At 71.1% G+C, this 110279-nt stretch carries 112 protein-coding genes, 1 tRNA gene, 1 rRNA gene, 1 pseudogene and 1 riboswitch (1 of these 116 running past the window's edge); of the genes and pseudogenes, 78 read left to right on the top strand and 37 right to left on the bottom strand.

Translation table 11 applies throughout. From position 1 onward, the window contains the following. The 9 genes from AB0300_RS00575 to AB0300_RS00535 all read left to right on the top strand — a co-directional run. On the top strand, positions 1-774 hold the 3' portion of the coding sequence (locus AB0300_RS00575; RefSeq protein WP_025105660.1) for a BMP family ABC transporter substrate-binding protein. The gene continues 345 nt to the left of window position 1, outside the view; the window shows 774 of its 1119 coding nt (coding positions 346-1119); its start codon lies beyond the left edge, outside the window; the stop codon is at positions 772-774. A gap of 105 nt (positions 775-879) precedes the next feature. Beyond that, entirely contained in the window at positions 880-2394 is a 1515-nt protein-coding gene (locus tag AB0300_RS00570; RefSeq protein WP_062764749.1) for an ABC transporter ATP-binding protein, read from the top strand. After that, positions 2391-3698: an ABC transporter permease gene (locus AB0300_RS00565; RefSeq protein ID WP_025105662.1), complete on the top strand. Its 1308-nt coding sequence runs from the start codon at positions 2391-2393 to the stop codon at positions 3696-3698. The genes AB0300_RS00570 and AB0300_RS00565 overlap by 4 nt, the downstream gene beginning before the upstream one ends. After that, positions 3695-4981, top strand: coding sequence for an ABC transporter permease (locus AB0300_RS00560; RefSeq protein WP_062764746.1), 1287 nt, complete (start codon positions 3695-3697; stop codon positions 4979-4981). Before AB0300_RS00565 ends, AB0300_RS00560 begins: the two co-directional genes overlap by 4 nt. Positions 4982-5009: 28 nt before the next feature. Further along, positions 5010-5408, top strand: coding sequence for a cytidine deaminase (locus AB0300_RS00555; protein WP_025105664.1), 399 nt, complete (start codon positions 5010-5012; stop codon positions 5406-5408). Next, positions 5405-6718 (top strand): thymidine phosphorylase, encoded by a 1314-nt coding sequence (locus AB0300_RS00550; RefSeq protein ID WP_366215271.1) that lies wholly within the window; start codon positions 5405-5407, stop codon positions 6716-6718. Before AB0300_RS00555 ends, AB0300_RS00550 begins: the two co-directional genes overlap by 4 nt. Before the next feature lie 48 nt (positions 6719-6766). Beyond that, positions 6767-7882, top strand: a complete 1116-nt coding sequence (locus AB0300_RS00545) for an adenosine deaminase (protein ID WP_366215270.1) — start codon at positions 6767-6769, stop codon at positions 7880-7882. A 1-nt stretch (position 7883) separates the two neighbouring features. Further along, positions 7884-8990, top strand: a complete 1107-nt coding sequence (locus AB0300_RS00540; RefSeq protein WP_249521360.1) for a polysaccharide deacetylase family protein — start codon at positions 7884-7886, stop codon at positions 8988-8990. A 27-nt stretch (positions 8991-9017) separates the two neighbouring features. Beyond that, entirely contained in the window at positions 9018-9887 is an 870-nt protein-coding gene (locus tag AB0300_RS00535; RefSeq protein ID WP_366215269.1) for a PfkB family carbohydrate kinase, read from the top strand. Here the strand turns inward: AB0300_RS00535 and AB0300_RS00530 are convergent. From AB0300_RS00530 to AB0300_RS00500, 7 genes are all read right to left on the bottom strand, one after another. Next, a complete protein-coding gene (locus tag AB0300_RS00530) occupies positions 9884-10582 on the bottom strand; it encodes an alpha/beta hydrolase (RefSeq protein ID WP_366215268.1) in 699 nt (232 codons plus the stop codon). The genes AB0300_RS00535 and AB0300_RS00530 overlap by 4 nt on opposite strands. Before the next feature lie 85 nt (positions 10583-10667). Continuing rightward, positions 10668-11822, bottom strand: coding sequence for a mannitol-1-phosphate 5-dehydrogenase (locus AB0300_RS00525; protein ID WP_249521362.1), 1155 nt, complete (start codon positions 11820-11822; stop codon positions 10668-10670). Next, the gene (locus AB0300_RS00520; protein WP_025105671.1) at positions 11819-12253 is read right to left on the bottom strand and encodes a PTS sugar transporter subunit IIA; all 435 of its coding nucleotides are present in this window, start codon (positions 12251-12253) and stop codon (positions 11819-11821) included. Before AB0300_RS00520 ends, AB0300_RS00525 begins: the two co-directional genes overlap by 4 nt. Beyond that, positions 12250-13884: a PTS mannitol transporter subunit IICB gene (locus AB0300_RS00515; RefSeq protein ID WP_025105672.1), complete on the bottom strand. Its 1635-nt coding sequence runs from the start codon at positions 13882-13884 to the stop codon at positions 12250-12252. Before AB0300_RS00515 ends, AB0300_RS00520 begins: the two co-directional genes overlap by 4 nt. After that, positions 13881-15566, bottom strand: coding sequence for a phosphoenolpyruvate--protein phosphotransferase (gene ptsP / locus AB0300_RS00510; protein WP_082758338.1), 1686 nt, complete (start codon positions 15564-15566; stop codon positions 13881-13883). Before ptsP ends, AB0300_RS00515 begins: the two co-directional genes overlap by 4 nt. Next, complete coding sequence (locus tag AB0300_RS00505) at positions 15563-15844, bottom strand: HPr family phosphocarrier protein (protein WP_062636567.1); 282 nt, start codon at positions 15842-15844, stop codon at positions 15563-15565. The genes ptsP and AB0300_RS00505 overlap by 4 nt, the downstream gene beginning before the upstream one ends. Further along, on the bottom strand, positions 15841-16158 hold the full coding sequence (locus tag AB0300_RS00500; RefSeq protein ID WP_025105675.1) for a PTS sugar transporter subunit IIB: 318 nt from the start codon (positions 16156-16158) through the stop codon (positions 15841-15843). The genes AB0300_RS00505 and AB0300_RS00500 overlap by 4 nt, the downstream gene beginning before the upstream one ends. A 163-nt stretch (positions 16159-16321) precedes the next feature. Here AB0300_RS00500 and AB0300_RS00495 point away from each other — a divergent pair, with 163 nt between their 5' ends. Beyond that, the gene (locus tag AB0300_RS00495) at positions 16322-18244 is read left to right on the top strand and encodes a PRD domain-containing protein (protein ID WP_062764717.1); all 1923 of its coding nucleotides are present in this window, start codon (positions 16322-16324) and stop codon (positions 18242-18244) included. Between the two features lie 3 nt (positions 18245-18247). Here the strand turns inward: AB0300_RS00495 and AB0300_RS00490 are convergent, their stop codons facing one another. From AB0300_RS00490 to AB0300_RS00480, 3 genes are read right to left on the bottom strand one after another with little or no spacing between them, the layout of a single operon-like run. Next, entirely contained in the window at positions 18248-18511 is a 264-nt protein-coding gene (locus AB0300_RS00490) for an HPr family phosphocarrier protein (RefSeq protein ID WP_062636571.1), read from the bottom strand. A 2-nt stretch (positions 18512-18513) separates the two neighbouring features. Further along, a complete protein-coding gene (locus tag AB0300_RS00485; RefSeq protein ID WP_366215267.1) occupies positions 18514-20184 on the bottom strand; it encodes a phospho-sugar mutase in 1671 nt (556 codons plus the stop codon). Next, complete coding sequence (locus AB0300_RS00480) at positions 20181-21014, bottom strand: purine-nucleoside phosphorylase (RefSeq protein WP_025105679.1); 834 nt, start codon at positions 21012-21014, stop codon at positions 20181-20183. Before AB0300_RS00480 ends, AB0300_RS00485 begins: the two co-directional genes overlap by 4 nt. Before the next feature lie 48 nt (positions 21015-21062). On the opposite strand from AB0300_RS00480, the gene AB0300_RS00475 reads away from it, so the two are divergent. Continuing rightward, on the top strand, positions 21063-22511 hold the full coding sequence (locus AB0300_RS00475; RefSeq protein WP_025105680.1) for an NAD(P)H-quinone dehydrogenase: 1449 nt from the start codon (positions 21063-21065) through the stop codon (positions 22509-22511). An 82-nt stretch (positions 22512-22593) separates the two neighbouring features. On the opposite strand, the gene AB0300_RS00470 is transcribed toward AB0300_RS00475, so the two are convergent. After that, positions 22594-24360, bottom strand: coding sequence for a biotin carboxylase N-terminal domain-containing protein (locus tag AB0300_RS00470; RefSeq protein WP_062764710.1), 1767 nt, complete (start codon positions 24358-24360; stop codon positions 22594-22596). A 78-nt stretch (positions 24361-24438) separates the two neighbouring features. Beyond that, complete coding sequence (locus AB0300_RS00465) at positions 24439-25074, bottom strand: Maf family protein (RefSeq protein WP_062766938.1); 636 nt, start codon at positions 25072-25074, stop codon at positions 24439-24441. A 23-nt stretch (positions 25075-25097) separates the two neighbouring features. Between AB0300_RS00465 and AB0300_RS00460 the strand changes: the two genes are divergently transcribed. From AB0300_RS00460 to AB0300_RS00445, 4 genes are read left to right on the top strand one after another with little or no spacing between them, the layout of a single operon-like run. Continuing rightward, a complete protein-coding gene (locus AB0300_RS00460) occupies positions 25098-26342 on the top strand; it encodes a TRAM domain-containing protein (RefSeq protein WP_366215266.1) in 1245 nt (414 codons plus the stop codon). Between the two features lie 43 nt (positions 26343-26385). After that, the gene (locus AB0300_RS00455) at positions 26386-27045 is read left to right on the top strand and encodes a response regulator transcription factor (protein WP_060923517.1); all 660 of its coding nucleotides are present in this window, start codon (positions 26386-26388) and stop codon (positions 27043-27045) included. Further along, on the top strand, positions 27035-28270 hold the full coding sequence (locus tag AB0300_RS00450; RefSeq protein WP_025105329.1) for an ATP-binding protein: 1236 nt from the start codon (positions 27035-27037) through the stop codon (positions 28268-28270). Before AB0300_RS00455 ends, AB0300_RS00450 begins: the two co-directional genes overlap by 11 nt. Further along, complete coding sequence (locus tag AB0300_RS00445; protein ID WP_025105328.1) at positions 28267-29289, top strand: hypothetical protein; 1023 nt, start codon at positions 28267-28269, stop codon at positions 29287-29289. Before AB0300_RS00450 ends, AB0300_RS00445 begins: the two co-directional genes overlap by 4 nt. 196 nt (positions 29290-29485) lie before the next feature. Here AB0300_RS00445 and AB0300_RS00440 read toward each other — a convergent pair whose 3' ends face one another. The 5 genes from AB0300_RS00440 to AB0300_RS00420 form a co-directional block, all read right to left on the bottom strand. Next, positions 29486-29728 (bottom strand): acyl-CoA carboxylase subunit epsilon, encoded by a 243-nt coding sequence (locus tag AB0300_RS00440; protein ID WP_253247416.1) that lies wholly within the window; start codon positions 29726-29728, stop codon positions 29486-29488. After that, on the bottom strand, positions 29725-31323 hold the full coding sequence (locus AB0300_RS00435) for an acyl-CoA carboxylase subunit beta (protein ID WP_025105326.1): 1599 nt from the start codon (positions 31321-31323) through the stop codon (positions 29725-29727). The genes AB0300_RS00440 and AB0300_RS00435 overlap by 4 nt, the downstream gene beginning before the upstream one ends. 78 nt (positions 31324-31401) lie before the next feature. Further along, positions 31402-32391, bottom strand: a complete 990-nt coding sequence (locus AB0300_RS00430; RefSeq protein ID WP_366215265.1) for a hypothetical protein — start codon at positions 32389-32391, stop codon at positions 31402-31404. 79 nt (positions 32392-32470) lie between these two features. Continuing rightward, the gene (locus AB0300_RS00425) at positions 32471-33163 is read right to left on the bottom strand and encodes an NTP transferase domain-containing protein (RefSeq protein WP_025105324.1); all 693 of its coding nucleotides are present in this window, start codon (positions 33161-33163) and stop codon (positions 32471-32473) included. Between the two features lie 188 nt (positions 33164-33351). Next, the gene (locus tag AB0300_RS00420; protein ID WP_366215264.1) at positions 33352-34104 is read right to left on the bottom strand and encodes a hypothetical protein; all 753 of its coding nucleotides are present in this window, start codon (positions 34102-34104) and stop codon (positions 33352-33354) included. On the opposite strand from AB0300_RS00420, the gene AB0300_RS00415 reads away from it, so the two are divergent. From AB0300_RS00415 to AB0300_RS00405, 3 genes are read left to right on the top strand one after another with little or no spacing between them, the layout of a single operon-like run. After that, entirely contained in the window at positions 34079-35434 is a 1356-nt protein-coding gene (locus AB0300_RS00415) for an ABC transporter ATP-binding protein (protein ID WP_366215263.1), read from the top strand. The genes AB0300_RS00420 and AB0300_RS00415 overlap by 26 nt on opposite strands. Further along, entirely contained in the window at positions 35410-36975 is a 1566-nt protein-coding gene (locus AB0300_RS00410) for a hypothetical protein (RefSeq protein WP_366215262.1), read from the top strand. The genes AB0300_RS00415 and AB0300_RS00410 overlap by 25 nt, the downstream gene beginning before the upstream one ends. Positions 36976-37015: 40 nt before the next feature. Further along, a complete protein-coding gene (locus AB0300_RS00405) occupies positions 37016-37282 on the top strand; it encodes a DUF3039 domain-containing protein (protein ID WP_025105320.1) in 267 nt (88 codons plus the stop codon). A 6-nt stretch (positions 37283-37288) separates the two neighbouring features. On the opposite strand, the gene AB0300_RS00400 is transcribed toward AB0300_RS00405, so the two are convergent. Next, the gene (locus tag AB0300_RS00400) at positions 37289-38614 is read right to left on the bottom strand and encodes a nicotinate phosphoribosyltransferase (RefSeq protein WP_366215261.1); all 1326 of its coding nucleotides are present in this window, start codon (positions 38612-38614) and stop codon (positions 37289-37291) included. A gap of 63 nt (positions 38615-38677) precedes the next feature. Between AB0300_RS00400 and murI the strand changes: the two genes are divergently transcribed. From murI to AB0300_RS00380, 4 genes are all read left to right on the top strand, one after another. Then, positions 38678-39514, top strand: coding sequence for a glutamate racemase (gene murI / locus AB0300_RS00395; protein WP_060923537.1), 837 nt, complete (start codon positions 38678-38680; stop codon positions 39512-39514). Between the two features lie 33 nt (positions 39515-39547). Next, positions 39548-40285: a ribonuclease PH gene (gene rph, locus AB0300_RS00390; RefSeq protein ID WP_025105317.1), complete on the top strand. Its 738-nt coding sequence runs from the start codon at positions 39548-39550 to the stop codon at positions 40283-40285. A gap of 2 nt (positions 40286-40287) precedes the next feature. Further along, a complete protein-coding gene (gene rdgB / locus AB0300_RS00385) occupies positions 40288-40881 on the top strand; it encodes an RdgB/HAM1 family non-canonical purine NTP pyrophosphatase (RefSeq protein ID WP_085605999.1) in 594 nt (197 codons plus the stop codon). 100 nt (positions 40882-40981) lie between these two features. Next, positions 40982-41902, top strand: coding sequence for a cation diffusion facilitator family transporter (locus tag AB0300_RS00380; RefSeq protein WP_025105315.1), 921 nt, complete (start codon positions 40982-40984; stop codon positions 41900-41902). A gap of 12 nt (positions 41903-41914) precedes the next feature. Here the strand turns inward: AB0300_RS00380 and ligD are convergent, their stop codons facing one another. Next, positions 41915-43894, bottom strand: coding sequence for a non-homologous end-joining DNA ligase (gene ligD / locus AB0300_RS00375; protein WP_366215260.1), 1980 nt, complete (start codon positions 43892-43894; stop codon positions 41915-41917). Positions 43895-43951: 57 nt separating this feature from the next. Here ligD and AB0300_RS00370 point away from each other — a divergent pair, with 57 nt between their 5' ends. Beyond that, on the top strand, positions 43952-44764 hold the full coding sequence (locus AB0300_RS00370; RefSeq protein ID WP_025105313.1) for a Ku protein: 813 nt from the start codon (positions 43952-43954) through the stop codon (positions 44762-44764). Between the two features lie 12 nt (positions 44765-44776). On the opposite strand, the gene AB0300_RS00365 is transcribed toward AB0300_RS00370, so the two are convergent. The 6 genes from AB0300_RS00365 to AB0300_RS00340 form a co-directional block, all read right to left on the bottom strand. Beyond that, positions 44777-45541, bottom strand: coding sequence for a VTT domain-containing protein (locus AB0300_RS00365; protein ID WP_249520872.1), 765 nt, complete (start codon positions 45539-45541; stop codon positions 44777-44779). 78 nt (positions 45542-45619) lie between these two features. Then, positions 45620-45701 (bottom strand) — tRNA-Leu (locus AB0300_RS00360). Positions 45702-45768: 67 nt separating this feature from the next. Then, on the bottom strand, positions 45769-46350 hold the full coding sequence (locus AB0300_RS00355; protein WP_025105311.1) for a hypothetical protein: 582 nt from the start codon (positions 46348-46350) through the stop codon (positions 45769-45771). After that, positions 46347-47189 (bottom strand): endonuclease/exonuclease/phosphatase family protein, encoded by an 843-nt coding sequence (locus tag AB0300_RS00350; protein WP_366215259.1) that lies wholly within the window; start codon positions 47187-47189, stop codon positions 46347-46349. The genes AB0300_RS00355 and AB0300_RS00350 overlap by 4 nt, the downstream gene beginning before the upstream one ends. After that, complete coding sequence (locus tag AB0300_RS00345; RefSeq protein ID WP_366215258.1) at positions 47186-47980, bottom strand: glycosyltransferase family 2 protein; 795 nt, start codon at positions 47978-47980, stop codon at positions 47186-47188. The genes AB0300_RS00350 and AB0300_RS00345 overlap by 4 nt, the downstream gene beginning before the upstream one ends. 94 nt (positions 47981-48074) lie before the next feature. Continuing rightward, positions 48075-48467, bottom strand: coding sequence for a hypothetical protein (locus AB0300_RS00340; protein ID WP_366215257.1), 393 nt, complete (start codon positions 48465-48467; stop codon positions 48075-48077). Between the two features lie 101 nt (positions 48468-48568). Between AB0300_RS00340 and AB0300_RS00335 the strand changes: the two genes are divergently transcribed. The 6 genes from AB0300_RS00335 (at position 48569) to AB0300_RS00310 (ending at position 52875) form a co-directional block, all read left to right on the top strand. Continuing rightward, complete coding sequence (locus AB0300_RS00335) at positions 48569-49045, top strand: hypothetical protein (RefSeq protein WP_366215256.1); 477 nt, start codon at positions 48569-48571, stop codon at positions 49043-49045. Between the two features lie 93 nt (positions 49046-49138). Beyond that, complete coding sequence (locus AB0300_RS00330) at positions 49139-49498, top strand: metalloregulator ArsR/SmtB family transcription factor (RefSeq protein WP_036297877.1); 360 nt, start codon at positions 49139-49141, stop codon at positions 49496-49498. A gap of 92 nt (positions 49499-49590) precedes the next feature. After that, positions 49591-51411: a cation-translocating P-type ATPase gene (locus AB0300_RS00325; protein WP_231868264.1), complete on the top strand. Its 1821-nt coding sequence runs from the start codon at positions 49591-49593 to the stop codon at positions 51409-51411. Further along, entirely contained in the window at positions 51411-52019 is a 609-nt protein-coding gene (locus AB0300_RS00320; protein ID WP_062636618.1) for a cadmium resistance transporter, read from the top strand. Before AB0300_RS00325 ends, AB0300_RS00320 begins: the two co-directional genes overlap by 1 nt. After that, complete coding sequence (locus tag AB0300_RS00315; protein WP_036297873.1) at positions 52016-52546, top strand: signal peptidase II; 531 nt, start codon at positions 52016-52018, stop codon at positions 52544-52546. The genes AB0300_RS00320 and AB0300_RS00315 overlap by 4 nt, the downstream gene beginning before the upstream one ends. 11 nt (positions 52547-52557) lie before the next feature. After that, on the top strand, positions 52558-52875 hold the full coding sequence (locus AB0300_RS00310) for a hypothetical protein (RefSeq protein WP_058631820.1): 318 nt from the start codon (positions 52558-52560) through the stop codon (positions 52873-52875). On the opposite strand, the gene AB0300_RS00305 is transcribed toward AB0300_RS00310, so the two are convergent. From AB0300_RS00305 to AB0300_RS00295, 3 genes are all read right to left on the bottom strand, one after another. Next, positions 52876-54729 (bottom strand): hypothetical protein, encoded by a 1854-nt coding sequence (locus tag AB0300_RS00305; protein ID WP_366215255.1) that lies wholly within the window; start codon positions 54727-54729, stop codon positions 52876-52878. 101 nt (positions 54730-54830) lie between these two features. Beyond that, complete coding sequence (locus AB0300_RS00300) at positions 54831-55166, bottom strand: helix-turn-helix transcriptional regulator (protein ID WP_058631822.1); 336 nt, start codon at positions 55164-55166, stop codon at positions 54831-54833. Further along, positions 55156-56274, bottom strand: coding sequence for a tyrosine-type recombinase/integrase (locus AB0300_RS00295; protein WP_231868266.1), 1119 nt, complete (start codon positions 56272-56274; stop codon positions 55156-55158). Before AB0300_RS00295 ends, AB0300_RS00300 begins: the two co-directional genes overlap by 11 nt. Positions 56275-56450: 176 nt before the next feature. Here AB0300_RS00295 and AB0300_RS00290 point away from each other — a divergent pair. The 4 genes and pseudogenes from AB0300_RS00290 to AB0300_RS00275 all read left to right on the top strand — a co-directional run. Further along, positions 56451-57161 (top strand): annotated as a pseudogene (locus AB0300_RS00290) (ATPase, T2SS/T4P/T4SS family); the annotation flags it as partial. Continuing rightward, positions 57158-58015, top strand: a complete 858-nt coding sequence (locus AB0300_RS00285) for a type II secretion system F family protein (RefSeq protein ID WP_085603500.1) — start codon at positions 57158-57160, stop codon at positions 58013-58015. The pseudogene AB0300_RS00290 and the gene AB0300_RS00285, both read left to right, overlap by 4 nt. Next, entirely contained in the window at positions 58012-58950 is a 939-nt protein-coding gene (locus tag AB0300_RS00280; RefSeq protein ID WP_366215254.1) for a type II secretion system F family protein, read from the top strand. Before AB0300_RS00285 ends, AB0300_RS00280 begins: the two co-directional genes overlap by 4 nt. 40 nt (positions 58951-58990) lie before the next feature. Next, a complete protein-coding gene (locus tag AB0300_RS00275) occupies positions 58991-59287 on the top strand; it encodes a hypothetical protein (protein ID WP_085603505.1) in 297 nt (98 codons plus the stop codon). Positions 59288-59311: 24 nt separating this feature from the next. On the opposite strand, the gene AB0300_RS00270 is transcribed toward AB0300_RS00275, so the two are convergent. Continuing rightward, complete coding sequence (locus tag AB0300_RS00270; RefSeq protein ID WP_366215253.1) at positions 59312-59584, bottom strand: hypothetical protein; 273 nt, start codon at positions 59582-59584, stop codon at positions 59312-59314. 10 nt (positions 59585-59594) lie between these two features. Next, positions 59595-59774 carry a hypothetical protein gene (locus AB0300_RS00265; protein ID WP_085603511.1) on the bottom strand — a complete coding sequence of 60 codons (180 nt, stop codon included), beginning with the start codon at positions 59772-59774 and terminating at the stop codon, positions 59595-59597. A 106-nt stretch (positions 59775-59880) separates the two neighbouring features. Here AB0300_RS00265 and AB0300_RS00260 point away from each other — a divergent pair, with 106 nt between their 5' ends. The 4 genes from AB0300_RS00260 to AB0300_RS00245 are packed head-to-tail and all read left to right on the top strand — an operon-like array spanning position 59881 to position 61324. Continuing rightward, positions 59881-60060, top strand: a complete 180-nt coding sequence (locus AB0300_RS00260; protein WP_366215252.1) for a hypothetical protein — start codon at positions 59881-59883, stop codon at positions 60058-60060. A 1-nt stretch (position 60061) separates the two neighbouring features. Then, a complete protein-coding gene (locus AB0300_RS00255) occupies positions 60062-60463 on the top strand; it encodes a TadE/TadG family type IV pilus assembly protein (RefSeq protein WP_366215251.1) in 402 nt (133 codons plus the stop codon). Further along, positions 60453-60887: a TadE family protein gene (locus AB0300_RS00250; RefSeq protein ID WP_062764658.1), complete on the top strand. Its 435-nt coding sequence runs from the start codon at positions 60453-60455 to the stop codon at positions 60885-60887. The genes AB0300_RS00255 and AB0300_RS00250 overlap by 11 nt, the downstream gene beginning before the upstream one ends. Further along, on the top strand, positions 60884-61324 hold the full coding sequence (locus AB0300_RS00245) for a pilus assembly protein TadG-related protein (RefSeq protein WP_062766932.1): 441 nt from the start codon (positions 60884-60886) through the stop codon (positions 61322-61324). Before AB0300_RS00250 ends, AB0300_RS00245 begins: the two co-directional genes overlap by 4 nt. Before the next feature lie 12 nt (positions 61325-61336). Here AB0300_RS00245 and AB0300_RS00240 read toward each other — a convergent pair whose 3' ends face one another. Further along, on the bottom strand, positions 61337-62578 hold the full coding sequence (locus tag AB0300_RS00240; protein ID WP_126893649.1) for an MFS transporter: 1242 nt from the start codon (positions 62576-62578) through the stop codon (positions 61337-61339). Between the two features lie 122 nt (positions 62579-62700). Here AB0300_RS00240 and prfB point away from each other — a divergent pair, with 122 nt between their 5' ends. Next, complete coding sequence (gene prfB / locus AB0300_RS00235) at positions 62701-63810, top strand: peptide chain release factor 2 (protein ID WP_025105296.1); 1110 nt, start codon at positions 62701-62703, stop codon at positions 63808-63810. Positions 63811-63867: 57 nt separating this feature from the next. Here prfB and AB0300_RS00230 read toward each other — a convergent pair whose 3' ends face one another. Then, positions 63868-65241, bottom strand: coding sequence for a DUF2510 domain-containing protein (locus AB0300_RS00230; protein ID WP_366215250.1), 1374 nt, complete (start codon positions 65239-65241; stop codon positions 63868-63870). A gap of 173 nt (positions 65242-65414) precedes the next feature. Between AB0300_RS00230 and ftsE the strand changes: the two genes are divergently transcribed. The 3 genes from ftsE (at position 65415) to smpB (ending at position 67977) form a co-directional block, all read left to right on the top strand. Next, the gene (gene ftsE, locus AB0300_RS00225; protein ID WP_025105295.1) at positions 65415-66521 is read left to right on the top strand and encodes a cell division ATP-binding protein FtsE; all 1107 of its coding nucleotides are present in this window, start codon (positions 65415-65417) and stop codon (positions 66519-66521) included. Then, a complete protein-coding gene (gene ftsX, locus AB0300_RS00220; protein ID WP_025105294.1) occupies positions 66518-67432 on the top strand; it encodes a permease-like cell division protein FtsX in 915 nt (304 codons plus the stop codon). Before ftsE ends, ftsX begins: the two co-directional genes overlap by 4 nt. A 68-nt stretch (positions 67433-67500) precedes the next feature. Beyond that, positions 67501-67977, top strand: coding sequence for an SsrA-binding protein SmpB (smpB, locus tag AB0300_RS00215; protein ID WP_050722832.1), 477 nt, complete (start codon positions 67501-67503; stop codon positions 67975-67977). Positions 67978-67987: 10 nt separating this feature from the next. Here smpB and AB0300_RS00210 read toward each other — a convergent pair whose 3' ends face one another. After that, positions 67988-69850 carry a prolyl oligopeptidase family serine peptidase gene (locus tag AB0300_RS00210; RefSeq protein ID WP_366215248.1) on the bottom strand — a complete coding sequence of 621 codons (1863 nt, stop codon included), beginning with the start codon at positions 69848-69850 and terminating at the stop codon, positions 67988-67990. Positions 69851-70034: 184 nt separating this feature from the next. Between AB0300_RS00210 and AB0300_RS00205 the strand changes: the two genes are divergently transcribed. Both AB0300_RS00205 and metE read left to right on the top strand, forming a co-directional pair. Further along, on the top strand, positions 70035-70982 hold the full coding sequence (locus AB0300_RS00205; protein ID WP_062764648.1) for a methylenetetrahydrofolate reductase: 948 nt from the start codon (positions 70035-70037) through the stop codon (positions 70980-70982). Between the two features lie 21 nt (positions 70983-71003). After that, a complete protein-coding gene (gene metE, locus AB0300_RS00200; RefSeq protein WP_366215247.1) occupies positions 71004-73313 on the top strand; it encodes a 5-methyltetrahydropteroyltriglutamate--homocysteine S-methyltransferase in 2310 nt (769 codons plus the stop codon). Between the two features lie 82 nt (positions 73314-73395). Here the strand turns inward: metE and lexA are convergent, their stop codons facing one another. Further along, positions 73396-74082, bottom strand: coding sequence for a transcriptional repressor LexA (gene lexA, locus AB0300_RS00195; RefSeq protein ID WP_025105289.1), 687 nt, complete (start codon positions 74080-74082; stop codon positions 73396-73398). On the opposite strand from lexA, the gene AB0300_RS00190 reads away from it, so the two are divergent. The 7 genes from AB0300_RS00190 (at position 74081) to AB0300_RS00160 (ending at position 78774) form a co-directional block, all read left to right on the top strand. Beyond that, the gene (locus AB0300_RS00190; RefSeq protein WP_275886592.1) at positions 74081-74209 is read left to right on the top strand and encodes a hypothetical protein; all 129 of its coding nucleotides are present in this window, start codon (positions 74081-74083) and stop codon (positions 74207-74209) included. The genes lexA and AB0300_RS00190 overlap by 2 nt on opposite strands. A gap of 156 nt (positions 74210-74365) precedes the next feature. Next, positions 74366-74734 (top strand): LysM peptidoglycan-binding domain-containing protein, encoded by a 369-nt coding sequence (locus AB0300_RS00185; protein ID WP_025105288.1) that lies wholly within the window; start codon positions 74366-74368, stop codon positions 74732-74734. 68 nt (positions 74735-74802) lie between these two features. Further along, the gene (locus AB0300_RS00180) at positions 74803-75888 is read left to right on the top strand and encodes a histidinol-phosphate transaminase (protein ID WP_062636652.1); all 1086 of its coding nucleotides are present in this window, start codon (positions 74803-74805) and stop codon (positions 75886-75888) included. Further along, positions 75885-76502 carry an imidazoleglycerol-phosphate dehydratase HisB gene (gene hisB / locus AB0300_RS00175; protein WP_062764642.1) on the top strand — a complete coding sequence of 206 codons (618 nt, stop codon included), beginning with the start codon at positions 75885-75887 and terminating at the stop codon, positions 76500-76502. Before AB0300_RS00180 ends, hisB begins: the two co-directional genes overlap by 4 nt. Continuing rightward, the gene (hisH, locus tag AB0300_RS00170; RefSeq protein ID WP_062764639.1) at positions 76499-77134 is read left to right on the top strand and encodes an imidazole glycerol phosphate synthase subunit HisH; all 636 of its coding nucleotides are present in this window, start codon (positions 76499-76501) and stop codon (positions 77132-77134) included. Before hisB ends, hisH begins: the two co-directional genes overlap by 4 nt. Before the next feature lie 112 nt (positions 77135-77246). Continuing rightward, entirely contained in the window at positions 77247-77993 is a 747-nt protein-coding gene (gene priA / locus AB0300_RS00165; RefSeq protein ID WP_025105284.1) for a bifunctional 1-(5-phosphoribosyl)-5-((5-phosphoribosylamino)methylideneamino)imidazole-4-carboxamide isomerase/phosphoribosylanthranilate isomerase PriA, read from the top strand. Beyond that, entirely contained in the window at positions 77977-78774 is a 798-nt protein-coding gene (locus tag AB0300_RS00160; RefSeq protein WP_366215245.1) for an SseB family protein, read from the top strand. Before priA ends, AB0300_RS00160 begins: the two co-directional genes overlap by 17 nt. Positions 78775-78792: 18 nt before the next feature. On the opposite strand, the gene AB0300_RS00155 is transcribed toward AB0300_RS00160, so the two are convergent. Further along, on the bottom strand, positions 78793-79191 hold the full coding sequence (locus AB0300_RS00155; protein WP_025105282.1) for a DUF1844 domain-containing protein: 399 nt from the start codon (positions 79189-79191) through the stop codon (positions 78793-78795). Between the two features lie 257 nt (positions 79192-79448). Between AB0300_RS00155 and infC the strand changes: the two genes are divergently transcribed. The 23 genes from infC (at position 79449) to argH (ending at position 103953) form a co-directional block, all read left to right on the top strand. Further along, a complete protein-coding gene (gene infC, locus AB0300_RS00150) occupies positions 79449-80063 on the top strand; it encodes a translation initiation factor IF-3 (protein ID WP_102209100.1) in 615 nt (204 codons plus the stop codon). A 72-nt stretch (positions 80064-80135) separates the two neighbouring features. Continuing rightward, entirely contained in the window at positions 80136-80330 is a 195-nt protein-coding gene (rpmI, locus tag AB0300_RS00145) for a 50S ribosomal protein L35 (RefSeq protein WP_025105280.1), read from the top strand. A 32-nt stretch (positions 80331-80362) separates the two neighbouring features. Next, positions 80363-80749, top strand: coding sequence for a 50S ribosomal protein L20 (gene rplT, locus AB0300_RS00140; RefSeq protein WP_025105279.1), 387 nt, complete (start codon positions 80363-80365; stop codon positions 80747-80749). An 88-nt stretch (positions 80750-80837) separates the two neighbouring features. After that, positions 80838-81650 carry an RNA methyltransferase gene (locus AB0300_RS00135; protein WP_366215244.1) on the top strand — a complete coding sequence of 271 codons (813 nt, stop codon included), beginning with the start codon at positions 80838-80840 and terminating at the stop codon, positions 81648-81650. 24 nt (positions 81651-81674) lie between these two features. Then, positions 81675-82346 carry a response regulator transcription factor gene (locus AB0300_RS00130; RefSeq protein WP_366215243.1) on the top strand — a complete coding sequence of 224 codons (672 nt, stop codon included), beginning with the start codon at positions 81675-81677 and terminating at the stop codon, positions 82344-82346. Between the two features lie 3 nt (positions 82347-82349). Then, positions 82350-83723, top strand: a complete 1374-nt coding sequence (locus AB0300_RS00125) for an ATP-binding protein (RefSeq protein WP_025105276.1) — start codon at positions 82350-82352, stop codon at positions 83721-83723. After that, on the top strand, positions 83720-84682 hold the full coding sequence (locus AB0300_RS00120; protein ID WP_366215242.1) for a TAXI family TRAP transporter solute-binding subunit: 963 nt from the start codon (positions 83720-83722) through the stop codon (positions 84680-84682). Before AB0300_RS00125 ends, AB0300_RS00120 begins: the two co-directional genes overlap by 4 nt. Positions 84683-84944: 262 nt before the next feature. Continuing rightward, a complete protein-coding gene (locus AB0300_RS00115) occupies positions 84945-85691 on the top strand; it encodes an amino acid ABC transporter ATP-binding protein (protein WP_025105274.1) in 747 nt (248 codons plus the stop codon). Positions 85692-85737: 46 nt separating this feature from the next. Next, complete coding sequence (locus tag AB0300_RS00110; protein WP_249520855.1) at positions 85738-86652, top strand: glutamate ABC transporter substrate-binding protein; 915 nt, start codon at positions 85738-85740, stop codon at positions 86650-86652. A gap of 85 nt (positions 86653-86737) precedes the next feature. After that, positions 86738-87385: an amino acid ABC transporter permease gene (locus AB0300_RS00105; protein ID WP_062636670.1), complete on the top strand. Its 648-nt coding sequence runs from the start codon at positions 86738-86740 to the stop codon at positions 87383-87385. Continuing rightward, positions 87382-88308: an amino acid ABC transporter permease gene (locus AB0300_RS00100; protein ID WP_025105271.1), complete on the top strand. Its 927-nt coding sequence runs from the start codon at positions 87382-87384 to the stop codon at positions 88306-88308. The genes AB0300_RS00105 and AB0300_RS00100 overlap by 4 nt, the downstream gene beginning before the upstream one ends. A gap of 49 nt (positions 88309-88357) precedes the next feature. After that, positions 88358-89398 (top strand): phenylalanine--tRNA ligase subunit alpha, encoded by a 1041-nt coding sequence (gene pheS / locus AB0300_RS00095; protein WP_025105270.1) that lies wholly within the window; start codon positions 88358-88360, stop codon positions 89396-89398. Continuing rightward, the gene (pheT, locus tag AB0300_RS00090) at positions 89398-91917 is read left to right on the top strand and encodes a phenylalanine--tRNA ligase subunit beta (protein WP_126893644.1); all 2520 of its coding nucleotides are present in this window, start codon (positions 89398-89400) and stop codon (positions 91915-91917) included. The genes pheS and pheT overlap by 1 nt, the downstream gene beginning before the upstream one ends. Before the next feature lie 59 nt (positions 91918-91976). Continuing rightward, complete coding sequence (locus AB0300_RS00085) at positions 91977-92696, top strand: DUF402 domain-containing protein (RefSeq protein WP_025105268.1); 720 nt, start codon at positions 91977-91979, stop codon at positions 92694-92696. Positions 92697-92937: 241 nt separating this feature from the next. Then, positions 92938-93909 carry an NAD-dependent epimerase/dehydratase family protein gene (locus AB0300_RS00080; protein WP_366215241.1) on the top strand — a complete coding sequence of 324 codons (972 nt, stop codon included), beginning with the start codon at positions 92938-92940 and terminating at the stop codon, positions 93907-93909. A 7-nt stretch (positions 93910-93916) separates the two neighbouring features. Further along, positions 93917-94010, top strand: a riboswitch (TPP riboswitch). Then, positions 94001-94849, top strand: a complete 849-nt coding sequence (gene thiM / locus AB0300_RS00075) for a hydroxyethylthiazole kinase (protein ID WP_366215240.1) — start codon at positions 94001-94003, stop codon at positions 94847-94849. It overlaps the preceding riboswitch by 10 nt. Beyond that, entirely contained in the window at positions 94846-96993 is a 2148-nt protein-coding gene (locus tag AB0300_RS00070) for a bifunctional hydroxymethylpyrimidine kinase/phosphomethylpyrimidine kinase (RefSeq protein ID WP_366215239.1), read from the top strand. The genes thiM and AB0300_RS00070 overlap by 4 nt, the downstream gene beginning before the upstream one ends. 239 nt (positions 96994-97232) lie before the next feature. After that, positions 97233-98330 (top strand): N-acetyl-gamma-glutamyl-phosphate reductase, encoded by a 1098-nt coding sequence (gene argC, locus AB0300_RS00065; RefSeq protein WP_366215238.1) that lies wholly within the window; start codon positions 97233-97235, stop codon positions 98328-98330. Further along, positions 98327-99484 (top strand): bifunctional glutamate N-acetyltransferase/amino-acid acetyltransferase ArgJ, encoded by a 1158-nt coding sequence (gene argJ / locus AB0300_RS00060; protein ID WP_101844878.1) that lies wholly within the window; start codon positions 98327-98329, stop codon positions 99482-99484. The genes argC and argJ overlap by 4 nt, the downstream gene beginning before the upstream one ends. Further along, entirely contained in the window at positions 99481-100398 is a 918-nt protein-coding gene (gene argB / locus AB0300_RS00055; RefSeq protein WP_101844881.1) for an acetylglutamate kinase, read from the top strand. Before argJ ends, argB begins: the two co-directional genes overlap by 4 nt. Then, positions 100395-101600 carry an acetylornithine transaminase gene (locus AB0300_RS00050; RefSeq protein ID WP_366215237.1) on the top strand — a complete coding sequence of 402 codons (1206 nt, stop codon included), beginning with the start codon at positions 100395-100397 and terminating at the stop codon, positions 101598-101600. The genes argB and AB0300_RS00050 overlap by 4 nt, the downstream gene beginning before the upstream one ends. Next, on the top strand, positions 101597-102526 hold the full coding sequence (argF, locus tag AB0300_RS00045) for an ornithine carbamoyltransferase (RefSeq protein WP_025105260.1): 930 nt from the start codon (positions 101597-101599) through the stop codon (positions 102524-102526). Before AB0300_RS00050 ends, argF begins: the two co-directional genes overlap by 4 nt. Further along, the gene (gene argH, locus AB0300_RS00040) at positions 102526-103953 is read left to right on the top strand and encodes an argininosuccinate lyase (RefSeq protein ID WP_366215236.1); all 1428 of its coding nucleotides are present in this window, start codon (positions 102526-102528) and stop codon (positions 103951-103953) included. Before argF ends, argH begins: the two co-directional genes overlap by 1 nt. A gap of 22 nt (positions 103954-103975) precedes the next feature. Here the strand turns inward: argH and AB0300_RS00035 are convergent, their stop codons facing one another. Then, a complete protein-coding gene (locus AB0300_RS00035; protein WP_366215235.1) occupies positions 103976-104560 on the bottom strand; it encodes a DUF1349 domain-containing protein in 585 nt (194 codons plus the stop codon). 59 nt (positions 104561-104619) lie between these two features. On the opposite strand from AB0300_RS00035, the gene AB0300_RS00030 reads away from it, so the two are divergent. From AB0300_RS00030 to AB0300_RS00015, 4 genes are read left to right on the top strand one after another with little or no spacing between them, the layout of a single operon-like run. Beyond that, complete coding sequence (locus AB0300_RS00030) at positions 104620-105264, top strand: SatD family protein (protein ID WP_366215234.1); 645 nt, start codon at positions 104620-104622, stop codon at positions 105262-105264. Next, positions 105261-106043, top strand: a complete 783-nt coding sequence (locus tag AB0300_RS00025) for a hypothetical protein (RefSeq protein ID WP_366215233.1) — start codon at positions 105261-105263, stop codon at positions 106041-106043. Before AB0300_RS00030 ends, AB0300_RS00025 begins: the two co-directional genes overlap by 4 nt. A gap of 52 nt (positions 106044-106095) precedes the next feature. After that, positions 106096-107397, top strand: coding sequence for a tyrosine--tRNA ligase (gene tyrS / locus AB0300_RS00020; RefSeq protein ID WP_025105255.1), 1302 nt, complete (start codon positions 106096-106098; stop codon positions 107395-107397). Positions 107398-107409: 12 nt separating this feature from the next. After that, complete coding sequence (locus tag AB0300_RS00015; RefSeq protein ID WP_085603578.1) at positions 107410-108222, top strand: DUF4184 family protein; 813 nt, start codon at positions 107410-107412, stop codon at positions 108220-108222. A gap of 33 nt (positions 108223-108255) precedes the next feature. On the opposite strand, the gene AB0300_RS00010 is transcribed toward AB0300_RS00015, so the two are convergent. Further along, positions 108256-109590 carry a CoA transferase gene (locus AB0300_RS00010; RefSeq protein WP_085603581.1) on the bottom strand — a complete coding sequence of 445 codons (1335 nt, stop codon included), beginning with the start codon at positions 109588-109590 and terminating at the stop codon, positions 108256-108258. A gap of 596 nt (positions 109591-110186) precedes the next feature. Here AB0300_RS00010 and AB0300_RS00005 point away from each other — a divergent pair. Then, positions 110187-110279: ribosomal RNA gene (locus tag AB0300_RS00005) — 16S ribosomal RNA — on the top strand; the annotation flags it as partial.

Genomic DNA, 110279 nt, shown 5'->3' with positions numbered 1-110279 from the left:
ACGGTCGAGTCCGCGCTCGCGAACCCCGACATCGACTACGCGATCATCGACGACTGGGCCGACAACGACTTCGACGGCACCACCGACGCGCCGAACATCAAGCCCCTCGTCTTCGACACCGCCCAGGCCGCCTACCTCGGTGGCTACGCGGCGGCCGCCTGGTCCGCGGAGGCCGGCGTGAACAAGGTCGGCACCTTCGGCGGCATGCAGATCCCGTCGGTCGCGGTCTTCATGGACGGCTACCAGCTCGGCGTCGAGAAGTACAACGAGGACAAGTCGGCCGACGTCCAGGTCTTCGGATGGGACGCCGAGACCCAGAAGGGCTCCTTCACGGGTGGCTTCGACGCCAACGACACGGCCAAGCAGACCGCCCAGGGCGTGCTCGACCAGGGTGTCGACGTCATCCTCCCCGTCGGCGGCCCGGTCTACCAGAGCGCCGCAGCGGCGATCAACGACAGCGGCAAGGACACGCTGATGCTCGGTGTCGACAGCGACCTCGCCGTCGCTGACCCCAGCGTCGCCGACATCACGCTCGTCTCGATCATGAAGGCCATCGACGTGGCCGTCCGCGACGCGACGCTCGCGGCCGCCGCCGGCGAGTTCGACCCGGAGCCCTACATCGGCACGCTCGAGAACGAGGGCGTCAAGCTCTCCGGCTTCGGCGACTTCGAGGCAGACCTGCCCGAGGGCCTGACGGACGAGCTGTCCGCTCTGCAGGAGCAGATCATCTCCGGTGACATCACGGTGGAGTCCGAGAACTCTCCCACCCGCTGAGTCGGAGCCGTACCCAGCACGGGGCGAGTGGCGCAGGCTGCCACTCGCCCCGCACTGTGGGCGGCGACGATTCTCCTCGGTGACTCTTCTGGATAAGGTGCAGATATGAAGCTCGAACTTCGCGGCATCACCAAGCGATTCGGCAGCCTCGTGGCGAACGACCACATCGATCTCGTGGTCGAACCCGGTCAGATCCACGCTCTCCTCGGCGAGAACGGCGCAGGCAAGTCGACGCTGATGAACGTGCTCTACGGCCTGTATCAGGCCGACGAGGGCGAGATCCTCCTCGACGACGTCGTGCAGCACTTCCGCGGCCCGGGCGACGCGATGGCCGCCGGCATCGGCATGGTGCACCAGCACTTCATGCTCGTGCCGGTGTTCACGGTGGCCGAGAACGTCATGCTCGGGCACGAGCAGACCAAGGGCCTCGGCACGCTGGACATCGCGAAGGCCCGCGAGCACGTGCGCGCGGTCGCCGCGCGGTTCGGGTTCGACATCGATCCGGACGCCGTCGTCGGCGACCTGCCGGTGGGTGTGCAGCAGCGCGTCGAGATCATCAAGGCGCTGTCCCGCGACGCCAAGGTCCTCGTCTTCGACGAGCCGACCGCGGTGCTGACGCCGCAGGAGACCGACGAGCTCATGGCCATCATGCGCCAGCTCCGAGACGAGGGCACCGCGATCGTCTTCATCACGCACAAGCTGCGCGAGGTGCGCGAGGTCGCCGACCGCATCACGATCGTCCGGCTCGGTCGGGTGGTGGGGGAGGCCTCGCCGACCGCCACCAACGCCGAACTGGCCTCGCTGATGGTCGGCCGCGCGGTCGAGCTGACCGTGCACAAGGAGGCTCCGCGGCTGGGCGAGGGCGGCCTGGAGGTCCGCAACCTCCGCGTACTCACCGCCACCGGAGCGATCGTCGTCGACGACGTCGACTTCACCGTGCGACCCGGCGAGGTCCTCGCCGTCGCCGGTGTGCAGGGCAACGGCCAGACCGAGCTCGTCGAGGCCATCGTGGGCCTCGCCGCACGCGTCGAGGGGAACGTCATCCTCGACGGCACCGAGCTCGTGGGCAAGAGCGTCCGCGGCATCCTCGACGCCGGCGTCGGGTTCGTCCCGGAGGACCGCACCGAGGACGGCCTCGTCGCCGGATTCTCGGTCGCCGAGAACCTCATCCTCGACCGCTCAGACGATCCCGCGTTCAGCCGGGCCGGGACGCTGCGCCGCGGCGCCCTGGAGGACTTCGCCAAGGAGCGCATCGCGGAGTACGACATCCGCACGCAGGGCCCGGACACTCCCGCGGGCACTCTCTCCGGAGGCAACCAGCAGAAGGTCGTGATCGCCCGCGAGATGAGCCGCGAACTGCGGCTCTTCGTCGCGGCGCAGCCGACCCGCGGGGTGGACGTGGGCTCGATCGAGTTCATCCACAAGCGCATCATCGAGACGCGGGACGCGGGCATCCCCGTGATCGTCGTCTCTACCGAGCTCGACGAGGTCGCCGCCCTCGCCGACCGGATCGCGGTCATGTACCGCGGCACCATCGTCGGCATCGTCCCCGGTGACACGCCCCGGGAGACACTCGGACTCATGATGGCCGGAGCGGCCGATGCGGAGGTGACCGCGTGAGCGGCGCGACACCCGGTGCAGGAGACGTCACGAAGGGGCTGCCTCCCGAGCAGCTCCCGCCCAGCACGGGCCTCGCGGACGAGGTACCCCCGCCTCCGCGCGGCAACGTCGTCCTCAAGGAGATCCTCCGCGGCAGCGCCGTCACGACGATCCTGGCGATCGTCCTCGCGCTCATCGTCGGCGGCATCCTCATCGCCTTCACCAACGAAGACGTGCAGAAGGCCTCCGGGTACTTCTTCGCCAAGCCGAGCGACACGTTCGTCGCGGCCTGGAACGCGGTCTACAACGGCTACGAGGCGCTGTTCCGCGGAGCGATCTTCAACGCCCGCGGCGCCGACTTCGCCGCGCAGATCCGTCCGCTGACGAACACGCTGGGCTTCGCGGCTCCGCTGATCGCCGCCGGTCTGGGCGTCGCGCTCGCCTTCCGCGTCGGTCTGTTCAACATCGGCGCCCGCGGTCAGATGCTCGTCGGCGTCGCGATCGCGGCCCTGCTGACCTTCAACCTCGACCTGCCGATCTGGTTCCACCTCCCCGTCACGCTGCTGGCCGGTATCGCCGGCGGGGCGCTCTGGGGCGGCATCGCCGGTCTCATCAAGGCACGCACGGGCGCGCACGAGGTGATCCTCACGATCATGCTCAACTACATCGCGTACTACCTGCTGCTGTGGATGATCCGCACGCCCGGGCTCCTGCAGAAGCCGGGGACCAACCAGGCGCTCGGCTCGGCCACGCCGGAGAGCGCGCAGTTCCCGACCCTGCTCGGCCCGCAGTTCCCGCTGCTGGATCTCGGCTTCGTCATCGTGGTCATCGCGACGGTGTTCGTGTGGTGGCTCATCGAGCGCTCCTCGCTGGGCATGCGCATGCGCGCGGTGGGGGAGAACCCGCACGCCGCTCGCGCCGCGGGCATCAGCGTCAAGCGCGTCTACGTCTACGCGATGCTCTTCGCGGGCGCCCTCGCCGGCCTCGCCGGGATGAACCAGCTCCAGGGCGCCGTCACCACCGGCGTCACCGAGACCATCGACGCCGGCATCGGCTTCGACGCCATCACGGTCGCCCTCCTCGGGCGCAGCCGCGCCTGGGGGACCTTCGCGGCCGGAATCCTGTTCGGTGCCCTCAAAGCGGGCTCGTTCTCGATGCAGGCGCAGGACATCCCCGTCGACATCGTGCTCGTCGTGCAGTCGCTCGTCGTGCTGTTCATCGCCGCGCCGCCGCTGCTGCGCACGGTGTTCTTCCTCCCCAAGTCCGACGCAGAGAAGGCGGCCAAGGCGAGAGCCAAGGCCGCGAAGAAGGCGGTGACGGCATGATGTCGCTCGTGCAGACCGAAGCCGCCGACGGCACGGTGCAGCTCGCCACCGTCCGGGAGCGCCACCTCAAGGCGCCGATCAGCCTCGCGGTCGTCACCGCGCTGCTGGCGGTGCTCTTCCTCGCCGTGCCGCGCAGCGGCACCAGCACCTTCCGCCTCGGGGACCGCACGTCGGCCTTCGAGCTCCCCGACGTGGGGCTGCCCACCGCGCCGACCTTCTGGGTGGTCTTCGCCGTGCTCGTCGTCCTCACGGTCGGGGCCTTCCTCCGGGCATGGACGTACCGTGCGCCGTCGATCTGGCTCATCGTCGCCTATGGCGTGCTCGCCGTCTTCGCGTTCCTCGTCTGGGCCGCGGCCGGGGGCCTGGTCCCCGTCACGAGCCTCCTCTTCGGTGCGGTGTCGCTGTCGGTGCCGCTCGTGTTCGGCGCGCTCGGCGGTGTCATCGGCGAGCGGGCCGGTGTCGTCAACGTGGCCATCGAGGGGCAGCTGCTCCTCGGCGCGTTCTCGGCGGCGCTCCTGTCCAGCATCACCGGCAACGCCTTCGTGGGCCTCATCGGCGCCATGATCGGCGGCGTTCTCGTCGCGAGCGTGCTGGCGGCGTTCGCGATCAAGTACCTCGTCGAGCAGGTCATCGTCGGTGTCGTCCTCAACGTCCTCGTCACCGGCCTCACGGGCTTCCTCTACGGCGCGCTCCTCGCCCCGAACGAGGCCGAACTGAACACCCCGGTGCGCTTCTCCCGCATCGAGATCCCGGTGCTGAGCGACATCCCGATCATCGGTCCGGTGCTCTTCAACCAGACCTTCATCGTGTACCTCATGTTCATCACCGTGGCCGTCGTCGCGTGGGGCCTGTACCGCACCAAGTGGGGCCTGCGCCTCCGCGCCGTGGGCGAGCACCCGCAGGCGGCCGACACGGTCGGCATCCGGGTCAACCCGACGCGGTTCTGGAACGTGCTGCTCGCGGGCGCGATCGCCGGCATCGGCGGCGCGTACTTCACCCTCGTCTCGGTCCCGCAGTTCGGCAAGGAGATGACGGCCGGGCTCGGCTTCATCGCCCTCGCCGCGGTGATCTTCGGACGCTGGGACCCGATCCGCGCGACGCTCGCCGCCCTGCTCTTCGGATTCGCGACGAACCTGCAGAACCTGCTCTCGATCCTGAAGACGCCGATCCCCGGCGAGTTCATGCTCATGCTGCCGTACGTGGTCACGCTGCTCGCGGTCGCCGGGTTCGCCGGACAGATCCGGGGTCCTGCCGCCAGCGGCAAGCCGTACATCAAGTCGTAGAACCCGCAGGGAAGAAGGAACCATCACCATGACGGACATCGACTGGGACGAGCTGCGCCAGGTCGCCGCTGAGGCCATGACCAAGGCGTACGCGCCGTACTCGCGCTACCGCGTGGGGGCGGCGGCGCTCGTCAGCGACGGGCGGATCGTGGCCGGCTGCAACGTCGAGAACGCCTCGTACGGCGTCACGCTGTGCGCCGAGTGCGCGCTCGTGGGCGACCTGTTCATGTCCGGCGGCGGCCAGCTCGTCGCCTTCGTGTGCGTGAACAACGACGGCGAGACCATCATGCCCTGCGGCCGATGCCGGCAGCTGCTGTTCGAGCACGCCGTACCCGGCATGCTGCTGGAGACGGTCTCCGGCATCCGCACGATCGACGAGGTGCTGCCCGATGCGTTCGGGCCGCGCGACCTGGAGGAAGCACGATGACCGCTGGACAGGCTCAGGGAGCCATCGAGCCGTTCGACGCGGTCGATGTGATCCGGGCCAAGCGCGACGGGGGCGTCGTGCCCGAGCCCGCTCTGCGGTGGATGGTCGACGCCTACACGCGCGGCTATGTGTCCGACGCGCAGATGGCCTCCTTCGCGATGGCGATCTTCCAGCGCGGCATGGAGCGCGACGAGATCCGCGTGCTCACCGATGCGATGATCGCGTCCGGCGAGCGGATGAGCTTCGCGACCCTCGGCAAGAAGACCGTGGACAAGCACTCCACGGGCGGCGTCGGCGACAAGATCACCCTGCCGCTCGCGCCGCTTGTCGCCTCGTTCGGCGTGGCGGTCCCGCAGCTCAGCGGCCGCGGTCTCGGCCACACCGGCGGGACGCTCGACAAGCTGGAGGCGATCCCCGGCTGGCGCGCGGCGCTCAGCAACGAGGAGATGTTCGCGCAGATGCAGGGTGACGTCGGGGCCGTGATCTGCGCCGCGGGCTCTGGTCTCGCTCCCGCCGACAAGAAGCTCTACGCGCTCCGCGACGTGACCGGCACCGTGGAGGCCATCCCGCTGATCGCCTCCAGCATCATGTCGAAGAAGATCGCCGAGGGGACCGACGCCCTCGTCCTGGACGTGAAGTTCGGCTCCGGCGCCTTCATGCAGGACATCGACCGCGCCCGCGAGCTCGCCCGCACGATGGTCGCGCTCGGCACCGACTCCGGCGTCGCCACCACGGCGCTGCTGACCGACATGAACGTCCCGCTGGGCCGCGCGATCGGCAACGCCAACGAGGTCCGCGAGTCGGTCGAGATCCTCGCCGGCGGGGGACCCGCCGACGTGCGGGAGCTGACCATCGCGCTCGCCAGGGAGATGCTCGCCCTGGCCGGCCGGCCCGATGCGGACGTGGAGGCGGCGCTGGACGAGGGCCGCGCCATGGACACCTGGAAGGCGATGATCCGCGCCCAGGACGGCGACCCCGACGCGGCCCTCCCGGTCGCGCGGGAGACGCACGTCGTCACGGCGCCCGCGGACGGCGTCGTGACCCGGATGGACGCGCTCCCCTTCGGCATCGCCGCGTGGCGTCTCGGCGCCGGCCGCGCGCGGGCCGACGACCCGGTGATCTTCGAGGCGGGCATCGACCTGCACGCGAAGCCGGGCGACCGGGTCGCCGCCGGGCAGCCGCTGTTCACCCTGTCGGCGGCGGACGAGGCGCGCTTCCCCCGGGCCATCGAGGCACTCGAAGGGGCCTGGGAGCTCGGCGACGAGGCGCCGACCGTGGGTCCGATCGTCCGCGAGCGCATCACGGCGTGAGGCCCGGGCGCTAGCCTGGACGGACACCCCGCGACCGAGAGGATCCCCATGTCGATCGATGCGAACGGCGACGTCGCCATCCAGGGCGTCTCCCTGCGGAGTCTGCCGAAGGTGTCGCTGCACGACCACCTGGACGGCGCCGTGCGTCCGGCCACGATCATCGAGCTCGCCGACGCGATCGGTCTCGACCTCCCGGCCTCCGACCCGGCGGCGCTCGGCTCCTGGTTCGCGACGAAGAGCGACGCAGGGTCGCTGGAGGAGTACCTGAAGACCTTCGAGCTCACCACCGCGGTCATGCAGACCCGGGAGGGACTGACCCGGGTGGCGCGCGAGTTCGTGCAGGACCTCGCGGCCGACGGCGTCATCTACGGCGAGGTGCGCTGGGCACCGGAACAGCACCAGGCCGGCGGTCTCTCGCTGGAGGACGCCGTCGAGGCCGTGCAGCAGGGGATCGAGGAGGGCGAGGACGCGGCGGACCGGGACGGTCGCAGCATCCGCGTCGGACAGCTCCTGACCGCCATGCGGCACACCGACCGCGCCAGGGAGATCGCCGAGCTCGCTGTGGACTTCCGCGGACGGGGGGCCGTCGGCTTCGACATCGCCGGACCCGAGGACGGCTTCCCGCCGTCCGACCACCGCGCGGCATTCGACTACCTCGCCGAGAACTTCTTCCCGGTGACCGTGCACGCGGGCGAGGCGGCGGGCCTCGCCTCGATCCGCTCGGCCCTGCTGGACGGTCGTGCGCTCCGGCTCGGACACGGCGTCCGCATCGCGGAGGACCTCGAGGTCGTCACGCAGGAGGGCGACGAGGTGCAGGTGCGCTTCGGCGACCTCGCGCGCTGGGTGCGCGACCGGGAGATCCCGCTGGAGCTCTCCCCGTCGTCGAACCTGCAGACGGGGGCCGTCGCCGCGTGGGGCAAGACGCTCGCCGATCACCCGTTCGACCTGCTCTACCAGCTCGGCTTCGCGGTGACCGTGAACGTGGACAACCGCACCATGAGCGCCACCTCGCTCACCAGGGAGCTGGCCCTCCTCGTGCAGACCTTCGAGTACGACCTCGACGACCTCGAGGCCTTCCAGTTCAACGCCGCCGCCGCGGCCTTCCTCCCCGTCGAGGAACGGGAGGAACTCGTCGAGATGATCGCCGAGGGCTTCGACGCCTGACATGCGCTCCGGGGGGAGGTCGTCGCGTTCACGAGCCGGAGTCGTCGGCGCGCTCGTCGCCGTCGTCATCGTCGGAGGGGCCGTCGCGGCGTTCGCGGGGCTCCATCGCACGCCGGAAGAGCGGATTCCGAAGGCCCAGGGCAGCGTCACGGCGCCTCCGCTCACGCCGTCGCAGCAGATCCTGGCGGACGCGGACGATCCCCGCGCGTGCGCGGTCACCTTCCGCGGCGAGGGGGCGCCGACCGCGCCGATGCTGCAGCTCCAGGACGAGCCGTATCGGGGGCTGCCGATCCCGCGGCTCGACGGCCGGGTGTTCGCGGGCTGGTACGCCAGCGCCGACGCTGCCGCCGCCTTCACGGTGGAAGCTCGGGTGAACGGCGCGGATCCGGTCGCGTGCGAGCAGCAGCAGACGGAGCTCTTCGCCGCCTGGAAGACGCCCGAGGAGAACGCGGCCGAGGGCGTGCGCGTGCCCATCCTGATGTACCACCAGTTCACGGCCGACCCGGCGGGGGAGAAGGGGTGGCTGCGCGGCAACTACGCGTACATCGGCGACTTCGAGGCGCACATGGCGCACATCGCGACCACCGGCTTCTATCTGCCGACCTGGGACGAGCTCAGCGCGTTCATCGACGGGCGGCTCTCCCTCCCGGCGCGGAGCGTCATCATCACCGACGACGACGCCGATCAGACGTGGTTCGACCTCGCGGTGCCGGTGGTGGACGCGCACCGGCTCCTCAGCACCTCGTTCATGGTCACGGCCTATCGTCAGGACCCCGCGCCCTCGCCGTGGGTCCAGCGGCGCTCGCACACCCATGACATGCATCAGGCCGGCGAGGACGGCAGGGGACGCATGGTCAACGGGACGCCCGCGCAGATCGCCGCCGATCTCACCACGTCGGGGGACGTGCTCGGCGTCCGCGAGGTGGTGGCCTACCCGTTCGGCCACTACGACGACACGGCGAAGGAGGGCGTCCGCCAGGCGGGCTACGAGCTGGCGCGGACCATCGATCCCGGATACGTGGTGATCGGGACGGACAAGCTGGCCCTCCCCGTCGTGCGCATCGACTACGGAATGGGCCTGGATGCCCTGGTGTCGCGCATCGGGTGACCCCGCACGAGGCGCGAGGATGAGGGCATGCCCGCTTCCGTCTTCCTCGCCGGTCCCGCCTCCTGGAACCGCATGGTCCTCCTCGACCGACTCCCCGAGCCCGTGCCGCACATGCAGTTCGCGCAGGCGAGCTGGGAGACGGTCGGCGGCACGAGTGCGGGCAAGGCGCTGAGCCTGACGGCGCTCGGCCGATCCGTCGTGCTGCATGCCGTCGCCGGGGAGGACGAGGAGGGGCTGCGGGTGCGTGCGGCACTGGAGGCGGCCGGGGTGGTCGCGCAGTGGACGGACGGAACCACGGAGCGGCACCTCAACCTCATGACGGCGCAGGGCGACCGGGTGTCGCTGTACCTCTCCACGCCGACGGAGACGTCAGGCACGGACGACGCCGCGCACGCCGCCGAGATGGCCGCAACCGACGCCGTCGTGCTCGATCTGGCCGCCGAGCCGCGGCGGCTGCTCCCGCTCGCGGCGGCCAGCGGCACGCCGCTCTGGGTCGACGTGCACGACTATGACGGCGTCGACGGGTACCACCGGCCCTTCCTGGCGGCGGCCGCGGCGGTCTTCTGCAACGCGGACCGGCTGGCCGCGCCGGTGGAGTTCCTCCGCGCCGTCGTCGCGGAGGGAGCGGCGTTCGCCGTGTGCACGCTCGGCGCGGAGGGAGCGGTCGCGGTCGGAGCGGACGGCGCCGAGCTGCGGGTGCCCGCGCTGCCGACCACCGTCGTCGACACCAATGGCGCGGGCGACGCGTTCCTGGCCGGAGTCCTCGACGCGCGGCTGGCGGGGGCGGACCTGGCGTCGGCGCTCTCGGCGGGTGCGCGCTCGGCGACCGGAGTGCTGACCACCCGGCACCTGCATCCGCTGCTCGACCCGATCCTCGGTGATCCGCGGGCGGCCTAGGGAGCGACCTGCTCCAGGAAGCCGCCGACGACCTCGGTGACCTCGGCGTGCATCTCCTCGTCGTCGATGGTCGGGGTACCGTCACCGGACTGGGGGCCGTAGTCGCCGAAGGAGGCGTGGGAGGCGCCGTCGATCTCGACGAACTCGGCGTCCGCGGGGAGCTCGGAGCGGGCGTCCGCGATCTTCTCGGGTGTGGAGAGGCCGTCCTCACTGCCGGAGACGCTGAGCACCGGGAGGTCGGTTCCGGCGAGGTCGGTCGCGCAGTAGGAGGCGAAGAGGACGAGGGCATCGGCGTCCGTCGCGAGCTGGCAGGCGCGCACCCCGCCGAGGGAGTGACCGCCCACGGCCCAGGTGTCCACGTCGGGCGCGGCACTCGTGAACGAGCCGAGGCCGCGGGGATCGAAGAAGGCGAGGTTGAGCCAGGGCCGCGTGATCACGACCGTGGTGCCCTCCTCCGCGATCCCTTGGAGGATCGAGGCGTAGGCCCACGGGTCGACCTTCGCCCCCGGGATGAAGACGAGTCCGCGGTCGGACGAGCCGTCCGCAGGCTCCAGGACGATCCCCTCCTCGGCATCGGTCACCGTGATCGCGGGGTTCTCCCGGACGGCGGCGAGCGGTTCGGGCTCCGCGGCCATGACGCCGACCTGGCTCCACACGAGGATCCCGCCGACGGCGAGCACGAGGACGATCGCCACACTCCACAGGACTCGTCTCAGGACGCGGCGTCGGGGCTTCTGCTGCACAACAGCAACGCTACTCCCGTCCGGACGCCGCGTCCGCTCAGCCGGCGAGTGCCGCCTGGCGGAGTGCCACGGCGTCGCGGACGGCGGCGAAGAGCGGGTGCTCCGGATCGAGCCCCGTGGTGCGGACGGTGAAGCCTGCGGGGTCTTCGGAGCGGAGCAGCGTCTGCAGCTCGACCGCCTGCTCGTCGCCAGGGTCGTCGAACTCCAGCGCGGCGGCGACGGCCGCCACGAGCGCGTCCGTCGACAGCCCGTGCTCGGCGGCCATCGCCGCGGGACCGATGAAGCGCTCGTGCCGGGAGATCTTCCGCAGCGGTTGCCGGCCGACGCGCTGCACGGTGTCCACGAGCGCGGGATTGCGGAACCGCTCGAGGATGGTCGCGCGGTACTGCGCGAGCTCCGTGGGGTCGAGACCGTGTTCGACGACCAGCACCGCCGAGGTCTCCTCCAGGGCGGCGGAGACCTGCGCGGCGATCGCCTCGTCCGCGAGGGCGTCCGAGATCCGCTCGATGCCCGCCCGTGCACCGAAGTACGCGGTGGCGGCATGACCGGTGTTCACCGTGAAGAGCTTGCGCTCGATGTACGGAGCGAGGTCGTCGACGAAGTGGGCGCCGGGGATGCGCGGCGGGGTGTCGCCGAACGGCCGGGCCTCGATCGCCCACTCGAAGTACGGCTCCACCGTGACGTCGATGCCGCCGCCCTCCGGCTGCGCGGGCACGATCCGGTCGACGGCGGTGTTCGCGAACACGGCGCGGCCGAGCAGCGTATCGGCGTCCGGCCCCGCCGCGGCGACGATCTCCTGCCGCAGTTGATCGGTGGCGCCGATGGCGTTCTCGCAGGCCATCACCTGCAGCGGCGCGGCTTCGGGGGAGCGCAGCGCGAGTCCGGCGACGATCGACGGGGCGACGAACCGCAGCACGGTGGGGCCCACGGCGGTCGTGACGACGTCGGCCGTCGCCACCTCCTCCGCGACCACGGCGGGGTCCGTGCGGCTGTTCACCGCACGGAACCCGGAGACGACGTGGTCGGTCCCTCCGGGGCCGGCTTCGTGCACGGTGTACGAATCCGCCCGGTCGATCGCCTCCACGAGCGCGTCCGCGACGTCGCTGAACACGACCTCGTAACCGCCCTCGTGCAGGAGCAGGCCGACGAAACCGCGCCCGATGTTGCCCGCCCCGAAGTGGACCGCCTTCATCCCTCGTTCACCTCCGAGAGGAGAGCGAACAGCTCGTCCGGCGTCGCCGCCGCTTCCAGCCGGGCGACGTCGTCCTCCTCGGAGAAGAGGATCGCGATGCGCGACAGGATGTCGAGGTGCTCGTCGCCGACGCCGGCGATGCCGATCACGAACCGCGCCTGCTCGCCGTCCCAGTCGACGCCGCCGTCGTAGCGGACGACGGAGAGGGCGGAGGCGAGGATGGCGTCCTTCGCCTCGTTCGTGCCGTGCGGGATGGCCAGGCCGTTGCCCATGTACGTCGACACCGTCTCCTCGCGCTGGCGCATCGCGTCGACGTACGCCGGGGTCACCGCACCGGCGGCGACGAGGATGTCCGTCGCCTCCTGGAGGGCGTCGTCGCGCGACGCGCCTCCCGGGTGGATGCGGACCTGCTCGGCAGTGAGAACGCTCATTCTTCGTCCTTTCGCTGTTCCTTGACCATCTCGACGACCTCGTCGTACTTCGGCGAGTTCATGAAGTTGTCCACCGACACGTGCAGGGAGTCCGGCGACTTCGCCGTGGCCCGGTCGGTGAGCTGCTGCTGCGTGATGACCACGTCGGCGGCGCCGTCGAGGTTGGCGATCGCGGCGTTCGTGACGGTGACGCCCTCGATGCCGGCCTTCTTCAGCTTGTTGCGGAGCACGCTGGCACCCATGGCGGACGAGCCCATGCCGGCGTCGCACGCGAACACGATGGTCTCGATCGGGGCCGCCGCGACGGCGGTGGTGGCGGGAGCCGGCGTGGTCTCCGGAGCCGTCGTCGCGGTCGAGGTGCGCAGGGCGTCCATCGCCGCGGACGACTTGCCCTTGTTCGCCTCGGTCTGTGCGATGGCCGCCCCGAACGCGTCGCCCTCGGCGGCGAGGTCGCGCTTGCGCGAGGCCCGCAGGATGACGCCGGTGATGAGGAACGTCACGGTCGCCGCGATGATGACCGAGAGGTAGACGACGAGGAGGTTGGCGACGCCTGGCCCGATGGCCGCGGCGGTCACGGCGATGATGCTGCCCGGGGCCGCCGGGAAGGCGAGCCCGCCGCCGAGGACCATGTTGGTGGTCACACCGGCCGCTCCACCCGCGATGAGCGCGAGGATCGTGGTCGGCTTGCTGAGCGCGTACGGGAAGTAGATCTCGTGGATGCCGCCGAAGAACTGGATGATGGCGGCACCGGGAGCGGAGGCCTTCGCCGCGCCGACCCCGAAGAAGGTGAAGGCGAGCAGCAGACCGAGGCCGGGGCCGGGGTTCGCCTCGATGAGGAAGAGGATCGACTTGCCCGTCTCCGCGGCCTGCTCGATCCCCAGCGGGGTGAACACGCCGTGGTTGATGGCGTTGTTGAGGAACAGCACCTTGGCCGGCTCGACGATGATCGACACGAGCGGCAGCAGGTTGAGCGAGACGAGCCAGTCGACGGCCGCCCCCAGCGCGGCGCTGATGCCGAGCATGACCGGGCCGAAGGCGAAGAACCCGACGATGGCGAGGATCATGCCGAGGATGCCGGCGGAGAAGTTGTTGACGAGCATCTCGAAGCCGGGGCGGATCTTGCCGTCCCACAGCTTGTCGACCTGCTTCATGATCCACGCGGCGATCGGGCCCATGATCATGGCGCCGAGGAACATCGGGATGTTCGTCCCGACGATCACGCCGACGGTCGCGATCGTGGCGACCACGCCGCCGCGCTCGCCGTAGACCATGCGTCCGGCCGTGTTCGCGATCAGGAGGGGCAGCAGGTAGGTGACCATGGGGCCGACCAGGCCCACGTAGGCCAGGATGTTGCCGTCCGCGCCCTCGGCGACCGCGGTCATCGCGCCCTGCCAGCCGAGGACGGCGGAGTCGCCGCCGCCGCCGATGATCTCGGCGACGCCGGCCCAGTGCCAGCCGAACGGGCTCTCGGCCCCGAAGAAACCCTTCGGGATGAAGAGCATCGTGATGAAGCCCCAGGCGATGAAGGCCGCGATGTTCGGCATGATCATGCCGGAGAGGAACGTGCCGAAACGCTGCACGCCCACGCGGAGGCCACCGGGGGCGGTGGCGGCGGGTGACGTCGTCGTCATGATGTGGTCTCTTTCTGATGAGGGGGGAGTGCCGCGGCGAGGGTCGCCGCAGCGGTGCGGGCGGAGGGGGCGTCGTCCGCGCCGAGCGCGGCTTCCGCGAGACGGAGGGCATCGTCGCGAGTCCGGGCGGCGAGCGCCTGGCGGACGTCGGCGAGGGCGGACGGTGCCATGGACAGGCTCGTCGCACCGAGGCCCACGAGGACGACGGCGAGCAGCGGATCGGCCGCGGCCTCGCCGCAGATGCCGACGGGCTTGCCGAGACGGGCACCGGCCGCACCGACCTCGCGCACCAGGCGCAGCACCGCGGGGTGCCAGGGATCCTGGAACGACGCGACGGAACCGAGCAGCCGGTCCGCGGCCATCGTGTACTGCGTGAGGTCGTTGGTGCCGATGGATGCGAAGTCGGCGTGCGCGAGCACCCGGTCGGCGAGCAAGGCGCTGGAGGGCACCTCGACCATGACGCCGGCTGTCTTCAGCCCGTACTCGCGGGCGAGACCGGTGAAGTACACGGTCTCCTCGACGGTGGCCACCATGGGTGCCATGACCCACAGGTCGGCGTCGGTCGCGGCGTCGGCCTCGGCCAGCGCGGTCAGCTGCTCGCGGAGGATGTCCTCGCTCGCGCGGAGCGCCCGCAGGCCGCGCAATCCCAGGGCCGGGTTCTCCTCGTGTGCGTCGTTGAGGAAGGCCAGCGGCTTGTCGGCCCCCGCGTCGAGCATCCGCACGACGACCTTCTTGCCGGGGAAGGCCTCCAGGAGCTCGCGGTAGGCGTCCCGCTGCTGGGCGACCGTCGGCGCCTGCGACGCGGAGAGGAACAGGAACTCCGTCCGGAACAGGCCGACGCCCTCGGCCCCCCGCGCGACCGCGTCGGCGGCGTCGGCGGGCTTCCCCAGGTTCGCGAGCAGCGCGACCGGCGTGCCGTCGGCGAGGGCGCCGGGGGTGAGCGGGGCGTCGTCGGCGGCGCGGCGGGCGGCGGCGCGCTCGGCGGCGCGGGCGCGCTCGTCATCGGTCGGCTCACGGGTGATGACTCCCGCGGCCGCGTCGACGATCACGGTCTCCCCGGTCGTCAGGGCGTGCCCGTCGCCGACGCCGACCACGGCCACGATGCCCTTCTCCCTGGCGAGGATCGCCGTGTGGGAGGTCGGGCCGCCGTCGGTGGTGACGAGGGCGAGCACCTGGTCGAGGTTCAGCAGTGCGGTGTCGGCGGGCGCGAGGTCACGCGCCACGAGGACGAACGGGTGCCCAGGGTCGGGCACGCCGGGGGCCTCCACGCCGCGCAGCCGGGCGAGCACCCGCTGCGCGATGTCGTCGAGATCGGCGGCGCGCTCACCGAGGTAGCCGCCGACGGCTTCGAGCGTGGCCCGGAAACCCGCGAAGGCGTCGTGCACGGCCCACTCCGCGGTGGCGCCGGCGTCGATCCTGCTGTCGACCTCGTCCTGCAGGGTGGGGTCCTCGGCGATCATCGCCTGCGCCTCGAGCACCTCCTGCGCCGCACCACCGGCGGCCTCGCCGCGCTGGGTCAGCTCCTGCGCCACGACGGCGACGGCCTCGCGGACCCGCGCACGCTCGGTGTCCGCCCCCGCGGTGCTCGGCGTGTTCTCGGGCGCGGGCAGCGCCTCAGTCATGCGGACGACCGGTCCCTGCGCGACGCCGAGACCGATGCCCACCCCTCGCAGCGCGCTCATCCGGCGGCGTCCTGGTCGTGGTCGGTGGTCAGCAGCTCGGTGAGCGTGTCCAGGACCCCCTCTGCGCCGTCGCCGTCGGCCGTGAGCGTCACGTAGTCGCCGTGCTCGATGGCCAGGGCGATCACCCCGAGGATGCTCGCGGCGTTGACCGGCTTGCCGGAGTCCTTGGCGATCGTGACCGCGAGGCCGGAGTCCTTCGCGGCCTGCGCGAAGATCTTGGCGGGCCGGGCGTGCAGTCCATGCGAGGAGCCGATGCGTACGGTGCGGGTGGCGGTCATGGTGTTCCTTTCGGGGCCCCGCCGGCAGCGGCGAGGGTCGACTGGGCGAGGAGAAGCGTGCGGCCGCCGTCGCGATCGGCGAACACGTCATCCGGCAAGACCGCGACGGGCGCGCGGGTCAGGTCGCGGATGGCGCCGAGGCGCTCGCGGAGGTGTGGGCCCACGAGGACGAGGTCGTGCCCTCCGAGGGAGACGGTGCTCTCGACGCCGGCGTCCGCGTCCCAGTCCAGTCCCGCCGCGGCGGCGGCGGTGCGCAGGCGCTGGGCGACGAACGTGCTCGACGCCCCGGCGCCGCAGACCACGAGAATCCTCATCGATGTCACCTTCCTGAGAACAGTCTGGGAAACCAGGCCGCGGTGGCACCAACACGTTCTCTTCCGCCCCTGCGGAACCCTGCTCGCCGCGCCCCTGTCGCCGGAGGCTGTCATCATGGAGAGCAGTCGGACAGTGCCGTCAGCACGGGAACTCGGAGGGATCATGTCGCGCCAGCGTCAGGACCAGCTCCTCGCCGCCCTGCTGCGCGAGGAGGGCTGGGCGACCGCGGGCACGCTGGCCGACCTCCTCGGCGTGACGCCCCGCAGCATCCGTTCCTACGTCGCGGCCCTGAACGCCCGCACGCCCGGCGCCGCGGTCGTCGAGTCCGGCCCGGCGGGCTATCGGGCGGGCCCCGGTGCCCGCGGTGCGCTCCGGGTGCGGCAGGGCGGCGACTCCGCGCCCCGCGAACGGCTGCACGCCCTGGTCCGGCTGCTGCTGGACGCGGAGGAGGGGATCGACGTCTTCGACACCGCGGACGCCCTGCATGTGAGCGAAGCGACGCTGGAGGCGGACCTCGTGCGGGTGCGCGGCCTCCTCGACGGCACCGACCTGACGCTCGAACGCGCACGGGAGCGGGTGCGGCTCCGCGGAGACGAGGCCGCCCAGCGCCGGCTGCTCAGCCGTCTCGCCCACGACGAGATGGACGACGCCTCCTTCCACCCCGAGATCTTCCGGCGGGCCCTCTCCGGCACGGCGGTGGATGCGCGGGCGGTGGGACCCTTCAAGTCCGCCCTGGTGGGAGAGCTCGGCGAGCTCGGCTACTACGTCAACGAACTCGCGATCGCCGACGTGCTGCTGCACATCGCGATCGCCGCCGAGCGGGTGGCCGCCGGGCGCGCCCTCGACGCGCCGCCGGTGGGAGCCCGACCGGAGATCCCGCGGGTGGGCGCGGTGATCGCCCGCCTCGCGGCCGAGCACTTCACTGTGGTCCTGGGCGAGGGCGACAGCGGTCACCTCGCCTCCCTGGTCCTCACCCGGATCGTCGCCCCCGGTGGCGAGGCGGCGCAGGAGCTCGCCCGCAGCGGCGTCGCCCCGGACGTGGAGGCGGCGGTCCGCGCGGAGATCGCGCGGGCCGCGGAGGACTACCGCGTCGACCTCGTCGACGAGACCTTCGTGCTCCGTCTCGCGCTGCACGTGCAGAACCTCCTGCGCCGCGCCGAGGAGAGCGCCCTCACCCGCAATCCGCTGACCCGCTCGCTGAAGACGACCTACCCGATGATCTTCGAGGTCGCGGTGTCGATCGCGAGCGGTCTGCACGACCGGCTCGGCACGCCCATCCACGACGACGAGATCGCCTACATCGCCATGCACGTCGGGGGCCGGCTGGAACGGAGCCGCAAGGCGGAGTCCATCCTCACCGCGACCATCGTCTGCCCCGGCTACTACGAGCTCCACGAACTCCTGCGCTCGAGCGTGGACCGTTCGCTGGGCTCCGCGATCGAGGTCACCAGCGTCGTCACGAACGTCGACCCGGACTGGGCGTCGTTCGACACCGACCTGGTGCTGAGCACGATCGAGCCCGGGGCCTCGGGCGACCGGTTCGTGCGCATCCAGCCGTTCCTCACCGACGCGGACGTCGACCGCATCCAGCAGGCCGCCGGGCGCCTGCGCCGGGGGCGGCGGCTGGCCCGGCTCCGAGAGGAGCTCGCGCGCTACTTCCACCCCGACGCCTTCGTGCATCCTCTTCCGGACGAAGGGGAGGAGGCCATCATCCGGCGGCTCGGCGCGCCGCTCGTGCGGGCCGGCCTGATCGGCGACGACTACGTGGAGAACACGATCGTCCGGGAGCGCATGTCCTCCACGGCATTCACCGACGCGCTGGCCGTGCCGCACGCGCTGCAGATGACCGCGGCCCGCACGGCGATCGCGCTCGGCGTGGCGGAGGGGTCGGCGGCCTGGGGCGAGGGACGCGTGCAGGTCGTCGCGCTGGCCGCCTTCAGTGAGAGCGACCGCGCCGCCTTCCAGACCGTGTTCGAGCAGCTCGTGGAGGTGTTCAGCGAGCGCGAGAGCGTGCAGCGGATCGTCCGGCGCAGCGCGACCTTCGAAGGCTTCCTCGACGAGCTCGTCGCCGTGATCGACGGCTGAGGCTCAGGCGTCGGGGGCCAGCACCAGGGCGAGCTGGTCGAGGACGCTCTCCGATGCCGGGCCGGCCGGCGTCTCCAGCGTCACGGCGTCTCCGGGGGCGAGGGCCAGGTCCATCACCGCGAGGACGCTGCGCAGATCCACCGCCGCACCGTCCGCGGTGCGCAGCGTGACCGGGAGCTCGTGCGCCTGCGCGAGGCGCACGAGCTCCGCGACCGGTCGTGCGTGCACGCCGTTGTGGGCGCTGACGACGACGTGGCGGACGGGCATGGTCAGGAGCGCTCGTCCAGGAGGATCCGGACGCCCGCCTCCAGCTCGGCGACGGCCGCTGCGGCCGCCTCGGCGGAATCACCCGTGGCGTCGATGTACACCTTGAGCTTCGGCTCCGTGCCGCTCGGCCGGACGATCACCCGCGAGCCGTCCGAGAGCCGGTACCGCAGCACGTCTCCGGAGGGCTGCCCCGGAGCGCTCTGCAGCAGGTCCTCGGCCGACGCGATCGAACGCCCTGCGATCTGCGTGGGCGGAAGCGAGCGCAGCGACAGCATCACCGTGCCGATGAGCGACAGATCCGCCACCCGGACCGACACCTGCGCGCTCGCGAAGTGCCCGTACGTGTCGCCCACCTCGCGGACGAGGTCGGCGAGGGTGAGCCCGCGCTCCTGGGCCTCGGCGGCCAGGCCGAGCACGGCGACCGCGGCGGAGATGCCGTCCTTGTCGCGCACGGTCTCGGGGTTGACGAGGTAGCCCAGGGCCTCCTCGAAGCCGAAGACGATGCCAGGGGCCCGGGAGATCCACTTGAACCCGGTGAGCGTCTCGTGGAAGTCCAGCCCGTGCTGCGCGGCGATGGCGCCGAGCCCGGGGGAGGAGACGAGCGAGCAGGCGAGCGAGGCGCCCGGGGTGCCGTCCGCGGCGCGCGCGGCGCGGGCACCGAGCAGCAGGCCGACCTCGTTGCCCGTGAGACGGCGCCAGCCGTCCGCGGAGGTCTCGTCCGGGATGGCCACGGCGAGGCGGTCGGCGTCCGGATCGTTCGCGAGGATGAAGTCCGCCTTCGCCCTCCTGGCCCTGGCGAACGCGAGATCCATGGCCCCCGGCTCCTCCGGGTTCGGGAAGGAGACCGTGCGGAACGTCGCGTCCGGATGCAGCTGCTCGTCGACCACGATCGGTCGCGGGTAGCCGGCGGCATCGAGGATGCGGGCGACCGTCTCCCAGCCGACGCCGTGCATCGCGGTGTAGACCCAGCGCAGGCGGCGGGCCCCCGCGGGCGCCGGGGCGACGGCGGCGGTGGCGGCGACGTAGGCCTGGACGAGATCCTCGCCCGCGGTCTCGTAGGCGGTGGACCGCGGCAGAGCCCGCACGTCGCCGCTGTTCGCGGCCCGCTGGATGTGGGCGGCGATCTCGGCGTCGGCGGGAGCGACGATCTGCGAGCCGGCATCCGCGCCGCCGAGGTACACCTTGTAGCCGTTGTCGTCCGGCGGGTTGTGGCTCGCGGTCACCATCACGCCGGCATCGGCGCCGAGGTGCCGCACGGCGAAGGCCAGTACGGGCGTCGGCAGCAGGCGGGGGAGCAGGATCGCGCGCAGGCCGGCCCCGGCGAACAGCTCCGCGGAGTCCTGGGCGAACACCCGGGAGTTCCGGCGTCCGTCGTAGCCGATCACGACCGTCGGCGTCGCCCCGGCGGCCCGCTCGCGCAGGTACGCCGCGAAGCCCGCCGCGGCCTGGGAGACGAGCACCCGGTTCATCCGGTTGCTCCCGGCCCCGAGGGCGCCGCGCAGTCCCGCCGTCCCGAACGCGAGACGGCTGCCGAAGCGGTCGTCGAGCTCCGCCAGAGCGGCCTCGTCCCCGGAGGCGGCCCGGGTGACGATGCCGGCGAGCTCGTCGCGGGTCTGCGGATCCGGGTCCTGGCGGAGCCAGGCGCGGGCCTGGGCGAGCCGCTCCTCGCTCACAGGGCCTCGACCACCCGGGCCAGCAGGGCGGAGATCACCGGCTCCGCCTCGCGTCCGGCTTCGATGACCTCGGCGTGGCTGAGCGGCGTCTGCTGGATGCCGGCGGCGAGGTTCGTGATGAGCGAGAACCCGAGGATCTCCATGCCGGCCTCGCGCGCGGCGATCGCCTCGAGCGCGGTGGACATGCCGACGATGTGCCCGCCGATGTGCTTCGCCATCTGCACCTCGGCCGGTGTCTCGTAGTGCGGGCCGCGGAACTGCGTGTAGACGCCCTCGTCGAGCGTGGGGTCGACCGTGCGGGCGATGTCGCGCAGGCGCTTCGCGTACAGGTCGGTGAGGTCGATGAACGTCGCGCCCTCGAGCGGGGAGTCGGCGGTGAGGTTGATGTGGTCGCTGATGAGCACGGGCTGACCGGGCTTCCACGTCTCGCGGATGCCGCCGGCGCCGTTGGTGAGGACCATGATCTTCGCCCCGGTCGCCGCGGCGGTGCGGACGCTGTGCACGACCCGGCGCACGCCGTGGTTCTCGTAGTAGTGCGTGCGGGCGCCGATGACGAGGACGTTCTTCCCGCCCGGCGTCCGGATGCTGCGCAGGGTGCCGACGTGGCCCTCCAGAGCGGGCTTCGAGAATCCGGTGACCTCGGTCGCGGGGATGGTCGCGACGGTCTCGCCGATGAGGTCGGCCGCCTTGCCCCAGCCGCTGCCGAGCGTGAGGGCGATGTCGTGCTTCTCGACGCCGGTCAGCCGCGCGATGTCGGCGGCGGCTTCGGCTGCGACCTCGAACGGGTTCGCAGCGGGGTCGTCGAGGGGGTTGCTGTGGGTTTCAGGCATGGATCCACTCTAGGAAGTGGCAGGCTCCGGTGCCAGGATTGCGGAAGAATGGAGAGCATGTCTTCCACCACTTTCGAGCGCACTCAGCGCGTCGCCGTCCTCGGCGGCGGACCCGGCGGTTACGAGGCGGCCCTGGCGGCCGCCCAGCTCGGAGCGGAGGTCACCCTCGTCGAGCGCGTCGGTGTCGGCGGTTCGGCCGTGCTCACCGACGTCGTGCCGTCGAAGAGCCTCATCGCGACGGCGGACGCCGCGGTCGCCATCTCCGAGGCCAGCGACCTGGGCGTGAACTTCTACGCCAAGGGCGAGAACGGCAAGCCGCTCAAGCCGGAGATCGCCATCAACCTCGCCGCCGTGAACAAGCGCCTCGTGGCGCTGGCCGGTCAGCAGTCCGAGGACATGCGCACCACCCTCCTCGACGCGGGCGTGCGGATCCTCTCCGGTCACGGCCGGCTGGAGGGTCCGAACGCGATCGTCGTCTCCACGGGCGAGCGGGGCACGGACTTCGACCGCGTCGAGGCCGACACCATCGTCGTCGCGGTCGGCGCCTCGCCGCGCGAGCTCGACTCCGCCAAGCCCGACGGCAAGCGCATCCTCACATGGACCCAGCTCTACGACATGAAGGCGCTGCCCGAGCACCTCATCGTCGTCGGCTCCGGCGTGACCGGCGCGGAGTTCGCGTCCGCCTACATGAACCTCGGGGCGAAGGTCACGCTCGTCTCCAGCCGCGAGCAGGTCCTCCCCGGCGAGGACCAGGATGCGGCGCGCGTGCTGGAGAAGGTGTTCAAGCGCGGCGGCATGCAGGTGCTGTCCAAGTCGCGGGCCGAGAAGGTCGAGGTCACAGGTGACGGCGTCACCGTGACCCTGTCGGACGGTCGCACCGTCGAGGGCAGCCACTGCCTCATGGCTGTCGGCTCCATCCCGAACACCGCGGGCATCGGCCTGGAGGAGGCCGGCGTCGAGCTCGACGACTCCGGTCACGTCCGGGTGAACCGCGTCGCGCGCACCTCGGTGCCGAACGTGTACGCGGTCGGGGACTGCACGAACTTCTTCCCTCTGGCCTCGGTGGCCTCGATGCAGGGGCGGACGGCGGTGTTCCACGCGCTGGGGGACATCGTCATCCCCCTCGAGCTCATCAAGATCACCTCCAACATCTTCACGGCGCCGGAGATCGCGACCGTCGGCTACGGCGTCAAGGACGTGGAGGACGGCCTCGCCGACGGCATGGTCTACAAGCTCCCGCTCGCCGCCAACCCGCGCGCGAAGATGATGGGCATCAAGGACGGCTTCGTCAAGCTCATCGCCCGCAAGGGCTCCGGCACGGTGATCGGCGGCGTGATCGTGGCGCCGAAGGCCTCGGAGCTGATCTACCCCATCGCGATCGCGGTCGAGCGTCGCCTCACCGTGGACCAGGTCTCGCGGGTCTTCGCCGCGTACCCCTCGCTCTCGAGCAGCATCACCGACGCGAGCCGCGCGATGCACCTCGTGAACATCTCCTGACCGAGACCCCGCGCAATCGCCGAGACCCCGGGCTGCAGACATCTGCAGCCCGGGGTCTCGGCGTGAAAGCGGGGTCTCGGGGTCAGGAGATCGTGAGGAGCTGGTGGCCGGCGGAGACCGTGGTGCCCGCGGCGGCGTCGATGTTGCCCACCACGCCGTCCTTGTGCGCCTGCAGCGGCTGCTCCATCTTCATCGCCTCCAGGACGACGACGAGGTCGCCCTTGACGACCTGCTGCCCCTCCTCGACCGCGACCTTGACGACCGTGGCCTGCATCGGTGACTTCACCGCGTCACCGGACGCACCGGCGTTGGCGACAGTGGCGTGGCTGCGGCGCGACGGCGGCACGGCCGCCGGGCGGCCGGTGGTGCCGGGCGCGACCGCGACGCGATCGGGCAGGCTGACCTCCAGGCGCTTGCCGCCGACCTCGACGACGACGGTGTGCCGGGCGTTTGCCGGAGCCGGCGTCTCCAGCTCGCCGTCCCACGCGGGGATGTCGTTGTCGAACTCGGTCTCGATCCAGCGCGTGTACACCCCGAACGTCCCGTCCTCGGCCGTGAAGGCGGGGTCGCGGACGACCTTGCGGTGGAAGGGGATGACGGTGGGCAGACCGGCGACCTCGAACTCGTCGAGGGCCCGACGCGCGCGCTCCAGGGCCTCGGCGCGGTCCTTGCCGGTGACGATGATCTTGGCGAGCAGCGAGTCGAACGCGCCGGAGACCGCGTCCCCGGCCGTCACACCGGAGTCGAGGCGGATGCCGGGGCCGCCGAAGGTCTTGAAGACGTGGATGGGACCCGGCTGGGGGAGGAATCCGCGACCCGGGTCCTCGCCGTTGATGCGGAACTCGATGGAGTGGCCCTGCGGCTGGGGGTCGTCGTAATCGATCGTGCCGCCGGCGGCGATGCGGAACTGCTCGCGGACGAGATCGATGCCGGTGACCTCCTCGGACACCGGGTGCTCGACCTGGAGGCGGGTGTTCACCTCGAGGAAGGAGACCGTGCCGTCGGCGCCGATGAGGAACTCGCACGTGCCCGCGCCGACGTAGCCGACCTCCTTGAGGATGGCCTTGGACGCCGAGTAGAGCTTCTCGTTCTGCTCGGGCGTGAGGAACGGGGCCGGTGCCTCCTCCACGAGCTTCTGGTGCCGGCGCTGCAGCGAGCAGTCGCGGGTCGAGATGATGACGACGTTGCCCTCGGCGTCGGCGAGGCACTGGGTCTCGACGTGGCGGGGCTTGTCGAGGTACTTCTCCACGAAGCACTCGCCGCGGCCGAAGGCGGCGACGGCCTCGCGGGTGGCGGATTCGAACAGCTCCTCGACTTCGTCGAGCTCGCGGGCGACCTTGAGGCCGCGTCCGCCGCCGCCGTAGGCCGCCTTGATCGCGATTGGCAGACCGTACTCCTGGGCGAAGGCGACGACCTCGTCGGCACCGGAAACCGGGCCGGGGGTGCCGGGCGCGAGGGGCGCGCCGACCTTCTCGGCCACGTGGCGGGCGGTGACCTTGTCGCCGAGCGCCTCGATCGCCTCCGGGGAGGGGCCGATCCAGATCATCCCGGCGTCGATCACCGCGCGCGCGAATTCGGCGTTCTCTGCGAGGAAGCCATAGCCGGGGTGCACGGCGTCGGCACCGGCGCGGCGGGCGACGGAGAGGATCTTCTCGATCTGGAGGTACGTCTCGGCGCTGGTCGCGCCACCGAGCGCATACGCCTCGTCGGCCAGGCGCACATGCAGCGCGTCCCTGTCCTGGTCGGCGTAGACGGCGACCGAGGCGATCCCGGAGTCACGAGCGGCACGGACGATGCGGACGGCGATCTCGCCGCGGTTGGCGACGAGCACCTTCGCGATTTCAGGCATGGTTGCCAGCCTAGCGAGTAGCATCCCGATACTTTTGACGACTCTCGACAAGAAAGAGGGAAAAACGTGGAGGGGAGTCTACGACCACAGATCCGTCCACCGGACCCCGAGGTCGGCGGTGAGGCGGCGCACGGTGGACAGCGACATGCCCACCACGGTGGAGGGATCGCCCTCGACCCGGGTGATGAAGGCGCCGCCGAGGCTGTCCACGGTGAAGGCCCCGGCGACGTGCAGCGGTTCCCCCGATGCCACGTACGCGGCGATCTCCTCATCGCTGATGTCCTCGGCGAACGTCACAGCGGCCTCCGCGACCGCGGTCGCCTCGACGAGAGCCGCGCCGGGGGAGACACGGAACACGGAGTGCCCGGAGTGCAGCACCCCCGTGGCGCCGCGCATCTCCTGCCACCGGCGCGTGGCCTCCTCCGGCGTGTAGGGCTTGCCGTACACCCGCTCCCCGAGCGCGAACATCGAGTCCCCGCCGATGACGATGCCGTCGAACGCGCCCTCGGCGGCCAGCCGCTCGGCGACGGCCGCGGCCTTGGCGCGGGCGAGCAGCAGCACCAGGTCGGCGGGTGCGACGGGACCCATGCGCTCCTCGGCCGCGGCGGCGAGGGCGTCCTCGTCCACCTCCGGCGACAGCGTGAGGGGTTCGATGCCGGCCTGACGCAGCAGCATGAGCCGGGCGGGGGAGGTGGAGGCGAGGCAGACGCGCATGGAGACCACCGTATCCTCGAAGGATGACTTCCTCCGCAGCCGACGTGCTCGATCTCGACATCACCGGCATCGCCCACGGAGGCACCTTCATCGCCCGTCACGAAGGCCGTGTGATCTTCGTCTCGGACGCGATTCCGGGCGAGCGCGTCCGTGCCCGCCTGCTGGATCCGTCCCCCGCCGCCGGGGAGCCGGACACCCGGAGCTTCTGGCGCGCCGAGACGCTCGAGGTCCTCGACCCCTCCCCGCATCGCCGGCCGCACATCTGGCCGGAGGCGGACGTCGCGCACGACCCCGCCCAGCGACCCGGCGGCGCCGACCTCGGGCACATCGAGCTCGACCACCAGCGCGCGCTCAAGCGACAGGTGCTGGCGGAGGTGTTCGACCGCTTCGCCGGTCCCGGACTCGACGCCCCGGAGATCGAGGCCGTGGAGTCCGGCGACGGGACGGGGTGGCGCACGCGGGTGACCCTGCACGTCGACGATGCCGGGCGGATCGGTCCCTTCGCCGCCCGCAGCCACCGCGTCGTGCCGGTGTCGACCTACCCGCTCGCCCGCCCCGCGATCGCCGAGGCCGCCCTGGCCCTGCAGGGCGAGAAGCCGGGGCGCATCGAGCTCGTGGAGCCCGCGGACGGTCGCGTGCGCATCCTCCGGCACCCCGAGGCCGAGCGCCGGGCGCCCAGGGACCGCCGCCCCCGGCCGAAGCCCGAGGTGGTGCAGGAGCGCGTCGGCGACCGCACGTTCGACGTCGACGCCGGCGGGTTCTGGCAGGTGCACCCCCGCGCCGCCTCCGTCCTCGACGGCGCCGTGTACGGGCTGCTCGACGGACACGTGGAGCCGGACGCGACGCACTACGACCTGTACGGCGGAGTGGGCCTGTTCGCGCGGACTCTCGCGGATCTCGGCGGCACCGACGTCGTGACCGTCGAATCCAGCCGCCGCGCGACGCAGCACGCCGCCGCGAACCTCGCCCCGCTCGACGTGACCGCCGTCACGGCCCGGGTCGACCGCTTCCTGCAGCAGCCGCGGCGCGGGGGCGCGACGGGGGCGGTGGTGCTCGACCCGCCCCGGTCCGGCGCCGGGCGCGCGGTCGTGGAGGGCGTGCATGCGCTGGCTCCGTCCGCGATCGCCTACGTCGCCTGCGACCCTGTCGCCCTCGCGCGCGACCTCGGTACCTTCCGGGGCCTGGGGTGGCAGGTCGACGCGCTCCGCGGGTTCGACCTCTTCCCGCATTCGCATCACTTCGAGGTCGTCGCCCTGCTCACCCGGTGAGCGCATTCCCGGCCCCCGGTCCGCGACTCACTAGGCTGTGGGCATGAGCACCGTCGCCCTCATCGACGACCACGAGTCCGTCCGCCTCGGCCTCGAGGCCGCGTGCGCCAGGGACGGGCAGACCGTCGTGTTCACCGGGAGCACGGTCGGCTCCTACCTCGTGTGGCGGTCCTCCACGGGTGCCCCGCCGGCCGACGTCGTCGTGCTCGACCTGACGCTGGGGGACGGGACGACGGTGACGGAGAACGTCGTGTCCCTCGTCGCCGACGGCGCCAGCGTCGTGATCCACAGCGTCGCCGACCGGCCCGCAGCGGTACGGGAGGCGCTGGCGGCGGGGGCGGCCGGTGTCGTCAGCAAGTCGTCGGCCCTCGACGACGTGCTGGACGCGATCCGCACCGTGGCGCAGGGCGAGGCGCTGAACAACGTCGAGTGGGCGAGTGCGGTCGACGGCGACCGCGCGTTCGCCGATGCCCAGCTGTCCAGCCGCGAGCGGGAGGTGCTGCGTCTGTACGCGACGGGCCTGCCGCTGAAGGCCGTGGCCGAGCGTCTCGGCGTCGCGTACTCCACGGCGAAGGAGAACATCACCCGGATCCGGGTGAAGTACGTCGAGGTCGGTCGGCCGGCGCCCACCAAGGTCGATCTGCTGCGGCGCGCGATGGAGGACGGCATCGTGACGGCCGACGGGGCGCCGAGTGCCCGCTGAGCCGCTGAGCGTCCGCGACGCCTGGAGCAAGATCCCTTCTCCCGGCAGCGCGGAGAACGGCTTCGAGCGGTTCACCGGCAAGCGGATGGAGCGCATCCTCGCGATCGTCGTCGCCCTGGGGTCGGCCGTGCTCGGAGCGCAGGCGCTGATCGCGGCCGTGCAGACGATGTCCCGCGCGGACGCGCCGCACATCTCGATGCTCGTCGCCGTCTTCCTACCGCTGACCGCGATGCTCGTCGCCTGTCTGGTCGGACGCGGCGTGCGCCTGGCCGCGGGGGTGTTCGCCGTCGTGTACGTGCTCGCGCTCGCAGCGTGGCCCGTCGTCGTCGACCCCACGGACAAGGTGGCGGGCGACCAGCCGTGGATCTTCTTCCTCGTGAACGTGGGCGTGGTGGCGGCGATGCTGGCCTTCCCCGTGCGGTTGCAGTTCGCATGGGCCGTCGGCGTGCCCTTCGTCTACGGGTACGTGCGTCTGGTGCAGGGGGAGTTCTCCCGGGAGTTCTGGGTGACGACGGCGTTCGACGTCTCCTTCACGCTGATCCTCGGCGTCGTGATCGTGTCGCTCGGCTGGATGTTCCGTTCGGTCGCCGCGGGCGTGGACGAAGCGCGGGGGACGGCCGTGGCCTCGTATGCCACGGCGGCCGCGGCCGCGGCTGCGGAGGAGGAGAGGGTCGCGATGTCGGCCCTCATGCACGACAGCGTCCTCGCGGCTCTCATCGCCGCCGAGCGCGCGGAGGGCGAGCGGGCACGGGAGCTCGCCGTGGCGATGGCCAGGGAGGCCCTCACGCGGCTCGCGAACACCGAGGCGGCGGTCGCGGAGGAGGGCAGCGACGAGCCGGTGGGGGCCGCGCAGATCGTCGTGGAACTGCGACGAGCACTCTCCGAGCTGGGCGCGGACGCCATCGTGGAGGAGCGCGGCGGCAGCGGCCTCGTCCCGGGGCGGGCCGCGCGGGCCCTCGTGCTCGCCGCCCGCCAGGCGATCGGGAACGCCGTCGCGCACGCCCACGGTCGTGGTCTGCACATCCTCGTCGTCGGTCACGGTGACGAGGGCATCGCCGTGACGATCTCGGACACCGGCGGCGGCTTCGACGTCGACGCCATCGGTCCCGACCGGCTCGGCATCCGCGCCTCGATCCTCGCCCGCATGGCCGGTGTGGCCGGGACCGCGCACATCTCCTCGGATGCGGAAGGCACCGTCGTGACCCTGGGGTGGGAGCGCTCATGAACCGGACCGTCCGCAGCGTCGCCACCTCGCTCGCCGTCGGCTTCGCGCTGTACTTCGTCGCCCGCGGGATCTGGTGGATCGAGCAGCCGACGGCTCCGCTGCTCATGGTCCTCGCCATCGCCGTGTACCTCGTGGTGGTGAACATCGCGATCCTCGGGAGTCCGGTCACGGTGCGCATGCCGTTGTGGTCGGCGCTCCTCGCCCTCGGAGCGAGCGCGGTCATCCCGGTGCTGGTCACCCTCTCGCTGGATCCCGACGATCGGACGGCGCCCTTCGCCACCTGGTACATCGGAGCCCTGGGGCTGCTCGGCATCGTCTGCGTGGTCCGTCGCCGCGCGTGGGCGGGCTGGGCGACGCTGGTCGTGCTCGTCGTCGCCGCCTCCGCCGCCCTCGGGTTCGGAGTGGCGTTGAATCTCGGCGTCGTGGGGTCGATCATGTGGGTCGCGGTCGCCCAGCTCCTGGTGATGTTCTGGGACCGCGCCGTGAGCGACACGGAGCGCCTGTCGGAGATCCAGCAGGCGGTGTCGGCCTGGCACGCGACGCAACGGGTGCGCCAGCGCGAGCGCCGCCTCCGTACCCAGTTCGCCCTCGCGGTCGCCGGCCCCGTCCTCAGCCGGGTGGTGGCGTCACGCGGCCAGCTCGACGAGGACGAGCGGCTGGAGGCGCGGCTCGCCGAGGGGCGCCTCCGCGACGAGCTGCGCGGGGCGGACCTGCTGAACGACGACGTCCGCAACGCGATCGATGCCGCCCGCCGTCGCGGCGCCTCGGTGACCGTGTTCGACGAGGGCGGACTCGACGGCGTCGACGAGGGCCGCCGCATGGAGATCCGCGACGAGCTCGCGTCGGTGCTCCGCAGCGCCGGGACGGGGCGCATCATCATCCGCTCCGCACGAGACCCGCTCGTCGCCGTCACCGTCGTCGGTCGCGCGGGTCTGCGGGCATCGGACGACGATTCCGTGGACCTATGGCACGAGATCACGAGGGAGCGGCGCGGGACGACGTCCGACGCGCGGAGATGAGAGTGGGCGAGGGGCGGCGAATCCGCCTGCCCCTCGCCGTGCGGACAGTTACCCGAAAACCGTCCGCTGGTGGCCGATCAGCGTCTGTCTACCCTGGGACAGAGAGACCAGCCGAACGCGAAGCGTCTCCTCTAGTCTGCGGTCCCGAGCAACGGTTGTCTGTAGGTATTTTGGGGGACAAGATCCGGGCCGGAACTCAGCCGGCGAAACGTCCCCAGGGGATGTCCCGGCGCAGGGGCCGGCGCAGCGGACGCTGGGTGCGGGTCCACGCGGAGACCCGCGGCTCCTCGACCGTCGCCTCCGCCTGCTCGTTCGCATAGGCGTCCCCCAGAACCGCGATGAGGGCAGCGAGCTCCTCCTCGTTCGCGGTGCCGCGGGTGACCTCCAGCATCACGGGCGCAGGCGCCGCCCCGTCGACGGCGGGTTCCTGGCCGCTCACAGCGGGATGTTCCCGTGCTTCTTCGGGGGCAGCTCGGCACGCTTGCCCCGCAACGCCCGGAGAGCCTTCGCGATGGCCACCCGCGTGTTCGCCGGCTCGATGATCCCGTCGAGCTCGCCGCGCTCGGCCGCGAGGAAGGGCGAGGCCACGTTGTACGTGTACTCGTTCGCGAGGCGCGTGCGGACCGCCGCCACGTCTTCGCCCGCTTCCTCCGCCTTGCGGATCTCCCCGCGGTAGAGGATGTTGACGGCGCCCTGTCCGCCCATCACGGCGATCTCGGCGGTCGGCCAGGCGAGGTTCACGTCGGCGCCGAGCTGCTTCGACCCCATGACGATGTACGCGCCGCCGTAGGCCTTGCGGAGGATGACGGTCACGAGCGGCACGGTGGCCTCCGCGTACGCGTAGAGGAGCTTGGCGCCGCGGCGGATGACGCCGGTCCACTCCTGGTCGGTGCCCGGGAGGTAGCCGGGGACGTCGACGAGGGTCACGATGGGGACCGAGAACGCGTCGCAGAAGCGCACGAACCGGCTCGCCTTCTCGCCGGCCTCGATGTTGAGCGTTCCCGCCATCTGGGACGGCTGGTTGGCGATGATGCCGACCGAGCGGCCCTCGATGCGTCCGAAGCCGATGACGATGTTCGGGGCGAACAGCGGCTGCACCTCGAGGAAGTCGCCGTCGTCGACGACGTGCTCGATCACGGTGTGGATGTCGTACGGCTGGTTCGGGGAGTCCGGGATGAGCGTGTTGAGCGTGCGGTCCGCGTCGGTGGTCTCGAACTCGAACGCGCTCTCGTACGAGGGCAGCTCCGCCATGTTGTTGTCCGGCAGGAAGCCGAGGAGCGTGCGGGCGTAGTCGATCGCGTCGTCCTCGTCCTCGGCCAGGTAGTGCGCGACCCCGGAGCGGGTGTTGTGCGTGTAGGCGCCGCCGAGCTCCTCCATGCCGACGTCCTCGCCGGTGACGGTCTTGATCACGTCGGGTCCGGTGACGAACATCTGGCTGGTCTTGTCGACCATGATGACGAAGTCGGTGAGGGCGGGGGAGTAGACCGCGCCGCCGGCCGCCGGGCCCATGATGATCGAGATCTGCGGGATCACGCCCGAGGCGCGGGTGTTGAGGCGGAAGATCTCGCCGTACTTGCCGAGGGCGACGACGCCCTCCTGGATCCGCGCGCCGCCGGAGTCGAGGATGCCGATGCAGGGCATGCCGCCCGCCAGGGCGAACTCCATGATCTTGACGATCTTCTCCCCGGCGACCTCGCCCAGCGAGCCGCCGAACGTCGAGAAGTCCTGCGAGTACACGGCGACCGTGCGGCCGTGGATGGTGCCGACGCCGGTCACCACGGAGTCGCCGTACGGACGCGAGCGATCCATGCCGAACGCGGTGGTGCGGTGCCGCACGTACTCGTCGAACTCGACGAAGCTGCCGGGATCGACGAGGAGTTCGATGCGCTCGCGGGCGGTCATCTTGCCCTTGGCGTGCTGCTTCTCCTTCGCCTTGGCCTCGGCGTCGACGACGGCCTCGGTGTAGCGAGCGCGCAGGTCCGCGATCTTTCCGGCGGTGGTAAAGGGGTCGGGCTTGTCCGTCACGGATTCCACCCTAGCGTCGGCTCCGCGCCGTCCGTTGGATGATCGGCACAACGGGGCGGCGGATCCTTTGGCGAGGTGCGCGCTCGCTCACCCCGCGGTCGTGTCGGAACCCGGTCGCGGCGGCAACCCGTGATCGCCATCGGTGGGACCGGCGTCGAGCTCTTCCGAGGGGTGCTCGCGTCGGCGACCAGCGATCTCGCCGACGCGGTGCCCGACCCATCCCGCGCCGCGCGCCACGGTGCCCGCGGCTCCCGCGACCGCGTTGCCGGCGTAGCGCGCTCCGCGCAGCATCCGCAGCTCGACCTTCTCGGCGCCGGGTACGGGCTCCAGCTCCGCGGGGAGGGTGAGCGGTGCGGCTCCGAAGGCCCGGTGCGAGGTGGTGAGGACCCGGCGTCCGAGGATGTGGTTGCCCGCGCCGCCGATCGCCGCGCCGATGCCGAACGGCATCGCCTTGCCGAGGAACGATGCCCCGCCCTTGGCCGCGAACTGCTTCACGAACATCCCCTTGAGCTGGTCCACGAGCGGTCCCACGGCGGCGCGGGGGAGCGACTTCGTCACCAGCTCGCCCCAGTACGCGGATCGGCTGCTGCCGCGGCCGGTGACCTGCCGGGCGAGCTGTCCGACGAGGTCGACGCCCTCCTTACCGAGCATGAGGGTCATGACGAGAGCGCGTGCGCGGTCGGGGTTGCCGACGGCGATGCCGTGCACCTCGGCGACCGACTGCGCGAAGAGGGCGGTGGATTCCACGAACCCAACGGTCTCGACGCCGGAGAGGGCGAGCGTGATGCCCGTGCCGATACCGGGGACCACGGCGGTCGCCCCCACCGCGGCCCCGCCCGTCGTGACGGCTGCGAGATAGCGGCGCTCCAGGATCCGGATGATCTCGTCGGGGGTCGCGTGCGGGTTGCGCAGCCGGATGCTGCGGATGTGGGCGAGGACCAGCGGGCGCTGTATAGAGAGCACCCGATCGAGCCCACGGACCATCATCGGGTGCTCGGGGGAGCCGACCGGGGGCACGCCCTTGTCCCACGGGGCGTCGTCCGGCAGGGAGTGGATCTTGTGCACCTTGGGGGCCATGTGCCGATCCTATGAAGCGCGACCGCGAAAACACCGAGAGCCCCGGTCCGTGGCGGAACGGGGCTCTCGGAGGGGAGCGTCACACGAAGAGGTTCGCTCGCTCCAGGTCTTCCGCGAAGTCGACCTCGACCGCGTACAGGTCGGAGACATCCATCGGCTCGAGCAGCAGGCCGTCTTCGGCGATCGCCAGCTCGAGACCGCGCTCGAAGTAGTCCTGATCCTCGACCCGCTGCAGCTGGCGCATGAACGCCTTCTTGAAGCCGGAGGAGATGTAGTTGATGCCGACCGCCTCGCCGAGGCCGCCCTTGACGGACTTCGACAGCTCCTTGATGAAGCCCTCCGCGGTGACGGTGTACTTCACCTCTTCGTCGCTGACCTTGGCGGTGTTGACGGTGACGAACGACTGGTCGCGCTCGATGTACGCGGCCGCGCGGCCGAGGATCATCGGGTCGAAGACGACATCGCCGTTCATCCACAGCACACCGCTCCTGCCGGTGGCGCCCAGGGCGCGCAGGAGGCTCTTCGAGGTGTTCGTCTCGTCGTAGCGGTCGTTGTGGACGTAGTTCACGGAGGGGAAGGCCTCGATGATCGTCTCCGCGCGGTAGCCCACCACCGTGGTGATGCGGGCGTCGGAGCCGAAGGCGGCGCGGATGTTGTCGTGCTGCTGGCCCATGATCGTGCGGCCGTCGCTGAGCTCGGTGAGCGGCTTGGGCAGCGCGCGGCCGAGGCGGGAGCCCATGCCCGCGGCGAGGATGACGGTCTGAAGAGTCACGAATACTCCTAAAGGAAGTTGTGTTCACGGCCGGTTCACCGACCAGACACTTCGTCGTGCCGGGAAACATGGTAGCGATTCCCCCTGGAAAGCCCGGGGCCAGGTGGGCCCCGTTGCCATTTCGTGACCGAGTACACACGCAACGCACAGGGACGACAACCCCCTTGCAAAACCGGCGGAGAAGGGGTTCAGGCGGCGGAATCGCGCGTGGGGCCTTGGCTCTCAGCCACCCGTTGATACCGTAGGACGGTGACTTCCTCCCCTGATGACCCCACCCCCCAGGCAGAGGGAGCCGAGACTCCGGCCGAGGCCCCCGCGCCCGTTCGGAAGCCGGCCGCCAAGAGGCCCGCCTCGTCCTCTGCCGCAGCGAAGAAGGCGGCCGCGACCTCGACCGCCGGCACGTCCGCCGCGGACGCGTCGACGGCGAAGAAGAAGACCGCGGCGAAGACCTCGATGGCGAAGACCCCTGCGGCGAAGACCTCGATGGCGAAGACCCCTGCGGCGAAGACCGCGAGCGCGAAGTCGACGAGCGCGAAGACCGCGGCCTCGACGTCCACCGCTGCGAAGTCCCCGGCGGCGAAGACCCCTGCGGCGAAGACCGCGAGCGCGAAGTCGCCTGCGGCGAAGGCCACCGGTGCGACGTCGACCTCAGGCAAGACCGCGGGTGCGAAGGCCGCTTCGGCGAAGACCACCACGACGAAGTCCTCCACGACGAAGTCGTCCACGACGAAGTCGTCCGCGGCGGCGAAGGCACCCGCGGCGAAGTCTCCCGCGGCGAAGAAGCCGGCCGCCGCGCCGACCAAGGCCGCGGCCGAGAAGGCGGCCCCCTCGTCCGAGGTCGTGGTGGAGCCCACGCCCGCAGCGAGCGTGGATCCCGCCGCTGCGCGCACGGCCTCCGCAGCCCGAACGGCCGCGATGAAGAACACCGCGGCGCGCACCACCGGCTCGAAGCGTCCGTCCGCGACGACCACGAAGCCGAGCACGGCTGCCGCCAGGACGACGGCCGCCAAGACCGCTGCGGCCAAGGCCGCGGCGGCGAAGACGGCCGCCGCGAAGGCATCGGCGGCCAAGACGACGGCCAAGACCACCGCCGCCAAGACCGCGGCGGCGAAGGCGGCCGCGGCCAAGGCGGCTGCCGCGAAAGCCGCGGAAGCAGAGGCGGCGGAAGCACAGGCCGCGGACGCCGAGGTCGCTGCGGAGACGCAGCCGGAGGACTCCGGCGCCGTGTCGTCGCCGACCGCGTCCGCAGAGGCCATCGACACCGCCTCAGCCGAGACGGCGTCGGACGACGGAACCGCCGAAGCTGCGACGCTCGTCGAGGACCCCGCGGTCACCGAGGACCGTGCCACGGAGCCCGCCGTCGAGGTATCCGACACCGCTCTGCCGGTGACGACGGAGCCCGCGCCCGAAGACGGCCGCGTCGCGGAGGTCGAGATCGTCGAGGTGGTCGACGCGGTGATCGCCGAGGAGCCGCCGGCGGAAGCCGATGACGACGCGGCGGCGGAGCCCGGCACCGAGGCCATCCGCATCCGCGGCCTCGTGAAGCAGTTCGGCGAGAACCGCGCGGTCGACGGCATCGACCTCACGGTGCCCGCGGCCTCCTTCTACGGCATCGTGGGGCCGAACGGCGCCGGCAAGACCACGACCCTGTCGATCGTCGCCGGCCTCCTGCGCGCCGACGAGGGCAGCGTCCTCATCTGCGGCATCGACCAGGCGACCGACCCGCTCGCTGCGAAGCGCGTGATGGGCGTGCTGCCCGACCGGCTGCGCACCTTCGACCGCCTCACCGGGCGTCAGCTGCTCTATTACTACGGACTGCTCCGCGGGCTCGCCGCCGACGTCATCGAGAAGCGCACCGGCGACCTCGCCAGGGCCTTCGACCTCGGCGACGCCCTGAACCGGGTGGTGTCCGATTACTCGGCCGGCATGACGAAGAAGATCATGCTCGCGGGCGCGATGATCCACTCGCCCCGCGTGCTCGTCCTCGACGAGCCGTTCGAGTCCGTCGACCCCGTGTCGTCCGCCGTGATCCTCGACATCCTGCGGGCGTACGTGTCGCACGGTGGCACGGTGATCCTGTCGAGCCACGGCATGGACCTCGTGGAGCGCGTGTGCTCCCGGGTGGCGATCATCGTGAACGGCGAGGTGCTCGCCGAGGGCACGATCGACGAGGTGCGCGCGGGCCAGACGCTCGAGTCCCGATTCGTGGAGCTCGCGGGCTCCAGCGGCGAGGTGGAGGGGCTCGAGTGGCTGCACACGTTCTCCGACTGAGGTTCGCGCTCCTCCTGGGCGCTCTGCGCGGGGAACACCGGGTGCGCACCCTGCTCTCCTTCGGCGCGGTGATCGCGGTCACCGTGGTGGTGTGCGTGGCGGTGTTCAGCCTCGGCGGCGCCCCCGTCCCGGTATCCAAGGCGGTGACGGTGCTCGGCGGGGCGGCCGTCCTGCTCGGCTTCCTCGTGGGGCCGCTGCTCGTGGGGGCCGTCGACCAGCTCGATCCGCGGCGCTTCGCGGTGTTCGGCGTCGACGAGCGGAAGATGCCCTGGGTGCTCGCGATCGCGTCGCTCGTCAGCGTCCCGAGCCTCGCACTCCTCGCGGTCTACATCAGCGTGACCGTCGTCGCGATCAGGGCCGGCGCGCCGTGGCTCCCGGCCGTCCTCCTGGCGCTGATGGGGCTGCTGTCGACCATCCTCCTCTCGCGGGTGGGGATGGCGCTCAACGCGCTCCTGCTTCCGGAGCGCCGCTCCCGGGAGCTGACCGCGTTGTTCGCCCTCGCCCTGATCGTCATCGCGTTCCCCGTCGCCGTGTTCCTCGGCTCCCTCCGCTGGGACGGCGAGGTGCCGGCATCGCTGGCGACCCTGACCTCCGTGATCGGCTTCACCCCGCTCGCCGCCTCCCCGGCGGCGATGTTCGCGGCGGCGGAAGGGGAGACGGCCGCGGCCTGGGTCAGCGGCCTCGTGGCCGTCGTCACCCTGGCCCTGCTGTGGCTCGCCTGGACCTGGTTCGTGCGTCGCCTGCTCACCACGACCGAGCGTCCGGTGGCGGCACGGGAACGGAGCGGACTCGGCTGGTTCGGTCTCCTGCCCTCGAACGCCTTCGGCGCCATCGCGGCGCGGAGCCTCGTGTACTGGCTGCGCGACCGCCGGTACATCATGAACATCATCGTGGTGCCGGTGGCCGGCGTGCTCACCGTGTTCCCCCTCATCGTCGCGGGTGTGCCGGTCGAGATCGCCGCCCTCGTGCCCGTGCCCGTCATGGCCCTGTTCTTCGGCTGGCTGCCCCACAACGACGTCGCCTATGATTCCACGGCCCTGTGGACCCACGTCGCGAGCGGCGTCCGCGGTCTTCCCGACCGTCTCGGGCGCCTCGTGCCGGTGCTGCTCGTCGCCGTCCCCGTGCTGGCGATCGCGGTGCCGCTCTCGCTGCTCCTCGCCGGTCGGTGGAGCCTCCTCCTGCCGCTCGTCGGTCTCGGAGCGAGTCTGCTGTTCAGCGCCCTCGGGATCTCGAGCGTGGTGTCCGTGGTCGCGCCCTACGCGGTCTCCCGCCCGGGGGACAGCCCGTTCCAGCAGCCGCAGCGGCCGACGTCCCGCGGCGTGTACGGGCCCGCTGCGGCGTTCCTCGGCGCGATCGTGCTGAGTGTGCCGACGATGTGGCTGTTCGCGGCGAGCATCGTCGCCGATTCCGGCTACGCGCCCGCGGCGTTCTGGGTCGGCATCCTCACCGGGATCGCGGTGTTCCTCGGGGGAGCCGTGCTCGGCGGCCGCATCTTCGAGCGCAGCGGCGAACGTCTGATGGAGTTCGTCGAGACCGCGTGAGACCGCCCCGCCGAGGGGGAGACGCGGCTAGAATCGCGGGATGAGTACTCCGCTGGACAGCCCCGATCAGGGCGGCGTGGCAACGCTTGATCGCGAACTGGAAGAACTCCTCCGCGAGGAGAACATCGAACCGGGCGACCACGAGCGCTTCTCGCACTACGTCAAGAAGGACAAGATCCTCGAGTCGGCGATCACGGGCAAGCCCGTCCGCGCCCTCTGCGGCAAGAAGTGGACGCCGGGCCGCGACCCCGAGAAGTTCCCGATCTGCCCGACGTGCAAGGAGATCTACGAGTCGATGGTCCGCTGACCCCGGTCAGTCGGCCTCGACGTAGACCGTCGGGATCGCGGGGTCGGACTTGCTGAGCGCGAGGGCGCGCACCGGCAGCTCTTCGCGGATGCGCAGGTGGTGTGCGCGAGCAGCGGCGGTCCCTGCAGCACCCTCGAAGGCGCTGTCGATCTCCCCGCCGTCGACGAGGGTCACCTGGAGCGGGCGTCCGTCCGGGTGCTCGGCAGGCGTGTCGAGTGCTTCGAACCCGTCGGAGACGACGACCGTCTCCGCCGCGGCGACTCCGTCGCTGAGCGTGCGGAACGCCGCCTTGCGGCCGCCGAACGAGGCCTTGTCGGCGGACGCCTTGGCGACCCCGATCCACGAGCCGTCGGCATCCTGCCGGGCCACGAGCTTGTAGACCATGCTCGCGGTGGGATATCCGGAACCCGTCACGACGGACGTGCCCACGCCGTACGCGTCCACGGGCGACGCGGCGAGAGCGGCGATCGCGTACTCGTCGAGATCGCTCGTGACCGTGATGCGGGTCTCGGTGGCGCCGAGCTCGTCGAGCTGTGCGCGCACCTCTGCGGCGACGATCGGAAGGTCACCGGAGTCGATGCGGACGCCGCCCAGCCCGGTCCCGGCCACCCGGATCGCGGTCTCGACGCCGGTGCGGATGTCATAGGTGTCCACGAGGAGGGTGGTGTCCACGCCCATGCTCTCGACCTGCGCGCGGAAGGCGTCCTCCTCGCTGTCATGCAGCAGGGTCCACGAGTGGGCGGCGGTGCCCATGGTCGGGATGCCCCAGGAGCGACCGGCCTCGAGGTTGCTCGTGGCGCCGAAGCCGGCGATGTAGGCCGCCCGCGCCGCGGCCACGGCGGAGCGCTCCGCCGCGCGGCGCGAGCCCATCTCGGCGAGCGGTCGCTCCCCGGCGGCGATGCTCATGCGCGCGGCGGCGGTGGCGACGGCGGAGTCGTGGTTGAGTACGCTCAGCGCCAGCGTCTCCAGGACCACCGCGTCCGCGAACGAACCCTCGACCGTGAGGATGGGCGACCCGGGGAAGTAGAGCTCGCCCTCGCGGTAGCCGCGGACGGTCCCGGTGAAACGGTAGCGCTCCAGGGAGGCGAGGGTCTCGGCGTCGACGACGCGCTCGTCGCGGAGGAAGCGCAACTCGTCGTCCCCGAAGCGGAAGTCACGGAGCAACCCGAGCAGCCGCCCGGTGCCGGCCACGACGCCGAAACGGCGTCCGCCGGAGAGACGCCGGGAGAAGAGCTCGAAGACGCTCGGTCGGGACGCGGTGCCGTCCCGGAGCGAGGCGGCGAGCATCGTGAGCTCGTAACGGTCGGTGAGCAGCGCCGTCGACGTGGTCATGCGCTCAGCTTAGTGAGCGCCGCGATGCACGCGGCGCCGCGCACGCGGGTAGGCTTGGGGGTCATGAACGACGCGCCGATCGGGATCTTCGACTCCGGTGTCGGCGGGCTCACGGTGGCCAGGGCCATCCGGGCCCAGCTGCCCCGCGAATCGTTCGTCTACATCGGCGACACCGCGCACTCGCCGTACGGCCCCAAGCCCATCGCCGACGTGCGCCGCTACGCGCTCGAGGTGCTGGACACGCTGGTCGACCAGGGCGTGAAGATGCTCGTGATCGCCTGCAACACCGCGTCCGCGGCCATGCTGCGCGATGCGCGCGAGCGCTACGACGTGCCCGTCGTCGAGGTGATCGGTCCGGCCGTGCGACGCGCGGTCTCGACGACGAGGAACGGCCGGGTCGGCGTGATCGGCACCGTCGGCACCATCGGCTCGCGGGCCTACCAGGACATGCTCGAGGTGAACGAGCGCCTGCAGGTGTTCACGGCGGCCTGCCCCCGGTTCGTCGAGTTCGTCGAGGCCGGCGTGACCGGGACCCCCGAGGTGCTCGCCGTGGCCGAGGAGTACCTCGCGCCGCTGCGGGAGGCCGACGTGGACACGCTCGTCCTCGGCTGCACGCACTATCCGTTCCTCCGTGGTGCCATCAGCTACGTCATGGGGGAGGGCGTGACCCTGGTCTCCAGCGACGACGAGACCGCGGGCGACGTGTACCGCCAGCTCGTGCGCGGCGATCTGCTGGCGCCGCCCGACGCCACCGCGACCTACGTGTACGAGGCCACGGGCGACTCCGCCGACGACTTCACGGCGCTCGCGAACCGGCTCATGGGCCGTGAGGTGCGCGACGTGCAGCTCGTCCAGACCGGCGTCATCACGCTTCCCGATTCCGCCCTCGACGCGCGCTGAGCCCGTCGCTCCATCCCCGACCGAGAGAAGCACATGACCGACATCGTCCGCGCCGACGGCCGTTCCACCTCGCAGCTCCGCGAGATCACCATCGAGCGCGGCTGGAGCGCGCAGGCCGAGGGCTCGGCTCTCATCAGCTTCGGCGGGACGAAGGTGCTGTGCACCGCCTCGTTCACGAACGGCGTGCCCCGGTGGCTCACCGGCAAGGGCAAGGGCTGGGTCACGGCGGAGTACGCGATGCTCCCGCGCGCGACGAACAGCCGCAACGACCGGGAGAGCGTGAAGGGGCGCATCGGCGGCCGCACGCACGAGATCTCCCGCCTCATCGGACGCGCTCTCCGCGCCGTCGTCGACACCAAGGCGCTGGGCGAGAACACCATCGTCATCGACTGCGACGTGCTCCAGGCCGACGGCGGCACTCGCACGGCGGCGATCACCGGCGCCTACGTCGCCCTGGCCGATGCCATCGAATGGGGCCGGGACAAGAAGTTCATCGGCAAGAACTCGACGCCGCTGCTCGACTCGGTCTCCGCGGTGTCGGTCGGCATCGTCGACGGGGAGCCGATGCTCGACCTCGCCTACGTCGAGGACGTGCGGGCCGAGACCGACATGAACGTCGTCGTGACCGGCCGCGGCCTGTTCGTCGAGGTGCAGGGCACGGCCGAGGGAGCGCCGTTCGACAAGCGCGAGCTCGACGCGCTCCTCGACCTCGGGGTCGCCGGCTGCGCGGAGCTGAAGGACCGGCAGCTCGCCGCTCTGGCGGGAGCCTGAGCATGCGCGTCGTCCTCGCGACCCACAACCCGCACAAGGTCGCGGAGTTCCAGCAGATCGTCCAGCAGACGCGGCCCGACCTGGAGGTCGTCGGCTATGACGGTCCCGAGCCGGTCGAGGACGGGGTGACGTTCGCCGAGAACGCGCTCCTCAAGGCGCGAGCGGCCGCCGCGCACACCGGCCTCGCGGCGCTCGCCGACGACTCCGGCATCTGCGTGGACGTGCTCGGCGGGTCGCCCGGGGTGTTCTCGGCGTACTGGGCAGGACAGAAGAAGGACGCCACGGCGAATCTGGAGCTGCTGCTCGACCAGCTGCGTGACATCGCCGACCCGCATCGCTCGGCGCACTTCACCTCGACCATCGCCCTCGTCCTCCCGGACGGTCGCGAGCACGTCGTCGAGGGGATCTGGCCCGGACGCCTCGCCCACGAAGCCTCCGGGGGCGGCGGTTTCGGCTACGACCCGATCTTCATCCCGGACGGCCAGCCCGACGGCGCGGAGCGCACCGTGGGGGAGTTCACGGCGGAGGAGAAGCAGTCGCAGTCGCATCGCGCCCGCGCCTTCACGGCGCTCGTGCCGCTGCTCGCCGCGCTCTGAGGATCCCGCAGAAGAACCCCTGCTGACGGTGAGAATCGTTACTGTTCCCGACTAGGCGGAAACGGCCTCTCCGCACCCGATGCCGGGCTAGCCTGGGGGCATGCACGATCACGCGCCCGCGCCCGGCGGTCTCCGTTCGGCGAGCAGCCGTCGCCTGCTCGCGATCTCGCTGACCCTCACGGCGACCGTGATGATCGTGCAGGTCGTCGGAGCCCTCCTCACGGGCTCGCTCGCGCTGCTCGCGGACGCCGCGCACATGTTCACGGACGCCTCGGCGCTCGTGATCGCCCTCATCGCCGCGACCGTGGCGGCGCGTCCTGCGGACGACCGCCGGACGTTCGGCTACCAGCGGGCCGAGGTGTTCGGCGCCCTCATCAACGCGGTCATCCTCATCGCCCTCGCCACCGTCGTCGCCGTGCAGGGGGTGCAGCGGCTGCTGAACCCCTCCGAGGTCGAGGTCGCCGGTGGGCTGATGCTCGTCGTCGCGGTCGTCGGCCTCGTCGCCAACGCGGTGTCGATGTGGCTGCTCAGCCGGGCCCAGCGCACGAACCTGAACGTGCGGGGCGCCTACCTCGAGGTGATGGGCGACCTGCTCGGCTCGCTCATGGTCATCATCGCGGCGGGCGTGATCCTCGTGACGGGCTGGATGCCGGCCGACGCGCTCGCCTCGCTGTTCATCGCGGCGATGATCATCCCGCGGGCGTTCGTGCTGCTCAAGGAGGTGTTCTCCGTGCTCGCCGAGTCGGCCCCGAAGGGCATGGCCGTCGGCGAGATCCGCACCCACCTGCTCGGCTACGACGGCGTCGTCGGGGTCCACGACGTGCACGTGTGGCAGCTCACCCGCGGGGCGCCCGTCTTCACCGCGCACGTCAGCGTGCGACCGGACCTGCTGGCGGACGGCCGCTCGGCGGCGCTGCTGTCGGAGATGCAGGCGTGCCTCGCGGATCACTTCGACGTCGCGCACTCCACGTTCCAGATCGAGCCGGCCGAGCAGAGCGACTGCGAACCGCACCACGCCTGAGCGGCGTGCCGCTCACGCCTCGACGGCGATCTCGTCGACGGTCTTGTCCGGGCGCAGACCTCGCCAACGCGCGTGCCGGAGGATGCCGTCCGGCGTCCAGTTCGCGAACTCCACCTCGCCCACGAGCTCGGGTCGCACCCACAGGGCGTCGGAGGAATCGGGTCGGGGCACGCCGTCGAGCGGTGCCCGCGGCACGCGCAGCGGCTCCAGGCGCGCGAGGAGATCGCGAAGGATCCGGTCGGTGAATCCGGTGCCCACGCGGCCGATGTAGCGGAGGTCGCCGCCCTCCGGGACCGCGAGGAGGAGAGAGCCGAGAGTGCCCTCCCGCTCGCCCTTTCCCGGGCGGATGCCGACGATCACCGCCTCCTGCATGCGGGTGTTCTTGAGCTTGAGCCAGGAGGGCGAGCGCTGGCCGGCGCGGTACCGCGACGCGGGATCCTTCACGACGACGCCCTCCAGACCGAACTCCTCGCTCGCCGCCAGTGCCGCGTCCACGTCGTCGAAGACGGGTGGGACCTGGATGGGCGCGTCGACTCCCGCCACGATGTCGCTCAGGAGCGTGCGGCGCTCGCGGAGCGGCATCCCGGTGAGGTCGTGGCCGTCGAGGCGGAGTAGGTCGAACAGCATGTAGACGACGGGTGTGCGCACCACCTCGCGCTCGATCTCCCGGGGCCGGGTGAGGTGCATGCGGTTCTGCAGCAGGGAGAAGCTCGGCCGGGCGGCGCTGTCGAAGGCGACGATCTCCCCGTCGACGATCGCCTCGTCGACCGGGAGGAACGGGGCGCCGTCGGCCGTCAGCTCGGGGTAGCGGGCGGTGATGTCGGTGCCGCGACGGGCGTGCAGCGACATGTGCCCGTCGCGCCAGGTGCCGATCGCACGGATGCCGTCCCACTTCACCTCCACCCAGGACGGGGTGCTGAGGTTTCGAGCGATCGCGGGGGTGCCGTTCTCGGCGAGCATCGGGGCGAGGGAGGGGAGGGTGGCCCCGGCGGGTGACGGTGCGGGCGCGGCGAGGGGCCGTCCGCGGCGGGTGGGGGCGGGGGCCGCCGCCCGGATCGCGGGAGCCGGGGTCGGGGCGGGCGCGTTCGAGGGCAGAGCCGGAGCGTCGGGGCGGAGCGACGAGAGGGGGTCGAACCCGGCAGCCGCGCGTGCGAGCACGTCGTCCAGTTCGAGGTGGGCGAGCCCCGGGTCGTCGAGCTCCTCCCACGTGCGCGGCGCCGCGACGCCGGGGCGGGCGCGCCCGCGCAGGGAGTACGGGGAGATCGTCGTCTTCTTGCCGTTGTTCTGGCTCCAGTCGAGGAACACCTTGCCCCCGCGCACGGCCTTGGACATGACGCTCGTCGCCAGGTCCGGGTGGTCGTTCTCGATGATGCGGGCCAGTTCTTTGACCACGGCGGAGACCTCGGCGCTGGTCTGTTCGCCGGGCAGGGACGCGTAGAGGTGGATGCCCTTGCTGCCGCTCGTCACGGGCAGGGGGTCGAGGCCCATGCCGGTGAGGAGCGTCCTGGCGATCCGGGCGACCTCGGCGCACTGCGCGAGGTCGGCGCCGGGTCCGGGGTCGAGGTCGAGCACAAGACGGTCCGGGCGACCGGGCAGGCCCTCCGGGGTGAACCGCCATTGCGGCACGTGCAGCTCGATCGCGGCGACCTGCGCGAGCCACACGAGCGTGGGAACGCCCTCCACCAGCGGATACGCCTTGGGGCCGTCGGAGTGCTGGATGTCCTGCCGCGGGATCCAGTCCGGAGCCCCGGGCTCGAGCTGCTTCGTGAAGAAGGAGTCTTCCGGGGCGGCGGCGGTGCCGACCCCCTCGACCCAGCGCTTGCGGGTGACCGGGCGGCCGTCGAGGAGGGGCAGGAGCAGGGGCGCGATGGCGGTGTAGTAGGCGATGACCTCGCCCTTGGTCGTGCCCGTCTCCGGATAGACGACCTTGTCGAGGTTGGTCACGCGCAGTCGTCGGCCGTCGACCTGTACGACCTGCGCCTCTCCCACCATGGAGCCAGCGTAGTCAAGGGGTGGTCGTGACGGGTGGGGCTGGTGTCTACTGGTGTGATGAGGACGATCTGGAAGGGCGCCCTGACGTTCGGGCTGGTGAACGTGCCGGTCAAGGTGTACTCCGCGACCGAGGACCACGACGTGCCGCTGCATCAGGTGCACGACAAGGACGGCGGCCGCATCCGCTACCAGCGGACGTGCGAGGTGTGCGGCGAGACGGTCGCCTACTCCGACATCGACCGCGCCTACGTCGACGACGGGCAGACGGTCGTGCTCACCAAGGACGACCTCGCCGCGCTGCCGGCGGAGAAGAGCCGCGAGATCGACGTGGTGGAGTTCGTGCCCTCCGAACAGGTCGATCCGCTCACCCTCGACAAGCCGTACTACCTGGAGCCCGACTCGAAGTCGCCCAAGGCGTACGTGCTGCTGCGCAAGACCCTGGAGCAGACCGACCGAACAGCGATCGTGCGGTTCACGCTGCGCCAGAAGACGCGCCTCGCCGCCCTGCGCGTGCGGGGCAAGGTGCTCGTGCTCCAGACGCTCCTGTGGTCGGACGAGGTCCGCGAGGCGGAGTTCCCGTCCCTCGACGAGGACGTGCGGATCTCGAAGAAGGAGCTGGAGCTGTCGTCTTCGCTCGTGGACAGCTACTCGGCCGACTTCGACCCCGAGGAGTTCGTCGACGAGTACCAGAAGGAGCTCCGCACCCTCATCGACGCGAAGATCGAGGCCGGGGAGACGTTCGATGTGGCCGAGACGTTCGGCGGCGACGGCGAGAAGGCGGCGGACGGCGGCGAGGTCATCGACCTGATGGAGGCGCTGCGCGCGAGCGTGGCCCGCTCCAAGGAGAAGCGCTCGAAGAACGCGGGCTGACCCGCGACGGGATCAGTGCTTGCCGTCGCCGTCGAGGTCGGGGGCCCGGTCGAACACGTCGGCGTCGAGGACGAGCTCCTCCGCCTCCTCGTGGTCGGTCACGACGTCTTCGCCCGCGGCCGCGGCCTTCTTCGCCTTGTGGCGCTCGGTGAGGTAGTGCCACAGGGTGACGATCGCCGTACCGCCGACGGCGATGAGCAGGATGATGTCGATGTACTCGACGACGAGGTGCCGGATCCACGGGATGTAGGCGATGAGGTAGCCGACCATCGTGAGGCCGAAGCCCCAGATCATCGCTCCGATGAAGTTGTAGAGCGAGTAGCGCCGCCAGGGCATGTGGCCCACGCCGGCGGCGACCGGAGCGAACGTGCGAACGATCGGCACGAAGCGCGCGAGGATCACGGTGAGTCCGCCGAAGCGCTCGAAGAACGCGTTGGTGCGCTCGACGTTCTTCCTGCTGAACAGGCCGGATTCCTTGCGTTCGAACACCGCGGGGCCGCCCTTGTGCCCGATGACGTAGCCGACCTCGCCGCCGATGAACGCCGAGAGGGCGATGAGCAGCGAGACGACCCAGATGTTCACGCCGAAGACGTTGCTCGTGTGGGTCAGCAGGCCCGCGATGATGAGCAGCGTGTCACCGGGCAGGAGGAAGCCGACCAGCAGACCGGTCTCGGCGAAGATGATGAAGCAGACCACGAGGAGCGCCCACGGACCCGCCGCCCCGATGATCGTCTGCGGATCGAGCCACGGGATGAGCGCGGTGGGGGCGTGCAGCATGCTTTCGAGCACTGGCGGGATTCCCGTCGGTCGTGAGGTGTCGGCGGTGTAGCGATGCGGGCGCCGAAGCACCCGTCGTGCGGAAGGTGGGACTTGAACCCACACGCCCTGGGGCACAGGAACCTAAATCCTGCGTGTCTGCCAATTCCACCACTCCCGCGCGGTGGCTTCAGTCTACTGACCCGCGCGCTGTTCGACCCTGGGGATCGTCCCGCAGTTCCGCGCCGTCACGCAGGGCGATGACGCTCCAGCCGGACGACGGCGACGAGGACTCCCGCCGCGAGCGCACCGAGTCCGCCCATCGCCATGTCGCCGATGGTGTCCTCGTAGGTGACGAAGATCTCGTCGGTGATGAAGGTGCGTCCCGCCCACTCGATCATCTCCCACACGGCGCTGGCCGCGAGCCCGATGACGGTGCAGAGGACGATCGGGATGCGCGGTCGGAACGCCGGCGACTCCTGCGCGGTGACGATGCCGAGGCGGGAGAGCACGAGGTAGCCGGTGGCGGCGAGGGCGCCTGTGCAGACGAAGTGCACGACGAGGTCCCACCCGGTGAGCGTGCGGTACAGGTCGAACACGTTGCTCGCCGCCGCGATGAGCACGATCAGGCCGATCGTGAGGTCGATGCCGCCGCGCATCCCGAGGACGCGGGGGAGCATGAGGGCGGGAAGAGCGAGCGCGAGGATGCCGGCGTCGGTCGGGGTCGACCAGATCGCCGCGACGAGGACGCTGAGGATGCCGATCACCCGGACGGCGTCGGCGCCGTACTCCGCGACGGACTGCGGCGGGCGGAGGAAGTCCTCCTTCATGCGGGCTCCTCGGGTGCGGCAGCGGGGGCGAGATCGATCAGGGCGTGCACGGGGAGGTGATCCGACGGCCAGCCCCCTCCATACTGGCGGGCGTCGATGCCCACCCGGCGCACGGAAAGCGCGGGGGAGACGAGGATGCCGTCGATGCGGCGTCCGCGGCGGGGCGACCGGTAGCCGGCGAACGTGCTCCAGGCGGGGGTGCGGCGGGACACGGCGGCCGTCCACGAATCGCGGAGGACGCCGTCGGCTTCCAGGGCGCGCCACGGTGCCGAGCCCGCGGCGGCGTTGACGTCCGCGAGGAGGATGACGGGTGTCGCAGAGGCGACGGCGAGGTCGTGCACCGCCTGCGCCTGACGGAGCCGCGCCCACGGCGAGAACGCGTCGAGGTGGGTGTTGAGCACGGTGACGGGGGCGTCCGTGCGGCGGTCGCGGAAGGATGCCTCCACCGCCACCCGCGGCGCGACGCTCAGCCAGGAGCGGGAACCAGGGCGATCGGGGGTGCGGGAGAGCGCGACCTGTCGCCAGGTGCGCAGCTCCAGCCGGTCGGCGTCGTAGAAGAGGGGACAGCCCTCGCCGCGGGGTCCGGGGAGGCGGCCGTGGCCGACGCGGCGGAACGACGGGCCGAGCGCGGCGGAGACGGCGGCGGCCTGCGCGGGAAGGGCCTCCTGCACACCGAGGACGTCCGGCCGCTCGGTGCGCAGGAGCGCGGTCAGCCGGGGGCGTCGGATCTCCCAGCGGTCGGCGCGCGGCCAGGCGAGGGCACCGAGGTCGCGGCGGATGTTGAGGGACATGACGTGCAGCTCGGTGGCGGATGGTGTTCCGAGGAGCGGGGCGGTCATCGGCGGGCTCCGGGCGCGGGAACGCCGAGGCGGTGCAGTACCCGGCGTAGCACGAGCCGCACCCAGCGCACAGGAGGGAAGTCCTCCGGCCAGTGCACGAGGACGGTGCGGGCGCCGATCCGGGCCCGGCGGGCGAAAGAGCGGCCGCTGCCGAACGGGCGCATGGAGATGCCCATGTCGGTGTGCAGGAGCCAGCGGATGCGGTGGCGTTCGCCGACATGGAAGGCGAGGTCGAGGTCGTCGTGGAGCGCGGCGTCGCCGTGCACGCGATCGCGGACGGCGAGCCACGTCGAGCGGCGGAGGGCGAGGTTCGACCCGAACAGTGGTGCGTGGCCGAGGGCAGAGCCGCATACGACGACGTAGGACAGCAGGTAGGCCGCCGCGAGGGGCCGGCGCAGGAACCGGGGGCCGTCGACGAAATGCGCACCGCCTGTCCAGGCGCCGACCCGCGGATCGCGTGTGCACGCGGTCGCCACCGTCTCGATCCACCGCGGCCCCGGCACGCCGTCGGCGTCGAGCCGCAGGATCACGTCGCCCGTCGCCGCGTCGTACCCGGTCGCGCTCGCCGCGGGGATGCCCGGGGTGTCGCACCGCACGACCCGTGCACCGTGCTGGGCGGCCACGGCGGCCGAATCGTCGGCCGAGGCGTTGTCCACGACGATGATCTCGTCGGGCGGGAGCGTCTGCCGGGCGAGGGCGCGGAGACACCGCCGCAGTTCCGCCGCGTCGTCCTTGACCGGAATGACCACGCTCAGGGTCGGTTCGGGGGCGGCTGGTGTGGCGCGGTGCACGTCGTCTCCTCGCAGGTCTGCTCCTCAGCCTAAGGAGCGCGACGACGGGGGACGTACCGGTTGACACCGGGGCGGGCGGCTCGATACGGCGGCGTCAGGAGGCGCTCTCGATGCAGACCGCTTGTCCCTCGACGAACGTATCGATCGCGGTCCGGCGGAGTTCCTGTTCGCGGTCGGGGTCCGCGTCGTCGCCGTTCTGGACGCCGACGCGGTAGTCGTAGAGCGCGCGCAGGTCGTCGCTCACCGCCGTCGCTGCCTCCTGCACCTCGCCGTCGACGTCCAGCTCGGCGTACTCGTCCGCGAGCTCCTTCAGGCGCTCGGTCTGCTCCGGGCTGGGCACGCCGCCGACCGTGTCCTGGGCGAAGAAGGCCTCGAGCTCCGTGTCGACGGCGGCCACGCTCTGGCACTGCAGGAGATCGGCACCCCCGGTGCAGCCTGACAGGACGAGAACGCCGAGGAGCCCGCACGAGACAGTGAACCGCTTCATGCCTGCACGGTACCGGGTGCCGGACGGCCTCCGTTCGAAGGCGGCGCATGGGGTGTGGATAACTCAAGGGGCCGGGAGGTGATCGTTGCGAGGATGCAGGGATGGAGCAGCCCGCGTCGATCATCGCCGACCTCGTGAGGCGTCGGCTGCGGACCGAGGGGGTGGATCCGGCGACGGACCCGGAGCGGGCGCGGGAGGTCGCCCGGGCGGAGGTGCGGCGTCACGATGATCGGGCGCTCGCGCGGGGCGGCATGCTGGTCGAGGACGAGGCGGCGTGCGTGCGGGACGTGCTGGCGGCGGTGAGTGGCTTCGGTGCTCTGCAGCCGCTGCTCGACGACCCGGGCATCGAGGAGGTGTGGGTCAACGGCGACGGGGTCGTGCACACGGCGCGGGGTGGGGTCGCGGAGCGGACGGCGCTGCGGTGGGACGGGGCGACGGTTCGGGATCTGGTGGAGAGGATGCTGCAGGCGACGGGGCGGCGGGTGGACATCGGGCAGCCGTTCGTCGATGCCTCGCTGCCGGACGGTTCGCGGCTGCACGTGGCGATCGCCGATACTGGTAGCGCCGATTGTTGCTGAGTTGCGTATTCAGCGGCTTCCGACTCTTCTCCCAATGAATGGTGGGGCACTGATCACCAATGATTGATCAGCGCTTGCTGTATAGTTCAGTACATGCTGACTATTGCTTCGCGCCTCGACGTCATGAACCGGCTCGGCCGGGCCATGGCGGACCCGACGCGCTCCCGGATCTTGATGACTCTGCTGAACGCCCCGAGCTATCCGGCCGTGCTCTCGCGCGAGCTGGAGCTGACCCGCTCGAACGTCTCGAACCACCTGACGTGCCTGCGTGACTGCGGGATCGTGGTCGCCGAGCCTGAGGGTCGCCAGACGCGCTACGAGATCGCTGACCCGCATCTTGCGGCTGCGCTCGTCGCGCTCGTGGATGTGACGCTGGCGGTCGATGAGCACGCGCCGTGTGTGGACTCGTCGTGCACGGTGCCGGGCTGCTGCGGTACAGGGGCGGACGCGTGAGCGCGGCGTGTAGCTGCGAGCACGAGCCTGCCACTGCGGCGGAGGATGAGACCGAAGAGGTGGAGCGGCCCTGGTGGAGGGACCGTGGGATCATGGTGCCGGTCTTCTCCGGTGTCGCGTTCCTGGCTGGTCTGATCCTTGAATGGTCCGGGCTCGAGATCCCGGCGCTCGTACTGTTCTGGATCGGCCTGCTGCTGGGCGCGTCGACGTTCACTCCTGGCGCGATTCGGAAGCTGTTCAAGGGCAAGCTCGGGATCGGGCTGCTGATGACGATCAGCGCGATCGGCGCGGTCATCCTCGGCTATGTGGAGGAGGCCGCTGCTCTGGCGTTCTTGTACTCGATTGCTGAGGCGCTTGAGGACAAGGCGATGGACCGTGCCCGTGGCGGCCTGCGGGCGCTGCTGAAGCTCGTGCCGGAGACGGCGACCGTGCTGCAGAGCGGCGTCTCTGCGCAGGTGCCGGCGAGGGAGTTGACGGTCGGCCAGGTCATGGTGGTCCGCCCGGGCGAACGGATCGCAACCGACGGGATCGTCCGCTCTGGCCGCTCAAGCCTGGACACCTCGGCGATCACCGGGGAGTCGATCCCCGTCGAGGTCGAGCCCGGGGACGCGGTGTCGGCCGGCGCGATTAACAGCTCCGGCGTGCTGGAGGTCGAGGCGACCGCGGCCGGTACCGATAACTCGCTTACGACGATCGTGGAGTTGGTCGAGAAAGCGCAGACGGAGAAGGGCGAGCGTGCGCGTCTCGCGGACCGGATCGCCCGCCCGCTCGTACCCGGTGTGCTGATTCTCGCAGCGCTCGTCGCGATCATTGGGTCACTGCTGGGCGACCCGGAGGTATGGATCACTCGTGCGCTCGTCGTGCTGGTAGCGGCCTCTCCGTGCGCGCTGGCGATCTCGGTGCCGTTGACGGTCGTTGCCGCGATCGGCGCGGCGAGCAAGTTCGGCGTGATCATCAAGTCCGGCGCGGTCTTCGAGCGCTTCGGCACGGTCCGGCACGTCGCGGTCGACAAGACCGGCACCCTGACCCGTAACGAGCCCGCGGTCACCGCGGTCCTCACTGCGAACGGCATTGCCGAGGAGCAGGCGCTGGCTTGGGCGGCGGCTCTGGAGCAGCACAGCACGCATCCCCTTGCGGCGGCGATCACCGCTGCAGCCCCGGGTGTTCCCGTGGCCGCGGATGTGACCGAGCAGGCCGGGCACGGCATCGACGGCACCGTCGATGGCGCTCGTATCACGGTCGGCAGCCCCCGCTGGCTCGACGCCGGCGAGCTCGGCGACCGGGTTGCAGGGCTTGAGGAGCAGGGCATGACTGTCGTGATCGTGCACCGCGACGAGGCACCGGTCGCGGCGATCGGCGTCCGCGACGAGCTGCGTCCGGAAGTCCCCGAGGTGGTCCGCACGCTTGCGGATCAGGGCGTCGGCATGACGATGCTCACCGGGGACAACGCCCGCACCGCTCGTGCGCTGGCTGCGCAGGCCGGGATCGCTGATGTGCGCGCGGAGCTGCGCCCTGAGGACAAGGCGACCGCGATCGGCGAGTTGTCGAAGGCGGGATCGGTCGCGATGATCGGTGACGGCATCAACGACGCCCCGGCCCTGGCGTCCGCGGACATCGGCATCGCGATGGGAGCGACCGGCTCCGATGCGGCGATCGAGTCTGCGGACGTGGCCTTCACGGGTCATGATCTGCGGCTCATCCCGCGGGCGTTCGATCACGCGCGGCGGGGCCGGCGGATCATCAACCAGAACATCATCCTGTCCCTGCTGATCATCACCGCACTGCTCCCGCTCGCGCTCTTCGGGGTCCTGGGGCTCGCGGCTGTCGTCCTGGTCCACGAGGTCGCGGAGGTCATCGTGATCCTCAACGGCCTGCGCGCCGCACGCACCCGCACACCACGAATGGAAAGCTGATGCTCGCAACCATCGGGTCGGCGATCGGCCTGTTCGCGGCGACCAACATCGACGACATCGTCGTGCTCACCGTGCTGTTCCTCGCCTCCAGCCGGGGAAAGCCGCGACCGTGGCAGATCGTCGCAGGCCAGTACCTCGGGTTCATCACACTCGTCGTGATCAGCGTGATCGCCGCGCTCGGTCTCACGATCGTCCCGGACGAATGGGTCGGCTTCCTGGGTCTGATCCCGCTCGGCATCGGCATCTGGACGCTCATTCGCGGCCTGCGCCGTAACGGCGACGACGATGATGACGACTCCAAGATCACCGCGGTCGGACTATGGGGGGTCGCCGGGATCACGATCGCCAACGGGGCCGACAACATCTCCCTCTACACGCCGATCTTCCGCACCAGCTCGTCCGGCGACGTCGCGGTCATGATCGTCGTGTTCCTGATCCTCGTCGCCGTCTGGTGCGCTGCCGGGCGACTGATCGGCACCCACAAGGCCGTCACCGAAACGCTCGAACGTGTCGAGCACTGGCTCGTCCCCGTCGTGTTCATCGGCCTGGGCCTGTTCATCCTCATTGAATCCGGCGTTATCGTCCGTCTCTTCGAGGCCCTCGCATGACCCCGGACACGAATACCGACGTTGAGTCGGCATCGGCGTCGGGAGAGCGTCCGCAGAGAGGACGCTGGCGGCTCACTGCCTGGGCGCTTCTGATCGCCGTGGTCGTCGTCGTGATCGATCAGGGAACGAAAGTGTGGGCCGAGGCCACCCTGTCGGAGCACGAGCGCATCCCGCTGATCGGCGACCTGTTGGGCCTGCAGCTCGCGTACAACCCCGGCGCGGCGTTCTCCTTCGGGGAGAGCTTCACCTGGGTGTTCGCTCTCATCGCCGTCGCGGCCACGGCCACCGCGATCGTGTTCGCGTTCCGGGTCCGACGCCCCGGGTGGGCGATCGTGATCGGTGCGCTCGGCGGGGCCGCTGCTTCGCACGCCGGCGACCGGCTTTTCCGCCAACCAGGATTCGCCCGGGGGCACGTCGTCGACTTCCTCGCCTACGGCAACTGGTTCATCGGGAACCTCGCCGACATCGTGATCGTCACCGCTACGATTGCCGGAGCGCTCCTGATGCTCCGCGGCACCGAGAACTGAGAGGGCCAACCATGGAGATCACCCTGCAGTACTTCGACGGCTGCCCGAACTGGGAAGTACTCGACCGCCGGCTTGCTGAGCTGCTCGACGGTCGATCAGATATCCGCGTCACACGACAGTTGGTCGAGACCGCCGAGGACGCCGAGCGCCTCGGATTCCACGGGTCACCGACCGTCCTCGTCGACGGCGTCGATCCCTTCGCCGACGAGCACACGCCGGTCGGGCTCGCCTGCCGGGTGTTCCGTACCCCTGCCGGGCTGGGAGGCTCTCCGACCGTCGAGCAACTGCGCGAAGCGATTTCCGGCCCGGCTCTGACGGGTGATGCTTGATCAGGGGTGGGTGGAGCGGAGAGCCGGGTAATCGGACCACTCGCCACCGGCGAGACGCGACCATGAGGCAGCGGATGCCGTCGTGATGCCGAGGAGATCCGAGACGATCCGGGGATGCAGTTGCCGGGTGAGCTCGATGAGCGCTGTCGTGCGGGCGCTCCCGGCAAGCAGGCCTTCGGCGCGAAGGCGACGGCTGAGCGGCCCCGGGGTGAGGTGACGGCCCGGGTTCCGGCCGGGGAACAACCACCCTTCAGGATGGCCCTTTGTGGCATCGACGAGCTCGACGATGGCGTCGCCGAGGATCGCGGGGACCTCGATCGGCTCGGCCCCGACGGTGAGCGTCACGGGCCGCGAGCTCGTGTCGACCTGTGCCCGGGTGATCGTGACGATGCGGGTCAGCTGGATCCCGTAGAGCAGCACGAGGAGACCCGCGGCCCGGGTCTTCGGGTCCATGTCGGCATCGGACAGGAACCTGCGGGCCATCTGCCATCGGTGATCAGAGGCGTAGTCTCGCCCCTCGAGGCGATGGGCTCGAAACTCGACCCGAAGGGTGCTCAGCCGGTGTTTTCGCAGCCAGCGAGTGAACGGTGCCAGCGCGTCGCGTTGGCTAGGCGAATCGGTCAGATACGCGTCGAGTAGGCGCTGCGGGAACGTCGCCAGTGTCTCCTGCTGCGCCCGGATCTCCCCGAGGAACGCGGCGCAGTACTTCAGTGCAGCCCTCTGCCTCTGGAAGCCGGAAGCAGGGCTGGACGCGCTGCGCAGTGTCCGAGTGGATCGGAGGAGCTCCCAGGTGCAGTAGCGGCGCAGGATCAGCCGGTCCTCGGGATGGTCGATGCCACCGAGCCAGTCGTTGAGCCAGTGGTCGAAGCGCGTGCCCTCGACGTCGAGCTCCGGCAGCACGCCGGAACGGACCAGCAGTGAGAGGAGGAACGCGACCGACTGTCCCGACCGGGCTCGGGTGATGATCGCCTCGGCGGTGAGCGGCAGGGTCCCGTCCGCGAGCTCGCGGAGCACCATCGCGCACTTGCTCTTGTGCAGCCAGCGTTCGAGCGACGCCGCTTTGCCATGGTGCGTGAGCAGATAGTCAGCAAGCGGGTGGAGATCCTCACGGATCTCTCCCGCATCGTCGGCGAGCAGCTGTTGGATCGCGACGGGCCGGCGGCACTCGACGCAGAGATGATGTTTGCGGATTTCCTCGATCGAGCCGCATCCAGGGCAGGCCATCGTGATCGGAGTGCCCGCGCAGTCGGCGCAGACCTTCTGGCCATTCATGAACCCGGTGAGGAACACTCTGCGCGCGCACTCGGGACAAGGTTGGGGTCTGCGCATCGCGTAGTAGCAGCGCGCGCATACTCGTCGTCCGTCGAGGTGCGAGGCGACGCGGCCAGGTTCTCCGCAAAGACCACAGGTCTTGATCGGTGCGGTGTAGCAGGCCAGGCAGACGAGTTCCGGGCGACGGACGATGATGGTCGCGTGCTGACCGCACCGCGAGCAGTCGCCGAACGATCGAGGGTCGGCTCGCCAACAGTCACGGCAGAAACGCTGTCCGTCGATGGTGCGCTGCACGGGCCGGACCCGGCCACAGGACGCGCAGGAGACGGACCGGGCCTTCCGCTCGCATCGGGAGCAGTGCCGACCACCGCCCGGCGTCTTGTGGGGCATTCTCACCGCGCGTCCGCAGGACTCACGCGTCGGCAACACCACCCGGCTCGCCCCTTCTTTGACCAGCGCATGGGCCAGATTCTGAACGGTCGCTGGCACGTTCGCATGCTGCCCCTCCAGGACTCCGGGCTGCTTGATCAGCGCGAGCTCAAGAAGCCGCTGCGTGAGGGGTACTGGCGCGACCGTATGCACGATCTCAGTGAGTCGCTCGGGAGAGATCTCGGGAACGAGAGGGCGGACGAGAGCGACGACTTCAGCGACTCGCGGCAGCTGCGGAGGCTTGGCCACCGCGGCTACTTCGTACGCGGCCGACGGATCGCCGCGCGAACAGGACGGAGATCACCGATCGCCCCCCGTGTCGCCTCCTCACCCACCGCCACCGGGGTCGAGGCCTCCCGGCGAGTGATCGTCACGAGATCGTCGAGCGAGCACTCCAGCGCATCGCACAACGCCGCCAACACGTCGAGACGCACCCGCTGGGGCGGCTGAGTCACCAGCCGATACACCTGCTCCCGGGACAGGTCGATGCCGCGCTCTTCGAGTAGGGGTTTCAGTTTGGAGGTCTGGAAGATCCCGCGCGACGCCATCACGCTGCGCAGATTCCAGCCGGTGTCGAGCTCAACGGTCATCAGCTTCTCCTTGGATGAGGGCCTTCAGCGCTTCGGCGAGCACACGGTTCTTGTAGTCCGAGCTGACGGAGGCGTAGATCGAGGTCGTCGAGGCATGCATATGCCCGACCTGCTCTTGGACGAATCGATCGGCGTACCCGAACTCCAGAAGGTGCGTGACATAGGAGTGCCGGAGGCTGTGCAACGTCAGGTCCTTCGACAGGCCGGCTTCATCACGCAACTCTGCGAACCTCCGATCGAGATACCCAGCAGACAGACGCGTGCGGCGCTCGGTCACCCAGAGCGCGTCGAGGTCGTCTCCGGGCGCGAAACGGGCCCGGGCCTGCTCGAGCCATTGCTGCATGCCGGGGACCCACCAGTCGAATTCCGGCACCAGCAGCACCGTGCGACGTCGTGGCGCGCCACCGCCCGCCGCCTTCGCCCATCGCACGTGGACCGCGCCGTAGCGGCCCCACTGGCGCATCTTCGCGTTGTGGTGCAAATCGACGGTATCGAGCATCACCGCCTCAGTGCGGCGCAGACCGAACGCGTAGACCGTCTTCAGCAACTGGGCATCCCGCAACGCGCCGAGCGCACCCTTTCGCCCGGAACTCACGAGCAGCTCGACGCGGGCGTCGGCCGTATCGAACAGGCGCTCGATCTCGTCGTACGTGAACGGGCGACGCTTCCCATCGCCTTCGAACTCGAACCGGTGCGCCACCGTGTTCCACGGCAGGCACACCTGCGAAGGGACCTCCCCAAACTCGCGATCGCAGATCTCCATCCAGTCGTACAACGGGTTCGTGAGGTAGTCACAGAACCCACGGATAGACCCATGGTTGGCGCGCATCGTCGACAACGTCCGAGTGCGACCGCCAGACTGAGCAGTGAACTCATCCACATCCGCGACAGTCCACCTCCAAGGCGGTTTGTCCACGAAATCACGGAACCGTGTCACCGTCGCCGTCCGGTTCCGGATCGTCTGCTCACGGAGCCCGCGCGACAGCTGCTGGTTCCGCCAACCATCGATCATCGCACTGAAAACCTGCGCTTCCGGGTTCGCCAGTGCGACGTTCGATGCTGACGTGATCAGCCGAAGCGCCGCTGGAGAAGCCTCAAAATCTTGCATTAGATGCAACAAAGTATGGGACAGTGCATCACTGTGTCAACCCAGATCTCCGCATCCGCGAGATCACGCTGTTATGGTCGGAACACTTCGACACCGAAGGAGCCGAATAGGTATCGATTGCAAGCACGGACAGTTGCATTCACTGCAACATGCGAGGGTTTGTCGTGCGCGGGGCGTGGGCGGTCAACATCCGCAAGTTCCTTCCCGGGCACCGCTCACTCGACGCTCTCACGGCGCAGGGCGCACTGACTCCCGATGCCGCGCGGGCCCTCGGTGAGGCGATGCGGACGGGCGCATCCGTGATCGTGTCGGGAGCGACCCATGCGGGCAAGACGACGATGCTCGGAGCGCTGCTCGCCGCCTGCGCGGCCGAACAGCGCATCATCACGGTGGAGGAGACGTTCGAGCTCGCGGTGGACGGCCCCGATGTGGTCGCGCTGCAGGGGCGTCAGCCGAGCCTCGAGGGGACCGGCGAGATCACGCTGAGGCGGTTGGTGAAGGAGGCCCTGCGGATGCGACCGGACCGGCTCGTGGTGGGGGAGGTGCGCGATGCGGAAGCACTCGACCTCGTGCTGGCGCTCAACACCGGAGTGCCCGGGGCCTGCACGGTCCACGCCAACTCCGCCGCGGAGGCGCTCGACAAGCTGTGCCTGCTGCCCCTCCTCGCCGGCCGGAACATCGACCGCGGCTTCGTCGCCCCGGCGATCGCGTCGTCCGTCGACCTCGTCGTGCACTGCACGCGCGATGCGGCGGGGCGCCGATACGTCGAGGAGATCGTCGCCCCGACGGGCGAGGTGATCGAGGGGCGGGTGCTCAGCACGCCGGTCTTCGGAGCCGGGCGCCCCCGCGGCCGATCGGGCCCGGTCGGCTCGGAGCTTCTCGCATGACGATCCTCCTCGGTGCGACGCTCGCGGCTGGCGTGCTCCTGATCCTGTCACCGTGGCTGTGGCCGGCGGGAGAACGCTCCGCTACTGCTCCGCATCGCGGTCGTCTGGCTCGTCTCGCGGGCGAGGCGGGGTTCCCGGCGGTGCAGACCCGCTCTCTCCTGATCGGCATCGCCGGTGCCGCGCTCGGCGCCGCCTCCCTCGCCTGGCTCGTCACGGGGAGCGCCGCGCTCGCGATCCTCGCCGGGCTGGCCGGAGGCACGGCGCCGATCGCCTACCTGCGTGGCCGCCGTCTGCGGCTGCGGCGTCTGCGGCGCCAGCTCTGGCCCGACGTCTGCGACCTGCTGATCGCCGCGATCCGGGTCGGTCTGTCGCTCCCCGACGCGGTGGCCACCCTCGCGGAATCGGCTCCACCGCCGCTCCGCCCCGCGTTCGACGTGTTCGCCCGAGACCTGCGGAGCAGCGGACGGTTCGACGCCAGTCTCGACCGGCTGAAAGCCGTCCTCGCTGATCCTCTCGGGGACCGGATCATCGAGACCCTGCGGATGGCGCGGCAGGTCGGCGGGACCGAGCTCATCGGCGTGCTGCGGGCGCTCTCCTCGTCGGTCCGTGCCGACGCGGCGCTCCGCGGCGAGGTCGAGGCGCGGCAGTCGTGGATCCGCGGGGCGGCCGTCCTCGGAGCCGTGGCGCCGTGGGTCATCCTCACCCTCCTGATCCTGCGCCCGGAGGGGGCCAAGGCCTATGGCACGCCGGAAGGGATCGCCGTGATCGTCGTGGGCGCGGTCGTGTCCGTCGTCGCGTTCCGCCTCATGATCCGGATCGGTCGGCTGCCCGAGCCGCGTCGGTGGTTCGGGTGAGCGGGCTCTCTGCGCTCGCCGCGGCCGTGCTGCTCGGCGGGGGATTCGCCGCGGGTGTCCTCTCGCTTCTGGCGGGCCTCCCGCGGTGGCGGGCGGCGTCGCTCGCGTCGCGGATCGCGCCGTACGTGCGGGACGTCGTCGACGACGAGGTGTTGCCGCGCGATGCCTTCCCCAGACCAGGCACCCTGCCCGCCGGAGGGTTCCGCCTCGGTGCGCGCGGGGCGCGGGCGCTCGACCGTCTGCTCGGCGGGACGGATGCTCTCCGACGGCGGCTCGCGCAGGCGGGGTCGACACTCGATCCCGTCGCCTTCCGCGGTCGTCAGCTCGCGGTGATCGTGAGCGGAATCGTCGCCGGGGCGCTCGCCGTCATCGTTCTCGTCGTGATGGGTCGGTGGTCGCTTCCGGTCGGGTCGATCCCGCTCCTCGCGGGAGCGGCGGCCGGTGTGGCGTACGACCTGCGACTGTCGGCGCGGGTGCGTGCGCGGAAGGTGCGTCTGACCGAGGAGCTGCCGACGACGCTGGAGTTCCTGGCGCTCTGCCTCTCGGCGGGGGAGGGGTTCCTCGATGCCGTGAAGCGCGTGGCCGGTGTGGGATCCGGGGAGCTCACCGTGGAGCTGCGTCGCGTGGTGCTGGAGGTCGGGACAGGGTCGCCGCTCGCCGACGCGCTGAGCGCCATGGCGGCTCGGCTGGAGCTGCCGGGACTGACCCGGGCCGTGGACCAAATCGTCGCCGCGCTCGAGCATGGAGCTCCGCTCGCCACCGTCCTCCGCGCGCAGGCCGACGACACGCGGGAGGAGGCCAAGCGCACGCTCATCGAACAGGCCGGACGGAAGGAGATCTTCATGCTCTTGCCGTTGGTGTTCCTCATCCTGCCGTTGTCCGTCGTGTTCGCAATCTACCCTGGTCTGTTCATCCTGCGCCTCGGCATCGGGTGAGTGGTCGGCCGAAGGTGTCCCGGGGGCTTACCTTTTGACTATGGGAAGTCTCGAGTACAACAGCTCTCGTCCGCCGATCGACGTCGAGGACACCCTGCTGGCGCATCTGAAGATCGTGATCTCCACGAAGCTGCGGCGTCAGGAGAGCTTCATGATGACGTGGCCCTCGGGGACGAAGAGCCCCGGCCGGCTCTCCGCGTGGATGCACCCGGCCATCCCGCTGGTGCTCGAGTTCGACGCCGACCCGGTCCCCGCGATCGACCCGGCCCGGGTCAGCCACATGATGGAGCGCCTGAACGCGCGCGGCGAGCTCCTCATCGACGAGTTCACCTCCTGACGCTGCCGAGGCTTCCCGCGGCGCTCAGACGTCCCAGTCCGGCAATCCGCCGAGGTCGGCGGCGAGGGTTCCGTCGCCGGACGCCCTGACCTGGAAGAGGAACACCCGCGAAGTCGGGTGGACGAGGACGCTCGCGAGGCCGTCCGATGTGGCGAACGAGACGAACGTGGGTTCGACGCGCGCGGCGGCTTCGATCCGCTCCCGGAGGGCGACGACATCGGTGCCGCGAGGCAGAGGATAGGTGAGCCCGTCGATCTCGACCCGCGCCTGCATCTCATCGTCAGGTCCGGGGCGCATGCGTGACAGGCTATCCCTCGTCGTGGTGTCCGGACCCGGGGTTGTGCGATTCGCGCGACGGGGGTACAGAACCCCGCCGCTTCGCCCTCCGGGCACCGATGACGATGACGATGACGGAGACGAGGACCACCACGCCGACGACGATCGCGATCAGCACCGGAATCGACGGCAGCAGGGGATTGGGTTCCATGAAGCTGGAGCCTATTGCGCTCCCGCGGCTTCCGGTAGACGATCATGAAGGCCGCCCCTGTGGATAACGTCCGCGCCGCGGTGGGTCTCCGATGCACACTGGCGGCATGATCTCTCGTTCGCGCTCGATGCTCCGTGCCCTCCACGACGACGAACGGGGAGATGTGCCCGGCTGGGTGCTCGTGACCCTGATGACCGCGGGCCTCGTCGTGCTCATCTGGGCGGTCGCCGGACCCGCGCTCACCTCCCTCTTCGAGCAGGCCATCCAGCGGGTATCGGGGCTCTGACATGCGTGCGCCTGCGGGGGTGACCGACGACCGCGGATCGAACCCGGTGGAGTTCCTCCTCGTCGGCACCCTGCTCACCGCGCTCACCCTCGCGGTGCTGCAACTGGCGTTCGCGATCTACGTGCGCAACGTCGTCCATGACGCCGCCGTGGAGGGGGCGTACTACGCGGCTCTCGCGGACACGACGGCCGCGGAGGGGGAGGAGCGGGCGCGCGAGGTCATCCGTCGCGCGGTCGGCCCCTCCTATGCCGACGACATCACGGTGACCTCGGCGCGGCGAGCGGGACAGGAGACCGTCGAGGTCCGGATCCGGACGACGCTCCCGGTGTTCGGCCTGGTCGGCGTCCCTGCGGCCTTGCAGGTAGAGGCCCATGCACCGGCGGAGTCGTTCGATGCGCGATGACGCGGGGTCGAGCTCGCTGGAGTTCATCGCCGTCGGGGTGATCATGCTCGTGCCGCTGCTGTACCTCGTGATCGCCGTGGGCTCGGTGCAGGAGCAGTCGCTGGGCGTCGAGGCTGCGGCCCGCCAGGCCGCACGAGCCATCGCCTCGGCACCCGACATCGCGGCGGCGGCCGACCGCGGGGAGGAGGTACTGGACGGGATCGTCGCGGAGTACGGCATCGATAGCGGAGCGGTCGACGTCTCCGTGTCGTGCCGTCCCCGGACCTCGGCCTGTCCGGCGGCGGGAGCGACGGTGGTCGTCACGGTCTCGACGCGCGTACCGCTGCCGCTCGTGCCGGGCGTGCTCGGACTCGACCAGGCGACCGCCGTCCCCGTCGAAGCGGTGTCGGTGCAGAAGGTGTCGCGGCGATGGGGCGGGGGATGAGGGGACGCGTACCGGCCCTGAAGCAGCACGGTGAGGGCGACGACGACGGGAGCGTGCTGCTGCTCGTGCTCGGCTACCTCATCCTCGCGCTCGCGGTGCTGTTCGTGTGCATCTGCGCCACCGACCTCTACATCGCCCAGAAGCGGCTGGACGGGCTCGCGGATGCGGCGGCGCTCGCCGGAGCGGACGGCTTCACGCTGCAGGTGGAGAGGGAGGTGCCGCGCGCGACGCTCACCGACGCGGGGGTGGCCGAGCAGGCGGTGCCGCTCGTCCGCGGAGCGGGGTTCGAGGCGACCGTCGTCGACGCGTCCACCCCGGATGGCGTGAGCGCGCGCGTCACCGTCGCGGCGACCTGGCACCCGCCGCTGCTCTCGCCGTTCGTGCCGGACGGGGTGCCCCTGCAGGCGACGGCGACGAGCCGGACGGCACTGCGCTGAGCGACCGGGTACTCAGTCGTCGGCCGGGTCCGGCGTGCGCGGCGGCGTGCGGGGCACGAACCGGGGGATCCAGCGGAGGAACCCGGCGGCGCCGACGAGTCCGATCAGGCCCATGGCCCCCGCCGCGAACGACAGGGACGCGACCGCGGTGATGCCCGAGACGAGGAGCGGGGCGACCGCGCCGCCGGCATCGGTGAGGGTGCGCCACGACCCGAGGAACGCGGCCGGGTCGTGCTTCGGGGCGACGTCCGCGCCGAGAGTGAGGAGGATGCCGCTCGACAGTCCGTTGCCGACGCCGAGGACCGCGGCGAACATGCCGAACCAGAGCACGGCGGAGTCGAGGTCGTGCGTGACCGACAGGGCGAGGAACCCGGCGCCCATCAGCACCATCGCGGGCATCGCCGCCCAGAGCCGGCCGAAGCGGTCCATCACCTGGCCGCTGGCGTAGAACAGGGCGAAGTCGATGGCTCCGGACACGCCGACGACGAGGGCGATGGTCGACGCGTCGAGACCCAGCGAGAGCCCCCACAGCGGCAGGACGACCTGCCGTGCCGACCGCACCGCGGACAGCGAGGCCGCGGCGAGTCCGAGCCGACCGAGCACTCCGCGCTGCCGCCACATGGTCTGGAAGATCCCGGCCCGCTCGACGGTGGGGATCGACCCGGTCACGGCCTCTCCGCTGTCCTCCGCGAACCGGATCGTCGTCCGCAGCGGTGCGACCGTCTTCTCCGGATCCGGTCCGAAGAGCACGAGCACGACCATGACCACGAGGCAGGCGAGGAAGAACCAGATCGCCGCGGCCTCGGTGCCGAAGAGCTGCAGGAGACCCGCGGAGACGAACGGGCCGATGAAGATCCCCAGACGGAAGCTGCCGCCGAGCAGGGAGAGCGAGCGGGCACGGAACGCCAGCGGCACCCGCGTGGTCATGAACGCGTGCCGAGCGAGCCCGAACGCCGCGGCGCACAGGCCCAGGAGGAACACGGACGCCGCGAGGACCCCGAGCGACGGCGCGAACACCATGCCGACGGCGGCGAGGATGGCGATGACGCCTGCGATCACCATCGTGAAGCGCTCGCCGATGCGCCCCACGGCCCAGCCGGCCGGGAGATTGCCGCACAGCTGACCGACCACGAGCGCTGAGGCGACGAGGGCGGCAAAGGCGACGTCGGCCCCCATGGACGCGGCGATGACCGGGATGAGCGGGATGACCGCACCTTCGCCGAGGGAGAAGAGGACGGTCGGCAGGTACACCATCGGCCCGAACTGGCGGAGGACCGTGGATGCACTGCTCACGCCCTTCACGCTACTCCGGTCGGCGCGGACGACCGGACACCACCGTCCCCGCGCGCGCGGGCGGCACGTTAGGCTGAGGTGTCATGCTCGAACTAGATCTCTCCGCCGAAATCCAGGCGCTCAGGCACACCTTCGGCGACATCAGCGAGGTCGTCGATGTCAACCGTCTCCGCGAGGACATCGCGCGTCTCAGCGAGGAGGCCGGCGCGCCCGACCTCTGGGACGACACCGAGAACGCCCAGAAGGTCACCAGCGCGCTGAGCCACCGTCAGTCGGAGCTCGCCCGCATCACCGGCATCGCCCAGCGCCTCGACGACCTCGAGGTGCTCGTCGATCTGGCGAACGAGATGGGTGACGAGGAGTCGGCGATCGAGGCCCGCAAGGAGCTGCAGACGCTCACCGACCTCATCAACCAGCTCGAGGTGCAGACGCTGCTCGACGGCGAGTACGACGAGCGCAGCGCCATCGTCACCATCCGCTCCGGCGCCGGCGGCGACGACGCCACCGACTTCGCCGAGATGCTCATGCGCATGTACCTGCGCTGGGCGGAGCGTCACAAGTACCCCGTGAAGGTCATGGACACCTCGTACGCGGAGGGCGCGGGCATCAAGTCGGCGACCTTCGAGATCGACGCGCCCTACGCCTTCGGCACGATCTCGGTCGAGGCCGGTACGCACCGCCTCGCCCGCATCAGCCCGTTCGGCTCCGCGGACAAGCGCCAGACGTCGTTCGCCGCCGTCGAGGTCATCCCGCTCATGGAGGAGGCGACCGAGGTCGACATCCCCGAGAGCGACATCCGGGTCGACGTCTTCCGCTCTTCCGGCCCCGGCGGCCAGTCCGTCAACACGACCGACTCCGCCGTGCGCATCACGCACCTCCCGACCGGCATCGTCGTGTCGATGCAGAACGAGAAGTCGCAGATCCAGAACCGCGCCGCGGCCATGCGCGTGCTGCAGAACCGCCTCCTCCTGCTGCAGAAGGAGCAGGAGGCCGCCAAGAAGAAGGAACTCGCGGGCAACATCACCGCGAGCTGGGGCGATCAGATGCGCTCCTACTTCCTCTACGGACAGCAGCTCGTGAAAGACCTCCGTACGGGCCAGGAGTCCGGCAACCCCGCCGCCGTGTTCGACGGCGACCTCGACGACTTCATCTCGGCGGGCATCCGCTGGCGCAAGCGCAAAGACGAGGACTGACCCCTACGACGAAGGCCCCGGGAGCTCCCGGGGCCTTCGTCGTGCGGTGCGGACGGGTCAGCGAGCCGACGCCTCGACGGTCACGCGCGCGACCTCCTGCAGCATCTCGTCCGTGATGACGACCACGTAGGACGGGCTCTCGGCGACGTCGAACGAGACGGTGCCCTCCGCCGTGGAACCGGCGTCCTGCTCGCTGGACTCCAGCGTCGCCTCGCCGAAGATGTCGTAGTCGCCCTCGGCGCCGTCTGCGGTCTCGACGGAGAAGTAGAGCGGGTTGACGTAGGTCGTCCCGTCGAGCGTCTCCCAGGCGACATCGATCACCAGGTAGCCGCCGTTCGCGGGCTCGAAATCCGTGCCGTTGGTCGGGCCGAACGTGGCGGAACGGATGGTGACCTCGGCCGTGCCCTCGAGCTGCGGCACGGTGACCGGCTCTCCCAGCGTGCCCTCGGCGACCTCACCCGTACCCGCGTCGCCGGTGCCGTCGGTCTCCGGCGCCGGGCTCTGAGTCGTGCCCTCGTCGTAGTCGGGAAGCGTGACCGGACGCACGGTGTTCGCGACGGCCAGCACGAAGAAGATGCTCACGACGATCGCGACGATGCCGCCGAGCACCGACACCCCGAGCCCCGTGATCCCCGGCCACTTGGTGCCCTTCAGGAGAAGGGAGATGAGCGAGACGATGAATCCGGCCGCCAGGAGGAACCAGGCGAACGGCAGCGTCACGGGGATGAACGCGAGGAGGAGGCCGAGCGCGGCGAGCCCGAGGCCGACGAGTCCGAGCACCGAGACCTTCTTCGGCGCCGCGGGAGCCGGCGCCTGACCGGGGTACGCGCCCTGACCGGGGTACGCGCCCTGACCGGGGTACGCGCCCTGACCGGGGTACGCGCCCTGGCCGGGATACGCCCCCTGCCCCGGATACGTTCCCTGAGCGCCCGGTGCCTGGCCCGGGTATCCGCCGGCGCCCTGCGCACCCGGGTACGCGCCCGGTGCCGGGTAGCCGCCCTGGCCCTGGTACGCGTCCTGACCGGCACCGGCCGGCGGGACGATCGGCGCCGCGCCGGGGAGGTCGTGCGCGCCGCTGGTCGGTGCGGTCCAGTCCTGTGCCGGCTCAGGCGCGACGATGAACTCGGTCGCGGGCTCGTCCGGAGCGATCTCGCGCTCAGCGGCGACGGGCTCCGGAGCGACGGTCTCCGCCGACGCCGTCGGCTCCTGTCCGAGGGGAGCGCCATCGTCGGTCGCCGCGGCGGGGCTCTCCGCCGGGGTGCCCTCCGCGCCCGCGTCTTCGGTCGCCGTCGCGGTGGTGTCCTCGGTCGCCGTCGCGGTGGTGTCGCCTGTCGCCGTCGTCTCCGGCGCGAAGTGCTCGGTCCACTGCTGGCCGTCCCACCAGCGCAGGCGCCCGGAGCCGTCGTCGTACCAACCAGCAGGTGTCGTCATGGGGATCCCCTCCGTGTGTGCGCTCGCGTGGGGCACGCGAATCGACACTCCATGTATAGCAGCGGGCGACGACGCCGGTGGGGCCGGGGGGCGGAGGAATCGCAGGGCGGCGTGCTGCGCGGCGGGGTGTCGTGCCGAGCCGGAGGCGGTGGCGCGCTTAGGCTCGATTCGCCATGATTCGGTTCGAGAACGTCACGAAACGCTACCGCGGGACGTCGAAGCCCGCCCTGTCCGGTGTCGACTTCGAGGTGCAGCGCGGGGAGTTCGTCTTCCTCGTCGGTGCCTCCGGGTCCGGCAAGTCCTCCTGTCTGCGCCTCATCCTCCGCGAGGACGTGCCGACGAGCGGTCGGGTGGCCGTCCTCGGCCGCGACCTGCGGGCGCTCGCGAACCGGAAGGTGCCGTACTTCCGTCGGCACATCGGCTCGGTGTTCCAGGACTTCCGGCTGCTGCCGTCCAAGACGGTCTATCAGAACGTCGCCTTCACGCTGCAGGTCACCGGCTCGTCCCGCGGCTTCATCCAGCAGGCCGTTCCCGAGGCGCTCGCTCTCGTCGGACTCGACGGCAAGGAGAAGCGCATGCCGCACGAGCTCTCCGGCGGGGAGCAGCAGCGCGTCGCGATCGCCAGGGCGCTCGTCAACCGTCCGCAGGTGCTGCTGGCCGACGAGCCCACCGGAAACCTCGACCCCGCGACCTCCGTCGACATCATGCAGCTGCTCGCCCGGATCAACGCGGGCGGCACGACGGTGCTCATGGCCACGCACGAGGCCGGCTTCGTCGACCAGATGCGCCGCCGCGTGATCGAGCTCCGCGACGGCGAGATGGTCCGCGACGAGGTGCACGGCGGATACGGCGACACCTCGAACATCCCGCGCCTGGTGCCGGAGGAGGTCCGCGGTGCCGCGGCCGCCGCCGCCCTCACCGCCGTGCAGGAGGTGCAGCGCCAGACCGCCGACCTCTCCGTGGTGCGCGCCGCACTGGCCGAGGAGCTGGACGCCCAGCGCCGGGCCGCGGCCGCGTCTCCCGCGGTCACCAAGCCCGCCGCCGACCCGGCCCCGCAGGTGGTCGAGCCGCCGGAGCCCGCACGGGAGCCCGGCGTGGTCGAACCGCCGGACGTGGTGCATCCCCCGGCCGCGCCGCCGTCCGCCGCCGCGCGCCCCGCCCCCGGGGCGCCGGGGACGCGTCCGATCGTGATCCCGGAGGTGGACGTCGCCGAGCTCGGCGTGGCGGACCGCCTCGGCCTGTCGGACCAGGACGACGAGGAAGTGGGCCCGACCTCATGAGAATCGGCCTGATCCTGACCGAGGCCCTCGTCGGCCTGCGGCGCAACATCTCGATGGTGATCTCCGTCGTGCTCGTCACGTTCGTGTCGCTGACGTTCGTCGGTGCCGCGATCCTCATGCAGTCCCAGATCGGCGTCATGCGCGGGTACTGGTCCGAGCGCGCCCAGGTGGCCGTCTACATGTGCTCCGCGGTGTCGGAGTCGGACACCTGCGTGGACGGCGCGGCGAGCGAGGAGCAGGTGGCCGCCGTGCGCGCCCAGCTCGAGGGCGACGCGCTGTCGCCGCTCATCAGCTCCATGACCTTCGACACGAAGGAGGAGACGTACGCCAAGCTCGTCGAGCAGGTGGGGGAGGAGCAGGCCAGCGTGCTCTCGCCCGACCAGGCGTTCGAGGTCTTCTTCGTGACCATGAAGGACCCGGGCCAGTCGCAGGTGCTCGCCGAGGCGTTCAGCGACCAGGCCGGAGTGGAACAGGTGCAGGACCAGCTCCAATACCTCGAACCGCTGTTCTCCGCGCTGACGGTGGCCACCTACATCGCCGTCGGCATCGCCGTGCTCATGCTCATCGCCGCGACGCTGCTGATCGGCACGACGATCCGGTTGTCGGCCTACGCGCGGCGCAAGGAGATCGGCATCATGCGCCTCGTGGGCGCGTCGAACCGTTTCATCCAGACCCCGTTCGTGCTGGAGGGCGTGTTCGCCGCGCTGCTGGGATCCGCCCTGGCCAGTGCCGCCGTCGTCGCGGGCATGCACTTCGGCGTGAACGGCTACCTGCGCGGCCGCGTGCCCTTCATCACCACCTGGGTGACCATGCAGGATGCGGCGCTCGTCGTCCCGGTCCTCGTCGGGATCGGCGTGGTCCTCGCGGCCCTGTCGGCGGGCTTCGCGATCCGACGGTGGCTGCGCACCTGATACCCTGAAAGGCTGCTCGGCCGATCCGCTGCCGAGCCGTCCACGGCACCACAGCACAGGAGATCATCATGCCCAGGGAACGCGGGGAGAAGGTCATCGCGACCAATCGTCGCGCGCGTCACGACTACAACATCGAGAAGTCGTACGAGGCGGGGATGGTGCTCACCGGCACCGAGGTGAAGTCGCTCCGTCAGGGGCGCGCGAACCTCAGCGACGGGTACGCGTTCGTGAAGGGCAACGAGGTCTTCCTCGACGCCGTGCACATCCCGGAGTACTCGCAGGGGCACTGGACGAACCACTCGGCCAAGCGCATCCGCAAGCTCCTCCTGCACCGGGAGGAGATCGCGAAGCTCGCCCACGCCGTCTCCGCGGGCGGATACACGCTCATCCCGCTCAAGCTGTATTTCTCCGACGGTCGCGCCAAGGTCGAGATCGCGCTCGCGAAGGGCAAGCGCGAGTACGACAAGCGTCAGACCCTCCGCGAACGCCAGGACACCCGTGAGGCCGAGCGGGCGATGCGGCTGCGCAACCGGGTGGGCGAGTAGCCGCCCGCGCTCAGAGGCTCGGCGTGAAGCCGAACACCCGGCCGAGGAACGCGAGTTCGCGTACCAGCGCGTCGACGATGGTCTCGGCGCTGCGGAACCCGTGACCCTCGCCCGGGTACAGCACGTACTCGTGGTCGATGCCGTTCGCCGCCAGCGCGTCGCGGATGGCCTCCGACTGGGACGGCGGTACGACGCGGTCCTCCCCGCCCTGCAGCAGCAGCACCGGCACGTCGATGCGGTCGGCGTGGGTCAGAGGCGAGCGCTCGATGTACACGTCCTCGGCGGCGGGGAGCGGACCGACGAGGCCGTCGAGGTACGACGCCTCGAAGTCGTGGGTCTCGGCGGCGAGCATACGCAGATCCGCGACGCCGTAGCGGCTGATGCCCGCGGCGAACGTGCCACCCCGCACGAGCGCCGAGAGCACCGTCCAGCCGCCCGCCGAGCCGCCGCGGATGGCGATGCGCGCGGGATCGGCGAGCCCGGCGTCGGCGAGCCCGCGGGCGGCCGCGATCACGTCGTCCACGTCCACGACGCCCCACTCTCCCTGCAGGCGGTCGCGGTACGCCCGACCGTAACCGGTGGACCCGCCGTAGTTCACGTCGAGGACCCCGATTCCCCGGCTCGTGAAGAAGGCGATCGAGGCGGAGGCCGCTCCCGTGACATGGGCGGTGGGCCCGCCGTGCACGAGCACGATGTAGGGCGGGAGCTCGCCGTCGGCGCCGCGGGGCTCTCCGGGCGCGGCGGGCGGATAGACGAAGGCGTGCACGGGGCCGTGCGCCCCCTCGACGACGAGCTGCTGGGCCGCCGGCATCCAGTCCTCGTCGACCGGAGCGCCGCCGGTGACGGTCTCGACGGCCCCGCTGTCGACGTCGACGCACCAGATGCCGGAGGTCACGCGCGAGCCGTCTCCGCTGAGCAGCACGCGGGAGCCGGAGACGTCGTCCACACTGAGATGCCCGTCGCCCGGGACCGCGATCGCGCGCGTCTCGCCGTCCGGGGACACGAGCTGCACCTCGTCGCGCCCGTCGGTGCGGACGGCCACGAGGCGGCCGTCCGCCAGCGGCTGGAACCAGCGGTTGCCGAGCACCCACAGGCCGTAGCCGGTGTCCGCGTCGGACGAGGTGAGCGGGCGCGGGGCACCGGGCTGGAGGCCGTCGAGCGCGAGGTGCTGAAGCTGCCAGCGTCCCGAGCCGTCGTCGGCGAACACGAGCGTGTCGTCGCCGATCCATTCCGGCTGCAGGGCGGCGGAGGTGGGGACCCGGGTGATCGTCCCGCCGGCCGCCGTTCCGATCGCGAGCGCGGCGCTCTCCCAGGGCATGCCGTCCGCCTGCCATTCGACCCAGGCGACGCGGCTGCCGTCGGGCGAGAGCGCGGGATGGGCGAAGAAGCCGGGACCCTCGACCATCACCCGGATCGCGGAGGCGTCCTCGGCGGCCGAACCGTCCACGGGGATCTCCACGATCGCGCGGCGGTGCGGGTCGGTCGAGAGGTCTTCCCGCACGGCCAGCAGTCGGCCGCTCTGCACGCGCAGCCCGCCGTACGCGGGGCCGGCGGCGGTGAGGGGGCTCGGCTCGGCACCCCGATCCATCCGGTGCACGCGCTGGTCGTTGCCGGAGACGAAGTACAGGGTGTCGCCGTCGACGGTCCAGGCACCGCCCCCGTACTCGTGCACGCGGGAGCGGGCGTTCCAGGGTGCCGGGAGGATCTCCGCGCCCGTCGAGCTGCGCACCGTGACGCGTCCGCCCTCGGCCGGGACCGACTCGGCCCACCACACCTCGTCACCCACGAAGCGGGCCCCGTCGATGCGCGGCGCCGCTCCTGCGACGGCTTTCGCGGTGAAGGGGGAGGGCCAGGAGCCGAACGGTGAGGACATGCCTCGAGCCTACGGGCGGTGACACACGACGTCACACTCGTGCGGCGGTCCGAGGGCGTGTTCTAGGTTTCTGGAAACGCCCGGTTCATCCCGGGCGTGGAGCGACAGCCGAGCCCGGCACCCGCCCGCGAACGACGTGCTCTTCGTCGTGCGCGGACCCCGGCCCCTGTCCCCTGGAGAGAAGATGTCTTCCACGTTCGACGCCTCCCGCGCCTCCCGCGTGCCGTTCTCCTTCGAGCTCTACCCGCCGCGCTCGGAGTCGAGCCAGGAGGCCCTGCACGAGACCGTCCGTCGTCTCGCCGCGGCCGGCCCGGAGTTCCTGTCGGTGACCTACGGCGCCGGCGGCTCCACCGGCGGCCGCTCGCTCGATGTGCTGCGCTTCATCCGGGAGCACACCGACGTCGAACCCCTCGCTCATCTCACCTGCGTCGGCAACACCTACGCCGGAGCCACCGCGCTCATCCGGGAGTTCCTCGACGCCGGGATCCTCCGCTTCCTCGCCCTGCGCGGAGACCCGCCCGCGGGACAGAGCGAGCCCTTCCTGGGCGACCTGGAGAGCGCCGCCCAGCTCGTGCAGCTCATTGATCGCGTCCAGGCCGAGCGCGCGCCGTACCAGGAGTCTCCGGTCCCCGGTCTCCCCGGAGCCGCGCTCGTGGCCCCGCGGCAGAAGGTCGACATCGCGGTCGCCGCGTTCCCGAAGGGGCACCCCCGGGCCACGCACCGCACGCAGGATGTCGAGGCGCTGCTCGCCAAGCAGGCCGCGGGGGCGACCTTCGCCATCACGCAGCTCTTCTTCCACCCCGATGACTACCTCGCCTTCGTGGAGCGCGCCCGCGCCGGAGGCGTCACCATCCCGATCCTCCCCGGCATCATGCCGATCACATCGCCGGCCCGGCTCGCCCGGGTGCTGGAGCTGACCGGGGAGGACCTGCCCAGCGAGCTCGCGATCGCCCTCGATGTCGAGCCGACCGCCGAAGGGCGCCGGGAGATCGGGATCTCCTGGGCCGCGCGCCTCGCCGCCGACGTCGTCGCCGGCGGGGCCCCCGGCGTGCATCTCTACGCCTTCAACCAGCACGAGACCGTCTTGACCGTCCTCGCCGAAGCCGGCATCGTCCCGGCGCTCCGGCACTAGTCCCCGCCGAAAGGAAACACCATGACCGCATTCCCCGAGGGCACCATCCTCGGCTACCCCCGCATCGGCCGTCGCCGCGAGCTCAAGAAGGCCGTCGAGGCGTTCTGGGCCGGCCGCATCGACGAGCAGGAGCTGGAGCGGACGGCCGCGGACCTGCGCGCGGCGACCCGCGAGCGCCTGGCGGGGCTCGGCCTCGGCCGCACGGACTCGTCCATCCCGGAGTCCTTCTCCTTCTACGACCAGGTCCTCGACGCCGCCGTCACGGTCGGCGCGATCCCTGCTCGCTTCGACGACCTGCGCGAGGCCGACGGGTCGATCGGCCTCTCCGCCCTGTTCACCGTCGCCCGGGGCGAGGGCGAGCGGGCGCCGCTGGAGATGACGAAGTGGTTCGACTCGAACTACCACTACCTCGTGCCGGAGATCGGTCCGGAGACGGTGTTCTCCCTCGCCAGCGACCGCCTGGTGCGCGAGGTCGCCGAGGCCGTCGCCGCCGGCTTCGTCACGCGTCCCGTGGTCGTCGGACCGGTCACGCTGCTGGCGCTCGCGAAGGCGTCGGACGACGCGCCGGAGGGCTTCGAGCCGCTCTCGCGGCTGGAGGATGTGCTGCCCGTCTACGTCGACCTGCTCGCCCGTTTGCGCGCCGCGGGCGCCGAGTGGGTACAGCTCGACGAGCCCGCCCTCGTGAGCGAGTCCCTGCCGGCGACGACCGCACAGCTCGCCTCCGCCGCGGAGCGCGCGCTCGCGGTGCTCGGGAACGCCGAAGAGCGTCCCTCGATCCTCGTCGCGGCCCCGTACGCGAGCCTCGGCGCGACGTTCGCGACCGTGGCCGCCGCCCCCGTCGAGGCCATCGCCGTGGATCTCGTGCGCGGCACCGTGCCCGACGCGGTGCCGGGCCTCGAGGGCAAGACCCTCGTCGGCGGTGTGATCGACGGTCACAACATCTGGCGTGGCGACCTGTCCGCGGCGTTCGATTCTCTGGAGGCGCTCCGTGCGCTCGGGGCCCCGGTGTCGGCATCGACCTCGACCTCGCTGCTGCACGTGCCGCACGACGTGGAGGACGAGACGGCGCTGGACGCGCGCCTCGTCTCCTGGCTCGCCTTCGCGGATCAGAAGGGGCAGCAGGTCGTGACCCTCGCCCGCGGCCTGTCCGAAGGGCGCACGGCGATCGGGGCCGAGCTGGACGCCGCGACCGCTGCACTGCAGGACCGCCTGACCGCTCCCGGTGTGCGCGACGGTGCGGTGCGTTCCCGTGCGCTGAGCGACGCCGACTTCGCCCGTGCCCCGTACCAGGAGCGGGAGGAGGCGCAGAACGCCCTCGGCCTGCCAGCGCTGCCCCTGACGACGATCGGCTCCTTCCCGCAGACCGGCGACATCCGCCGCGCCCGCGCCCAGTTCCTCCGCGGCGAGATCCCCGAGGACGACTACGAGGAGTTCCTGCGCCGTGAGGTCGCGGCGGTCGTCTCCCTGCAGGAGGACCTCGGTCTCGACGTCCTCGTGCACGGTGAGCCGGAGCGCAACGACATGGTGCAGTACTTCGCGGAGAACCTCGACGGCTTCGCGGTCACGCAGCACGGCTGGGTGCAGTCGTACGGCTCGCGAGCCACGCGCCCGTCGATCCTCTGGGGAGACGTCTCGCGTCCCGCGCCCATCACGGTCGGCTGGTCGGCGTACGCGCAGTCGCTCACGGCGAAGCACATGAAGGGGATGCTCACGGGCCCCGTCACGATCCTCGCGTGGTCCTTCGTCCGCGACGACCAGCCGCTGGGGGAGACGGCGAACCAGGTGGCGCTCGCGCTCCGCGATGAGATCGCCGACCTGGAGGCCGCGGGCATCCAGGTGATCCAGGTCGACGAGCCGGCGCTCCGGGAGCTGCTCCCGCTGAAGCAGGCCGACCAGCCGGCGTACCTCGACTGGTCCGTCGCCTCGTTCCGTCTGGCCACGGGCGGCGCTGCGGCGGCGACCCAGGTGCACACCCACCTCTGTTACTCGGAGTTCGGCGTCGTGATCGACGCGATCCGTGCGCTCGACGCGGACGTCACGTCCATCGAGGCGGCCCGGAGTCGCATGGAGGTCGTCGCGGACATCGCCGAGGTGGGCTTCGACCACGGCATCGGCCCCGGCGTGTACGACATCCACTCGCCGCGCGTGCCCACCGTGGAGGAGGTCGAGTCCCTGCTGCGGCGTGCGGTGGAGGAGATCCCCCTCCGTCAGCTCTGGGTGAACCCGGACTGCGGTCTGAAGACCCGCGGATACGCCGAGACCACGGCGTCGCTGCGGAACATCGTCGAGGCCACGCGGCGCGTGCGCGAGGACGTGGTGGTCACCGCCTGACGCGGTCGTCCCCGGACACACGAAGGCCCTCCCGGTGCGCCCGGGAGGGCCTTCGTTGTTGTCTCACCGACGATGCGGGGACTCAGACGGCGCGCATGACCGCGACGACCTTGCCGAGCACGACCGCCTCGTCGCCCAGGATCGGCTCGAAGGCAGAGTTGCGGGGGAGCAGCCACGTGTGACCGTCGCGACGACGGAGCACCTTGACGGTGGCCTCGCCGTCGAGCATGGCAGCCACGATCTCGCCGTTCTCCGCCGTGTTCTGCGAGCGCACGACGACCCAGTCGCCGTCGCAGATGGCGGCGTCGATCATCGACTCCCCGGAGACCTTGAGCATGAACAGGTCGCCCTTGCCGACGAGCTGCCGGGGGAGCGGGAAGATCTCCTCGACCTGCTGATCCGCCGTGATCGGCACGCCCGCGGCGATACGCCCCACCAGTGGGACCAGTGCGGCATCGCCCACGGGGGTCGCCACGTCCGCCGGGTTCTCCGCGCCCGTGCCGGGCAGGTCGATCAGGACCTCCATGGCACGCGTCTTGCCCGGGTCGCGCCGCAGGTAGCCGCTGAGCTCGAGCTGACCGAGCTGGTGGGTGACGCTGGACAGCGACTTGAGCCCGACGGCGTCGCCGATCTCGCGCATGCTCGGCGGATAGCCGTTCTGCGCGATCGAGGCCTGGATGACCTCGAGGATCGCCATCTGCTTCGGGCTGAGGCTCTTGCGACGGCGGGTGCGCGGCGCCTCGGACTCGAGGGCTGAGGTGTCGCTCATGGTGCTCCTTCACTGCGTGATCCGACGTGCCGCTTCGAATGTCGGTGGCCCGTGGTGGGGTGTCCTTATCGAAACCGTATCCGAGAAAAGCGCCGATCTGGAAGATCTGTTCGAGCGTGTCGGCTGATTCGCGGGGCATGGTTTCGAAGACAGCTTGACAGATGTTCGAACTCGAAGATATCTTCGGAACGTAGCTTCGCATCCACGGCTCCCGGCCGAGGCGCGGATGCGAAAGCTACGCCAACCTCCCCGGGCTCCGGCGCCGGGACAGTAAGGAGCAGACATGAGCAGCATCAGCCTCAGCACCGCGACCGCCCTCCCGGCATCGGCCCGTCCGGCCACCCGGCTGCGGATCACGGCACGCGGCCGTCGCACTCTGCTCGCGCTCGCGTCGGTCCCGCTCGCGGCGGGCATCGCCTTCGCCGCGCTCAGCGGGGGCAGCGCGACCGCCTCCGGCGCGGACGCGCCGGCCGTCTCCGTCGAGACCGTCACGGTCATGCCCGGCGACACCCTCTGGTCGATCGCGAGCAGCATCGCTCCCGAGGCCGACCCGCGGGATGTCATCGGTGAGATCACCCGCATGAACCTGCTGCGCGGCGGGGAGCTCCAGGTCGGCCAGGAGCTCGCACTGCCGGCGCGGTACACCGACTGACGCCGAGTCCTCCCGGCCGAATCGTCACGATGACCTCGGCTCTCCCTGCTCCTCTTAAGATGGGAAGGGTGACCTTCTCCCTCAACGATCTCCCGCTCCGCGACGATCTGCGCGGACTCACCCCATACGGAGCGCCGCAGGCCCCGCTGCCGGTGGCGCTGAACGTCAACGAGAACACGCATCCGGTTCCCGACGAGGTCGCGAGCGACATCCTCGATGACATCGCCGTGGCGATCCGAGACGTGAACCGGTACCCGGACCGCGAGTTCACGACGCTGCGGGAGGCGTTCGCCGACTACCTGGGTCACGGCCTCACGCCGGAGCAGATCTGGGCGGGCAACGGGTCCAACGAGGTGCTGCAGCACATCTTCCAGGCGTTCGGCGGGCCGGGACGCACGGCCTTCGGATTCGCGCCCACGTACTCCATGTACCCGCTCATCGCGAAGGGGACGGGCGCGTCCTGGATCGCGGGCACCCGTCAGCCCGACTACACGGTCACCCCGGAGGAGGCGGCGCAGCAGGTGCGCGCGGCCGACCCCGACATCGTGATCCTCTGCTCGCCGAACAACCCGACCGGCACCCCGCTGGGGCTCGACGTCGTGGAGGCCGTCTACGAGGCGGCCCGCGGCGTCGTGATCGTCGACGAGGCCTACCAGGAGTTCGCGCCACGGGATGCGGCGTCGGCCCTCACCCTCCTGGAAGGACGGCCGCGCCTTGCCGTCTCCCGAACGATGAGCAAGGCCTTCGCCTTCGCCGGCGCCCGCGTCGGCTACCTCGCGGCCGACCCGGCGTTCATCGACGCGCTCCGGCTCGTGCGACTGCCGTACCACCTGAGCGCTCTGACGCAGGCCGCCGCGGTCGCCGCCCTCCGCAACGCCGACGTCATGCTCGGCATGGTGCAGGAGATCGTGGAGCAGCGGGACCGCATCACGGCGACGCTCGAAGCCCTCGGGTACACCCCGCACCTCTCGTGGTCCAACTTCGTGCTGTTCGGCGGCGTCGCGGATCCGCAGGCGACGTGGCAGCAGCTGTACGACCGCGGTGTGCTCGTCCGCGACGTCGGCATCCCCGGCCACCTGCGGGTGAGCGCCGGCACGGAGGCGGAGACGACGGCGTTCCTGGACGCCCTGGCCTCGATAGGATCGGCATCATGACCATCCCCGCGCCCACCGCACGCACCGCGAGCCGCGTGCGCAGCACGTCGGAGTCCACCGTCGAGGTCGAGCTGAACCTCGACGGCACCGGTGCGAGCCGCATCGACACCTCGGTGCCGTTCTTCGACCACATGCTCACGGCGTTCGCCAAGCACTCGCTGACGGATCTCACCGTGCGGGCCTCCGGGGACACCCACATCGACGCGCACCACACCGTGGAGGACGTCTCGATCGTGCTCGGCCAGGCGGTCCTGGCCGCCCTCGGAGACAAGTCCGGCATCTCCCGGTACGGCGACGCCCTCGTCCCCCTGGACGAGGCGCTCGCGCAGGCGGTCGTCGACATCTCCGGCCGCCCGTACCTCGTGCACGAGGGGGAGCCCGCGGGCTTCGAGCACCACCTGATCGGCGGGCACTTCACGGGATCCCTCGTGCGGCACGTCTTCGAGGCCATCACCTTCAACGCCGCGCTGACCGTGCACGTGCGGGTGCTGAGCGGGCGCGACCCGCACCACATCGCCGAGGCCGAGTTCAAGGCGTTCGCGCGGGCGTTCCGCCAGGCGAAGGCCCTGGATCCTCTCGTCGACGGCATCCCGTCGACCAAGGGGGCGCTGTGAGCGCCGCGCCGCGGGTCGCCGTCTTCGACTACGAGTCCGGCAACGTCCACTCCGCCGTGAAGGCGCTCGTCGCCGCGGGAGCCGATGCCGTGCTGACCCGCGACCGCGCCGAGGCGCTGGAGGCCGACGGGTTCGTCGTGCCCGGTGTCGGCGCCTTCCAGGCTGTGCGGGACGCCCTGCACGCCCACGGCGGCGACGAGATCATCGGCCGTCGTCTCGCGGGGGGCCGACCGGTGCTCGGCATCTGCGTCGGCATGCAGGTGCTGTTCGAGCACGGCGTCGAGCGGGGGCACGACACCGCGGGCCTCGGCGAGTGGCCGGGTGCTGTGACGGAGCTCGACGCGCCGGTCCTGCCGCACATGGGCTGGAACACGGTCGAGCCGGGGGAGGACACCGTCCTGTTCCGCGGCATCGAGCAGGAGCGCTTCTACTTCGTGCACTCCTATGCCGCGCAGTCCTGGGAGCTCGACGTGATCCCGCCGTTCCCGCAGCCCGTGCTCACGTGGGCGACCTACGGCGGCCCCTTCCTCGCGGCCGTCGAGAACGGCCCGCTCTCGGCGACGCAGTTCCACCCGGAGAAGTCCGGGGACGCCGGCATCCAGCTGCTCCGGAACTGGGTGCAGAGCCTCTGACCCCCAGCTGCGTCGGCGCCCGGCGTCACGCGGTTTGTCCCGCGCCCCGCGGCGGACTACCCTCGTCTCTCGTGCCCGCTCGGGCCGCAGACCCACCCGAACCAAGGACCCCATGAACGACTTCGCGCAGTCCCCCTCGCTCACGCTCCTTCCCGCGGTCGATGTCGCCGGCGGCAAGGCGGTCCGTCTCACGCAGGGGGAGGCCGGGACCGAGACGAGCTACGGCGACCCGCTCGACGCGGCAGGGGAGTGGGTGTCGCAGGGGGCCTCCTGGATCCACCTCGTCGACCTCGACGCGGCGTTCGGACGCGGCAGCAACGCGCCGATCCTGCGCAAGGTCATCAAGCAGTTCAAGAACGTCAACGTCGAGCTCTCCGGCGGCATCCGGGACGACGCGAGCCTGGAGGCCGCTCTGGAGAGCGGCGCCGCCCGCATCAACCTCGGCACCGCCGCTCTGGAGAACCCCGAGTGGGCGGCCGACGTGATCAGCCGCTTCGGTGAGGCGATCGCCGTCGGCCTCGACGTCCGCGGCACGACCCTCGCGGCGCGCGGCTGGACGAAGGAGGGCGGCGACCTCTGGGAGGTGCTCGAGCGCCTCGAGGACGCCGGCTGCAGCCGCTACGTCGTCACCGACGTGACCAAGGACGGCACGCTGCGCGGCCCGAACCTGGAACTCCTGCGCGAGGTGACCTCGCGCACGCCGAAGCCGGTCGTCGCGTCCGGCGGCATCTCGAACCTCGACGACATCGCCGCGCTGCGCGACCTCGTGCCCCTGGGCGTCGAGGGCGCCATCGTCGGGAAGGCTCTGTACGCGGGCGCCTTCACGCTCGCGGAGGCCCTGGATGTCGCCGGAGACTGATCCGCACGCCTGCGGTCCGGAGTCGCACAACCGGGCCGATTCCGCCGGCGTCCCCTGGGAGGGGCGCAGCTTCGAGTCGAATCCGCACGCGGCCGACGACGGCTCGGCGGACCCGGCTCTGCTCGCCGCGCTGCATCGCTTCCGTGCGGGCGAGGGGAGTCAGGCCGAGGTCGTCGACGCGTTCCGCTCCGCCCGGGTGCTCGTGCCCCTGATCGCGGAGAGGGGCGAGGAGGGCGTGGCGCCCAGCGGTCTCGCGGTGGACAAGACGCAGGAGCTCTCGATCGTCACCGTGGCCGCACCGGACGGGCGCCGCGTCCAGCCGGTGTTCTCGTCGGTCGAGACGATGCAGCGCTGGGACCCGTCGGCCCGCCCCATCCCGGTCGAGGCCGTTCGCGCGGCCCTGGCCGCGTCGTCGGAGGACACCGATCTCATCGTGCTGGACCCCACGTCCGACACCGAGTTCGTGATCCGCCGCCCCGCCGTCTGGGCCGTGGCGCAGGGGCACGCCTGGGAGCCGAGCTTCCTCTCTCCCGAGGTCGTCACCGCCCTCCGGGAGAGCATCGCCCACGAGCTCGCCGTGATCGACGTCTCCGTCGCGCCGGGTGACCCGGACGCGCGCCTCCGCGGACCGGAGCTCATCGTGGTCCTGGAGCTCGTCGATGGCCTGGAGCGAGAGGTCCTGGATGCCGTGCTCGCGCGGCTCGCTCAGCGCTGGGCGGCGGACGACCGGATCGCCGTCCTCGCCGATTCGCTGACGGTCAAGCTCCGCCGCAGCATCTGAGGCGGAGCGTCGGCCGGATCAGGTGACGGGGCCGGTCCACTTCTCGCCCGGCCCCTTGCCGATCGGGTCGGGGATCGTCGAGGCCTCGCGGAAGGCGAGCTGCAGCGACCGGAGGCCGTCCCGCAGCGACCGGGCGTGCATGTCGCTGATCTCCGGGGCGCCGGCGGTGATGAGCCCCGCGAGGGCATTGATGAGCTTGCGCGCCTCGTCCAGGTCGAGCTGGGCCGCGGCGTCCGGGTCGTCCGCGAGGCCGAGCTTCACGGCTGCCGCGCTCATGAGGTGCACGGCGGCGGTGGTGATCACCTCGACGGCCGGGACGTCGGCGATGTCACGGACGGCCGAGGAGGCTGCCTCTTCCTGCCGAGCCCATCGCTCCTCGCGCTCGCGGGCCGCCTCGTCCGATGCCTGGTTCGTCACTTCGCCTTGCTTTCTGTTAGACTTTGGCGGGCTCCGGAGCGTCGTGCTCCGGAACGAAAGAGGATTCACTTCCCACCCGCGCTTGCCGTTCCAGGCTACCGGGTCTTGCGCTCCGCCGGCTCCGCTCGTCACGAGAGGACCGGTAGCCAGGGTGCGGAGCCGGCGTCTGAGAGCCGGCGGGTGGGGGACGACTCCGATTTCGCCCGGGATGCAGACAGTATCGCGGTGGCCGAATCACATCGTCTAAGGAGCTCCGCATCAGCGATCCCCGTACCAATGAGCGCATCCGCGTCCCCGAGGTCCGCCTCGTCGGCCCCGCGGGTGAGCAGATCGGCGTTGTCCGCATCGAGGCAGCGCTGCGTCTCGCCCAGGAAGCCGATCTCGACCTCGTCGAGGTCGCCCCGAACTCGAAGCCGCCCGTCGTCAAGATCATGGACTACGGCAAGTTCAAGTACGAGGCCGCGCAGAAGGAAAAGGAAGCGCGTCGCAACCAGGCGAACACGATCCTCAAGGAAGTCCGCTTCCGTCTGAAGATCGAGGCGCACGACTACACGACGAAGCTCAAGCGCGCCGAGGGCTTCCTCAAGGCCGGCGACAAGGTCAAGGCCATGATCCTCTTCCGCGGTCGCGAGCAGTCGCGCCCGGAGCAGGGTGTCCGTCTGCTGCGCAAGTTCGCCGAGGACGTCGCCGAGTTCGGCACGGTCGAGTCGAACCCGACCATCGACGGCCGCAACATGGTGATGGTCGTCGCGCCGCACAAGAGCAAGTCCGAGGCGAAGCAGGAGCAGAACGCCGTGCGCGCCGCGAACAAGCAGGCCGCGCGCGACGCGAAGAACGACGCGGACGCCTCCGCGGACGCCAAGGCGGAGTAGGTCCGCCCCCAGAACTCCCGCACCGCGGGTTGACACCGTCGCCTGAGAAGGCGCCATACGAAGGAAGAGAAGATGCCGAAGCAGAAGACCCACTCGGGTGCTAAGAAGCGCTTCAAGATCACCGGCAGCGGCAAGCTGAAGAAGCAGCAGGCCGGGATGCGCCACAACCTCGAGCACAAGTCGAGCCGTCGCACCCGTCGTCTGAACCAGGACCAGGTGCTCGCGAAGGCGGACTTCAAGGTCGCGAAGAAGCTTCTCGGTCGCTGACGCGCCCGATCGCAGGATAGGAACACAGGAAAATGGCAAGAGTCAAGCGGGCGGTCAACGCCCACAAGAAGCGTCGGGTCATCCTCGAGCGCGCCTCCGGCTACCGCGGTCAGCGTTCGCGCCTCTACCGGAAGGCCAAGGAACAGGTCATCCACTCCCTGGTCTACTCGTACCGGGACCGCCGCAAGCGCAAGGGCGACTTCCGTCGTCTGTGGATCCAGCGCATCAACGCTGCGGCCCGCCAGAACGGCATGACGTACAACCGCTTCATCCAGGGGCTGGGCCTCGCGGGTGTCACGGTCGACCGTCGCATGCTCGCCGATCTCGCGGTGAACGACGCCGCGACGTTCGCGACGCTGGTCGAGACGGCGAAGAAGGCTCTGCCTTCCGACGTCAACGCGCCCAAGTCCGCGGCGTAAGCATCTCGCTTCCGAACGGGCGTCTTCCTCCGGGAAGGCGCCCGTTCCGCGTATCCGGACGGCGTCGGGCTGACCGTAGACTGAGTTCGTGCTGGAGAACCCCCGTTCCCCCCGAGTCCGTGCCGTCGCCAAGCTGACCAAGCGCAGCGCCCGCACCGAGACCGGTCTTTTCCTGCTGGAAGGTCCGCAGTCCGTCCGCGAGGCGCTGACGTACCGCCCGGATGCGATCGTCGAGCTCTTCGCGACTCCGCACGGCTGGGAGAAGCACGCGGACATCCGCGCGAAGGCGGCGGACGCCGACGTCGAGGTCGAGTACGTGACCGAGGACGTGCTCAACGCGATGGCCGACACGGTGACGCCCCAGGGACTCGTCGCGGTGGTCCGCCAGACGCCGACCTCGGTCCGCGAGATCTTCGACGGCACGCCGCGCCTCATCGCGATCTGCGAGGAGGTGCGCGACCCCGGCAACCTGGGCACGATCATCCGCGCGGCGGACGCGGCGGGCGCCGACGCGGTGGTGCTGACCGGCCGCACCGTCGACCCGTACAACCCCAAGGTGGTGCGCGCGACGACCGGCTCGCTCTTCCACCTCCCGGTCTCGGTGGGCGGCGAGCTCGACGAGGTCGTCCGGCGTGCGCACGAGGCGGGCATGCAGATCCTCGCGGCGGACGTGAAGGGGGACGACCTCCTCGCCGCACGCGCCGACGGCGTCCTCGGCGAGCCGACCGCGTGGCTGTTCGGCAACGAGGCGCGCGGGCTCGAGGACGAGGCTCTGACCAGGGCCGACCGGGTGCTCCGGCTGCCGATCTTCGGGCGTGCGGAGTCGCTGAACCTGGCCACCGCGGCGAGCGTGTGCCTGTACGAGAGCGCGTTCGCCCAACGCGCGGCTCCGGCCGGCTGAGCGGGTGAGGCGGGGCGCGGGGAGATGAGGATTCTGATCGTCGAGGACGACGAGCGGGTGGCGGGGGCCTTGCAGGCCTTCCTCGCGCGCTCGGGCTATGCCACCGTGCACGCGGCCGACGGGAACGCGGCACTGGAGCACCTGGATGCCGACACCGAGGTCGTGCTGCTCGATCTCGGGCTGCCGGATGTCGACGGCATCGACCTCTGCCGCCGCATCCGCGGGCGCTCCGACGTGCCGATCGTCATCGTCACCGCGCGCAACCAGGTCGCCGAGCGCATCAAGGGACTGCGCGCCGGCGCCGACGACTTCGTGGTGAAGCCCTACGACGTGCACGAGCTCCTGGCGCGGATCGAGGCGGTCACCCGGCGGTCGCGGCCGCTGCGGACGGAGCCGGACACCCGGGTGCTGCTGCATGGCGGAGCGGTGCAGATCGACCTCGTCGCGCGGGAGGTGCAGGTCGGCGGGGTGTCGCTGGCGCTCACCCGCAAGGAGTTCGACATCGTGGGCGTGCTCGCGCGGTATCCGGGTGTCGCGGTGCCGAAGGAGCGCCTCATCCGCGAGGTCTGGAACACCGACTGGCGCGGCTTCGGCCACTCGCTGGAAGTGCATGTGGCGGCCATCCGGAAGAAGAGCGGTGACCGTGCGTTCATCGAGACCGTGCGCGGCGTCGGCTACCGGCTCGCGGGGTCCTGACGCGTGCGCCGCCGCCTGACCGTCGTCTTCCTCGTGCCGCTGATCGTGGTGCTCGTCGCGCTCGGCGGCGTGACGGGGTGGAGCGCGGCTCGCAGCGTCCAGCAGTCGTTCTACGCCGAGCAGCTCGGCGACCTCGGGTACTTCGCGACGAGCGCCCGACAGGCGCTGCGCTCCGGGAGCCCGGCGGTGATGGACGCCGAGGTCCGCCGCTTCCAGGAGGTCTACGGGATCGAGGTGACCGTGTTCGATCTCACCGGCAGCCCGTGGGCGGCGGGGGACCACGGAGACACGGTCCTGTCGGAGGGGGATGCGCAGCGGGTGCGGCTGGCGCTCTCCGGACGCCGCGCCGAGCAGCCGACCTCTTCCGCCTGGATCGTGTCCGATGCGGCGCTCGTGGAGCCGGTGTTCGACGACGGCGACGTGATCGGCGCCGTGCTCGTGACCGGAGGCACCCAGACGCCGCAGACCGTCATCCTCCGGCAGACGCTCGTGCTCGGCCTCATCGTCGTGCTGCTGTGCGCGCTCGGCATCCTCCTGGTCGCCGGGCTGGCCCGTTGGGTGCTCTCCCCGGTGCGCCGTCTCGACGAGACGATGGCGGCGATCGAGCGGGGGGAGATGGACGCGCGGGTGGCCGAGGGCACCGGGCCGCCCGAGCTGCGGCGCATGACGCGGGTGTTCAACGGCATGGCCGACGAGATCGAGCGCGTCATGACCCGCCAGCAGGAGTTCGCGCTGAACGCCTCGCACGAGCTGCGGAATCCGCTCAACGCGCTGCTGCTGCGCGTCGAGCACCTCGCGACGGGTCTGGGACGCGAGTGGGACCACGACGTGGAGGAGACCAGGGAGGAGGGCCGGCGGATGACCCGCATCCTGGAGACCCTCCTCGGGCTCGCCCGCGGCGGTCGCACCGACTCCACCATGTCGGCGGTCGATCTCGCCGCCGTGGCCGGACGCCGGGTCGAGGCCTGGCAGGAGGTGGCGGCGCAGCGGGCCATCGTGCTGCGTCGGACGGGGGAGTCGTCGGTCATGACGATCACCGACCGCACCATCGTGGAGAGCGCGCTCGACGCCGCGATCGACAACGCGGTGAAGTACTCGCCGGAGGGCTCGTCCATCGAGGTCGGCGCGCAGCGCGCGGGTGACGAATGCCGTCTTACCGTGCGCGACCACGGCCCCGGACTGTCGCCGGAGGATGCGTCGGCGGCGGCCGATCGCTTCTGGCGGAGCGCGGACAGCGGCGACATGCCGGGGACCGGGCTCGGGCTGGCGATCGCGACCGACCTCCTCGCGACGGTCGGGGGCGAGCTGCGGGTGCAGGGGGCCGACGGCGGCGGGCTCCTCGTGGCCCTCGTCCTCCCGGCGGAGGCGGCGGCATGAGCGCGTGGGGGCGGCGTGTCGTCGCCGGCATGCTCGCGCTCGTCACCGCAGTCGGGTTGAGCGCGTGCAGCCCGCGCTCCGCGGACTGGACGGAGACCGTCGCCGTGCTCGCCGCGGGCAGCCCCACCGGTGTCTACCACGACTACGGCAGCCACCTCGCGGCCGAGCTGTCGCGTGAGCTCGACGTCGACCTCACGGCGGAGGTGACGGCGGGATCGGTGGACAACCTGTTGCGCGTGAGTGCGGGGGAGGCCCTCCTCGGCTTCGCGCAGGGTGATGCGGCGGCGGACGCGGTGGCGGGGACGGGTGCCTTCACCGAGGCCTTGGACGTGCAGGCGATCGCCCGTCTCTACGACGAGTACCTGCAGATCGTCGTGCGCGACGACTCGGCCCTGGACGACCTGGCCGACCTCTCCGGGCGGAGGATCTCCCTCGGAGCCGAGAACTCGGGGGTGAACGTCATCGCCACCCGGGTGCTCCACGCGGCCGGCGTCGCCGCCGACGCGATCGACGATCCGCAGCTCGACCTCGGCGGATCCATCGCCGCCATGGAGCGCGGCGAGATCGACGGCTTCTTCTGGGTGGGCGGGCTGCCGACGCCCGGAATCGCGGACCTCGCGGAGACCGTGGACGTGCGCCTGCTCCCGGTCGAGCAGGACTGGGTGAACGCGGTCAACGAGCGGTACTCCCACGCGTACCGGCCCGCCGACGTGCCTGCGGGCACCTACGGACTCGACGTCTCCGTGACGACGATGGCGGTGCCGAACTACCTCGTCACCGCCGGCAGCACCCCGCCCGGCGTCGTCCACGATCTCGTCGCGGGCCTGTTCGCGGCGCGTACCGCGCTCGCGGCCGATGTGCCGGCGGCGGCGCTGCTGGACCGCCGGTCGGCGATCTTCACCGGACCGGTGCCCCTGCACCCCGGCGCGGAGCAGTACTACCGCGATCTGCGCCGGTGACCGGCGCCCCCTCAAGAAATCCTCAAGATCCCTGACAGCCGTGCGCCGGCTCTGCCAGGGTGAGGTCGATCGCACACGGTCGGACACCTGCTGCCTGCTGTCGCTGGGAGCGTGGCAGCAGGGCGATCCCGCGGCCCGAGGGGGCGGGCCGTGGGGTGCCCCTGCGAGGATGCATTGGCGCCGCGATCAGGTGATTACGAACGTGTAAACCTCACCGTGGTGCCTGGAACCGCGCGCATCGCGTGGCTAGTTTGGAGAAATGATGACCTCTGAAACCCCGCTCGTCGTCGTCGAGAACGTCCAGAAGCACTACGGCGAGTTCCAGGCGCTCAGCGACATCGACCTCACCGTCAACGCGGGGGAGGTCGTCGTCGTGATCGGCCCCTCCGGCTCGGGCAAGTCGACGCTCTGCCGTACGATCAACCGTCTGGAGACCATCACCAGCGGCTCGATCCGCATCGACGGCAAGGAGCTGCCCGCGGAGGGCAAGGCGCTCGCGCACCTGCGGGCCGACGTCGGCATGGTCTTCCAGTCCTTCAATCTCTTCGCGCACCTCACGATCCTCGAGAACGTGACGCTCGGCCCGATCAAGGTCCGCGGCCTGAAGAAGTCCGACGCCGAGGCGGAAGCCATGATGCTCCTCAAGCGCGTCGGCGTCGCGCAGCAGGCGAACAAGCTCCCCGCGCAGCTCTCCGGCGGCCAGCAGCAGCGCGTCGCGATCGCACGGGCCCTCGCCATGCAGCCGAAGGTCATGCTCTTCGACGAGCCGACCAGCGCGCTCGACCCGGAGATGATCAACGAGGTCCTCGACGTCATGGTCGAGCTCGCCCAGGAGGGCATGACGATGATCGTCGTCACCCACGAGATGGGCTTCGCCCGCAAGGCGGCCGATCGCGTCGTCTTCATGGCGGACGGCCGGATCGTCGAGGAGGCCAAGCCCGAGGAGTTCTTCACGAACCCGAAGAGCGACCGCGCCAAGGACTTCCTCTCGAAGCTCCTCACGCACTGACTTCCCAGACCCAGCACCCACAGCACAGCACACGAAGGAGACGCACATGCGACGCACACGGACACTGGCCGGATTCGGGATCGCCACGGTGGCGCTGCTCGCGCTCACGGCCTGCAACAGCGGCACGCCGTCGAGCACCGGCACGTCGGGCAGCGACGAGGGCGACGCCTCGAGCAGCACGCCCTGGACCGTCGAGGAGGACGTCACGATCGAGGGGAGCCCCACGTTCGACCGCATCTCCTCGTCGGGCACCGTCAAGGTGGGCGTCAAGGAGGACCAGCCCGGTCTCGGTTATCTCGACCCCGTGACGAACGAGCGCACCGGCTTCGACGTCGACATCGCCCGCTGGATGGCGGCGTCCCTCGGTGTCGACCCCGACAACATCGAGTTCCAGGCGATCGCCTCGGCGAACCGCGAGCAGGCCATCGTCAACGGTGACATCGACTACTACGTCGGCACCTACTCCATCACGGACAAGCGCAAGGAGCAGATCGCCTTCGCCGGTCCCTACTTCGTCACCGGTCAGGGTCTCCTCGTCGCCGCCGACAGCGACATCGCGAGCGTCGACGACCTGGACTCCTCGACTACGGTCTGCTCGGCGACGGGTTCGACGCCGATCCAGAACATCAAGGAGAACTACCCCGAGGTGAAGACGAAGGAGTACGACACGTACTCCAAGTGCGTCGAGGACCTCAAGAACGGTCAGGTCGACGCGGTCACCACCGACGAGGCCATCCTCATCGGCTACGCGGCGCAGGACCCCGACAACCTCAAGGTCGTCGGCGAGCCGTTCAGCGAGGAGCGCTACGGCATCGGTGTGGCGAAGGGCGACGACGCGCTCGTCGAGTACTTCAACACGCAGCTCACCGACGGTGGCGACATCTGGCAGCAGATCTTCGACAACAACCTCGGCGCCTCCGGTGTGAAGGCCGAGCAGCCCGAGGTCGACCCGGTCGGTTGATCTCTCCGGGGGCGGTCGGTCCGGCCGGCCGCCCCCGTCCTCCTCGGCGTCGACCTGACGCGGAAACGAACCGAAAGGCACAGCAGTGGGAGTGATCTCGGACCACCTCGACCTCTGGGGTGAAGCGCTGTGGGGAACCATCGCGCTGTTCCTCGGCGGTGGCCTCATCGCCGTGGTGCTCGGACTCATCGTCGGAGCGGCCCGCGTGTCCCCGGTCCCGATCGCGCGCGGCGTGGGCGCCGTGTACGTGAACTGGATCCGGAACACCCCGCTCACGCTGGTGATGTTCTTCTTCGCCTTCTGCCTTCCGATCCTGCTGGGGGAGCGGGTCAACTCCCTGCTGCTGGCCACGATCGCCCTCGGCATCTACACCGCCACGTACGTCGCGGAGGCGATCCGCGCCGGCATCAACACGGTGCCGGTCGGACAGGCGGAGGCGGCACGCGCCATCGGCCTCAACTTCGGCCAGGTCATGCGCTTCGTCGTTCTGCCCCAGGCCACGCGGTCCGTGGTCCCGCCGCTCATGAGCGTGCTGATCGCCCTCATGAAGAACACCACGGTGGCCGCCGGCTTCTCGGTGGTCAACCTCGGCACGATCCGGGCGGCACTCAGCGAGCGGGGCGAGAACGCCCTCGTCGTGCTGCTCTGGGTGATGGTCATCTTCGTCGTGCTCGTGCTGCTCCTGAGCTGGGTGCAGCGCGTGCTCGAGAACAAGTGGAGGATCGCGCGATGAGTTCCGTCCTGTTCGACGTCCCGGGCCCCCGCGCGGTCGCCCGCAACCGGATCATCGGTGCCGTCACGATCCTCGTCGTCCTCGCCGTGCTCGGCTGGGTGGTCTGGCGCCTGTACGCCACCGGCCAGTTCTCCGCGGAGAAGTGGAACATCTTCACGTACTCGGCGGTGTGGGTGCGATTCGGGGAGGGGCTGCTCAGCACGCTCTCCGCCTTCGCCGTCGCCGGTGTCGGCTCGTTGGTCCTCGGTTTCGTCCTCGGCATCGGCCGTCTCTCCGAGCACGCCTGGGTGCGGGAGCCGGTGCGGTGGATCATCGAGATCATGCGGGCGATCCCTGTCCTGATCCTCATGATGCTGCTGTACTACGGCCTCCCGGTCATCGGCATCCGGATGCCCCCGTACTACGCGGTGGTCATCGCGCTCATCGTCTACAACGGCTCCGTGCTCGCGGAGGTGCTCCGTGCCGGGATCGAGTCGCTGCCGCGCGGACAGAAGGAGGCCGGCTACGCGATCGGCCTGCGCAAGACCGGGGTCATGTACTTCATCCTCATCCCGCAGGCCGTCCGGGCGATGATGCCCGTGATCATCGCGCAGCTCGTGGTGGCCCTGAAGGACACCGCGCTCGGCTTCATCATCACGTACCAGGAGCTGCTGTACGTCATCAACCAGATCGGCAACCAGGCGCCCTACGGGTCGCCGCTGATCCCCGCCGCGATCGTCGGCGGCTCGATGTACGTCGCGGTCTGTCTGGTGCTGTCCTACATCGCCTACCGCCTGCAGCGTCGGGCGAAGCGCTCGGCCAAGGCCGGACCGGACGAGGCGGACCCTCGCCAGCACGACGGCGAGACAAACACGTCGCTCATCGTGGCGCAGCGCGGGCTGGGCAAGTTCGACGCCAACAGCTCCGGCGCTTCCGGCCTCTGAGCCGCTACCGGCGCGGGTCGCCCGTCCCGCGCCGGTAGACTCGACTCCCGTGTCAGAGTCTCCGGAAATCACCCCCGAAGCGGTCGAAGCCGCTGTCGCCGACGCCCTCGCGGCGATCGACGCGGCCGCCGACACCGCCGCGCTGAAAGCCGCCCGTGCGGCGCACGTCGCGGAGGGATCGCCGCTCGCGGTCCTGAACGCCTCGATGCGCCAGGTCGCCCCCGAGAACAAGGCCGCGTTCGGCAAGCTCGTCGGCCAGGGCCGCGGTCGTGTGAACCAGGCGCTCGCGGCGAAGGAGGCCGAGCTGGCCGCCGCCGAGGTCGCTGCGCGCCTGGAGGCCGAGCGCGTCGACATCACCGCCGTCCCGTCGCGGACGCGTGTGGGCGCCCGGCACCCGCTCGCTCTCCTGCAGGACCACGTCGAGGACATCTTCGTCGGCATGGGGTGGGAGATCGCGGAGGGGCCGGAGCTCGAGCACGAGTGGTTCAACTTCGACGCGCTGAACTTCGACGTCGACCACCCCGCCCGCCAGGAGCAGGACACCTTCTACGTCGACCCGACCTCGCGCCACCTCGTCATGCGCACGCACACGAGCCCGGTGCAGGTGCGGTCGATGCTGAACCGCGAGGTTCCCATCTACGTGCTGTGTCCGGGCCGCGTGTACCGCACCGACGAGTTCGACGCCACGCACCTCCCCGTCTTCACGCAGTTCGAGGGCCTGGTCGTCGACAAGGGCATCACGATGGCGCACCTCAAGGGCACGCTCGACCACTTCGCGAAGCAGCTCTTCGGTCCGGAGGCCAAGACCCGCTTCCGCACGAACTACTTCCCCTTCACCGAGCCCTCCGCCGAGCTCGACCTGTGGCACCCGACCTTCAAGGGCGGCGCGCGCTGGATCGAGTGGGGCGGCTGCGGCATGGTCAACCCGAACGTGCTGCGCGCGGCCGGGATCGACCCGGAGGTGTACAGCGGCTTCGCGTTCGGCATGGGCATCGAGCGGGGCCTGATGTTCCGCAGCGATGTGCAGGACATGCGCGACATGGCCGAGGGCGATGTCCGTTTCAGCGAGCAGTACGGGATGGTGGTGTGATGCGCGTCCCGCTTTCGTGGCTGCGTGAGTACGTCGATCTGGCAGCGGATGCCACGCCCGAGGACGTCCTCGCGGCGCTGGTGACCGTCGGCTTCGAAGAGGAGGACGTGCACCGCTTCGACATCACGGGTCCCGTGGTGGTCGGCCAGGTCGTCTCGCTCGAACCGGAGCCCCAGTCGAACGGCAAGACCATCAACTGGTGCCAGGTCGACGTCGGTCCCGAGCACGGCGGTGTCCGCGGGATCGTCTGCGGCGCGCACAACTTCGTCGTCGGGGACAAGGTCGTCGTGACCCTGCCCGGCGCCGTCCTTCCCGGTCCGTTCCCCATCGCCGCCCGCAAGACCTACGGTCACGTCTCCGACGGCATGATCGCCTCCGCGCGCGAGCTGGGTCTCGGCGACGAGCACAACGGCATCGTCGTGCTGAGCGACCTCGGCATCGATGCGCCCGTGGGCACGGACGCGATCGCGCTGCTGGGCCTCGACGACGTCGCGGTGGAGATCAACGTCACGCCGGACCGCGGCTACGCGTTCTCGGTGCGCGGCGTCGCCCGTGAGTACTCCCACGCCACGGGGGCGGCCTTCCGCGACCCCGCCGAGCGCGACTTCGCCGAGCTGCAGCCCGGTTCCGGACACACGGCCGTGGTCGACGACCAGGCGCCGGTGCGCGGCAAGGTCGGCGCGAGCGAGTTCGTCACCCGGGTCGTGCGCGACGTCGATCCGTCGCGACCCACCCCGCCGTGGATGATCGCGCGCCTGAGCCTCGCGGGCATGCGGTCGCTGGGTGTGCTCATCGACATCACGAACTACGTCATGCTCGAGCTCGGGCAGCCGCTGCACGGCTACGACCTCGACAAGCTCACGGGCGGCATCACCGTCCGTCGCGCGACGCCGGGGGAGAAGATGACCACGCTCGACGGCGTGGAGCGGAAGCTGCACGTCGAAGACCTCCTCATCACCGACGACTCCGGTCCCATCGGCCTCGCCGGTGTCATGGGCGGCGGCACCACCGAGATGAGCGACACCACGCGGAACGTGCTCATCGAGGCGGCGACCTTCGACGCGACGACCATCGCCCGCACGGCCCGCCGTCACAAGCTCCCGAGCGAGGCGTCCAAGCGCTTCGAGCGGGGCGTCGACCCGCTGATCCCCTTCGTCGCGGCCCGGCGTGCAGCCGACCTCATGGTCGAGCTCGCCGGCGGCACGCTCACGGAGGAGGGCGGAGCGCTCTTCGCCGAGGTCTTCGTCGCCGAGATCGAGCTCCCGCGCGGCTTCGTACAGGGGCTGATCGGCGTCGACTACACCGACGACGAGATCACCGGGGCGCTCACGACGATCGGGGCGGAGGTCAGCCCTTCGACAGGCTCAGGGACCCAGGGCGGGTGGACGGTCATCCCGCCGACCTGGCGCCCGGACCTCACCGACAAGTGGTCGCTCGCCGAGGAGGTCGCCCGCATCCACGGACTCGACCGCATCCCCGCGGTGCTGCCGACGCCGCCGTCCGGTCGCGGTCTCACGGCCCACCAGCAGGGGCGTCGCCGCGTGGCGAACGCACTCGCCGCCGCCGGGTTCGTGGAGACTCCGGCGTTCCCGTTCACGACCGAGGCGCAGAACGATCTGCACGGCTCCGCGTCCGGTGAGCACCTGCCCAGCATCCGCCTCGCGAACCCGCTCGACGGGCAGGTGCCGTTCCTGCGGCGCTCGCTCATCCCGGGTCTGCTGCAGACCGCGCACCGCAACATCTCGCGCGGGCTCACGGATCTCGCGCTGTTCGAGACCGGGGCCGTGTTCGTCCCGGAGCCCGGCGTGGAGTACGGCACCGCCGAGGTCCCGCCGCTGGGTGTCCGGCCGTCGGATGAGGTGCTCGCCGAGCTCGACGCCTCCATCCCCCCGCAGGAGCGCCACGTCGCGGTGCTGCTGACCGGCAATGTGTCGCCGCGTCAGCCGGGGCGTGCCGCCGAGGCCGCCGGGCTCGTCGAGGCGCTCGACGCGGTCCGCGTGATCGGGGCCGCCGCGGGCATCGAGATCGACGTCGTGCAGACGCAGCGCGCCGCGCTCCATCCCGGACGCACCGGTGCGCTGGTCGCCGCCGGCGAGGAGGTCGGCTACGTCGGCGAGCTGCATCCGGCCGTCGCCGAGGAGGCCGATCTGCCCGGTCGCGCCACCGTGCTGGAGCTCGACCTCGACCGGCTGCTCACGCTCGCCGGAGGACGCATCGTGGCGGCGTCGCTGTCCACGTTCCCGGCCGCGACGCAGGACGTCTCGCTCACGCTCCCGGCCGAGGTGCCGGCAGGCGAGGTCCGCGCGGCTCTCGCCGAGGGCGCTGGCGCGCTGCTGGAGTCCGTCCGGCTCGTGGACGACTACCGCGGCGAGGGTGTGCCCGAGGGATCGAAGTCGCTGACGTTCGCCCTGCGCTTCCGCGCCGACGACCGCACGCTGACCGCCGCGGAGGCCTCCGAGGCGAAGATGGCGGGCGTCGCCGTGGCCGCGGAGCGCTTCGGCGCCGCCCTCCGCGACTGATCGGGAGAGCGCACGGCCCCTTTCCGGGGAGCCGTGCGCTCTCGCGATAGCGTGGCCGGATGACGAGCCTCCTCCTGCAGCCCACGCCACCCTCGGTCCCCGCCGGAGCGCGATCGCTCGGGGAGGGACCGTTCCTCTCGCCGGGTGCGCAGCTCGACTGGCACTACCGCAAGCCGGGGTGGACCACGGGGGAGGCGGCGACCGTCACCCCCATGCGCGTCGTCCGTGACGATGAGCGCGGTCTCGTCGCGTGGCTCGCCGCCGGGACGCAGCAGGAAGGTCAGGGCACGCGGGACGGGGAGCGCATCCGGGCCGTCCCGCTCGATCGGCGGTGGCGGGAGCCCCGGCGCCGGATCGTCGAGGAGTGGTGGGGCAACGGCATCCTGCGCATCGCGCCCGCGGGAGTGCCGTGGTCGGTCTGGCTGTTCTGGAGCTCGGTCACCGGGACGACGTGGGACTTCGCCGGCTGGTACGTCAACCTCGAGAACGCGCACCTGCGCACCGACAGTGCCACCTACACCTCCGATCACGTCCTCGACGTCGAGATCGCACAGGACGGGCGCGTGGCGATGAAGGACGAGGACGAGCTGGTCGCCGCCGTCGACCAGGGACGGCTGACCGCCGCGCAGGCCGCGCAGATCGAGCGGCACGCGGTCGCGGCCATCGCGTCGTTCCATGCCGGCGACTGGCCGTTCGATCGGGAGTGGATCGACTGGCGACCGGACCCGTCGTGGACGATCCCGGTGTTGGACGGCCTCGACCAGATCGTCATCCCCTGACCGCTTCGGGGCCGGCCTCCGCGACGGCGCCGAGCCCGCGCGGCATCAGGCGTTCGCGCGGCATCAGGCGACAGCAGCGCCCATGGCCTGTGCTCGCGTGATGGCCTGAGCTCGCGTGGTGGGCGGTGTTCGCGTGAGGGCCTGTGTCCGCGTGATGGCCTGTGCTCGCGCGGTGGCCTGTGCCGCTCCGCTCTGAGCGGAGGCTCTTCCCCCGAGTCGTCGATCCTGATGACATGGGCTCATGACGGATGTGCTGATCCTGGGGGGAACCGGATGGCTGTCGGAGCGCATCGCCGCGCACGCGTTGGGGGCAGGGGCGTCGGTGACCTGCCTCGCCCGCGGCGGGCGGCCGGCGCCACCGGGAGCGACCCTCGTGCTCGCCGACCGCGACGACGAGGACGCCTATGACGTCGTCTCGCGCACCGACTGGGACCACGTCGTCGACGTCTCCTCCCGAGCCGATCACGTCTCCGGGGCGGTCCGCGCACTCGGCGACCGTGCCGCCCGGTGGACCTACATCTCGTCGATGTCGGTGTACCGCGACGACGTGACGGTCGGAACGGACGAGTCGGCCCCGCGGCACCCGGCGGCGCAGGCCGGTGAGGACGACGACTACGCGCGGCAGAAGGTCGCGGCGGAGGACGCCGTGCAGGAGGGCCTCGGCGACCGCGCGCTCCTCGTCCGTCCCGGCCTCATCGTCGGCGACGGCGACCCGAGCGATCGCTTCGGCTACTGGGCGGCGGCGTTCCTCCGGGCCCTGGACGAGCCCGTGCTGCTCCCGCCGCTCGACGGGCGCACGGCGCAGGTCATCGACGTCGAGGACGTCGCCGCCTTCGTCGTGTCCGCCACCGTCACCGGTGCCGTCAACGCGATCGGCGACGTGCGCGACCTGGAGGACGTGCTGCGTACGGTGCGCGCTTCCACCGGGCACACCGGTCCGGTCGTCGTCGGCACGGAGAAGCGTCTCGTCGCGGAGGGTGTCGCGTACTGGGCGGGGCCGCGCTCGCTCCCGCTGTGGCTGCCGCACGAGATGAGCGGATTCATGACCCGCTCGAACGCGCGGTACCGGCGCAACGGAGGCAGGCTCCGGCCCCTCGACGAGACGGTGGAACGCGTCGTGGCGGACGAGCGCGAACGGGGCGTGGACCGGGAGCGCCGCGCCGGACTCACGCGGACGGAGGAGCGGGCGCTCCTCGACGCCTTCGCTCGCTAGACTGCGAGGCAGTGACACGGGGTGCCGCATCCGCGGCTGAGATCACACCCGTCGAACCTGATCTAGTTCGTACTAGCGAAGGGATGTCGCAATGAGCGATCCTGTGCGTCCGGAATCCGTCCTCGACCTCGCTGTCACGGCGGGAAGGCTGCGGGAGGAGGTCCGGGCTGCGCCGCCGTTGACGCACTGCCTCACGAACGCCGTCGTGACGGGGTTCACCGCCAACGTGCTGCTCGCGCTCGGTGCGGCGCCGGCCATGGTAGACATCATCGGCGAGGCCGAGCCGTTCGCCGCTGCCGCCTCGGGGCTCCTCGTCAACCTCGGGACGCCGACCCCGGAGCAGCGGGAGGCGAGTCGGGAAGCCGTGGCCGGAGCGCTCGCCGCCGCCACGCCCTGGGTGCTCGATCCCGTCGCGATCGGCACGCTCCCGGTGCGGACGGCACTGGCCCACGAGCTGGCCGCGCGGCGCCCGACCGCCATCCGCGGCAACGCGTCGGAGATCCTCGCGCTCGCCGGGCACAGCAGCGGCGGCCGCGGCGTCGACGCGACGGACGGCACCGAGGCGGCGGCCTCGTCTGCGCGCGAGCTCGCCGACCGGTACGGCTCCGTGGTCGCCGTCTCCGGCCCGGTCGACCTCCTCACCGACGGGGAACGGGTGATCCGCATCGCCAACGGGCACGAGCTGCTCACGCGGGTGACGGGCGGCGGCTGCGCGCTGGGGGCCGTGATGGCGGCCTTCCTCGGGGCGTCCCGCGGTAGCGGGACCGATGCGCTGACGGCGGTGGCCGCGGCGACCCTCGTCTACACGGTCGCGGCCGAGCAGGCGGCGGAGACCTCCCGCGGACCGGGCAGCTTCGCCGTCGGACTGCTCGATGCGCTGTCCGCCGTGACCCCAGCGGATCTCCGGGACCGCGCCCGCGTCGAGGAGGAGACCCGATGACCGTCGACCTGTCCCTCTACCTCGTCACCGATCGGTCGCTGTGCGGCGCACGCGGGGTGGTCGCGACCGTCCGCGAAGCGGTGGCCGGCGGCGTCCGCATCGTGCAGCTGCGCGACAAGGAGGCGACGGACGAGGAGACCGTCGTGCAGCTCCTCGCTTTGTCCGCGGCCATCGACGGTCGTGCGCTGCTCGTCGTGAACGATCGCCTCGATGCGGCTGTCGAGGCCCGTCGTCGCGGCGCCAGGGTGGACGGGGTGCACCTCGGTCAGGCGGACGCCTCGGTGCTCCGCGCGCGCGAGCTCCTCGGCCCGGAGGCCCTGATCGGGCTGACCGCGAACACCTCCGCGCACCTCGAGGAGGTCGCCGCGCTGCCGCCCGGCACGGTCGACTACCTCGGGGTCGGCGTGATCCGCCCCACGCGCACCAAGCCCGACCACCCGGCCCCGCTCGGCATCGACGGCTTCGCCGCGTTCGCCGCGCGCAGTGCGCTGCCGTGCGTCGCGATCGGCGGGGTGGAGCTCGACGACACGGCGGCGCTGCGCGCGGCCGGCGCGGCCGGGATCGCGGTGGTGTCGGCGCTGTGCGCGGCGGGCGACCCCCGGACAGCCGCCGCGGCCTTCCGTCGGCGCTGGCTTGGGCGCGCGGTGCCGCACGTGCTCAGCATCGCCGGCAGCGATCCGTCCGGGGGCGCGGGCATCCAGGCCGACCTCAAGGCGATCGCCGCGAACGGGGGCTACGGCATGGCGGCCCTGACGGCCCTGACCGCCCAGAACACGCAGGGCGTCCGCGCCGTGCACGTTCCTCCCGCGGACTTCCTCCGGGCGCAGCTCGACGCCGTCGGTGACGACATCCGCATCGACGCCGTGAAGGTCGGCATGCTCGCGGACGTGGAGGTGATCCGGACGGTCGCCGCGTGGTTCCGAGACACACAGCCCCCGATCGTCGTGCTCGACCCGGTCATGATCGCGACCTCGGGGGATCGGCTGCTCCACCCCGATGCGGAGCGCGAGCTGCGGAGCCTGCTGTCCCGGGCGACCGTGGTCACCCCGAACCTCGCCGAGCTCGCGGTGCTCGTCGGTCACGAGGTGACGGACTGGGCGGACGCGCTCGCCGCGGCGCGAGAGCTGTCGGCCGCGATGGGGACCGCGGTGCTGGTGAAGGGCGGGCATCTGCCCGGGGACGAGGCACCGGACGCCCTGATCGACACGGCAGCCGGTACGCACGCCGAGTTCCCCGGCGCGCGCATCCGCACGGCGAACACCCACGGCACCGGCTGCTCGCTGTCCGCGGCTCTGGCCACACGACTGGCGACGGGCGACGATCCCGCGACTGCGGTGCGCGCCGCGCGCGCCTGGTTGCGGGAGTCCCTCCGCGCGGCGGACGACCTGGAGATCGGGCGAGGACACGGCCCGATCCATCCCTTCTCGGGACTCTGGGCGCGCGGCGGGGTCGAGACCCGGCCGACACCGGAGGAGGTGGCCGCGGCCTGGTGGGACGAGACCGCCGCGATCCGCCGCGACATCGACGCGCTGCCCTTCGTGCGCGCGCTCGCCGGGGGGACCCTCGACCGCGACGCCTTCGTCTTCTACCTCGCGCAGGATGCCCTCTACCTCCGCGAGTACGCCCGGGTGCTCGCGGAGGCGTCACGTCTCGCTCCGACCCCCGACGAGCAGGCGTTCTGGGCCGAGGCCGCGCACGGCGCGATCCGCGGCGAGCTGGAGCTGCACGCGTCGTGGCTGACCCCGGAGACCGGGGTGAGCGGCGCGACCTTCGCCGCCGAGCCCGCCCCGGCCACGGTCGCCTACCTCGACCACCTGCGTGCCGTCGCCTTCGGCGGGGACTACGCCACGGTGATCGCGGCCGTGCTGCCGTGCTTCTGGCTCTACACCGACCTGGGGGAGCGGCTCCATACCGGAGCGTTCGGCGCGGCGCCCCGCGACCCCCGGCATCCCTATGCATCGTGGCTGGCGACCTACGCGGATCCGGCTTTCGCGGAGGCCACCCGGCAGGCCGTCGCGCATGTCGCCGCCGCGGCCGCGAGGGCCGACGACACCGGCCGAGAGCGGATGCGGCGAGCCTTCCTCGCATCGAGCGCGCACGAACGGGCCTTCTTCGCCGCACCGGTCGCGCGCGCTGTCGTGTGACGCCCCGGATTTGCGGTGCCGAACACGCCCGCGCTATCGTCGCCGCATGCCTTCGGTCGCCACCGCTCCTTCGACGCTCGTCCCGAGCGTCATCGCCGTGCGCCGACGTCGCGGCCGCCGATTCTAGGCGACCCCGCCCTTCTGCCTGCGTCCGCGCGGCGGTCGAGTGCCGGTGTCGCCGCCTCCGGCCCCGCCCCCGGTCCCGAGATCGTCGAGGACCCGACCGTTAAGGTAGAAGCATGACGTATTCCGTCGCCGTCTCCGGCGCCTCCGGCTACGCAGGCGGCGAGATCCTGCGCCTCCTGGCCGCTCACCCCGACGTCGAGATCCGCACCGTCACGGCGCACTCGAACGCCGGACAGCCCCTCGTCGCCCATCAGCCGCACCTCCGTTCACTCGCCCACCTGACGCTGCAGGACACCACACCCGAGGTCCTCGCCGGACACGACATCGTGTTCCTGGCCCTCCCGCACGGCCAGTCCGGGCAGTACACGGACGCCCTCGGCGACACCCCGCTGGTGATCGACGCCGGAGCGGACCACCGGCTCACCTCGTCGGCGGAGTGGGACGCGTTCTACGGCGGGTCCTTCCATGAGCCGTGGACGTACGGCGTGCCCGAGCTCCTCGTCGGAGGGGGCAAGGGGCGGGACGCGCTCCGCAGCGCGACCCGGATCGCCGCACCCGGCTGCAACGCCTCCACGGTGAGCCTGAGCCTCGCCCCCGGTGTCGCGGCCGGCGTGATCGACCCGGGCGACATCGTCTCCGTCCTGGCCGTCGGCCCGTCCGGGGCGGGCAAGAGCCTGAAGACGAACCTCCTCGCCAGCGAGATCCTCGGCTCCGCGAACCCCTATGCCGTCGGCGGCACGCACCGCCACATCCCGGAGATCCGTCAGGCGCTCGCCGCCGCCCGCCCTTCGACGGGCTCAGGCCCTTCGACGGACTCAGGCCCTTCGACGGGCTCAGGGACCCAAGACATCCGGATCTCGTTCACTCCGGTCCTCGTGCCGATGTCGCGCGGCATCCTCGCCACGTCCACAGCGCCGATCGTCGAGGGTGTGAGCGACGCCGAGATCCGTCAGGCATGGGAGAGCGCCTACGGCGACGAGACCTTCGTCCAGCTGCTGCCGGAGGGGAGCTTCCCGCGCACGGCGGACGTGCTCGGGGCGAACACGGCCCTCCTCGGCCTCGCGATCGACCGCGCCGCGAACCGCGTGACGGTGGTCACCGCCGTCGACAACCTCGTCAAGGGCACCGCCGGAGCTGCCGTCCAGTCCATGAACATCGCGCTGGGGCTTCCCGAGACCCGCGCCCTCTCAGTGAACGGAGTCGCCCCGTGAGCGTCACCGCCCCCGCAGGATTCGAGGCGGCCGGGGTCGCCGCCGGACTCAAGTCGACCGGCAAGCCCGATGTCGCCGTCGTGGTCAACCGCGGCCCCCGCAAGGTCGGCGCCGCCGTCTTCACGAGCAACCGCGCCAAGGCCAACCCCATCATCTGGTCGCAGCAGGCCGTCGCGGACCGCGTGGTCGAGGCCGTCGTCCTCAACTCCGGCGGTGCGAACTGCTTCACCGGGAGCTTCGGGTTCCAGACGACCCACCAGACCGCGGAGAAGGCGGCCGAACTGCTCGGCATCAGCGCGGGCGACGTGCTCGTCTGCTCCACGGGGCTCATCGGGACGGGGGACGAGGTCTTCCGCGAGAAGGTCCTCGCGGGCACCGCGCAGGCGATCACCGAGCTGAGCGCGGACGGCGGGGAGAGCGCCGCGCACGCCATCATGACCACGGACACGGTCGCGAAGACCGCTGTGGTGACCCGCGACGGCTGGACGATCGGCGGCATGGCGAAGGGCGCGGGCATGCTCGCCCCGGGTCTGGCGACGATGCTCGTGGTGCTCACCACCGATGCCGTGCTCGAACCGCTCCAGGCCGACGAGGCGCTGCGCCGGGCGACGGGGCGCACGTTCGACCGCCTCGACTCCGACGGCTGCATGTCGACCAACGACCAGGTGACGCTGCTCGCCAACGGCGCCTCCGAGGTCGTCCCCGACCTCGACGACTTCGCCGAGGCGCTCACCGCGCTCTGCCAGGAGCTCGCGGTCAAGCTGCAGGGCGACGCGGAGGGCGCGAGCCACGACATCACGATCGAGGTGCAGCACGCCGTCTCCGAGCAGGACGCCGTCGAGGTCGGCCGCTCGGTCGCCCGCAACAACCTGTTCAAGGCCGCCATCTTCGGCAACGACCCGAACTGGGGCCGCGTCCTCGCGGCGATCGGCACGACGGCCGCGCAGTTCGACCCCTACGACGTCGACGTGTGGATGAACGGCGTCCGCGTCTGCACCGCCGGCGGGCCGGACCGCCCCCGTGAGGAGGTCGACCTGACGCCGCGGGCCACGCACCTGATGATCGACCTCAAGGTCGGAGAGGCCACCGCCACGGTGCTGACGAACGACCTCACCCACGACTACGTGCACGAGAACAGCGCCTACGCCTCATGACCGACATCCAGGACACCACGCCGGACATCGCGGCGCAGAAGGCCACCACCCTCATCGAGTCGCTGCCGTGGCTGAAGAAGTTCCGCGACCAGATCGTCGTCGTCAAGTACGGCGGGAACGCCATGGTCTCGGACGAGCTGCAGGAGGCCTTCGCCCAGGACATCGCGTACCTCCGCTACGTCGGTGTGCAGCCCGTGGTCGTGCACGGCGGCGGGCCGCAGATCTCCGACATGCTGCAGCGGCTGGAGATCCCCAGCGAGTTCAAGGGCGGGTACCGCGTCACCAACACCGAGGCCATCGGCGTCGTGCGGATGGTCCTCACCGGCCAGGTGAACCCGCAGCTCGTCTCGAAGATCAACTCGCACGGCCCCATTGCCACCGGGCTCAGCGGCGAGGACGCCGGGCTCTTCGGCGGCCGTCGTCGGGGTGTGATGATCGACGGCGAGGAGGTGGACCTCGGCCGCGTGGGCGACGTGGTCCAGGTCGACCCGACGCCGGTGCTCGACCATCTCGCCGCAGGGCGGATCCCGGTCGTGTCGAGCATCGCGCCCGACCTCGACCACCCCGGGCAGTCGCTCAACGTCAACGCGGATGCCGCGGCCGCCGCGCTGGCCGTGGCCCTCGGTGCGCGCAAGCTCGTCATCCTCACCGACGTGCCGGGGCTGTACGCCGACTGGCCCAACCGCGACTCGCTCGTGTCGCACCTGACATCGGACGCGCTCATCGAGATGCTTCCGCGCCTCGAGTCGGGGATGATCCCGAAGATGCGCGCGTGCCTCGATGCGGTCGAGGGCGGCGTCGACGCGGCGGCGATCATCGACGGACGGGTGCCGCACTCGGTGCTCGTCGAACTGTTCACCAGCAAGGGAATCGGGACCGAAGTGGTCCTGGGAGAGAAAGGGGCGACGGCATGACCGTCTGGCAGGACGACGCGGCACGTGATCTCGTGCTCAACGCGGGGGAGCGCCTCGCGCTGCTGACCCGCGGTGAGGGCTCGTACCTGTGGGACGCCGAAGACCGACGCTACCTCGACTTCCTCGCCGGCATCGCGGTGACCTCCCTCGGCCACGCGCACCCGGTGTTCGTCGATGCGGTGTCCCGGCAGGCCGCCACCCTCGCGCACGTCTCCAACTACTTCGCGACCCCGCCGCAGCTCGCGCTCGCCGCCCGACTCAAGCGCCTTGCCGGCGCAGGGATCGACGGTCGCGTGTTCTTCTCGAACTCGGGTGCCGAGGCCAACGAGGCCGCGTTCAAGCTCGCCCGTCTGCACGGCGGGACGGAGCGTCCGCGCATCCTCGCACTGGAGAACGGCTTCCACGGCCGGACGATGGGTTCGCTCGCGCTCACGGCCAAGGAGTCGATGCGTGCGCCGTTCGCGCCGATGCCCGGAGGCGTGGAGCACATCCCGGCCACGATCGAAGCGCTGGAGGCCGCGATGGACGACCGGGTCGCCGCCGTCATCGTGGAGCCGATCCAAGGTGAAGCCGGTGTCGTCGAGCTGCCCGAGGGCTACCTCGCCGCGGCACGCTCGCTGACCCTCGCGCACGGCGCCCTGCTCATCGTCGACGAGATCCAGACGGGCGCGGGCCGGACCGGCGCCTGGTTCGGATTCAGCCACGAGGGCATCACGCCCGACGCCATCACGCTCGCGAAGGGCATCGGCGGCGGATTCCCGATCGGCGCCCTCGTCACCTACGGGGCCGCGAGCGCCCTGTTCACCCCCGGTTCGCACGGCTCCACGTTCGGCGGCAACCCGCTCGCGACGGCCGTGGCGGACGCGGTGCTGGCCGAGATCGAGCGCGCCGACCTCGTCGACAACGCCGCGCGCCGTGGCGTCGAGCTGCGGGACATCATCCTCGGCATCGACTCCCCGCTGGTCGGCGGCGTCCGCGGCCGCGGACTCCTCGTGGGCGTCGCGCTCACGCAGCCCGTGGCGGGTGCGGTGGTCGCCGCCGCGCAGGACCGCGGTCTCATCGTCAACGCCGCCAACCCCGAGACCGTGCGCGTCGCGCCGGCGCTCACCATCGGCGACACGGAGCTGGCGGAGTTCCGCGAGCTGTTCGCCGCCGCTCTCTCCGACGTCCACACCTCCGCCACCGGAAAGGTCCCCGCATGACCCGCCACCTGCTGCGCGACGACGATCTGACGCCCGCCGAGCAGGCGGAGATCCTCGATCTCGCGCTCGAGCTCAAGAAGGATCGCTGGGCGGACAAGAGCCTCGCCGGCCCGCAGACCGTCGCCGTGATCTTCGACAAGTCGTCCACCCGGACGCGCGTCTCGTTCGCCGTCGGCATCGCCGACCTCGGCGGCACGCCGCTCATCATCTCCACGGCGAGCAGCCAGCTCGGCGGGAAGGAGACGCCGTCCGACACCGCCCGCGTGCTCGAGCGCCAGGTCGCCGCGATCGTGTGGCGGACCTACGCGCAGTCGGGCCTGGAGGAGATGGCCGCCGGCACCCGGGTCCCCGTGATCAATGCGCTGTCCGACGACTTCCACCCCTGCCAGCTCCTCGCCGACCTGCTGACGATCCGTGAGCACAAGGGCGACCTGAAGGGCCTGACGCTGACGTTCTTCGGCGACGGCCAGAGCAACATGGCGCACTCCTACGCGCTCGCGGGCGTCACGGCCGGCATGCACGTGCGCATCGCCTCGCCGGAGGACTACGCACCACGCGCCGACGTGATCGAAGCGGCCGACCGCCGCGCCGGGGAGACCGGGGGATCGATCACGCTCTTCACCGACCCGGTCGAGGCGGCCGCCGGTGCCGACGTCGTCGTCACCGACACCTGGGTGTCGATGGGCAAGGAGGAGGAGAAGCTCGCGCGGATCCGCGACCTCGGCGGCTACAAGGTCACACCGGAGACGATGGAGCTCGCGCACGACGACGCGATCTTCATCCACTGCCTCCCCGCCGACCGCGGCTACGAGGTGGACTCCGCGGTCATCGACGGTCCGCAGAGCGTGGTCTGGGACGAGGCGGAGAACCGCCTGCACGCCCAGAAGGCCCTGCTGGTCTGGCTCCTCGGGAAGAAGGACGCGTGATGGCCGGCTCGCACGAAGGAACCAACGAGGGCGCGCTCTGGGGCGCGCGGTTCGCCACCGGTCCGTCGCCGGAGCTCGTCGAGCTGAGCCGGTCGACGCACTTCGACTGGATCCTGGCGCCGTACGACATCGCGGGATCCCACGCGCATGCCACGGCGCTGGCCGCCGCGGGGTACCTGGAGCCGGATGAGGCCGCCCGGATGCACGAGGGCCTCGACGCCGTCGCGCGCAAGGTCGCCGACGGCACCCTGCAGCCGCTGCCCACCGACGAGGACGTGCACGGCGCGCTCGAGCAGGCGCTGATCGCCGAGCTGGGTCCGGAGCTGGGCGGACGCCTCCGCGCCGGCCGCAGCCGGAACGACCAGATCGCGACGCTCGTGCGGATGTACCTGATCGACCACGCCCGGGTGATCGCGCGCGACCTGCTGCGCGTGATCGATGCGCTCGTGGCACAGGCGGAGGCGCATCCCGACGCGATCCTGCCCGGCCGCACGCACCTGCAGCACGCACAGCCGGTGCTGCTCGCCCATCACCTCCAGGCCCACGCCTGGCCGCTGGTGCGCGAGCTCGAGCGCCTCGTCGACTGGCGCCGTCGCGCCGGTGTCTCGCCGTACGGCGGGGGAGCACTCGCGGGGTCGACCCTGGGCCTGGATCCCGCGCTCGTCGCGACGGAGCTCGGCCTCGACCGGCCGGCGGAGAACTCCCTCGACGGCACCGCTGCGCGGGACGTCGTGGCGGAGTTCGCGTTCATCGCGGCGATGACGGGGGTCGACCTCTCCCGCCTGTCCGAGGAGATCATCCTCTGGAACACGCGGGAGTTCGGCTTCGTCACCCTCGACGACGGCTACTCCACGGGATCCAGCATCATGCCGCAGAAGAAGAACCCGGACATCGCCGAGCTCGCGCGCGGCAAGTCCGGGCGTCTCATCGGCAACCTGTCCGGCCTGCTGGCGACCCTCAAGGGCCTGCCCCTCGCGTACAACCGCGACCTGCAGGAGGACAAGGAGCCGGTGTTCGACTCGGTGCAGACGCTCGAGGTCGTGCTGCCGGCGTTCGCCGGGATGATCGCGACGCTGCGTTTCCACACGGAGCGGATGGCCGCGCTCGCCCCGCAGGGGTTCTCCCTGGCGACGGATGTCGCCGAGTGGCTGGTCAAGCGGCGCGTGCCGTTCCGCGACGCCCACGAGATCTCCGGCGCGCTCGTGCGCGCCTGCGAGGAGCAGGGGATCGGGCTGGAGGACGCCTCCGACGAGCTGCTGCTGTCGGTGTCGCCGTACCTCGTCCCCGAGGTCCGCGAGGTGCTCACGATCGAGGGCTCCGTCGCGTCGCGCACGGGCGTCGGCGGCACCGCGCCGGAGCGGGTGGCCGAGCAGCGCGCGGAGCTCGTCGCCCGCGCGCAGGCCGCCGCGCACGCGCTCGGCCTGTAATCGCTCCGGCGGCGGCCTCGCCTCAGTGCAGGTCGCCGTCGGCGGCCGAGCGTTCCCACCGGGTGAACCGGACGGTCAGGCCCGCGCGGGTGGGCGCGGCGAGGAACGGTCCCGCGGAGACGGTCGCATCGCCGGCGAAGGGAGCCACCCTGACCAGGCGCCAGGGGCCGTCGTCCGCCCGGGCGCGCACGATCATCGCGTCCGCCCAGCGGCTGACCCTGACCGAGATCTCGCTCTCGCGCCAGTCGTCGACGTAGCCGACCGACCAGTCGGATCGGCCGGCGGTCACGACGGCACCGAGACCGAGGTGGCCATCGGCGAACTCAACGCCCGCTTTGATCCAGTGCTCCTCATCGGCGCGCACGAAGAGCCCCGCCTGGTCGAACTGCCCCTCCCACGGCGCACGGAACGCGACCTCGATCGCCTCGCCGACGGCGAGCGGCGCGAGCAGCGCGTGCTCCGTGTCGTGCACGAAACCGTAGGCGGTGTGGCGCCAGGCGTCGCTGCCCTCGGCCGCGGTGGCGTCGAGGTGACCGTCGACGTGTGTCCAGGCGGGGGCGTGGGTCCAGGTGCCATCGGTCCAGTTGATGATGCGCGATTCAGGCATATTTCCCATCTATAGCTGATAAGGGCATAAACAGCGAATATTCGTGCTACGGTTATGTCATGGTCATCGCTGTGATCGCCGACATCGTCGGGTCCCGGGAACTCCGGGACCGCGGTGCTGCGCAGCGCGCGCTGGACGAGACCATCGCACAGGTGGAACAGGATCGCCCGCTGGCCATCCACCCGCTCACGCCCACGGTAGGGGACGAGCAGCAGGGCGTCTACCGCGCACTGCCCGACGCGCTCCTCTCCCTCCTCATGGTGCAGCTCTGCCTCCCGGAGGGTCTCGCCTTCCGCTTCGGCATCGGCGTCGGCGAGGTCAGGCCGGTCACCTCGGTGCACGGCGAGCTGGCCGACGGACCCGGGTGGTACGCGGCACGCGCCGCGATCGAGACCGTCCACGCACGCGAACAGCGCGCCGTGCCGCGCACGCGCACCTGGATTGTCGGCGCCCCGGGTCAGGATGAGGTCATGGAGACCGTGATCGCCGCGTCCAACGCCTACGTCCTCGCGCGCGACGAGCTGGTGGGGGCGATGAGCACGCGCGAGCGCCACCTCACCTACGGACGTCTGGTCGGCCGGTCCCAGCAGGAGCTCGCCGCCCAGGAGGGCATCTCGCAGCCGAGCGTCTCCAAGTCGCTGCGGAGTGCGGGAGCCGCCGCTCTCATCGAAGGCGTGGCCGCGCTCCGGGGGGAGTCCGCATGATCCTCGCCGGCTTCGTCCTCCTCGCCGTCGGCGCGACCGACCTCGTCCGGCAGTTCGTGCCGCGGCGGTGGATCGGCTTCGTCGTGGCCGCGGCCGTGGTCGTCCTCCTCGGCATCGGCGGCGACGCGCTGCTGCCCGCGCTCCTGGGGCTCGGTGCCGGGGCGCTGTGGGCGTGGAGCATGCCGGACGAGGGGCCGTCCCGGGCCGGGTTCTGGCCGGCGGTCGCGCTGGCCGCCCTCAGCATCGCCGCCGTGGTCTGGGGCGGGTCGAGGAGCGCGTCCGGTCTCATCGGCGAGCTCTGGACGCTCCGCTCGCCCTTCGGCGAGGTGCCGTTCGATCTCGCCGTCCTCGCGCTCGGGGCCGGCGTCTTCCTCCTCGAATCCGCGAACCTCGTCGTCCGTGCGGCTCTCGACGGCGAGCACACCTGGCGCCCGGCCGAGGTCTCGGGGACCGTCGCGCCCGAGCCCGTACCCTCCGCCCGGTCGGAGGCCGACGCCCCTGCGGTGTCCGCCGTGATCCCCGCCGATCCCCGCCACGGATTCAAGGGCGGGCGGCTCATCGGCCCGCTGGAACGCGTGCTCGTGATGATCCTCACGCTCGCCGCGGCGTACCCGGTGCTCGCGGCCATGCTCGCCGCCAAGGGCATCGTCCGCTTCCCGGAGATCTCCCGAGACGGGGAGACCGGCGCGCGTGCCGAGTACTTCCTCGTCGGCAGCCTCGTGAGCTGGGTGATCGGCCTCGGTGCCGCGTTCCTCGTCTGGTGGGCGGCGCACAGCTGACACCCCCGCCCGCGACGCAGCGGGACGGTCGCGCGCTGCTAGCCTGGAGCGCGTGTCAACTCCCGCTCTGACGACCGCGCCGCAGGCGATCGACCCCACGTTCGAGAACGTGTGGGACGAGATCGTGTGGCGTGGCCTCGTCCACGTGTCCACCGACCAGGAGGCGCTGCGCGCCCTGCTCGCGGGAGACCCCGTCACGTATTACTGCGGCTTCGACCCGACGGCACCGAGTCTGCATCTCGGGCACCTGGTCCAGCTGCTCCTGCTCCGCCGCCTCCAGCTCGCCGGGCACAAGCCGCTCGGTCTCGTCGGCGGCTCCACCGGCCTGATCGGCGATCCCCGGCCGACTGCGGAGCGCACGCTCAACACCCGCGAGACGGTGGCGGAATGGGTCGACCGCCTGCGCGGCCAGGTCGAGCGGTACCTCAGCTTCGAGGGCGACAACGCCGCCCGCATGGTGAACAACCTCGACTGGACGGCGCCGCTCTCCGCGATCGACTTCCTGCGGGAGATCGGCAAGCACTACCGCGTCGGCACGATGCTGAAGAAGGACGCGGTGGCCGCGCGCCTGAACTCCGACGCCGGCATCAGCTACACCGAGTTCAGCTACCAGATCCTCCAGGGGCTCGACTTCCTCGAGCTCTACCGCCAGTACGACTGCGTGCTGCAGACGGGCGGCTCGGATCAGTGGGGCAACCTCACCAGCGGCACCGACCTCATCCACCGGGTCGAGGGGGCCTCGGTCCACGCGATCGGCACGCCGCTGATCACCAACAGCGACGGCACGAAGTTCGGCAAGAGCGAGGGCAACGCGATCTGGATCGACGCGGAGCTCACGAGCCCCTACGCGTTCTACCAGTTCTGGCTCAGCACGGCCGATGCCGACGTGATCGAACGCCTCAAGGTCTTCACGTTCCTGACCAGGGCCGAGATCGAGGAGTACGCCGAACTCGTGGCGACGGAGCCGTTCCGCCGCGCCGCCCAGAAGCGCCTCGCGCTCGAGGTCGTCGCGACGGTGCACGGTGTGGAGGCGACGGCGGCCGTGATCGCGGCGTCCGAGGCGCTGTTCGGGCAGGGCGACCTGACCACTCTCGACGCGGCGACGCTGCGCACGGCCCTGGACGAGCTCCCGCACGCGACGGTCGCCGCCGGTACTCCGGTCGTCGACGCACTCGTCGCGACCGGGCTGGTGTCGAGTCTGTCGGAGGCCCGTCGCGCCATCGCGCAGGGCGGGGTGTCCCTCGACGGCGATCGGGTGGAGGACGACTCCGCGACCGTGCAGGGCACGCTTCCCGGTGGTGTCTCGGTGCTGCGTCGCGGGAAGAAGACACTCGCCGGCGTCTTCCTCGGCTGATCCCGGTCAGGCATGCCGTTCACCCCGAGTCACGCGATCGTGGCGTTGCCGTTCGTGCGCACGCCCCTGGTCCCCGCGGCGATCGCGATCGGAGCGATGACGCCGGACATCTCGCTGTTCCTGCGGAACGTCGGGCTCAACTACGGCTTCCTGCACGATCCGGTCAACGTCGTGTGGACGGCGCTGCTCGCGCTCGTGCTCTTCCTGCTGTGGCGTCTGCTGCTGCGCCCCGCGACCCTGGAGCTGCTGCCCGACTGGGTGAGCACGCGGCTGCCCGCCGGGTGGGGCGCGAGCGGACTCCGGGCCGGGGTCGAGGCGCTGACCCGCGACGACCGTCCCCGGTATCGGGGTGCGCGGTCGCTGTATCCGGTCCTGCTCGTGCTCTCCGCGATGCTGGGGGTGCTCTCGCACATCCTCTGGGACGCGTTCACGCATGAGTCGCGGTGGGGCGTCGATCTGCTGCCCGCGCTCGCGAACTCGTGGGGTCCGTTCGACGGCTACAAGTGGCTCCAGTACGCCTCGAGCGCGCTCGGCCTGCTGGGCCTGGCGATCTGGGCGGCACTGTGGCTGCGTCGTGCGACCCCGCGAACGCATGCGCCCCGGATCCTTCCGACGGTCGTCCGGGTCGCGTGGTGGCTCTCGCTGCCGGTGATCCTCGTGCTCGCCTGGGTCGGCGGACTGCTCGCGTTCGGCCCGCTCTCCGCCGATTTCACGGTGCAGCATCTCGCGTATCGGGTGCTGCCGCCGGCCTGTGCGGTGTGGGGCCTGCTCACCCTGGTCCTCTGCGTGGTCCTCGCCGTGCGGCGGCCGCGCTCCGCCCTCTGACCCGCAGCGGACCCGGCACGTCGGGAAGCCGCGTCACCAGCGTGGTGCGTCCGTACCCCATGCGTGCGGGGCCTCGAACCTGAGCCCGGGGAGAGCGGGTGCCGCCGTCACGACCGCCGTCCCGTCCACGTCGAATCGCGCGAGATGCGCCGAGGCGTCGATCTCCGGCGCGCGCACGGCAGCGGTCGTGCGCGGCATCCCCAGCAGTTCGGCGGCGACCCGGCGCAGGGAGGTGCGCACGATGCGCGAGCGCCCGTCGCGGGAACGGAGCAGGCGGGTGAGTGCGGCGGCGAGAAGATATCCGCTGCTGTGATCCAGCGCCTGGGCGGGGAGGGCGCCCGGCCGTCCGTCGTCGCCCTCGATCATCGCGATGCCGCTCTCCGCCTGGACGAGACTGTCGAAACCGGCGCGCTCGGGATGATCGGGTCCCCAGGCGCTGAGCTCCGCGACGAGGAGACCCGGGTGCTGCTCGACCAGAGCGTCGGGGGAAAGGCCGAGCCGGTCCAGCGAGGCGGGCCGATATCCGAGCACGACCGCATCCGCCGACTCCAGGAGGGCGTGCAGCTCGGGGGACCGGGCGTCGAGGCGTGCGGAGCGCTTGCCATGGCCGGTGTCGAGGTGCTGCCACGGGAGCTCGGGGAGCTGCGGCGGGTCGAGACGCAGCACGTCGGCGCCGAGGAGAGCGAGCGTGCGTGTGCACACCGGCCCCGCGATCACTCGGGTGAGGTCCAGGACACGGAGGCCGGCGAGCGGAGCGCGCGCCGAGACGGCGGGAGACGAGGTCCGTCGGTCCTTCGTTCGTCCGCCCTCGGGGTCGGCGACCGCGACATCGAGGAGCGGAGCAGCTCGCTGCGCCCGGTCGGCCTCGGGGTCCTCGTGACGCACGGCCACCGCGAGTCCGCCCGCCGCGGAGATGAGGCCCACGGCCTCGTCGGTCGAGAGGGTCGACATCCTGCGGGTCACGGCCTCCGCACCCGCCGAGCCGGACAGACCGAGTGCGCGGCGAAGCGCTCGAGCGTGGTGCGGGTAGTTGCCATGTGTGCGGACCCACCCGTCGCCGCTCTCCCAGAACCCGGAGAGCGGCGCCCACACCGGCGGGGGAGTTCCGTCGACCAGCAGGTAGCGGTCGCTCCGGTAGGCGACGGCCACGCGTCGGGGATCGATGGACCTGGGGTCGAGTCCGGCGGCCACGGTGACCGCGGCCACACTGGCGAGAGCCAGCTCTGCGGTCGCCGTGCGCGAGGCGAGGGGCACCGGATCGAGAGTGCGGAGTGACGCGAGGGAGTCCGCGGGGAGGGGCGCGACGCCCGTGTCCCGCCACATACGGACGAGCAGATCGGCAGTGGTGTCGGAGGAGGGAGTGGGCATGGGCGTGATGCTACTCCGCCCCCGGATACCGCCGGAAACAGCCGCTGATCCGGCCGAATCCCGGCGCGGGGCGCCCGCGACACGCCCGGGGTGGTGCGCCCGATTTGCCAGACCCCCGGAATCCACGTAACTTATTACTTGTTCGCCCCACAGGGAAGCGGAGAAGCCCAGAGCTTCACCCCCCTCAAGCGGAGAACCACTCCCGATCCACTCTCACTTGAGAGATCCGGCGCTTGCGCCTAGGATGGGAGATCCACCCCTTCTGCGGCTGTCACCGGCTGCGCAGCGGATCCAAGATCCGCGCGGCGCGCCGATTTGACAAGCGGGTCGGGATGGCTAAGATAGAGAAGTTGCCCTGCGGGCCTGGCTGTGATGGCTGGGTCGTGGGAGCATCCGCTCCTTGAGAACTCAACAGCGTGCACTTGTCAAATGCCAAATTATCCTCGTCTAGCTTCGGCTGGGTGAGAATTCCTTTGGATCAAAGACCAACCTCTTTGTGGGGTTGGCAACGGATGAAGTCAGCAATGAATTCGTCTCTTTGGTCAGCATCAAACTCGCTGCGTTCCGGTTTTTCCCCGGTTCGTATGCAATTTCTTTTTACGGAGAGTTTGATCCTGGCTCAGGATGAACGCTGGCGGCGTGCTTAACACATGCAAGTCGAACGGTGAAGCAGGAGCTTGCTCTTGTGG

Source organism: Microbacterium sp. NPDC078814 (assembly GCF_040702645.1).
Lineage (GTDB): Bacteria > Actinomycetota > Actinomycetes > Actinomycetales > Microbacteriaceae > Microbacterium.
This window is presented reverse-complemented; position numbering and strand designations above follow the sequence as displayed.

Bases quoted from the DNA above. Each gene is read 5' to 3' on its own strand.
- thiM (WP_366215240.1), top strand. From the start codon at position 94,001: ATGAGCGATCCTGTGCGTCCGGAATCCGTCCTCGACCTCGCTGTCACG.
- argH (WP_366215236.1), top strand. From the start codon at position 102,526: ATGGCCGGCTCGCACGAAGGAACCAACGAGGGCGCGCTCTGGGGCGCG.
- AB0300_RS00205 (WP_062764648.1), top strand. From the start codon at position 70,035: ATGTCTTCCACGTTCGACGCCTCCCGCGCCTCCCGCGTGCCGTTCTCC.
- AB0300_RS00130 (WP_366215243.1), top strand. From the start codon at position 81,675: ATGAGGATTCTGATCGTCGAGGACGACGAGCGGGTGGCGGGGGCCTTG.
- pheT (WP_126893644.1), top strand. From the start codon at position 89,398: ATGCGCGTCCCGCTTTCGTGGCTGCGTGAGTACGTCGATCTGGCAGCG.
- AB0300_RS00255 (WP_366215251.1), top strand. From the start codon at position 60,062: ATGCGTGCGCCTGCGGGGGTGACCGACGACCGCGGATCGAACCCGGTG.
- AB0300_RS00490 (WP_062636571.1), bottom strand. From the start codon at position 18,511: ATGCCCGTCCGCCACGTCGTCGTCAGCGCCCACAACGGCGTGCACGCA.
- smpB (WP_050722832.1), top strand. From the start codon at position 67,501: ATGCCCAGGGAACGCGGGGAGAAGGTCATCGCGACCAATCGTCGCGCG.
- AB0300_RS00460 (WP_366215266.1), top strand. From the start codon at position 25,098: ATGACTTCCTCCGCAGCCGACGTGCTCGATCTCGACATCACCGGCATC.
- AB0300_RS00330 (WP_036297877.1), top strand. From the start codon at position 49,139: ATGCTGACTATTGCTTCGCGCCTCGACGTCATGAACCGGCTCGGCCGG.
- hisB (WP_062764642.1), top strand. From the start codon at position 75,885: ATGACCATCCCCGCGCCCACCGCACGCACCGCGAGCCGCGTGCGCAGC.
- AB0300_RS00285 (WP_085603500.1), top strand. From the start codon at position 57,158: ATGACGATCCTCCTCGGTGCGACGCTCGCGGCTGGCGTGCTCCTGATC.
- rplT (WP_025105279.1), top strand. From the start codon at position 80,363: ATGGCAAGAGTCAAGCGGGCGGTCAACGCCCACAAGAAGCGTCGGGTC.
- AB0300_RS00515 (WP_025105672.1), bottom strand. From the start codon at position 13,884: ATGACGACGACGTCACCCGCCGCCACCGCCCCCGGTGGCCTCCGCGTG.
- AB0300_RS00540 (WP_249521360.1), top strand. From the start codon at position 7,884: ATGCGCTCCGGGGGGAGGTCGTCGCGTTCACGAGCCGGAGTCGTCGGC.
- AB0300_RS00015 (WP_085603578.1), top strand. From the start codon at position 107,410: ATGCCGTTCACCCCGAGTCACGCGATCGTGGCGTTGCCGTTCGTGCGC.
- AB0300_RS00260 (WP_366215252.1), top strand. From the start codon at position 59,881: ATGATCTCTCGTTCGCGCTCGATGCTCCGTGCCCTCCACGACGACGAA.
- AB0300_RS00240 (WP_126893649.1), bottom strand. From the start codon at position 62,578: ATGGTGTACCTGCCGACCGTCCTCTTCTCCCTCGGCGAAGGTGCGGTC.
- AB0300_RS00320 (WP_062636618.1), top strand. From the start codon at position 51,411: ATGCTCGCAACCATCGGGTCGGCGATCGGCCTGTTCGCGGCGACCAAC.
- AB0300_RS00085 (WP_025105268.1), top strand. From the start codon at position 91,977: ATGACGAGCCTCCTCCTGCAGCCCACGCCACCCTCGGTCCCCGCCGGA.
- AB0300_RS00265 (WP_085603511.1), bottom strand. From the start codon at position 59,774: ATGGAACCCAATCCCCTGCTGCCGTCGATTCCGGTGCTGATCGCGATC.
- AB0300_RS00555 (WP_025105664.1), top strand. From the start codon at position 5,010: ATGACGGACATCGACTGGGACGAGCTGCGCCAGGTCGCCGCTGAGGCC.
- AB0300_RS00405 (WP_025105320.1), top strand. From the start codon at position 37,016: ATGAGTACTCCGCTGGACAGCCCCGATCAGGGCGGCGTGGCAACGCTT.
- ligD (WP_366215260.1), bottom strand. From the start codon at position 43,894: ATGGTGGGAGAGGCGCAGGTCGTACAGGTCGACGGCCGACGACTGCGC.
- ftsX (WP_025105294.1), top strand. From the start codon at position 66,518: ATGAGAATCGGCCTGATCCTGACCGAGGCCCTCGTCGGCCTGCGGCGC.
- AB0300_RS00365 (WP_249520872.1), bottom strand. From the start codon at position 45,541: ATGCTGCACGCCCCCACCGCGCTCATCCCGTGGCTCGATCCGCAGACG.
- AB0300_RS00100 (WP_025105271.1), top strand. From the start codon at position 87,382: ATGAGTTCCGTCCTGTTCGACGTCCCGGGCCCCCGCGCGGTCGCCCGC.
- AB0300_RS00415 (WP_366215263.1), top strand. From the start codon at position 34,079: ATGAAGAACACCGCGGCGCGCACCACCGGCTCGAAGCGTCCGTCCGCG.
- AB0300_RS00080 (WP_366215241.1), top strand. From the start codon at position 92,938: ATGACGGATGTGCTGATCCTGGGGGGAACCGGATGGCTGTCGGAGCGC.
- AB0300_RS00560 (WP_062764746.1), top strand. From the start codon at position 3,695: ATGATGTCGCTCGTGCAGACCGAAGCCGCCGACGGCACGGTGCAGCTC.
- AB0300_RS00185 (WP_025105288.1), top strand. From the start codon at position 74,366: ATGAGCAGCATCAGCCTCAGCACCGCGACCGCCCTCCCGGCATCGGCC.
- AB0300_RS00335 (WP_366215256.1), top strand. From the start codon at position 48,569: ATGGAGCAGCCCGCGTCGATCATCGCCGACCTCGTGAGGCGTCGGCTG.
- murI (WP_060923537.1), top strand. From the start codon at position 38,678: ATGAACGACGCGCCGATCGGGATCTTCGACTCCGGTGTCGGCGGGCTC.
- rph (WP_025105317.1), top strand. From the start codon at position 39,548: ATGACCGACATCGTCCGCGCCGACGGCCGTTCCACCTCGCAGCTCCGC.
- AB0300_RS00520 (WP_025105671.1), bottom strand. From the start codon at position 12,253: ATGAGCGTTCTCACTGCCGAGCAGGTCCGCATCCACCCGGGAGGCGCG.
- AB0300_RS00325 (WP_231868264.1), top strand. From the start codon at position 49,591: ATGGTGCCGGTCTTCTCCGGTGTCGCGTTCCTGGCTGGTCTGATCCTT.
- AB0300_RS00480 (WP_025105679.1), bottom strand. From the start codon at position 21,014: ATGCCTGAAACCCACAGCAACCCCCTCGACGACCCCGCTGCGAACCCG.
- AB0300_RS00275 (WP_085603505.1), top strand. From the start codon at position 58,991: ATGGGAAGTCTCGAGTACAACAGCTCTCGTCCGCCGATCGACGTCGAG.
- AB0300_RS00030 (WP_366215234.1), top strand. From the start codon at position 104,620: ATGGTCATCGCTGTGATCGCCGACATCGTCGGGTCCCGGGAACTCCGG.
- AB0300_RS00570 (WP_062764749.1), top strand. From the start codon at position 880: ATGAAGCTCGAACTTCGCGGCATCACCAAGCGATTCGGCAGCCTCGTG.
- AB0300_RS00315 (WP_036297873.1), top strand. From the start codon at position 52,016: ATGACCCCGGACACGAATACCGACGTTGAGTCGGCATCGGCGTCGGGA.
- metE (WP_366215247.1), top strand. From the start codon at position 71,004: ATGACCGCATTCCCCGAGGGCACCATCCTCGGCTACCCCCGCATCGGC.
- AB0300_RS00455 (WP_060923517.1), top strand. From the start codon at position 26,386: ATGAGCACCGTCGCCCTCATCGACGACCACGAGTCCGTCCGCCTCGGC.
- AB0300_RS00160 (WP_366215245.1), top strand. From the start codon at position 77,977: ATGTCGCCGGAGACTGATCCGCACGCCTGCGGTCCGGAGTCGCACAAC.
- AB0300_RS00245 (WP_062766932.1), top strand. From the start codon at position 60,884: ATGAGGGGACGCGTACCGGCCCTGAAGCAGCACGGTGAGGGCGACGAC.
- rpmI (WP_025105280.1), top strand. From the start codon at position 80,136: ATGCCGAAGCAGAAGACCCACTCGGGTGCTAAGAAGCGCTTCAAGATC.
- AB0300_RS00050 (WP_366215237.1), top strand. From the start codon at position 100,395: ATGACCGTCTGGCAGGACGACGCGGCACGTGATCTCGTGCTCAACGCG.
- AB0300_RS00310 (WP_058631820.1), top strand. From the start codon at position 52,558: ATGGAGATCACCCTGCAGTACTTCGACGGCTGCCCGAACTGGGAAGTA.
- AB0300_RS00400 (WP_366215261.1), bottom strand. From the start codon at position 38,614: ATGACCACGTCGACGGCGCTGCTCACCGACCGTTACGAGCTCACGATG.
- AB0300_RS00465 (WP_062766938.1), bottom strand. From the start codon at position 25,074: ATGCGCGTCTGCCTCGCCTCCACCTCCCCCGCCCGGCTCATGCTGCTG.
- AB0300_RS00430 (WP_366215265.1), bottom strand. From the start codon at position 32,391: ATGGCCCCCAAGGTGCACAAGATCCACTCCCTGCCGGACGACGCCCCG.
- AB0300_RS00380 (WP_025105315.1), top strand. From the start codon at position 40,982: ATGCACGATCACGCGCCCGCGCCCGGCGGTCTCCGTTCGGCGAGCAGC.
- prfB (WP_025105296.1), top strand. From the start codon at position 62,701: ATGCTCGAACTAGATCTCTCCGCCGAAATCCAGGCGCTCAGGCACACC.
- lexA (WP_025105289.1), bottom strand. From the start codon at position 74,082: ATGAGCGACACCTCAGCCCTCGAGTCCGAGGCGCCGCGCACCCGCCGT.
- AB0300_RS00350 (WP_366215259.1), bottom strand. From the start codon at position 47,189: ATGACCGCCCCGCTCCTCGGAACACCATCCGCCACCGAGCTGCACGTC.
- AB0300_RS00475 (WP_025105680.1), top strand. From the start codon at position 21,063: ATGGAGAGCATGTCTTCCACCACTTTCGAGCGCACTCAGCGCGTCGCC.
- argC (WP_366215238.1), top strand. From the start codon at position 97,233: ATGACGTATTCCGTCGCCGTCTCCGGCGCCTCCGGCTACGCAGGCGGC.
- AB0300_RS00115 (WP_025105274.1), top strand. From the start codon at position 84,945: ATGACCTCTGAAACCCCGCTCGTCGTCGTCGAGAACGTCCAGAAGCAC.
- AB0300_RS00470 (WP_062764710.1), bottom strand. From the start codon at position 24,360: ATGCCTGAAATCGCGAAGGTGCTCGTCGCCAACCGCGGCGAGATCGCC.
- AB0300_RS00295 (WP_231868266.1), bottom strand. From the start codon at position 56,274: ATGCAAGATTTTGAGGCTTCTCCAGCGGCGCTTCGGCTGATCACGTCA.
- ptsP (WP_082758338.1), bottom strand. From the start codon at position 15,566: ATGAGCGCGCTGCGAGGGGTGGGCATCGGTCTCGGCGTCGCGCAGGGA.
- AB0300_RS00120 (WP_366215242.1), top strand. From the start codon at position 83,720: ATGAGCGCGTGGGGGCGGCGTGTCGTCGCCGGCATGCTCGCGCTCGTC.
- AB0300_RS00230 (WP_366215250.1), bottom strand. From the start codon at position 65,241: ATGACGACACCTGCTGGTTGGTACGACGACGGCTCCGGGCGCCTGCGC.
- argB (WP_101844881.1), top strand. From the start codon at position 99,481: ATGACCGACATCCAGGACACCACGCCGGACATCGCGGCGCAGAAGGCC.
- AB0300_RS00300 (WP_058631822.1), bottom strand. From the start codon at position 55,166: ATGACCGTTGAGCTCGACACCGGCTGGAATCTGCGCAGCGTGATGGCG.
- AB0300_RS00500 (WP_025105675.1), bottom strand. From the start codon at position 16,158: ATGAGGATTCTCGTGGTCTGCGGCGCCGGGGCGTCGAGCACGTTCGTC.
- AB0300_RS00355 (WP_025105311.1), bottom strand. From the start codon at position 46,350: ATGAAGGAGGACTTCCTCCGCCCGCCGCAGTCCGTCGCGGAGTACGGC.
- AB0300_RS00545 (WP_366215270.1), top strand. From the start codon at position 6,767: ATGTCGATCGATGCGAACGGCGACGTCGCCATCCAGGGCGTCTCCCTG.
- AB0300_RS00270 (WP_366215253.1), bottom strand. From the start codon at position 59,584: ATGCGCCCCGGACCTGACGATGAGATGCAGGCGCGGGTCGAGATCGAC.
- AB0300_RS00445 (WP_025105328.1), top strand. From the start codon at position 28,267: ATGAACCGGACCGTCCGCAGCGTCGCCACCTCGCTCGCCGTCGGCTTC.
- AB0300_RS00010 (WP_085603581.1), bottom strand. From the start codon at position 109,590: ATGCCCACTCCCTCCTCCGACACCACTGCCGATCTGCTCGTCCGTATG.
- AB0300_RS00190 (WP_275886592.1), top strand. From the start codon at position 74,081: ATGGTGCTCCTTCACTGCGTGATCCGACGTGCCGCTTCGAATGTCGGT.
- AB0300_RS00340 (WP_366215257.1), bottom strand. From the start codon at position 48,467: ATGAAGCGGTTCACTGTCTCGTGCGGGCTCCTCGGCGTTCTCGTCCTG.
- ftsE (WP_025105295.1), top strand. From the start codon at position 65,415: ATGATTCGGTTCGAGAACGTCACGAAACGCTACCGCGGGACGTCGAAG.
- AB0300_RS00210 (WP_366215248.1), bottom strand. From the start codon at position 69,850: ATGTCCTCACCGTTCGGCTCCTGGCCCTCCCCCTTCACCGCGAAAGCC.
- AB0300_RS00525 (WP_249521362.1), bottom strand. From the start codon at position 11,822: ATGAAGGCGGTCCACTTCGGGGCGGGCAACATCGGGCGCGGTTTCGTC.
- AB0300_RS00505 (WP_062636567.1), bottom strand. From the start codon at position 15,844: ATGACCGCCACCCGCACCGTACGCATCGGCTCCTCGCATGGACTGCAC.
- AB0300_RS00035 (WP_366215235.1), bottom strand. From the start codon at position 104,560: ATGCCTGAATCGCGCATCATCAACTGGACCGATGGCACCTGGACCCAC.
- argF (WP_025105260.1), top strand. From the start codon at position 101,597: ATGACCCGCCACCTGCTGCGCGACGACGATCTGACGCCCGCCGAGCAG.
- AB0300_RS00110 (WP_249520855.1), top strand. From the start codon at position 85,738: ATGCGACGCACACGGACACTGGCCGGATTCGGGATCGCCACGGTGGCG.
- rdgB (WP_085605999.1), top strand. From the start codon at position 40,288: ATGCGCGTCGTCCTCGCGACCCACAACCCGCACAAGGTCGCGGAGTTC.
- AB0300_RS00025 (WP_366215233.1), top strand. From the start codon at position 105,261: ATGATCCTCGCCGGCTTCGTCCTCCTCGCCGTCGGCGCGACCGACCTC.
- AB0300_RS00550 (WP_366215271.1), top strand. From the start codon at position 5,405: ATGACCGCTGGACAGGCTCAGGGAGCCATCGAGCCGTTCGACGCGGTC.
- priA (WP_025105284.1), top strand. From the start codon at position 77,247: ATGAACGACTTCGCGCAGTCCCCCTCGCTCACGCTCCTTCCCGCGGTC.
- AB0300_RS00370 (WP_025105313.1), top strand. From the start codon at position 43,952: ATGAGGACGATCTGGAAGGGCGCCCTGACGTTCGGGCTGGTGAACGTG.
- AB0300_RS00250 (WP_062764658.1), top strand. From the start codon at position 60,453: ATGCGCGATGACGCGGGGTCGAGCTCGCTGGAGTTCATCGCCGTCGGG.
- AB0300_RS00070 (WP_366215239.1), top strand. From the start codon at position 94,846: ATGACCGTCGACCTGTCCCTCTACCTCGTCACCGATCGGTCGCTGTGC.
- AB0300_RS00495 (WP_062764717.1), top strand. From the start codon at position 16,322: ATGTCGCGCCAGCGTCAGGACCAGCTCCTCGCCGCCCTGCTGCGCGAG.
- AB0300_RS00535 (WP_366215269.1), top strand. From the start codon at position 9,018: ATGCCCGCTTCCGTCTTCCTCGCCGGTCCCGCCTCCTGGAACCGCATG.